Genomic DNA, 88,334 nt, shown 5'->3' with positions numbered 1-88,334 from the left:
GTTGCGGGTGTTGACGGCGGCGCGTGAGGCGGGGTTGGTGACGAAGTCGAACCTGATCCTGGGGATGGGTGAGACGCCCGACGAGGTCGGGGACGCGATGCGGGATCTGTTCGACGCGGGGTGTGAGGTTTTGACGATCACCCAGTATTTGCGGCCGTCGCCGCGGCATCATCCGGTGGATCGGTGGGTGAAGCCGGAGGAGTTCGTGGAGCATTCCCAGCATGCCGAGCGGATCGGGTTCGCCGGTGTCATGGCCGGGCCGCTGGTCCGGTCCTCCTACCGCGCCGGACGGTTGTACGCCCAGACCAAACACCACCGCGGTGAGACACTGCCCGACAACCTCACCCACCTCCTCAACCACACCACCCCCGCAAGCCAAGAAGCGGCAACGCTACTCAGTAGACAGTAATTTTCGCCAATAATCGGGTGATGCACAGTTGTACGTTCGGCCGCCGTCGGCTGCACTGTGTAACCCTCAAGTGACGAGGTCGGATCAATGGCGATCAGCATCTTCGATCTGTTCTCGGTCGGCATCGGTCCCTCCAGTTCGCACACGGTGGGGCCGATGCGGGCCGCGAGATCCTTTGTGGACGGACTGGCCGACAGCGGTGAGATCAAGCGCACTCACCGGGTGAAGGCCGAACTCTTCGGCTCCCTTGGCGCCACCGGGCACGGGCACGGCAGTGCGCAGGCGGTCGTTCTCGGACTGGCGGGCGAGCGACCGGAGTCCGTGGACACCGATTTGGTGCCCATCCGGATGGCCGAGATCCGTGCGGCGCGCAAACTGCCGTTGCTGGGCAGTCATGAGATCGGCTTCCGCGAGGACGGCGATCTGGTCATGCACCGTCGCCGGTCCCTGCCCGCACACCCGAACGGGATGGTGTTCCGGGCGTTCGACGCGGATGGCGAAATCCTGCGGGAGCGCACCTTCTACTCGGTGGGCGGCGGATTCGTCCTGGACGAGACCGCGTTCCCTGGAGACGGCGCCGACCCGGTCATCGTCGAGGACAGCACCGCGCTGCCCCATCCCTTCCGTACCGGAGGAGACCTGCTCGCGCACTGTGCGGAAACCGGCCTGCCGATCAGCGAGATCATGCTGCGCAACGAACTCTGCTGGCGTAGCGAGGAGGAGGTCCGATCGGGCCTGCTGCGGATCTGGGACGTGATGGTCGAGTGCGTGCGTAACGGCTGTGAACACGGCGGTGTGCTGCCCGGTGGTCTGAAGGTGCCGCGCAGAGCCAAGGCACTGCACGACAAGCTGCGCGATGAGGACGGCGTCGGCGACGCGCTGTACGCGATGGACTGGGTGAGCCTGTACGCACTGGCGGTGAACGAGGAGAACGCCTCCGGTGGAAGGGTGGTCACCGCACCGACCAACGGCGCTGCGGGGATCATCCCCGCGGTGCTGCACTACTACCGCCGGTTCATCGCGGACGCCGATGACGACGGCGTGGTGACCTTCCTGCTGACCGCGGGCGCGATCGGTTCGGTGCTCAAGCAGACCGGCTCGATCTCCGGTGCCGAGGTCGGCTGTCAGGGCGAGGTCGGTTCCGCGTGTGCGATGGCCGCGGCCGGACTGACCGAGGTGCTCGGAGGATCACCCAGACAGGTGGAGAACGCGGCTGAGATCGGGGTCGAGCACCATCTCGGTCTGACCTGCGATCCGGTCGGCGGACTGGTCCAGATTCCGTGTATCGAGCGCAATGCCGTGGGCGCCTCGAAAGCGATCCATGCCGCGAGGATGGCGATGCGTGGCGACGGCAGTCACATCGTCACTCTCGACAAGGCCATCAAGACGATGCGCGAGACCGGTGCGGATATGAAGGTCAAGTACAAGGAGACGTCTCGCGGTGGACTCGCGGTGAACGTCATCGAGTGCTGAGCCGACGGGCCGATCGAGCGGTACGGCATACACTCGGTGTCTCATGCATGACCGGGAGGGAGTACGCCGTGACCGCCGAGCCCAGCAGGGACGCGGACCCCGTGCGGAGCCTGGTCCACGGGGTCAGCGCGGGGGAGGCGCTGTTCCGGCCGGTGCGGACGGGTAACGCGTTCGAGGAGACGGTCGAGCGGTTGCTGCAGGCTGTTCGGCTCGGCGTCGTCGGCGCGGGGGAGCGGCTACCCGCCGAGCGGGAGCTCGCCGAGCGCCTCGGGGTCAGCCGGGTCACCCTTCGGGAAGCCATCCGCGCACTGGCCGACGCCGGGTATGTCGTGTCCCGCAGGGGCCGCTACGGCGGTACGTTCGTCACCGAGAGCCTGCCGGCACCGAGGGTCGCGCACCGGTCGGCCGATCCCGGTGTTCTGGAGGACGCGCTCAGCCTGCGACACGTGCTGGAGACCGGTGTGGCCGAACTGGCGGCGGCCCGCTCGCTGACGCCGGCCGATCGCAGGCACCTGACCACCACCCTCGCCGAGAGCAGTGCGGCGGGAATCGACGACTACCGACGCCGGGATTCGCGGCTGCACCTGGCCATAGCCGAGGTGACAGCGTCGGGCTCGCTCACCACCGCGGTGGCGGACGTGCGGATGCGGATCAACCAGTTGCTCGACGAGATCCCGCTGCTGGAACCGAACCTCGAGCACTCGAACGTTCAGCACGAGGCGATCGTGGACGCGATCCTGGCCGGCGATTCCGCAGCGGCCCGGCACGCGATGGCCGAGCACATCGAGGGCACCGCGTCCCTCCTCCGCGGCTTCCTGAACTAAAGCTGGAGCGTCTGCAAGTACCACCAAGCAAGATCGACACGACCGCCAACTACCACCAACCCGGTCGCCTCGCCCCCGGCAAGGCGCGGAGTTGGTGGCGGTTAGCGGCACAGATCTTGCTTGGTGGTACTTGCAGGCGTACCTATCGGTGGACGGTTACGAGAGCATCCAGACTGCCAGTGCGGCGATGAGGGCGCCGGAGCTCAGGCCCGTCAGCAGCCGCCCGCGTGGACCGGTCAGTAGCCTGCCCAGCAGGGCACCGCCACCGGCCAGTGTCAGTTGCCAGCTTGCCGACGCGGCGAACGCGGCGACCACGAACACCGTCCGCGCGGGCACGGAATCGGCGATCGCCTGGCTGTTGCCGACCACGAGTGCGGTGAAGTACACGACAGTGGCCGGATTCAGCAGCGTGATGCCGAGCAGGCCGCAGTAGGCACGCCATGGTCCGGGTGCCGCGGCTTCGTCGACCGTTTTCCGTACCCGGTACGACCGGATCGCGGTGGCCACCGTCCAGGAAGCCAGGCACAACAACACCAGCACCGATGCGATCCGGAACTGCGTGGCGACCGGTGTGAGCAATCCTGCGACGGCGCTGCCGCCCACGACCGCCGCCAGTGCGTACAGGCCGTCCGCGCTGGCCACTCCCAGTGCCGCAGCGCAGCCGATCCGCAGCGAGGTTCTCGCGGTCAACGACACGAGGTACGACCCGATCGCGCCGACCGGCAGCGCGATCCCGTACCCCGCGACCAGACCGGCGACCAGCGCGCCGGTCACGATGGCAGGAGCGTGGACCTCCACAGTGGACGGATCTGCTGTCGCAGCGCCGGCCGGGTCACGGCGGACGGCTTCAGCGGACGTACTCGCTCGGTGGTCATATGCGACATGGTTACCGGAGAATGCCCGGCAGGCAACCGAATTACCGTGTCAGGACAAGACAAGCGCGATGGTCAGGCCGTCGTAACCCTTGCCGCCCACCGTCTGCAGTGCCGTCGCGTCGACCCGTGGTTCGGCGGAGATGAGGTCGAGCAGCCTACGGACACCCTGAACCGCCGAATCGTCCGAATCGTCCTGTGCGACCCGTCCCGCTCGTACGACATTGTCCACGATGATCACGCTGCCCGGCCGGGACAATCGCAGTGCCCAGCTGAAGTACTCCGCGTTGTTCTCCTTGTCCGCGTCGATGAACGCGAGGTCGAACGGCCCGCTCAGTTGCGGCAACGTGTCCAGTGCCCGGCCCACCACTACCTCGGCCCGGTCACCGAGCCCCGCAGCGGCCAGGTTGGCCTCGGCCACCTCGGCGTGCTTGGGGTCGGCCTCCAGCGTCACCAGCCTGCCGTCCTCCGGAAGGGCCCTGGCCAGCCAGATGGCGCTGTAGCCACCGAGGGTGCCGACCTCCAGGATGTCGCGCGCCCCCATCATCCTCGCCAGCAGGTGCAGAAGCTTGCCCTGATTGGCTGCCACCGCGATCGGCGGAAGACCCGCATCCTCGCTGGCCCGAGCCGCGGCGTCGAGCGCCGGATCGGCCGGAATGAGTAAGCCGTCGAAGTACTGCTCGACCGAGTTCCACGTGTCCTGAGTCATGGATCGCCTCCCCGGATCACCATACCTCTAGTCAACATACAATCCTGTTGGTATGTTTGTGACGCAAGGAGAACCGATCGTGAACAAGGGAGGCCTCGCGGTGGGTAACAGGACCTACGTCGTCGGCGTCGGGATGACGAAGTTCGAGAAGCCGGGACGTCGTGAGGGTTGGGATTACCCCGCGATGGCCAAGGAGTCGGGCACCAACGCCCTTGCCGATGCGGGCATCGGCTACGAACAGGTGCAGCAGGCCTACGTCGGCTACGTCTACGGGGAATCCACCTCCGGACAGCGCGCCGTCTACGAACTCGGCCTCACCGGTATCCCCGTGATCAATGTGAACAACAACTGTTCCACTGGCTCGACCGCGCTTTTCCTGGCCGCTCAGGCGGTGCGCAGCGGGACCGTGGACTGCGCGCTGGCGCTGGGCTTCGAGAAGATGCAGCCCGGATCGCTCGGCAGTACCTACGATGATCGCGAGCAGCCGATGCTCAAACACATCCTTGCGCTGGCCGAACTGCGCGAGGTGGCGATGCCGCCCGCGCCCTGGATGTTCGGTGCGGCAGGCCGGGAGCATATGGAGAGGTACGGCACGACCGCCGAACAGTTCGCCAGGATCGGCGAGAAGAACCACCGCCACTCCGTGAACAACCCCTACGCCCAGTTCCAGGAGGAGTACTCCCTCGCGGAGATCCTGGACGCGAAGACCATCTACGAACCGCTGACGAAGCTGCAGTGCTCGCCCACATCAGATGGCTCCGGCGCCGCCATCATCGCCAGTGAAGCCTTTGTGGACAAACATGGTCTCGCGGCGCAGGCGGTGGAGATCGTGGGCCAGTCCATGGTGACCGACATGTCTAGCACTTTCGAGGACAACTCGGCGATCAGCCTGGTGGGTGCTCAGATGTCCAGGGCGGCAGCGACAAAGGTATACGAGCAGGCGGAGATCGCACCGGCTGATGTGGACGTCATCGAACTGCACGACTGCTTCTCCACCAACGAGCTGATCACCTACGAGGCACTGGGACTGTGCCCGGAGGGCGAGGGCGGCAAGCTCGTCGACGCGGGCGACACGACCTACGGCGGCCGCTGGGTGGTCAACCCCTCCGGCGGGCTCATCTCCAAAGGGCACCCACTGGGCGCGACCGGCCTCGCGCAGTGTGCCGAACTCACCTGGCAGTTGCGCGGCACCGCGCAGCGCCGTCAGGTGCAGGGTGCCAGCGTCGCCCTGCAACACAACATCGGCCTCGGTGGCGCCGTCGTGGTGACCGCCTATCGGCCCGCCGACCGCTGAAGCAGCCACAAGGAAAAGCAAATCAGGAGGAAAGAACATGGGTCAGATCAACGCATCGGTCGACCTCCCCGCGCCGCCGGAAAAAGTATGGGAGGTCTTCTCCAACCCGAACAACTTCGAGAAGTGGCTCACCATCCACACCAAGTGGAAGGGCGAGGTCCCCGCGGAGTTCAGTCAGGGCACCAAGATCACCGAGGTCGTGACGATGATGGGCATGCCGAACACCATCGAGTGGACTGTCGACTCCTATCAGCCGCCGAACACGCTGTCCATCTCCGGCACCGGGATGGCCGGGGTCAAAGTGCGATTCGATCTCTCCGTCAGGCAGGCCCCCGAAGGCTCTACCGCCGTCATCGACGCGGAGTTCAGCGGGTCGATGATCGTCGGCGCGTTGGGCAAGGCCGTCGAGAAGGACGGCAAGAAGAACCTGGACAAGTCCATGGAGAACCTGCGGGAACTGCTGGCCTGAGGCGAGAAGTACGGGAGCGGACATGGCGAATAGCGGAATCGACAATGTGGACCTGGCGTTCGACGCGTCCGGACTGGACACCTGGGCCGAGGAGCACCGGTTCGAGGTGACCCGTGAGCGGATCATCGAGTACGCGGAGGCGACCAACGACCCCATCGAGGCACACCGCTCGGGCGAGCTGGCCCCTCCGGTGTTCGCGATCGTGCCGGCCTTCCACGCGCTGATGGAGCCGGCGTTGGAGGTCGTCCCGGTCGAGCTGATTCCGAGGCTGGTCCACGGAGAGCAGGACTTCCGGTTCCACCGGCCCATCGTTGCCGGCGACAGGCTGGTCTCGCGCGGCAAGATGATCGGCTACGAGGGATTGCCCAACGGCACGCGCTCGGCGATCTATCTCGAATGCCGCACAGAGGACGGCGAGCTGGTCAACGAGCAGTACGTCACCGCGTTCTTCCGCGGCTTCGACGCCGGGGAGAACGTCGGTGCGCAGGCTCCGGGGCACAAGTTCGACGAGCGGCTGCGCGCGACCCCGCCAGCGGCGAAGCTGACGCAGCACGTCGACGAGGACCAGACATTTCGCTACGGACCAGCCGCGGGTGACCCGATGCCGATCCACCTGGACGACGAGATCGCCAGGTCCGCGGGGTTGCCGGGGATCATCGCGCACGGGCTCTGCACGCTGGCGTTCACCTCATGGGCGGTGCTCACCGAGGTCACGGACGGGCGCAGCGAGCGCCTGCGCAGGCTCGCGGTGCGGTTCTCCAAACCGGTGCTTCCAGGTCAGGACATCACCACACACATCTGGAACGCGGGTTCGGCCGAGGGCGGTACCGCCTACGCGTACGAGACCACCGTTGGCGACGACCTCGTGATCAAAGACGGTTACGCGGTCGTCGACGGAAACTGACAGGGCTACAGGGCAGGGAGCGGTACTGATGGGAAGTCTGGACGGGCGCGTCGCCTTGATCACCGGCGCCGGGCGGGGAATCGGGCGTGAGCACGCGCTGCTCTTCGCCCGCGAGGGTGCCAGCGTGGTGGTCAACGACCTGGGCGGCGCCAACGACGGCAGTGGATCCGACAGCGGTCCCGCACAGGAGGTCGTGGACGAGATCGTCGCGGCAGGCGGCTCGGCCGTCGCGAACACCGACAATGTCGCCGACTGGAAGGGTGCCGCCGCACTCGTGGACCAGGCGGTCTCGGAGTTCGGCAGGCTCGACGTGGTGGTGAACAACGCGGGCATCCTGCGTGACGGGTTCCTCGCGGGGCTGGAGGAGTCGCAATGGGACTCCGTGATCTCCGTGCACCTGAAGGGACACTTCGCGGTGCTGCGGCACGCGGCGGCCTACTGGAAATCGCGGTCGAAGGCGGGGGAGGCGGTGGCCGCTTCGGTGATCAACACTGCCTCGGCGTCGGGCACGACGATGCCGAACGCAGGGCAGGCCAACTACGGTGCGGCCAAGGCGGGCATCGCCGCACTGACCCTCGTGGCAGCCGGTGAACTGGACCGCTACGGCGTGCGGGTCAACGCGATCGCCCCGATCGCCCGTACCCGGCTCACCCTCGCCACCCCGGGTATGGGGGCGATCTTCGCGCAGGAGGTCGAGGAAGGTGAGTTCGACGCGTTCTCCCCGGCCAACATCTCCCCGGTCGTGGCCTACCTGGCCACGGAGAAGTGCCCGATCACCGGCAAGGTGTTCGCCGTGCAGGGCGGCGCGATCTCCGAACTCGCCGGGTGGCACGACGTGCGGACCATCGAAACCGAAGGCCCGTGGCTGATCGACGACATCGCGAACCGCCTGCCTGTGGAGGGTTGATCCGTGCTCGACTGGTCCGAGACCGACCTGCTGATCCGCGACGCCGTCCGGGAGTTCATCGAAAAGGAGATCCGCCCGCACGTCGACGAACTGGAGAGCGGGCAGCTTCCGCCGTACGACCTCATTCGCAAACTCTTCGCCTCCTTCGGTGTCGATGCCATGGCAGGCGAGGCAGTGAAGTCCTTACTGGACAAGCAGAAGGCGCGCGCCGAGACCGCTACGCCGGAAACCGCGAAGCCACGGGAGAAGAAGTCCGACGGCCTCGGCTTCGAGCTCGGCGGGCAGGAAAGCCTTGCGCTCGTCGCGATCAGCGAGCTCGCCGGGGTGAGCCTCGGCATCGTCGCGTCGATGGGAGTGAGCCTCGGGCTCACGGCGTCGACCATCCTGAGCAGGGGCACGCTGGCGCAGAAGGAACGCTGGCTGCCCGGACTCGCGACCTTCGAGAAGGTCGGCGCGTGGGCGATCACCGAACCCGACTCGGGATCGGATGCGTTCGGCGGCATGAAGACCACGGTTCGCCGCGACGGCGACGATTATGTCCTTAATGGACAAAAGACGTTCATCACCAACGGTCCCTACGCCGACACCATCGTCGTCTACGCGAAGCTGGACGAGGGGGACGGCACACCGGTGCGGGACCGGAAGGTGCTCACCTTCGTGCTCGACTCGGGTATGCCCGGCCTGATCCAGGGCAAACCGTTCGCGAAGATGGGGATGAAGTCCTCGCCCACCGGGGAGCTCTTCTTCGACAACGTGGCCCTCGGCAGGGACAGATTGCTCGGTGAGTCCGAGCGGCACACCGGCGGCGACGGCAAGGACAGCGCGCGGGAGAGCTTCTCCTTCGAACGGATGGGTGTCGCGGCGCTGTCGCTGGGCATCATCGAGGAATGCCACCGTCTGTGCGTGGACTACGCGAAGTGCCGCACGTTGTGGGGGCAGGAGATCGGCCGGTTCCAGCTGGTCCAGCTCAAACTGGCGGAGATGGAGATCGCCAGGATCAACGTACGGAACATGGTGTTCCGCACGATCGAGACACTGCGGGCGGGCAGGCTGCCGAGCCTCGCGGAGGCCTCTGCGATGAAGCTCTACTCCTCGCGAGCAGCGACCGAGGTGGCCATGGAGGCCGTTCAGCTGTTCGGTGGCAACGGCTATATGGCGGAGTACCGGGTGGAACAACTGGCCCGCGACGCGAAGTCGCTGATGATCTATGCGGGCAGCAACGAGATCCAGGTGACCCACATCGCCAAGGGCCTGCTCGGAAACGACCGATGACCCTCGGCTCGTCCCCCGCCCCGGTGGTCCTGGCGTCCCAGGTCATGGGCTTTTCCATCCGCGCTTTCCCGGGAAAGTGCGACTTTGCGGGAGTGGGTCGTGGCGATGCCTGTTCACCGCAGGTAACTGATACGTTGCGCTGGTGGTCGACGTCAGTGATCTCACCCTCGTTTCCCCCGTCCGCGAGTCCCGGTCCGTCAGTTTCGAGAACCCGACCGGGCAGCGAGGCGCGGGTGGTATCGCCGCGGGCGGCCGCAAGGGCGCGCCCAGCCGGGATGTACAGCCGGGGGAGCGGGTTGTGCTGGCGGACCTGCGGGGGCCTGGCACGGTCCGGCACCTGTGGCTGACGTTCCCGCCGGGGCCGCCCACCCGCACGCGGGCGCTCTACCTCGAGGTCTACTACGACGATCTGACGGAACCGAGTATCTCGGTGCCCTGCGCGGACTTCTTCGGCGCGCCGCACGGCAGGCCCGTCTCGTTCGCCACCGCGCTGACGAGTATTCAGGAAGCCCGCGGTTTCAACAGCTACATCCCGATGGCATTCGGCGATCGGATCCGGGTCGAACTCGTCAACGGTTCGCTCAAACCCTCCACCGTGTACTTCCAGCTGGACTACACGCTGGACGACGAGGCTGCTTCCGGCAGGTTGCACGCCTCGTTCCGCAGGCAGAATCCGACCACTCCGCGCGAGGACTTCGTCATCACCGAAGGACTGCGCGGGCCCGGCCGGTTCCTCGGATGTGTGGTCGGCGTCCGGCCGCTTGATCCGGGGACCTGGTACGGCGAGGGCGAGGTGAAGATGTACCTCGACGACGACGGGGAGTCGCCCTCGATCTGCGGTACCGGACTCGAGGACTACGTCGGCACCGCGTGGGGGATGGGACCGCATTCGGCCCCGTACGGTGGGGCGCCACTGGAGGTCCGGCAGCCGGGTACCGGGCTCGGGACGTTGCCGGACTTCGTCGGGTTCTACCGCTGGCACGTGCTCGATCCGATCGTGTTCGCCGAGCGTCTGCGGGTGACGATTCAGCAGATCGGCGCCGATCACTTCTTCGAGGGTGAGGAGGAGCGCCTCGACCTCGCCGTACGGGAGGGCAGGGTCGCTGGCAACGGCATCCAGCGCAGGCAGGGGTCGCCGGTGATCGCCAGCGGCCTGTTCGAGCGCGTGGACGACTACTGCGCGACCGCGTTCACCGTCTGCTCCTCACCGCAGCCGGTTCCCAGGGTGGACGTCGAGATGGCCATCGCCGATCTCGGACGCAGGCCCTACGAGGAGGCCGACGAGCTGGAGTTCCTCTTCGCCTGATCTACCCCTTGGATCAGGGGCGCCTGCGCCACCGTTTGGGTGGTGGGGGAGACGGGTGGGCGGTCAGGGGCGCCTGCGCCAGAGCAGCCTGGTGACGGTACCCGCGACCGCGGCCAGCGGAGGAGTGCGCGGCTGGTGCCGTGCTTCCGGTGCGGACTCGGGTACGGCCTGATAGACCAGGTTCGCCGCGAGCCTGGTCAGCCGCGGGGCGAAGCGGCCCGCAAGTTCCGCCGCCGTTCCCTCTGGCAGGTTGCGGACCTCGGGGCGCTGCTCCAGCGCCTCGACGACCAGCGCCGCAGCCCGGCGGGGGCTGCTCGCGGGAAACGCCCGGTACACCCCGGTCGGGGCGATCATCTCGGTACGCACCAACGGCATGCGCACCGAGGTGAAGGTGATGCCGTCCGCCAGCGTTTCCCGGCCGGCCGCGAGGCCGAACTCCTCCAGCGCGGCCTTGGACGCGAGGTACGCGGCGAAGCGCGGAGTGTCGGTCTGCAGGCCCTGTGTGGTGACGTTGACGATGTGACCGAAGCGGCGCCTGGACATCGAGGGAAGTAGTCCCAGGATCAGCCGCACCGGGCCGAAGTAGTTGATCGCCATCGTGCGCTCGAAGTCGTGGACGCGCTCGGTGGACAGCAGAACCGACCGCCGGATGGAGCGTCCGGCGTTGTTCACCAGCATGTCCACCGCCGCGTGTTCGGCGAGGACCGTTTTGACGAGCGACTCCACCGCGTCCGGGTCGGTCAGGTCGCAGGGGTAGGCGTGCGCCCGCCCTCCGGAACCGGCGATCTCGGTGCGCACCTGGTCGAGTTCGGCGGCCCTGCGGGCCACGAGCAATACGGTGGCACCACGCTCGGCGACCTGCAGGGCAGTAGCCCTGCCGATCCCCGAGGACGCACCGGTGATCAGGACTGTCCTGCCGTGCAGAGGACCGCCGGAACGCCTGCGGCGCGCGCGGTCGGGGTCGAGGTGGCGAAGCCAATAGTCGTAGACCGGGCCCGCGTAGGCCGAGAGCTCGGGCAGGGTGATGCCGCTGCCCGCCAGCGCGGCCTCGGTGGCGCGGGTGTCGAACCGCACGGCCATGCTCAGGTGGGGCAGCACTTCCAGCGGAATCCCGAGCTCTGCGAGCACCTGGGCTCGTGCGGCGCGTCCGCCCGGCAGCCGATCGACGCCGGCGGCCGCGGCGCGAGCGGCGCGAGAGCCCACTGTCCGCACCAGGGCAGAAGCAGGCTCAGGCAGGGTCGCGCCGATGCGTGGGGCGCCCGCGGCGGCGGCGAAGGCGTTGTAGACCTCGTTCAAGGGTTGCGGCCGTGCGGATCCGAGGTGGTAGGTGGCTCCACTCGGGGCGGCGGAATGCATCAGGTGGTCCATCGCGGCGATCACGTAGTCCACTGGGACCAGGTTGGTGGCGCCGAGGTGGGGCCCGGCCAGCGGCAGCGCGGAAGGTAGTGCGGCGAGCCGTGAGATGGCCGGCAGGAAGTAGTAAGGACCGTCGATCTTGTCCATTTCGCCCGTGCGTGAGTCACCGACGACCGCGGAGGGGCGGTAGACGGAGTACGGCACGTCCTGCTGCTCACGTACGAGCTTCTCCGCGGCGAACTTCGTGGCGTGGTAGGGGGAGTCGAATCCCTGTCCGAGGTCGAAGTCGGCCTCGGTGAAGCGGCCGTCGTGATCTCCGGCGACCGCGATGGAGGAGACGTGGTGCAGGCGGCCCGCGCCCGCATCACGGGCGAACTCGAGGACGTGGCGAGTGCCCTCGACGTTGGCCGCGGTGTTGGCGGCCTCGCTCGCGGTGAAGTCGTAGACGGCGGCCAGATGGACGACGTGATCGATCGGGGACAGGGCCGAGGTGTCGACGCCGAGGCCCTCGTCGGTCAGGTCGCCGGTGACGGGAACCAGGCGTCGCGCGCCCGGCCAGGCGGCGGCGAGTTCGGTCAGCCGCTGCGCGGAGGTCTTGCGTACCAGGGCGTACACGGTGGTGGTCTCATCGCGTTCCAGCAGCCGTGCCACCAGCCGCCTGCCGAGAAACCCGGTCGCACCCGTCACGAAATAGGTCGTCATCGCACACCCTCTGCTGGGAGGTATCGCCGTCCGCTCCCACCTTACCTACTCGCGAGTAGGAACGGGGTCCGGGTCGAGGTGCCTCCGGTCAGGTCCCGTTGGACGTCTCGGCCACCCGGACCACCGCATCGCGCAGTGCGGCGCGCAGCCTGCCCACATCGAGCGGGGCCAGTACCGCTGCCTCGCCTGGCGGCGCGACGAGCACCACGTGGTCATCACTGGCGAACACCGTCACCTGGCGTCGCCTGCCCGCCAGGTCCCGGCAGCTGATCTCCCATTCGTCTCGAACCGCCACGGTCATCGCCCCTCCGTCGCTGCAGTTGTGTCGGTCGTGCCTGCGCTGGTGAAACGCGCGTGGTGTCGTGGCATGACGCGGCTCCAGCGGGTAATTCGTTCACCGGCCCTTCGTGGGGTGCCTTCGTCGCGGCCCGGCGGTACGGTCGACGCATCCGCGACCGGTGAGGAGTGCTGATGCCCGGGCCAGAACGAATTGTGATCATCGGTGGGGGACTGGCGGGAGCGTCCGCGGCGGGAGCGCTGCGTGAACAGGGATATGCCGGTGGCTTGGAGATACTCGCCGAGGGATCCCGGCGCCCCTACGAGCTGCCGCCACTGTCCAAAGGGGTTCTTCTGGGTGATACCGATGAACCCGACTGGGTGCACAGTGAGGACTTCTACGCCGAACACGACATCGACCTGCGGCTTGGCGTCGCCGCCAGCAGAGTCGAACTCGGCGCCCGCCTGGTCCTGGATGCCGGCGGAGACGAGCACCCCTACGAGCGGTTGCTGCTCGCGACCGGATCGCGGCCGAGGGTGCTTCCCGTACCTGGTGGTGACCTCCCGGGTGTGCGAACACTGCGCGGGCTGGATGACTCACTTGCGCTCCGGGAGGAATTCAAGTCGGCCGAACGGGTGGTCATTGTCGGCGGTGGGTGGATCGGCACGGAGGCCGCTGCCGCCGCGCGTCGCCATGGTGCGAACGTCACCGTGGTGGAGCAGTCGTCCGCACCACTGTCCGACGTGCTGGGTGACGAGGTCGCTCGGGTGTTCCGGGATCTGCACACCGAGAACGGCGTCGAGTGGCGCTTCGGGTCGAAGGTCACCGAGGTGCTCGGAAACGACAGCGGTGTGCGTGGCGTTCGCCTCGCCGAGGGCGAGGAGGTGGCCGGCGACGTCGTGCTGGTCGCGGTCGGCGCGAGTCCGCGGGTGGAACTCGCGCACGCCGCGGGGTTAGAAATCGCCGACGACGGCGGTGTCAGTGTTGACGCGGCCCTGCGCAGCGCGGCTCCTGACGTGTACGCGGTCGGTGACATCGCCGCCCAGTTCCATCCCCGCTACGGCCGGCGCGTGCGGGTCGAACACTGGGCCAACGCCAAGAACCAGGGCGCGCACGTCGCTGCCAACCTGCTCGGCGCGCACGATCCATACCTCGCCGTCCCGTACTTCTTCTCCGATCAGTACGACCTCGGTTGCGAGTATCGCGGACTGGCCGATGTGGACACCGACGAACTCGTCGTGCGCGGCGATCTGTCCGCACGGGAGTTCATCGCGTTCTGGCTGCGCCGGGGCGTCGTCACAGCCGCGATGAACGTGAACTCCTGGGACTACGGCGACGCCCTGAAAGCGCTCGTCGCCGCCGAAACCCAGGTGACCCCGGAAGCCCTGCGCTCCGCGGACCTGAACAACCTCGCGCCCTAACCGAGTTGGCAGTTCCAGGGCCCGAGTTCGCAGATTCGGCGGGGGCGGCTACCGGCTCGCCGGCCTCGCCAATGTCGCGAAGGAGAGCAGCGCCAGACCGGCGAACGACGCCATGAGAATGCCCATCGGCAGGGCGGTTTCCTTGCCACCCAGTCCGACCAGAGGTGCTGTCAGTCCGCCGATCAGGAACTGCAGCACACCCAGCAGCGCCGAGGCCGATCCCGCACTACGCGGATGATTCGCCAGCGCCAGCGAGGTCGAGTTGGGCATCACCAGGCCGATACTCGACACCATCAGGAACAGCGGGGGCAGTAGCGCGGCGAGCCCGAGGTCGAACGCGGCCGCCGCGGTGATGCCCAACGCGCTCGTCGTCGCCATCAGCAGGCCGGTCGCGAGCAGTTGCCGTTCGGAGAACCGGCCCACGATGCGGCCGTTGATCTGCCCGACCACGACGATGCCGACGCCACCGAGACCGAACACGAGACTGTACTGCTGCGGACTGAGGTCGTAGACGTTCTGCAGGACGAACGAGCTGCCGGAGATGTAGGCGAACATCGCGGCGAACAGAAAGCCCGAAGACAGCGCGTAACCGAGGAACGCCCGCTCCCGCAACAGGGCGAGGTAGGCGCGCAGGACCGAACCGATCCGCACCGCGCTGCGCCGGTGCGCGGGCAGCGGCTCGGGCAGGAACCGCAACGCCACGAGCAGCAGCAGCGCGCCGAACCCGGTCAGCACCAGGAAGATCCCGCGCCACGAGGTCACCGTGAGGACCTGCCCGCCGATGAGCGGAGCCAGGATCGGCGCCAGCCCGGTGACCAGCATGAGCATGGAGAAGAACCGGGTCATCTCGACGCCGGAGAACAGATCACGCACCGTCGCCCGCGCGACCACCAACCCGGCCGCCGCGCCCACGGCCTGGAGTGCTCTCGCCGCGATCAGCAGTTCGGCCGACGGGCTGATCGCACACAACACGGACGCGATGACGTAGATGCTGACGCCGACCATCAGCGGTCTGCGTCTGCCGAGTGAGTCCGACAGTGGTCCAGCCACCAGCTGGCCGAGTGCCAGCCCGATCACGAACGCGGTCAGCGTCAGTTGCAGTGTCGAGTCGACCGTGCCCAGGTCCGTCGCCATCATGGGCAGGGCGGGCAGATACATGTCCACCGAAAGTGGACCGAATGCGGTGAGCCCGCCGAGGATCAGTGCGTACCGGGCCTTGCTCGGACGTGGAGAGTCCGGCACCTCCTGTATTCGGGTGCCGGGCCTCTCCTCGGTACGCGTACTCATCAATCTCCCACCAGTCGACTCCGATGGAAGAACTTGTGTAGCGGTACTAAATATTCCGACTGTGAGCCAATTCACTTGTTTCGAGCACGCAACGAGTACCGCTGTAGATCGTGGGCATGCACTTGTTGCAGTGGATGCACAGTGACCGGGTATCCGGGTCGGCGCGCAGGCGAAGCGGTAGATCCGGTTCCCGGAGCAGGGCTCTGGCCATGGCCACGAACTCGAAGCCCTCGGCCATGGCGAGCTCCATCGCCGGCCTGCCGGAGATGCCGCCCAGCAGGATCAGCGGCATTCGCAGCGCCGCCCGGAACTGGCGCGCCGAACTCAACAGGTACGCGTCGCGGTACGGGTAGGACTTCAGGAACGCGCGTCCCCCGAGCCGGATGGCCGTCCGCTGGGGCCGGGGGAAGGTCGCCGCGAACTCCCGCAGCGGTACATCCCCGGTGAACAGGTACATCGGGTTGAGCAGCGAACTGCCCGCGGTGAGTTCGAGCGCGTCGACGGAACCGTCCGCCTCCAGCATCCTGGCGACCTCGACGCTCTCGTCGAGCCAGAACCCACCCGGGACACCGTCGTCCATGTTCAGCTTCGCGACGATCGCGATCCGATCGCCGACGGCGTCCCGCACCGCCCGCAGCACCTCCCTGGCCAGCCTCGCGCGCCCTTCGAGATTTCCGCCGTAGCCATCGGTACGCCGGTTGAGCCGGGGACTGAGAAACGCGCTCACCAGATAGTTGTGGCCGAGGTGTACCTCGACGGCGTCGAACCCGGCCTCGATCGCCAGCCGCGCGGCCTGGCCGTGCGCCTCCACGATGCGGGACAGATCGTCTCCTGTCGCAGCCCTGGTCAGGCGCAGACTCAGTGGGTTGGGCCTGCGACCGGGGCCGAGTGAGGGCAGACCGGTGGACATCGAGTTGGCGACCGGGCCCGCGTGCCCGAGTTGCGCGGACACCGCGGCGCCCTCGGCGTGTACCGCCTCGGTCAGGGCGCGCAGTCCGGCCAGCGCCTCGGGTCGCATCCAGATCTGGTGCCGGTCGGTCCTGCCCTCCGGTGCGACAGCGCAGTACGCCACCGTGCTCATCCCGACGCCGCCCGCCGCCTGCCTGCGGTGGAACTCGATCAGTTCGTCGGTGACGAGAGCGTGCGGGGTGCGTCCTTCGAAGGTGGCGGCCTTGATGATCCGGTTGCGCAGTCGCACCGGCCCGAGTCGTGCGGGAGCGAAGATCTCGGGCGCCGTGCTCACCGGTGCCCCTCTTCCTGGGGCCGTGCGCCCGGCGGGGCGCTCAGCCCTGCGGTGACGAACGCGGCGAGCGTGGGCAACGGTACCGATGGAACGGGCCGCGAGCCTGCCCGCTCGCCGAGCGGATCACCGAACTCGCGCAGAACGAGCTCGAACGCGAGACGCCAGCGGTGCGCGGCCTCCTCCCCGGTCAGGTCAGGGCGGCTCGCGCGCAACCGATCCACCCACGGCGCGAGCTTGAACCAGGGTGAGTTCCAATGCATCGGCTTACCGGCCAGCACGGTTCTGGCCAGCAGGTGCAGCCGCAGCCTGCCGACCGGATCAGCCGCCAGTTCGGCGAGCGGGATCAGGATCGCGTCCACCAGCTCGGCCACGGGCGGCTGCCCGTTCCCGGCGATGTCCTCGAGTCGTTCCCGCCACAGCGGCGCGAGCCGGTCCTCCAGCAGACGGGCGACAAGCCCCTCCTTGGAGCCGAAGTGGTAGTGCACAGCGGCGGGACTCATCCCCGCGGCGGTGTTGATGGCGCGCACCGACACCGCGTCGTATCCGTCCTGCAGGAACAGGGACTCGGCGACGGTGAGCAGGCGTTCCGCGGTGGGCGTGGTGGGTGAGGTCGCGGTCGTACGCATCGGCATCGCACCAGCACAACACAGCCGGGCGCATTGTTCAATCACTGATTCAATCTCCTCTTCAATCACCGATCGGAAAACTGCCTCGCGTACCCTCTGCCCATGTCTGCGCAGCACGTGATCGTCGCCACGACGATCGACAGCGAACAGGCCGCACGCGAGCTCGCGGCGAAGGCGATCGAGGCGAGACTCGGCGCGTGTGCTCAGGTGGTTGGGCCGATGACCAGCGTGTATCGCTGGGAAGGGGCCGTACAGAACGACACGGAGTGGCGTGTGGAGATCAAGACCGCGGCCGACCGTGTCGCCGCACTGACCGAACAGCTCACGCGATGGCACAGCTACGACGTTCCAGAGGTAATCGCCACATCCATCGAGGGGGGCAGCGCCGAATACCTGGCATGGCTGGTCGAGGAGACACGGAACTGACCCCGCAGGCAGAATCCGGTTCGACTACTGCGGCGGCGGCGATAAACGGCCGCGAATCCGCCGAACACGGAGGTTGGCCGATGGAACTTTCCCGTCGAATGGCCCGGCAGCTCAGTACCAGGCTGGATGCGCTGACCGACACGCTCGTCGCCGACATCCTTGCGGAGAACCCCGGGTACCACGACGCCGAGCTGGTCTCGCTGGAGGACCTGCGGCACTCCTGCGAGCACAATCTCGATCGCGTGCTGCAGCTGCTCGGCGAGACCGTTCCGGAGGGGGCGAACCCGTTCGACGAGGCTGTCGCCACCGGTGCCCGCAGGGCACAACAGCGGGTGCCCCTCGACTCCGTCCTGCGCTCGTACCGCCTCGGCGGCAGGGTGATCTGGCGGGCTCTCGTGGAGATGGCCAAGGAGGACGACGAGGTCGATCGCGAGCAACTGCTCGACGTCGCGACCTCGGTGTGGACCGTGGTCGACGAGACTTCCTCCGAACTCGCCAGGGCCTACCGGCACACCGAGCTGCAGTTGCGCAAACTGGACGTGCACCGCAGGCACGCGCTGGTTGAGGACCTGCTGCGTGGACGGGGCCGCGAAAGCGGGTTCGCCGAGCAGGCGGCCGTCGAACTCGGCCTGCCCGCGGGCGGTGGTTACCTCGTACTGGCGGCGGACCTGGCCGAGGACGGCACACCCGGGCTGGCGATGCCGCAGGACGCGCTGGCCGTGTACGGAGTGCGCTCGGTGTGGGAGCCACGTGCGGGAACGCTGGTCGGCATCGTCGCGCTCGAACGACGCGGCGCGGCCTCGGTGCTCGGTCTGTTGCGCGGCGGGGTTCGGGCGCGGGTCGGGGTGAGTCCGCCCGTGCACGGGCTCGCGGAGGTCGGAGCCGGTCACGAGCTGGCCCTGCTCGCGTTGCGCACGATGCCCGCCGGCGACACCGGTCTCGCCCGGCTCGACGAACGACTGCCCGAGGCGCTGGTCGCCCGCTCACCAGAACTGGCCGACCGGCTCGTGTCCGGCGTGCTCGGACCGTTGTTGCGACTGCCATCCGCCGAGCGGGAGATCCTGCTGGAGACCCTGACCGCCTGGTTGGAGACCAACCGGTCCGCCGCGGCCACCGCCGCTCGGCTCTACTGCCATCGCAATACCGTGCTGAACCGCCTGCGCAGGCTCGAGACACTGCTGGGCCGCTCGTTGCAGGACTATCAGAGTGGCCTCTCGCTCTCGTTGGCCCTGATCGCCTGTCATCTGCGTGCCGATGGCGATTCTGCACAACCACAGGGCGGACATTCTGGGCATTCGGCCTAGTGCGGTACCTCCAGTTGGCCGATAGACACACTGTGTCGACTGTCACACCACCACAACTGGAGACCGACAATGAGCCAATCCCCGTTGGCCCGGCGCGCGTTTCTCGCGCGTATCGGGCTGCTGGGCGCCGCCGTCGGCGCGGGCGGGCTGCTCCCACGTAGTGCGCTCGCGACCCCTGCTGCCGCCGCCCAGAACGATCTGCTGCCCGATCTGGTCGGCCTGCTCCGACCAGTGCTCGCCGAACTCGCCAGGGACACCCTCAACGGCCTGACGGTCTTCGTCTATCCCGGTCCGGACGCGTACTCGGCAGCGCAGGGCACCCCGAGTGCCGAGCCGGGCGCGCTCGAGGCGAGGGGTACCGACTTCATGATCGCCTCGCTGGACAATTTCGTGCCCTTTCCCGACGAGCTGGCCAGGCCGGTCGCCGCCGCGCTCGCGACCGGCCTGGCCGACAGCGGTGTCGACCTGCCTGGGCTCGACCTGCTCCCGGCCGAGGTCGCCACGCTGGATCGCGCATTGCGCGCGTTGCTGGAGAACGACGCGACCATGCCGCTGTCGTTGCCGATCGCCGGCCTGCTCAACCTGCTGGCGACCCAGGTCAACCCGCTCGCGGTCAACGGGCCGTTCCTGTCCCCGTTCGCGCGTCTGACCTGGGCCGAGAAGGCCGAGGCCTTCCGCGTGCTGGAAGGCCCCGACTCCGACCTGGTGGCCCTGCTCGACGCGGAGTTCCCGCAGCCGTTGCGCAGTTCGGTGTCCGGACTGCTGAAGTTCGTCGGGGGAGCGCTGCTGGAGTTCGCCACGTTCGGCTCGTTCTCGGAGTACGGCGTGTTCGACGCGGAGAGCAAGCAGCTCGCCGGCCGCCCGGTCAGCTGGGAGCTGACGGGGTACCAGCCGGACGGTCCCGTCGAGGGCTGGGCCGACTTCATCGGGTACTACCAGGACCGCACGGAGGTCAGCGATGCGTGACGTCATCATCATCGGCGCGGGCGGCGGTGGTCCTGTCGTCGCGAAGGAACTCGCGGCCCGCGGACTCGACGTGCTGCTGCTGGAGGCCGGGCCCCGGCACGCGAATCCCCGTGAGGAGTGGACGCATTTCGAGAACGACGCGAACAATCCGCTCACCGGGTTCTTCCGGCTGGGACCGACCGACAGGTCGAAACCAGCCTGGTTCCGCGAGTGGCCGCAGAACTCCTTCGTGTGGCAGGTCGCCGGCGTGGGTGGCACCACGCAGCACTATTACGGCAACTCTCCCCGCGCATACCCTGGTGTCTTCGACGACTACACCGGAGCCGACCGGGAGCAGTACGACATCGCGCACCGCTTTCCCTTCGGTTACGCGGAACTGGTGCCCTACTTCGAGTGGGTGGAAACCACTCTGCCCGTGCAGACGGCGGCGATGGGCACCAAAGAGCAGACCTGGTTCCGCGGCTGTGAGACGCTCGGAATCCCGGTGCAGACCACGAAGACCACCACGGGACCGTCCTACCGTCCACAAGAGAACGCGATCCTCCAGCCGGGCGGCAACGCCGGGCGAACGTCCGACCGTGACCTCCTGCAGTACCCAAGGGCCACCGGCTGCACCTTCTGCGGTTACTGCTTCCAGGGCTGCATGCAGCCGATCGCGGCGCCACGTAACCAGTTCGCCAAGCGCTCCACCGACAACAGCTACGTCCCGATGGCACTGACCGCGGACGTCTGGTCGGCCGGTGGAAGGCCGGTCGAACTGATCACCGATGCCTACGTCACCCGGGTGCACACCGAGCAGCGCCAGGGCGGGCTCGCGGCCACCGGCGTGACGTGGCGGGACAACGCCTCCGGGGACGAGCACCGGGAGGACGCGCGCGTCGTGGTCATGTCCGGCGGCTGTACCGAGAATCCGCGACTGTGGTTCAACAGTGGACTGCCGAACCCGAACGACTGGGTCGGCCGTGGCTACACCGACCACCACTTCGACTGGCTCATCGGCTCGTTCGACGGCGACACCGGGAACTCGAAGGGGCCAGGGTCCTCCGCGAGGCTGGAGTGGCCCGGATTCGGCGGACTGGAGAACGTCGGTCTCCCGCCCGCGCTCGAGGCGTTCGCGATGACGCTGTCCGACAGCGGCATCAGGGGGCAGTACGACAACGACAACGGCAGCACAGGACCGTGGGACGGACCAGCGGGCCGCGTCATCGGGCCGGAGTTGAAGGAACTTCTCGCGGGAGGCATCGACACCCTGCTCAACGCGTTGGTGATCACCGACGACGATGTGGAGCCGGACAACAGGGTCACCCTTTCGGCATTTCCTGCCGACGAACACGGGCCGGTGCCGAAGGTGTCGTTCCGCCAGCGTCAACGCAGCGCCCGGACCCGGCGCAACCGTGAGTTCATGGCGCGGAAGGCGGCGGAGGTGCTGCGTGGTGCGGGAGCCAAGAAGGTGTACCGCATCAACTGGGCGCCGCTGATCCTGCACGTGCAGTCCTCGATGCGAATGGGAGAGTCGGAGGCCGATTCGGTACTCGACGCGAACGCGGAGTCCAGGGCCGTGCGGCGCCTGTTCATCGCGGACAACTCGGCGCTGGCCAACTCCCTCGGCGGCCCGAATCCGACGCTGACCACGCAGGCGGTCGCTACCCGGACCGCCGAGAAGATATTCCAGCGCTACTTCGACGGGGATCCGTGGGTGCTGGCCGAATCGCCAGTGGTCTCCACCGATCCCAGGATCAGTGTCCGGCTCGGTGAACTCGGGTTGTAGTGTGGCAACGTTCGCTTGTTCGTCTACTGTGGACTGATTGGTCCTGGTGCACTCCCTGCGGGAGTGTCGAGACGGAAGCGAAGGCCGCATGGGATGGACCGGTGCGTGGGTAACACGGCACCGGTCCATCCTCGTGGCGCTGGTACTCGTTCGATCTGGCTGATCCCTCGCCGCCTGTTGCCCGGCCGGCAACGGCAGCAAATTACCCCCGGGTCCGTAGGATACCGGCGGGTAGGCGAGGGGCCGGCGACGAGGAGGCGTGCATGACCGAGCGGTTCGGCAGCTACCAGAGCGAGATCTACCTGCAGGGATACGGCGGCACGAAGCCGGAGTTCTCCACCGACGGCACCCGGCTCGAGGGTTCGGCGGAGGCGCTGATGGAGCCGGAACCGTTCGCCTACGTCGCGGGCGGCGCGGGATCGGGGTCGACCGTACGGGCGAACCGCGCGGCCTTCGAACGGTGGAAGCTCGTGCCGAGGATGCTCACCGACTCCACCGAGCGCGACCTCTCCACCAGCGTTCTAGGCACCGCGATGCCCGCACCGATCCTGCTCGCGCCGGTCGGCGTGCAGTCGATCGTGCACCCGGACGCGGAGCTCGCTACCGCTCGCGCGGCCGCCGACCTCGGCGTGCCGATGGTGCTGTCCACCGCCTCCTCCACGACGATCGAGGAGGTGGCGGCGGCGAACGGAGCCGGGCCCAGGTGGTTCCAGCTGTACTGGCCGAACGAGCCGGACGTCACGGCCAGCATCCTCGACCGGGCCAAGAAGGCCGGTTACACCACCCTGGTGGTCACCCTCGACACTTGGACGCTGGGCTGGCGTCCCTGCGACCTCGACCAGGCCTACCTGCCGTTCCTTCGGGGCGAGGGGGTGGCGATTCCGTTCTCCGACCCCGCCTTCAGGGCGCTGCTGGACAAGACGCCGGAGGAGGACAAAGCGGCGGCCATCCTGCGCTGGATCTTCATGGTGACCGGTACCGACCACAACTGGCGGCAACTGCCGTTCCTGCGTGAGCACTGGGACGGACCGATCGTGCTCAAGGGCATCCAGCACGTCGACGACGCCCGCAGGGCCGCGGACGCGGGGATGGACGGCGTGATCGTGTCCAACCACGGCGGCAGGCAGATCGACGGCGCCATCGCCGCGCTGGACGTGCTGCCCGAGATCGCCACGGCGGTCGGGGACCGCATGGAGGTCCTGTTCGACTCCGGCGTGCGGACCGGCTCCGACGTGCTCAAGGCACTCGCCCTCGGGGCGAGCGCGGTGCTGCTGGGCAGGCCGTATGTGTACGGGCTCGCCCACGGGGGTGAAGCAGGAGTGCGGCACGTGCTGCGCTGTCTGCTCGCCGACTTCGACATCAGTATGGGTCTGTCGGGCAACCGGGACGTGGGCCAGCTCTCGCCGAGCGTGCTGCGGCGGTAATCGGCTGGCGCGCGGCGCTATTGTGGAAGCCGTATGTCTACTCCCTCCCCGCTCGAGGCGCTGCGCTCCCGGCTGCCCGAGCTGATGCCGCGCGACGCGCACCGGCTGCGCAGGCGCATCGATGGTGCTCGCCGCCGCTCGCGTGAGCCGAGGTCGATGACCGATCTGGTGGAGCAGATCTCCGCCGACATCGATGCGGCCGAGCTGCGGGTGCGCACCAGGAGGGAGTCCGTACCGCGCATCGAGTACCCGGCGGAGCTACCGGTCAGTGCGCGGCGCGAGGATCTCGCCGCGGCCATCCGGGACAACCAGGTGGTGATCGTCGCCGGGGAGACCGGATCGGGCAAGACCACCCAGCTGCCCAAGATCTGTCTCGAACTCGGTCTCGGGGTCCGGGGGCAGATCGGGCACACCCAGCCGCGCAGGCTGGCCGCGCGTACGGTGGCCGATCGCATCGCGAGCGAACTCGGCACCGAGCCGGGGTCCACCGTCGGCTACAAGATCCGCTTTACCGACCACTCCGGCGACGACACGCTGGTCAAGGTGATGACCGACGGCATCCTCCTGGCGGAAATCCAGCAGGACCGGATGCTGCGGCAGTACGACACGATCATCATCGACGAGGCACACGAGCGCAGCCTGAACATCGACTTTCTGCTTGGTTACCTCAAGCAGCTCCTGCCGCGCAGGCCGGACCTGAAGCTGATCATCACCTCGGCCACCATCGACCCCGAGCGGTTCTCCCGGCACTTCGGCAACGCACCGGTAGTCGAGGTCTCCGGCAGAACCTACCCCGTCGAGGTGCGTTACCGGCCGATCCTCGACCCGGACGATCCCGAGGGCGATCCCGACCGGGACCAGGTGCAGGCGATCTGCGACGCCGTGGACGAGCTGGCCGCGGAGGGCCCCGGTGACGTGCTGGTCTTCCTGTCCGGTGAACGGGAGATCCGGGATGCGGCCGATGCTTTGTCCAAACAGGACTTACGTGACACCGAGATCCTGCCGCTGTACGCCCGGCTGTCCTCGGCCGACCAGCACCGGGTGTTCCAGAGCCACCGCTCGCGTCGCCGGATCGTGCTCGCCACCAACGTGGCCGAAACCTCGCTGACGGTGCCCGGAATCAAGTATGTGATCGATCCCGGCACCGCGCGTATCTCGCGTTACAGCCATCGAACGAAGGTTCAGCGGCTGCCGATCGAGCCGGTGTCGCAGGCTTCGGCGAACCAGCGCAAGGGCCGGTGCGGCCGTACCTCGGACGGCATCTGCGTCCGGCTCTACTCCGAGGCCGACTTCGAGTCCCGCCCGGAGTTCACCGACCCGGAGATCCTGCGCACGAACCTTGCCTCGGTCATCCTGCAGATGACCTCGCTGGGGCTGGGCGATCTCGCCGAGTTTCCGTTCGTCGAACCACCGGATCGCAGACAGATCACCGACGGTGTGAACCTGTTGCGGGAACTGCACGCGCTCGAACCGGACGAGGCCGGAGCCGGGCGGCGACTGACACCCATCGGGCGGAAACTGGCCCAGTTGCCGGTCGATCCTCGGCTGGGGCGCATGGTGCTGGAGGCGGACGGTAACGGGTGCGTGCGCGAGGTCATGATCATCACGGCCGCGCTGTCCATTCAGGATCCACGAGAGCGGCCCGCCGAGAAGCAGCAGGCCGCCGACCAGTTGCACGCCCGCTTCGCCGACAAGAACTCCGACTTCCAGGCGTACCTGAATCTGTGGGAGTACCTGAGCGAGCGGCAGCGCGAGTTGTCCGGGAACCAGTTCCGCAAGCTCTGCAAGGCGGAGTACCTGAACTACCTGCGGGTGCGGGAGTGGCAGGACATCTTCAGCCAGTTGCGCAGGCTGTCCAAGCAGCTCGGCGTGACGCTGAACGCCGAGCCTGCGGACTTCCAGCGCGTGCACACCGCCCTGATCGCGGGGATGCTCTCGCATATCGGGCTCAAGGATCCGGCCAAGGGCGACTACCTGGGTGCGCGGGGCACCAGGTTCGCCGTGTTCCCCGGCTCCGCTCTGTTCAAGAAACAGCCCCGGTGGGTGATGGCGGCCGAACTGGTGGAGACCTCCCGGCTGTGGGCGCGAGTCGCCGCCCGAATCGAGCCGGAGTGGGTGGAGCCGCTGGCGCAGCACGTACTCAAGCGCAGCTACTCCGAACCGCACTGGGAACGCAAGCAGGGCGCGGTCATGGCCATGGAGAAGGTGACGCTCTACGGCGTCCCGCTCGTGGCCGGGCGCAAGGTCAACTACGGCCGGATCGACCCGGAGGTCTCCAGGGAGCTGTTCATCCGGCACGCGCTGGTGGAGGGCGACTGGCACACCCGGCACCGGTTCTTCGACGAGAACCGGGCACTGCTCGACGAGGTGGAGAGCCTGGAGCACCGGGCCCGCCGCCGCGACATCCTGGTCGACGACGAGACGCTGTTCGACTTCTACGATCAGCGCGTCGGTGCCGAGGTGGTGTCCGCGCGGCATTTCGACTCGTGGTGGAAGAAGACCCGGCGCGAGCAGCCGGACCTGCTCAGCTTCGAGAAGTCGATGCTGATCAACGAGGCCGCGGGTACGGTGACCGAGTCCGACTATCCGGACGAGTGGACACAGGGCAGTCTCCGATTCCCGCTCACGTACCAGTTCGAACCCGGCAGTGACGCCGACGGCGTCACCGTGCACATCCCCGTGCAGGTGCTGAACCAGGTGAGTCCCGGTGGGTTCGACTGGCAGGTGCCAGGCCTGCGCGAGGAACTGGCCACGGCGCTGATCAGATCGCTGCCCAAGCAGATCCGGCGCACGGTCGTGCCCGCGCCAGACCACGCACGTCTCGCCCTCGACGGCGCGGGCCCCGAGGACGGGCCACTGCCCGATGTTCTCGGCGAACGGCTCCGGCAGTTGCGCGGCGTGGTGATCCCGGCGGATGCCTGGCGGCCGGACGAGGTGCCAGAGCACCTGCGGATCACCTTTCGCGTGGTGGATGCGAAGAACCGGAAGCTGGCCGAGGGCAAGGATCTCGAGGCGCTCAAGCGCGAGCTCAGCGGCGAGGTGCGGGCGACCATTTCCGCGGCCGCCGACAGCATCGAGCGCGGTGGGCTCCGTGGGCCCGGTTTCGGCGAACTGCCGAAGGTTTTCGAGACCTCGCAGCGCGGGCATGCGGTCAAGGCGTATCCGGCGCTGGTCGACGAGGGCGAGAGCGTCGCGGTGCGGATGCTGGACAACCCGTCCCGGCAGCGGGCGCAGATGTGGGCGGGCACGCGCAGGCTGCTGCGGCTGAGCCTGCCTTCGCCGATGAAGTTCATCAACCGCAATCTCGGTAATCAGAGCAAGCTCGTGCTCGGCCGGAACCCGCACGGCGGGGTCGCGGCCCTGCTGGAGGACTGCGTCGACGCCGCGGTGGACAAGTTGATGGCCGACAACGGCGGCCCGGCTTGGGACGACGCGGGTTTCGCGGTGCTGCTGGAGAAGGTCCGGGGCGAACTGAGCGGAACGGTGCTCGACGTGCTCGGCGAGGTGGAGCGGGTGCTGCTGGCGGCCCACGACGTCGAGGCCCGGCTGGAGGACTTCCCCGGTGGCCCCTACGCCGAGTCGCTCGCGGACATCCGGACGCAGTTCGCCGCTCTGGTGCGCCCCGGTTTCGTCACCGAGGCCGGTGCCACCAGGCTGCCGGACCTGGTCCGCTACCTGCGCGGGATCGAACGGCGGCTGGACAAGCTGCCCGGCGACCTGCCACGGGACCTCGAACGACTCCGCGAGGTCGACTGGCTGCGGCAGGAGTACCGAGCCGTGCTCGACGCGCTGCCGCCCGGCACGCCGCCGAGTCCCGCGCTCGCCGAGATCCGCTGGATGATCGAGGAACTGCGAGTCAGCTTCTTCGCGCAGACCCTGCGCACCGCCTACCCCGTCTCGGTCAAGCGCATCCTCCGCGCGATGGACGACGCGGCCGCCGCGGGGTAGCAGGTGAGAGTTCCCCAATGCCACATTGGGGTACTTCAACGTCCCCAATGTGGCATTGGGGAACTCCGCAAACCCTCACTTCGCGTCGGCGTAGGTTTCGACGGCGGCGATGTGCAGCGGGAAGCGCACGGGGCAGGAGGCGCCGAAGACCAGCTCCGCGGTCTCGCGCACCGAGTCCTCGATGCAGGCACTCACGTCGTCCGATAACTCCGCTGGGGTGTGCACCAGCACCTCGTCGTGCTGGAAGAACACCAGGTGCGCGGGCTGCGGGAGCCGCCGGCGCAGGGTGGCCAGCAGCACCGCGGTCCAGTCGGCCGCACTCGCCTGTACGACGAAGTTGCGGGTGAAGCGGCCCCATTCCCGGGCCGCCCTGCGCGCCTTGTCCGCGCCCGCGAGATCGTCGACGGTGCCTCCGGTGAGCGCTCGCCATGCGGCCGAAGGGTCGGGGGAGGTGCGGCCGAGCCGTGACCGGACCCGCTCGCCGCGTTCGCCGGCGAGCGCCGCGCGCTCCACGAACGACACGGCGTCCGGGAACCGCTGGCGGAGCAGGGCGAGCAGGGAGGCGGCCTCGCCCGCGGTACCGCCGTACATCGCCGAGAGCATGGCGATCTTCGCCCTGGACCGGTCATCTCGGCCGTCGCCGTCCTTCGGGAGGTCAGCCTGCCTCGTGCCGCCGGAGAACATCGCCTCCGCGAGGCTGTCGTAGAGGTCGGTGGATGCGGACACCTCAGCCAGTCTGCGGTCACCCGACAGCGCGGCCAGTACGCGCGGCTCCAGTTGCGCCGCGTCGGCGACAACCAGCCGCCACCCCGGATCCGCCCGGACACACACCCGCAGGGTCCGGGGGATCTGCAGCGCCGCCCCGCCCCGGCTGGCCCAGCGCCCCGACACCACGCCGCCCACCACGTACACCGGCCGGAACCGGTTGCCCCGGACCCAGCCGTCGAGCCAGGTCCAGCCGTGCGCCGAGTGCAGCCGTGCCAGCTCCTTGTACTCCAGCAACGGTGCGACGGCCGGGTGGTCCACATGGCGGAGCACATGGGCGCGGGCCGAGGGCACCTCTATGCCCGCGCGGCCGAACGCCCGCACCACGCTCGCGGGCGCGTCCGGGTTCACCTGGCGGCCGCCGAACGCCTCCTGGACGCGCTCCGCGAGGCGGGCCAGCTTGCGCGGGCGCTGACCGGGCGGTACGCGTGGACCGAGCAGTTCGGTGAGCAGTTCGTCATGCAGGTCTGCCCGCCATGGCAGACCGTCGGCCGACATCTCGGCCGCCGCCAGCGCACTGGCGGACTCCGCGGCGACCAGCAGTCTCATCCGGTCGGGATGGCCGGTCTCCCCGATCCGCCGCCGCTGCTCGGCGAACACGGTCTCGGCCGCGTCGAGTACCGCGATGTCCCTGGGCAGGCCCGCACCGCGCGGGTCGAACAGGGCCGGCTGGTCGTCGAGGTGCGCCTCGCTGTCCGGCGGAGGTGGCAGGCCGACGGCCCTCGCGTAGCCGCCCGCCAGCCCCCGCGGTTCGCCGTGCCTGCCCTCGTGGGCCAAAAGCAGCCCCTCGGTGAGCGCGAGATCGTGACAGCGGCGCACCCGGATCCCCGCCGCCAGCAGCACCGGATAGTCCTGCTCGACCGAGCTGAAAACCCACCGGGGAGCGTGATCTCGCTCCCACTCCTTTGCGCGATCGCGAAGTTCGGCGATCCCGATCTTCCGGAGATCCGCCAGCTCAGCGGGCCCGCGCAGGGAGTAGACGCCGTCCGATTCACGGGCCACGATGATGTGCACAGATGTGATTCTGCGCGGTGGGACCGACAGTCGTGAGCGGAGGCTGGCTGGCCGGTCCCCGATTCGGATACTGTCTACCAGCGTTCATACCAGCAGTACGGTATGGATCTTGCGATGACGCATTCTCGGCCCGCAGCAGCAACGGAGGTGCCCGGATGAGAAACCCGACCAGCGTGGCCGCGGTGACCGCGAAGGCGGCAGAGACCGCCCGCAGTGTCCGTGTCATGTGGGAAGCGGGGCTGGTGCCCTTCCCCCGGCTCGACGAGGGTGTGCGGTCGCTGGTGGCCGTGCGCAAGTTCGGTCCGTTCGCCGGCTCCACACAGATCGCCGCCCGGCGCGATTCCACGGCCGTCGGACTGGTGGACGAACTCGGCCCGCTCACCTTCAAGCAGCTCGACCTGCGGTCCAACGCGCTGGCCAGGGCATGGTCCGAGCGCGGACTCGCACCCGGCTCGGTCATCGCAGCGCTGTGTCGTGATCACCGGGGGCTCGTTCTCGCGATGCTGGCCGCCGGAAAACTGGGCGCCCGGCTGTTGCTGATGAACACCGGGTTCGCCAAGCCGCAGCTGGCCGACGTCGCGGCACGGGAGAAGGTCGGCGCGCTCGTCTACGACGAGGAGTTCACCGAGCTGCTCGACGCGGTCGAGGGTGAGGTCGATCGCTACCTGGCCTGGGTCGAGCCGGGCCAGCGCCGGGATCCGGCCATTCCGATACTGGATGAACTCATCGCCAGCAACGACGACCGGCCGATCGCCGCACCCCGTAAGCCCGGTGGTTTCGTTCTGCTCACCAGTGGCACCACCGGCACCCCGAAGGGCGCGCCGCGCCCGCAGACCTCACCGCTGCACTCCGCGCAGTTCCTCGACCGGGTCCCGCTGCGGGCGGGGGAGAGCACCTACATGGGCGCTCCGCTGTTCCACGGCACCGGCCTGTCGCAGTTCATCCTCTCCTTCGCGCTCGGCTCCAAGGTCGTGATGCGCAGGCGCTTCGACCCCGAGGAGACGTTGCGCGGGGTCGAGGAACACAAGTGCACCGCGCTGGTGCTGGTGCCAACCATGTTGCAGCGAATCGTCGACCTCGATCCGGCGATACTCGCCAAGTACGACACGTCGTCCCTGCGGATCGTCTTCGTGGCCGGTTCGGCACTCTCGCCGGATCTCGGCAACCGCACGACCGACCTGTTCGGCGATGTCGTCCACAATCTCTACGGCTCGACCGAGGTCGCCGTCGCCACTGTGGCCACGCCGGAGGACTGGCGCAAGGCCCCCGGCACGGTCGGCAGGCCGCCGGTGGGTTGCCACGTCGCGCTCTACGACGAAAAGGGCACGCGGATCACCGAACCGAACGTCACCGGACGAGTTTTCGTCGGCAGTGGCCTGAGCTTCGGTGGATACACCGATGGCCGGAACAAGGAGATGATCGACGGCCTGCTCTCCAGTGGTGACGTCGGACATTTCGACGAGGACGGCCTGCTGTTCATCGACGGCCGTGACGACGAGATGATCGTCTCCGGCGGGGAGAACGTCTTCCCGATCGAGGTCGAGAACCTCCTGGTCGAGCGTCCGGACGTGCTCGAGGCAGCGGTGATCGGTGTGCCCGACAAGGAGTTCGGCCAACGGCTCAAGGCCTTCGTGGTCGCCGCGGACGGCGCCGAACTCGACGCCGAGACACTCAGGGACTTCGTCAGATCCAACCTCGCCAGGTACAAGGTGCCGCGCGAGGTGGCATTCCTCGATGAACTGCCGAGAAACGCCACGGGAAAGCTGTTGCGGAACAAGCTCGACTAGCAGCACGCCCGGACGCCGCCTCCGCCTCAGCTCCAGTCGATCCCGAATACGCCGGGGCCGAAGTCGAGGGCGACCGCGTGGACGGCGTTTGTGCCGTCCACCCGGATGTCCCGGCGTACGGGTTCGCTCACCGTGGCCGTTCTGGAGTACTGGGTGCAGTGGGCGGGCATGATCCCGCTGTCGAACCGGACCTCGAGCAGGTACTCGCGGATCGGCCTGCGGAACTCGCGGTAGTGGGTGTTGCGGCACTCCGGGAACGGCGGGCCGTTGTTGCTGACCGAGTACTCGATCAGGCAGGTCTCGTCCTTGTCGACAGCCCTGTCGAAGAGCAGTTCGGCCACGGTGACCCCGTGCTCCGCGTCGACCTCGACACGGCCGACCGTGCAGTTGCGCTGGGCGTGTAGCCGCGGATGACCCGCTGCCGGGTCGTCCTGGCTGTAGACGAGCAGCCAGCGGTCCTGGCCGTTGGTGCTCGCCCGGAACACCGCGCGAGTCGTGACGGCACGCTGCCCGCCGTCGGCGGCGATGTCGCAACGGTCGTGCAGGCCGATCAGGCTCAGCTGGTGATGCTGTTCGAGGGCGTGCGGGGCGCCGATTCTGGCGAGCAGCGGGCGCAGGACGTCGTGCGCGAAGGCCAGCCCGTCCTCCGGCGGGCCACCGCGTCTGCGCGAGGTGCTCCCGCGCGGGCGCGGCGGGGGGAGCAGACCGATCAACGACCCGGTCGGGACCTCGAGGATCTCCTCGAGCGCGCGCACGGCCGCGATCGAACTCTGCCGCTCCGGCTGCCGTTTGCCCGACTGCCAGTAACTCAGCGCGGTCACACTCACCGAGACACTCCTGCGGTGTAACCGGGCCTGTATCCGGTCGAGGCTGAGCCCGCTGCCGGCTATCGCGTTCCGCAACGCTTCGGGAAACGAATCTCCGAACGGGGTGCCCCCGGTTTCCCGTTCAGCACCGGCCCCCGACGTCATCTGTGTGCTAACCGCCCCGACTGTTGATTCTCGCCCGAGATCACGTTGGTAACTAACAAGACAACGTTATCAGTGGCCCGGTGCCGGGGGTTCGCGTTCACTCGCTCGACGCTGGTTCACTCTGTCGATTCTTTCTACACCGAATGGCCTAGTACTGGTAACTGTGAATCATTGCTTCGTTGTGGTCGGCGGGATTGCATAACAACAGGGCAACAGTGGCCACTCCGAACGGTCGAGGGGTCGGGGCCGCACCGGATGGTGTCGGGCCCGGCATGGATCGGCTCCCGTTGCCTGCCGGTTGATCAGCAGAAAGGGAACCAATGGGCAACTCGCGACAACTACGACGAGGGCTCGGGGCGGGTGTCTCGCTCGCCGGGGTGACCGCGGCGGCCGCCGTTCTCGGCGCCGGGGCAGTCCATGCCTTGCCGGCTACGGAAGGCGTGGAGGGGCAAATTCGGGCGACAGACACTGCCAATGCAGTGACGGACAGTTACATCGTGGTGCTCAAGGACAGTCCCGCGACGATGGCGGCCGCCGAGGTGAGAAAGGTCGTGAGCACCAAGGCGCAGAGCCTCGCGGGCCGGTACGGCGCCGAGGTGTCGCACACCTACGGCAGCGCGCTGGAAGGCTTCTCCGTCACCGCGACCGAGACGGAGGCCAAGAGGCTCGCCGCGGACGCAGGCGTCGACTACGTGGTGCAGAACCAGCGGGTGCACACCACCGAGACCCAGCAATCGCCACCTTCGTGGGGGTTGGACCGGCTCGACCAGCGGGACCTGCCATTGGACGACGCTTACACCTATTCCACGGACGCGGCGAACGTAACGGCCTACATCGTTGACACAGGAGTTCTCACCGAGCACGAGACCTTCGGCGGCAGGGCTTCCGGCGGCAAGGACTTCATCGACAACGATGACGACGCCACCGATGAGAACGGTCATGGCACACATGTCGCGGGCACCGTCGGCGGCAAGGAGTACGGCGTGGCGAAGGGGGTGAAGATCGTTCCGGTTCGCGTGCTCGACGCCAACGGCAGCGGCACCACGGCCCAGGTCGTCGCCGGGATCGACTGGGTCGCGGAGACCGCGAGCGGGCCGTCGGTGGCGAATATGAGCCTGGGTGGCACCGCCGATGACGCGCTCGACGAGGCGGTTCGCGGGGCGGTCGAGAAGGGAGTCACCTTCGGCGTCGCCGCAGGCAACAGTTCGGCGAACGCCTCCGGCTACTCCCCGGCGCGGGTGACCGAGGCGATCACCGTGGCCGCGAGCGACAAGCAGGACGCGCAGGCCAGCTTCTCGAACTACGGCAGTGTCGTCGACCTCTACGCACCCGGTGTGGACATCACCTCCGCATGGAGCGACGGCGCCGAGAACACGATCAGCGGAACCTCGATGGCCACTCCCCATGTGGTCGGTGCGGCCGCGCTCTATCTGGCCGACAACCCGGAAGCCACTCCCGCACAGGTGGCCGAGGCCCTGACCGGTGCCGCGACGCCGGACAAGATCACCAACCCCACCGGCGAGACTCCCAACAAGCTGCTCTACACCGGGACCGAGTAGGCGATCCCAAGCACACAGACCCGCGCCCTCCCTGGAGACGGTGGCCCGGTGTCCCGCGTTCCGTTCGCGGCGGCAGCGGGCCACCGTGCTTGTTACCAACGAGTAGGTAATGCGATCATGGGCTATGACCTACCGGAAGAACATCGTGATCACCGGCGCCAGCTCCGGCCTCGGCGAGGGCATGGCCAGGAGGTTCGCGGCCAAGGGGCGCAACCTCGCGTTGTGCGCCCGCCGGACCGACCGGCTCGACGATCTCGCCGCCGAGCTGCGATCCAGGCACGACGGCATCAAGGTCGTCACCAGGGCTCTCGACGTCAATGATCATGACCGGGTGTTCAGCGTCGTCAAGGAGTTCCGCGCCGAACTCGGCACGATCGACCGGTTCGTGGTGAACGCGGGGCTCGGCAAGGGACAGCCGGTCGGCACCGGACGGTTCGACGCGAACCGCGAGACGGTCGAGACGAACCTGGTCGCCGGCCTGGCCCAATGCGAGGCCGCCATGGAGGTCTTCCGTGAACAGAACGCCGGGCACCTCGTGGTCGTCTCCTCCTTCAGTGCCATCCGTGGCCTGCCGGGCAACGTCACCGCCTATGCGGCGTCCAAGGCGGGGATCGCCGCGTTGGCCGACGGGATCAGGGCCGACACCGCGGGCACCCCAATCGCCGTCACCACACTGCTGCCCGGCTACATCGAGTCCGAGATGACCGGTCGCGCGGGCCGGACTCCGTTGCTGGCGAGCGCGGACAAGGGAGCGCGGGCACTGGTCGACGCGATCGAACGCGAACGGGCGAAGGCCTACATCCCGACCCTGCCGTGGGCTCCGCTGAGTGTGGTCATGCGGTTCGCCCCCGTGGGACTGCTACGGAAGTTCACGTGACCGGCGGCGAGGCGGGCGAGGTCCGGGCCGAGGACCGATTCGACGTCGCTGCCGTGCACGCCTGGCTTGCTGCCAGGGTGGACGGCCTGGCGGACTCGGGACCTCCCGAGGTGCGTCAGTTCCCCGGTGGCGCGTCCAATCTGACCTACCTGCTCGCGTATCCGGACCGGGACCTGATCCTGCGCAGGCCGCCTGTCGGGGAGAAGGCGGCCTCGGCACACGACATGCGCCGGGAGTACCGCGTACAGGCGGGGCTGAAGCCGGTGTTTCCGTACGTGCCAGGGATGGTCGCGTTCTGCGAGGACCACACGGTTCTCGGCGACGACTTCTACGTGATGGAGCGGATCGACGGCCTCATCCTGCGCGGCGACCTGCCCGAGGAAACGGCGCTGGACCCGGCGCGGGCGCGGGCGTTGTCCACCGGGCTCATCGATCGGCTGGTCGAGTTGCACCAGGTGGATGTCGAAACCGCGGGCCTGGCCGACCTCGGCAAGGGAGGCGGGTACATCCGGCGGCAGGTCGAGGGCTGGAGCAGGCGGCTGGACCGGGCGCATACACCCAACGTCCCCGCCTTCACCGAAGTACGTGCCTGGCTGGGGGCGAATCAGCCGGACGAGGTGCGGATCTGCCTCATCCACAACGACTTCCGGTTCGACAACGTCCTGCTCGACCCCGAGGACGACCTCGCAGTCGTGGGCATCCTGGACTGGGAGATGGCGACGCTCGGCGATCCGCTGATGGAGCTGGGCACCACATTGTCCTACTGGGTACAGGCCGACGACGACGAGGTGTTCCAGGCCAGTCGTCGTCAGCCGACCCATTTGCCCGGTATGCTGACGCGCGCCGAGGTCGTCGACCACTACGCCGAGCGTACGGGGACGGCGATCCCAAACTGGACCTTCTACGAGGTGTACGGGCTGTTCCGGCTGGCCGTCGTGCTTCAGCAGATCTACTACCGTTACCACCACGGCCAGACACACAACCCGGCGTTCAAGGACTTCTGGATGTTCGTGGGATATCTCGAATCGCGCTGCCGCCGCGTCATCGACGAGGGCAGCGCCTGATGGGCGCCGTTTTCCTGGTCCGCCACGGCCAGGCCTCCTTCGGTGCGGCCGACTACGACGTGCTGTCCGAGCACGGCACCGCACAGTCGACGGCAGTCGGTGCGGAGTTGCGCAGGCGTGGAATCACCAGCGGTGACATGTGGTGCGGTTCCATGCGCAGGCAGCGGGCGACGGCCGACGCGGCGCTCGCGGAACTGGGCCAGGGCCTCGTCGCGAAAGAGGACCCCAGATGGAACGAGTACGACCACCTCGACGTGCTGGCGCAGCACGGTAACGCCACGGCGCAGGGTGGTGACCCGCGCGCCTTCCAGTCGGTGCTCGACGCGGCGCTGGCTGACTGGGCGCGTTCGGGCGGTACGAGCCTGTGCGCCGAGAGCTGGCCGGCGTTCAGCGCCAGGGTGCGTGGCGCGCTGGACGAGCTGGTGGCCGGGCTGGGTAAGGGGGAGCAGACGGTGGTGTTCACCTCTGGCGGGGTGATCGCCGCGTTGTGCGCGCAGCTGCTCTGTCCGCAGCCGCAGACAGGAGCGGCGATGGAGCACACGTTCCTCGCGATGAACCGCGTGACCACCAACGGCGGAATCACCAAGATCGTCTCGGGGCGGGGTGGGCTGACCCTGCTCTCGTTCAACGAACACGGGCACTTCGACGGCGACGAAGCGGCAATGCTCAGTTATCGCTAGTACGCCGGGCTTGAGGCGAGGCAACCAGTGAGGGAGTTCTATGCGCTTCGGTGAGGTCCGGGTGATTCCGGTCAACGGCAACGGCCCCGAGGACGTGGTGGTGGACGCGCGGGGAGGCGTGCTCACCGGCCTCGACGACGGGCGGATCATCCGGGTGACCCAGGACGGCGGCCGGATCGACACGGTCGCCGACACCGGCGGGCGCCCACTGGGCCTGGAACTGTACGGCGAGGACGAGTTGCTCGTCTGCGATGCCGATCGCGGCCTGCTCATGGTGCACCTCGGCGAAGGCACCGTGCGTGTACTGGCGGCGTCCGCCTGCGGTAGCCCGCTGCTGGTCTGCAACAACGCCGCGGTCGCGGCCGACGGCACGATCTACTTCAGCGATTCGTCGTCCCGGTTCCCGGTACAGCGGTGGCGCGAGGACCTGATCGAGCAGACCGGGACGGGACGGCTGCTGCGGCGAACGCCGGACGGGGCGATCGACCAGCTCGCGTCCGGGCTGCAGTTCGCCAACGGCGTCGCGCTGGCACCCGACGAATCGTTCGTGACCGTCGCGGAAAGCGGAGCGTTGCAGGTCCGGCGGATCTGGCTGACCGGTGAACGGGCCGGAACCTCCGACCTGTTCCTGCACGGGCTGAGCGGCTTCCCGGACAACACCTCGACGGGTAGCGACGGGCTGATCTGGGTCACCCAGGCGAGTCCGAAGGTGGCGGCGCTCGACGCGGTGCGAAAGTTGCCGGCGCCAGCGCGGGCGCTCGTGCGGCGGGCTCCACTGTGGATGCAGCCGTCGCCCGCGCGCACGGTCGGCGTCCTCGGGGTGGACATGGAAGGGCGCATCGTGCACGAACGCGAAGGTGAGATCGACGGGTTCCACATGCTCACCGGGGTCCGTGAACACGAGGGCAAGTTGTACTTCGGCAGTCTGCTGGAACGGGCGATCGCGGTGACCGATCGCTGAGCGTGCTGGACTAGGCTCACCGCGTGACCACGGGGGCGCGCGGAACTCGGACCGCGCTGGATGAACCGACCACACCGGTGCCGCTGGGGTGGACGTTGCGGCTGTCGGCGGCGGTGCTCGGTTTCTCGATGGCGGTCGTCGCGCCGATCCAGATCCTGCTGCCGTTGCAGATCGAGGAGATCGACGCCGCGGACAAGGAGACCAGTCTCGCGCTGGTGACGGGCTGCGCGGCGATCGTGTCCATTCTCGCCGCGCCGATCGCGGGTGCGCTGTCGGACCGGACGACCTCCCGCAGAGGCAGACGGCACCCGTGGATCCTCGGCGGGGCGTTGCTGTGCGCGATCGCGCTGGTGACCCTCTCCGTGCAGGCCACCGTGCTGGGGGTCGCGTTGTGCTGGATGGTTGCGCAGGGGGCGCAGAACTCCATGTTCGCCGGGCTGACCGCGACAGTGCCGGACCAGGTTCCGGTGCGCCAGCGAGGTTTCGTCTCGGCGTTCGCTGGGCTGCCACTGCCGCTCGGGCTGGTGCTCGGCGTGCTGGTGGTGACCGTCATCGTCCCGTCCCGCACCGGCGGTTACCTGGCACTCGCGGTACTGGTGGTACTGCTGGCATTGCCGTTCGTTCTCGGTACGCCCGATCTTCGCCTGCTGCCGCAGCAGCGACCGGCCTTCGAGCTGCGCCGGTTCGTCAAGGGGTTCTGGATCAGCCCCCGCCGCCATCCCGACTTCGCGTGGGCGGCCGTGGCGCGCCTCGCGATCCAGCTGGCGAACTCGATCGCGACGCTGTACCTGCTGTACTTCCTGCGCGACGAACTGGACTTCGCCGATCCCGCGGGCGGTGTCTTCGTGCTGACCCTGGTCTACACGGCGGGAATCCTCGCCACCAGTGTGCTAGCCGGGCGGCTGTCCGACCGCAGTGGCAGGCGCAAGGTCTTTGTCGTGGTGTCCTCCGTGGTGATCGCGGTGGCGATGCTGCTGCTCTCGGTCTGGCACGAGTGGATCGCGGTGGTGATCGCCGCCGGGATCCTTGGGCTCGGGTACGGCGTGTACGTGGCGGTCGACAACGCACTGATCACCCAGGTCCTGCCCACTGCCCGCGACCGGGCCAAGGACCTCGGGATCGTCAACCTCGCCAACACCGCACCACAGGCACTGGCACCGATGATCGCCGGCGCGATCATCGCCCTGCTCGACAGTTACACCGTGCTCTACCTCAGCGCCGGCCTGATTGCACTGGCCGGAGCCGTGCTGATCCTCCCCATTCGCTCCGTGCGCTGAACCGCCGGAACTGCCAACTCGGCCGCCGGAACTGCCAACTCGGCCGCCGGAACTGCCAACTCGGCCGCCGGAACTGCCAACTCGGGCACGGGATCTGCAAAGTCGGGCACGGGAACTGCCAAGTCGGGCACGGGAACTGCGAAGTCAGGGGGTGAGCAGGGATTGGGCCTGGGGCCAGTAGCGGGTGAGCATGCCACGCCAGGTGGTCCAGAAATGCGTGCCCGCGGTGAAGTCCGTGGTCACGGGGATGTCCTGGGTGTGGAGGCGGGTGGCCAGGTCCTCCGACATGGCGCGGGAGTAGCGCTCGACCAGGCCCATGCCCGCGACGAACTCCTCACCGGGGGTGCGGCGGCCGTCTCCGGCCGCGAGGTACACCTCGGTGCCGCGCAGGGCCTCGACGTGCAGACAGGGGTCGTTGGCCGCCCAGTTCTCCCGACAATGCCTCCGGGGGCCCCAGACCCGCCCCGGACGCATGCCCTCCCGAATCGAGAGCGTGGCGAGCAACGCGGCCATACCCGGCCGGGTGAGCTGCATCAGCCCGCTCAAGGAGGCGACGCCACGGAACATGCCGGGCCTGCGCACGGCGTAACGCAGCGCTCCGTACCCGCCCATCGAGATACCGGCGGCCACCCGAACGTCCGACGCGCCGTATCCGGTTTCCAGCAGGCTGCGCAGTTCGTCCAGGTGGAAACTCTCCCAGCGCGGGACGGTCCCGGCCCGGTCTCGCACCCGCCAGTCCGTGTAGAAGCCCAGCCTGCCGGCCTCCGGCATGACCACCAGTGCACCGGTGTCCTCCGCGAGCCGGACGACGTCGGTGTGCCGCATCCAGGACGTGTGGTCGTCGGAGGAACCGTGCAGCAGGTACAGCACCGGATAGCGCTGGTCCGCACCGGGATGCCAGCCCGGCGGGGTGAGCAACGTCGTCCCGACCTCCCTGCCGATGGCGGGGGAGTACAGCCGCAGCTCGCGCACGCCGGCCGCGACCTCCTCACCGAGCACCGTCAACTCGGTGTCCGGCACCGTCACGAGCTGCCGGTCCCCACCGTGTCGAGGACGCCGGACAGCAGGTGCTGCAGGTGCCGGCCGATGATGTCCACATTGGGCGGATCCAACAGCGAGAGATGATGTCCTGGCACGGTGATCACTTCCAGATCTGTGCACACCGCGTCCCAGCCGCGCGCCGGGTCGGTTCGATCGAATCGCTGGTCCCGCAATCCGCCGGGGACCTGATCCGCCGCACTGAAGAAGACCGCCCTGCCGTCGTACGGATCCGGCCGGTAGCGCTCCAGTGAGCGCGCGTCGAGGAAGGACGTGCGCTGGTGGTGCAGGATCGCCTCGCTCACCGCGCTGTTCACCAGGCCCTCCGCGAGCATCGTGTCGATCAGCAGTTGCACCTGTGCCTCGTCGTCGAGTCGGGCCAGCCGTTCGTAGGGCAGCGAGATCCGCCTGCCGTAACTGCTCTCCAGGAACTCCTCGAACCGCTCGAACCGCTTTTCCAGCAACGCCACGTCACTCAGGCCGGTTTCGTTCGGCAGCGGCAGGATCGGGTCCATCATCGCGAGGACCTCCACCTGCTCGCCCGCCCTGCGCAGCTGCTGTGCCATCTCGTAGGCGAGGAAACCGCCGAACGACCAGCCCGCGATCCGGTAGGGACCGCTTGGCTGCACGGCCCGCAGCTCCGGAAGGTAGTGCCGGACGCGGTCCTCGACATCGGCGACGCCGTCGATCCGGTCGAACCCGTACACCGGAACGTCGGAATCCAGCAGCTGGACGAGTTGGCGGTACACCGCTGTGTCGCCGCCGCCGGGGTGGAAGAAGAACAACGGGGCCTGTGTTCCCTGTTCGCGCAACACCCGCAGCGGAGAGCCGGTGTGTTCCTCCTCGCGCAGATGCTCGGCCATCCGCTCGATCGTCGGCCGCTCGAAGAGTTCGGAGATGGTCAGTTCCCGCCCGCTGCGCTCGACCAGCAGGGCAGTCACCGCCTCCGCCTTCGTCCGCGTACCACCGATGCCGTAGAAGTCCTGGGTCACGCCGACCTCGGTGCCGAGCACGTCGCGCCAGGCGCTGGCCACCAGCCGCTCGGCCGCATCGCGCGGCGGAATCAGCACGGGGGCCGCTGACGCGGCTGGTCCGCAGTCGAGGCCGAGTTCACCGAGCAGCCACTGCTCGACGTCGGTGGTGCTGGCGCCGCGCAGCAGCAATGACACCGGCAACGCGAGCTCGAAGTCGTGCTGTACCGCGTTGCGGATCCGGACCGCGAGCAGGGAATCCACCCCCAGCGCCGGAAGTGCCGCCGTCGTGTCCAGCCGCTCGGGAGCGAAGCCGAGCACCGAGGCGATCCTGGTCCGGATCTGCTCACCGGCCGCGGCCGCGGCGGCCTCAGGCGGAAGCGACCGCAGAGCCGCGAGACCGGCCCAGTCGGCCGACTCGGATTCGGCGCCGGAGCCGCCAAACAGCCCGGCCAGGAACGGCACGCGGGCCAGGCTCGGGAAAGCGTCGAGCAGCCGAGGCGCGTTCAGCCTTACGGCACCGAGGACGGCCTCGTCGTGGCCCAACGCCGCTTCCAGTGCGGCGAGACCGTCCTTCGGGGCGAGCGGGTGCAGCCACGGGATCTCCAGCCCGGCGGCAGCCCCGACCTCGGCCCAGGTACCCCAGCAGATCGACACCGCGGGCAGGCCCTCGGCCCTGCGCAGCGCGGCCAGTTCGTCGAGGTAGGCGTTCGCCGTCGCATACGCGGGTTGCCCCGGCAGGCCGTGCAGCGCGGCCGCGGAGGAGAACCCGACCCACCAGTCCAGCGAGCAGTTCAGGGTCGCCTCGTGCAGCCGCCACGCGCCGTAGGCCTTCGGCAGCCACGTCCTGTGCAGCGTGTCCGCGTCGAGCCGAGTGGTGGTGCGATCGTCGAACACCGCGGCGGCGTGGACGACTCCACGCAGCGCGGACGCACCCCCGGCCGCTTCGACCAGCCTGTCGGCCACTCCCGCTTCGGCGAGATCGCCGAGCACGACCTCGACCTCGGTTCCGCCCGAGGTGATCGTCTCGATCTCGGCCAAGGCCGTGGAACCGGGCGCGGAACGTCCATTGAGGACGATCTTGCCCGCACCGCGGCCTGCCAACCAGCCTGCCAGCAGGAGGCCGAGACCACCGAGACCGCCGGTGATGACATAGCCTTGGTCAGGGCGTGCGATCGGACCGGACGTACCGGAGGGGGCGGGCGCCCTGCCGAGCCGCGCGACGAGCCGCGAGCCGCCACGCCACGCCACCTCGTCCTCGGCTCCGCCCCCGCCCAACTCGGCCAGCAGGTGTCGCGCGCTGTCCTGGACGGACTCCAGCGGGTCGAGATCCACGAGGCTCGCGGCGAGTTCGGGATGTTCGTAGGCGAGTACCCGCACCAGGCCGCGCAGGGCGCCGAGCGCAGGTTCGCCGCCACCGCCCCCGATCGCCCTTGCGCCGGTCGTCACCAGGTAAAGGCGCGCCCGTGCGGAGGAACCTTCGACCAAGTCCCGGACGACGGAACTGATCGCCAGCACCGCCTGTTCGGCGACCGCCAACGCCTCGGCGCCCGCGGCGGCTTCGACAGGCAGCAGGAACACCACCGCTGCCGGATCGGTCTCGGACAGGGCCATGCGGACCTGTCCGGGTTCGCGGTAATCCGCCCAGTGCACCACGGTGTTCGGTGCGGACCGTTCGGTGAGCGGGGCCGCCAGTGGGTGCGTACCCGCGCTCAGTGCCAGCACCGGCCCCGCCGGACGTGCCGGGCCGTCGGACATCTGGGCCGGTTCCCAGGCCGTGGTCAGGAGCGTGTCCTCGAGCGGGGCGGCGAGTGCCGTCCTCGGCACCCTGCGGATGAAGACGTCGTCGATCTCCAGCAGCACCCGCCCCGCGTCGTCGACCAGATGCAACTCACCGAGCAGTCCGGAGGAATCCTCGTCCGGTGCGGTCACCGAGACGTGCACAAGGCTGCCCAAGCCGACCTCGCCGTAGGTGCGGACACTGCCGAACTCCATCGGCACGAAGGCGGCCTCGCTCGTACCTTGCCCGTTCAGCGCACCCGCGAACGTCTGCAGACAGGAGTCCACCAACGCGGGATGCAGCCGCATCAGCGGATGCCGCAGGGCGGCTTCCGGCAGCGCGATCTCGGCGACAGCGCGGGTTCCGCTCGCCCGTACCCGGTTCATTCCGCTGAAAGCGGGGCCGTAGTCCACGCCCAGTTCGTTCAGCTCCCGGTGCAGCTGCGCCATGGAGACGTCAGCGAACTCGGAATCATCCACTTCGGACAGGTACTCGTCCGCTGTGGATCCTGCGACAACGGCGACGGTGGCACTGGCGTGCAACACCCAGCCCGCGCCCGTGCGGCGGGTATGCACGGTGACCGAGGCACTGTCGCCGGACTCCGGCGTCAGCGTTGTCGTCACCGCGGTGTGCTCACCGAGAGGTAGCGGTTCGTGCATCACCAGTGCGGTGATCGCGACCTGTTCCGCTGCCACTTCGAATGCCGTCCTGGCCGCGGCGTTCGCCATCTCGACGAATGCGGCACCGGGCAGTACCGCACGGCCGTCGATCCGGTGGTCGCAAAGCCATGGCTGCACGGCCGAGCCGAGGTCGGCGCGCCAGAGGTGCCGGGAATCGGCAGGGGACTCCACGTGCGCGCCGAGCAGGGGGTGCTCGGTCCGCGCCACCGGTACCGCCGCCGCCCGGGGCAGCCAGTGCGGGAGGTGCCGCCACGGCGTGGTCGGCAGGTCCAGCACCCGCCCGGTGCGACCGTGCAGCCGGGCCGCCCGATCCCGCAGTTCCAGTCGCGCCAGTTGCTGGTGGAAGTGTGTCGTCTCGTCGTCGCGCTGGCGCAAGGTGGACAGCACGAGTGGCGCACCGTTGCCGGTCAGCGCGTGGCGCAACACCGGGTGGGGGGAGACCTCGACGAAGGTCGAGTGCCCGTCGGCGACGGCGGCTGCCACCGCACCCGAGAACCGCACCGGCCTGCGTAGGTTCTCCGCCCAGTAGCCAGGGTCGAACGTGGGTTTCGCACGGGGATCGGTCAGCGAGGTGCTGTAGAAGGTGAGCCCTGGATCGCCTGGCCGTAACCCTGCCAGCCCCTCGACGAGAAACCCGGTCACCCGGTCCACGATCGGCGAGTGGGCGGCGACATCGAGCTTGACCAGCTTCGCCAGCAGCCCTCGAGAGTCTACATCGGACACTATACCGGCCACCGTGCTCGCGGCCCCCGCGATGACGGTCTGGTCCGGAGCGGAAAGTACGGCGATGTCCACGTCCGGAAACCCGCGAACCAGTTCGGCCGCTTCCTCGGCGCCGACCTCGAGCAGCGCCATCGCACCGTTGCCGGCGAGGGAGGCCAGCAGCCGCGAGCGCAACGCCACGATCCGCGCGCCGTCGGCCTCCGATAGCGCGCCCGCGACGACCGCCGCGGTGACCTCGCCGAACGAATGTCCGATCACGGCCGCGGGCAGAACACCCTTGTCCCGCCACAGTTCCGCGAGTGCGAGCTGGATGCCGAAGACCAGCGGCTGGACGTGGTCCATCGTCCGCGCCTCGACCCCCGCCAGCAGGTCCGCGCTGAGGGAGAAGCCGGACTCGGCACGAACCAGCGGATCGAGTCGCTCGATCGCCGCCGCGAAGGCCGGCTCCTCGGCGAACAGCCTGCGCCCCATCCCGGCCCACTGTGAACCATGCCCGGAGAACACGAAGACGGGTCCACGGGCCTTCGAGTCGTCGACCAACTCGGCCTGCTGCTCGCCCCTGGCCAGGGCGCGCAGCCCTTCGGCCAGTTCGCCGATGTCCGAGCCGGACACGGCGGCGCGCGCCCTGCCGTCCAGTCGCCTGGCGAGTGTGTACTCCACATCGGACAGACGTGCGTCCGCCCCTTCAGTCTCGAGCCACCGCGCCAGTTCCCCCGCGCTGTCCTTCAGTCTCGCGGGATCGGGTGCACCGAGCAGAAACCTGGTGCGGGCCCGTGGGGCGGGCGCCGGCGCCCGGTCTTCGGCGGTTTCCTGCTGTTGTACCACCACGTGCGCGTTCGAACCGCCGAAACCGAAGCCGGAGACACCGGCCACGGCGGTGCCGTCGGCTCGTGGCCAGGCCTGTCCGGCTTCGGCGACGCCAAGGCCCAGTTCGTCGAAGGCGATATGCGGATTGGGCGCGGTGTAGTTCAGGCTCGCCGGAATATGCCGGTTGTGCAGGGCGAGGACAACCTTGATCAGGCCGACGACCCCGGCGGCCGCCTCCAGGTGCCCCACGTTGCTCTTGACCGAACCGAGCAGTAGTGGCCGGCTCCCGGGCCGGCCAGCTCCCAGCACGGTGCCAAGGGCACGTGCCTCGATGGGATCCCCGAGCAGGGTGCCGGTTCCGTGCGCCTCCACGTAATCCACAGCGGACGGATCGATCCCGGCCTGGCGGTAGGCGGTCCGCAGCAGTGCCTGTTGCGCTTCGGAGTTCGGCGCGGTCAGGCCGTTGGAGCGTCCATCGGAGTTGCTCGCGCTACCCCTGATGACCGCGAGTACACGGTCGCCGTCGGCCCGCGCGTCGCGCAGCCGCTTGAGCACGAGCATCCCGGCGCCCTCCGCGCGGGAGATGCCGTCGGCGTCGGCCGAGAACGGCTTGCACCTTCCGTCGGCCGAGCTGATCCCCATCTGGTCGAAGTTGGCGGTCACTCCGGGGCCGAGCAGCAGGTTGGCCCCGCCGACGACGGCCACGCCGCTCTCCCCGGAGAGCAGGCTGCGGACGGCGAGGTGCACAGAGGTCAGCGAGGAGGAACAGGCGGTATCCACCGCCATGCTCGGACCACGCAGGTCCAGTGCGTAGGAGAGCCGGTTGGCCGCGATGCTCAACGCCGCGCCGGTGCCCGTCCACGCGTCGATGCCGGAGACGTCGGCGAGCGACTGTGCGCCGTATTCGGTTCCGCTGATCCCGACGAAGACACCGGTGTCGCTGCCGCGCAGAGTGCTCGGCGCGATTCCGGCGTGCTCCAGTGCTTCCCAGGCGACCTCGAGCACCATGCGCTGCTGCGGGTCCATCCTCGCCGCCTCACGCGGCGCGATGCCGAAGAACTCGGCGTCGAACCCGGCGATGTCCGCCAGGAAACCGCCCCGCCTGCTGATCTCCTCGGGGATTCCGGGGATGTCGGCCCAGCGTTGCGGTGGCACCTCGCCGATCGCGTCGCGCCCCTCGGTGAGCAGCCGCCAGAAGGCGGCGGGACCGTTGACTCCGCCGGGCAGCCTGCAGCCGAGGCCGATCACCGCGACCGACGTATCGGGATCCGGCTGCCCGACCGCCACCTGCTCGTGCGGTACGTCCTGCGGTACCGGCAGGCTCGGCCGCCCCGTACCGGTGAGGGCGACGGCGAGCCGGTCGATCGTGGGGTGGTCCCACAGCAGCGTCGTCGGCAGCGTGCGGTCGAGTAGGTCTTCCAGCGCGCCGGACAGTTCCACGGCGTCACGGGAGGACAGCCCGTACTCGTCGAGCGGGCGCTGGACGTCGACCTCGGTGGGCTCCAGATCGCAGGCCTCGGCGACCTGTTCGACGAGCCAGTGCCGCAGCTGTTCGGTCGTGCGAGCAGGCTGGGTCACCGCTGCTCCTCCCAGAATCGCCGCTTGGTCGCGGCTCTGGCGATCTTGCCGCTGGACGTGCGTTGGACACTGCCAGGAGAAAGCAGCCGGAAACCGCGGAGCTTGACGTCGTGCTGGGCGGAGACGGCGCGGCGTACCGCTCTCGCGACCTCCTGCTCGTCCGGAGCGGCTGATCCGGCTGTTCTGCTGAACTCCGCCACGATGGCCGCGCCCTCGCCGGCTTCGGCCGAGGTCACGGCGAACGCAGCCACGTGATCCCGGCGAATCGCGGGATGCGCGTTCGCCGCGGTGGCCTCGAGATCCTGCGGATAGTGGTTCTTGCCGTCGATGATGATCAGGTCCTTGATTCGGCCGGTGATGTAGAGCAGGCCGTCGTGCAGCAAACCGAGATCGCCGGTGCGCAACCATCCGGCGGCCGGGGTGTCCGCATCCGCGTCCGTGATGGTCGCGTCGAAGGTCTCCGCGCTGCGCTCGGGCTGCTGCCAGTACCCACGCGCGACGTTCGGCCCGTGCACCCAGATCTCGCCGACCTCGCCGTCGGGGCGCAGGGTCTGTTCCGCGGGGTGCACGATGCGGACGAGTTGGGCGTGCGGCCTGCCCGCGGACACCAGATCCAGTGCGCCATCGCTGCCACGGGGGCGCATGACCGCCCGATCCTCGGCGAGGGCCGACCGGTCGAATGCCGTGACCGTCGGTCCCTCCTCCCTGGAGTTCGTGACGAACACCGTCGCCTCGGCCAGGCCGTACGAGGGCCGGTGCGCCGCTTCCTGGAACCCGTGGGGTCCGAAGGCCGCGGCGAAGGCGTCGATCGTTTCCGAGCGGACCGGTTCACTCCCGTTGATCAATGCGCGGACCCCGGACAGATCCAGCTCGGCCCGATCGGCCTCCTTGACCTTGCGCACGGCGTATTCGAAGGCGAAGTTGGGTGCCGCGGCGAACACGTTCGGATGGGCCGACATCTGCCGCAGCCACCTGACGGGGCGCATGATGAAGTTGAACGGGGTCATGAACACCGAGTGCGCTCCGGTCAGCACCGGGATGCAGAGCAGTTGGATCAGGCCCATGTCGTGGAAGAACGGGATCCACCCCGCACAGGTCCAGTCAGCCTGCACGCCGAACGCGGAACTGCCCTGCCACGTGTTGCTGACCACCGCACGGTGGGTGATGACCGCGCCCGCGGGAGCCCTGGTGGAACCAGAGGTGTACTGCAGGTACGCGGGCTCGTCCAGATCCAGGCCGGGAGCGGTGAATCCTTCGCCACCTTCGACCTCGGGGGCGTCGACGGCGAGGATCTGCTTCGGCATCGGTATCGGATTCGCCTCGGCGAGCGAGTGCACCGCCTCCAGGCAGGACTCGGAGGTCAGCCAGACCTCCGGCGCGCAGTCGGCGAGCGCGTTGACGAGCCGGCCGCCGTGCTGGCTCACCTCGGGTGCGAACAACGGAACCGCGACTGTGCCGGCGTGCAGGGCCCCGAGGAAGCCGACCACGTAGTTGAGGTCCTGTGGGGCGAGGATCGCTACTCGCTGACCAGGAGCGGTGACGCGGGAGATCGCCGCGGCCGTGGCCCGAACCCGAGTGGCCAGTTCGGCCCAGGAGATGGTGTGTTCGACGCCTGCGCGGTCTCCGGAGTAATCGACGAAGGTGAACGCGGGCCGCGTGGAATCAGCGCGGTCGAACAGATACGAGGTCAGCGGTCGTAGCTCCGGGACCTGGCTGCCCGTCTCGGCGGAGTACCGGCGCTGCGCCAGCGACATAGTGTTCACCTAACAGGAATTGTGGGGATCGGCGGGGATTCTGGGAGTCTTATTCGACAGTCGGGTGCCGCACGGTCGGTGGTTCGGTCGACCACATCGTGCATAACCCTCTCAGTGGCGTATCAAGTCAGCACAACGCGGGCGACGTCGCCCGTGCCGTCTGGAGAATGTGTTCTTCCTCGGTCAACCTGTTGTGGACGTTGTCGTTCCGGGGGACAACTACAACTTTGTGAACTCGTGGGCGTCGAAATCACGCTATCGGCTGATAATCGGACCCAACCGTAGCCACGGTATGAACCGTCCGCAAGGCAGGAGGGGTGTTTGTCCCCGATCGGGTAACGCCACTGGCGGGTATATCACTAACTCTACGGAGTTAACTATCACCATCGTGAGCGATTTTGCGTAGGGGTGGGGGTGTTGTCGGGTGCGTGGAGTGACGAGTCATGCTAGGCGGCGATCCGTCGAGGATGCTCCCGACCGGAAGGCGGAGATGTGGCACACGGTGACATCGGGCAACCCCCCGCTGTTTCGACGGCAACGACCCAGGTGACAGGGCCGGGATCGACCCGGACCGCGCGCAGGGGACGGCCGTGGCTGACCCTTGTCGCGACGGTGCTCGGCGGGGCGATGGTCGGCCTCGACGGCACCGCGGTCACCATAGCGGCGCCCTATATCTCCGCGTCGGTGGGTGCGACCCTCGGTGAACTGGAGCTGATCGCCAATGCGTATCTGATCGCGCTCGCGATCGGTTTGCTGCCAGCGGGACGATTGGCCGATCGTTTCGGCAGGCGAAAGGTATTCGTCGCCGGCGTTCTCGGTTTCGCTGTCGCATCCGTCGGAATTGCCCTCTCCGGCACTGTTCTGGCGCTTGTTTTGTGTCGTGTTCTTCAAGGATTTGCCGGCGCGTTGTTGCAACCCGCAGCCCTCGCATTGCTGCGCAATGCATTTCCTGTCGAAAAAATCGGACTTCCACTGGGAATCTGGGGCGGGGCCAATGCGCTGGCGATCGGCCTCGGCCCGGTGATCGCAGGGGTGATCGTCCAGGGTTTCGACTGGCCCGCCGTCTTCCTGCTCAACGTTCCGGTTGCCGCGATCGTGCTCGGCATCACCGCTTACGCCGTCGCCGAGTCGGCAGGCGGGAAGAAGGAGCGCAAGGGGGTGTTGCGGTCGCTGCTGCGGCTGCGTGCCGTGCACGTGGGATCGGTTCTCGTCGGATTCACCTCGTTTGCGGTGTTCGCGCTGCTTTTCCTGCTCACGCTGTTCCTGCAGAACGTCAAGGGCCTGCCCCCGATCCAGGCGGGTGCGTGGATGCTCCCGCCGACCTGTGTCGTGGTGCTGTCGGCGCCACTCGGTGGGCTGCTGGCCCAGCGGTTCGGTCCGCGTATCCCGGTCGCCACCGGGTTCGTGCTCATCGCCGTCGGGCTGGCCGGAATCGCGTCACTGCAGGCCGGAGCCGAGTTCACCGACCTGCTCTATCCCGGTGCGCTTGTCGGTTTCGGCGTGGGGATGAGTGTGATCGCGGCGACGGAGGCCATGCTCGCGGCCACACCGGAGGAGGAGACGGGCACCGTTTCGGCGGTGCAGCAGGTCGCCAGCCAGGCCGGCGGTGTGCTCGGCATCGTGACCGTCGGCGCCGTGATGTCCTGGCAGGTGCTGCGGTCGCTGCCGAACCGGATCGCCGAGGCGGGGCTGCCCGCACCGATCGGTGACGCGGTCCTGAGCGGAGCCGACTCTGTCACTCAGGGAAATGTGCCCGCCGGCTTCGAGGGCGGGCAGACCGCGCTGTCGAGCGCGGTGCGGACGATCAGCGCGCTGGGTTTCACCGACGGGATGGGGGCAGCCCTGCTGGTGGTCGCGGGCGTCGCTCTCCTCGGTGCGCTGCTCGCGCTGGTGCTGCCGCGGCAGCACCCTGCTGAACTCGCCGCGGCGGGCCAGGACGCCGCCGAGTCTTCGGCTTCGCCGCAAGACGACTCGGCCACCAGATGACTCTCCCGAGATCCACGGCGAGTGCGGGCACCAGCAGGGAACGCACCACGAATGTGTCCAGCAGGACACCGAAGGCGACCAGGAACGCGATCTGCGCCAGGAACAGCACCGGGATCACCGCCAGGGCGGCGAACGTCGCGGCCAGCACGACACCGGCAGAGGTGATCACCCCACCCGTGACGCGCAATGCGCTCAGCGTGCCCTCCGCGGTGCCCAGTAGCACGGCTTCCTCACGCGCCCTGGTCATCAGGAAGATGTTGTAGTCGATCCCGAGCGCCACGAGGAACACGAAGGCGTACAGCGGGATCGCCGGATCCGCTCCGGGAAAGCCGAACACGTCGTTGAACACCAACGCTCCGACACCGAGGGTGGCCGCGAACGACAGGACCACGGTGGCGATCAGCAGCAACGGGGCCAGCAGTGAACGCAGCAGCAGCGCCAGCACCGCGAAGATCACCACCAGCACGATCGGGATGATCGCGTTGCGGTCGTGTGTGGCCGCGGCCAGCATGTCGGTCTGCTGTGCGGTCTGTCCGCCGACCTTGGCTTCGGCTCCTGGGATGTCGTGCAGGGTGTCGCGCAGCGAGTCGACCACCGCGACCGCCTCGTCGGAGTCGGCCGCGGCCAGCAGGGTCGCGTTGATCTCGACGAACCCGCCCGCCACCCGAGGTCCTGCCGCGGGGTTCGCCGGGTCGAAGGGCGTCGCCATCGCGTCGACGACGCCATCGGTCGCGCGGGTGGTGGCGAGTACCTCGTCGGCGGCGCCCGCATCGGCGATGATCACGACGGGACTGCCGGTTCCGCCGGGGAAGTGCGCGGAGAGCACGTCCTGCCCGCGCACCGCGTCGACCTCCTCCAGGAAGAGCGCCTGCTGGGAGGTTCCCTCCGCCTGCAGGGACGGTACGAACGCGACACCGGCGAGCAACACCAGTGCGGTCACCACCCACGTCCACCTCGGCCGCCTGCGGACCAGGACGGCCAGCGCGTCGAACACGCCGTGGGTGGTCCTGCGGTGCTTGCGGGGAACCGGATCCTGGGGCCAGAATCCGGCCCTGCCGAACAGCAGCAGCGCGGCGGGCAGGAAGGTCAGCGAGGCCAGCAGCGCACCGGCGATACCGATGGAGACCACGGGCCCGAGACTGCGATTGCTGGTCAGTTCGCTGACCAGCATGCAAAGCATCCCCAGGATCACGGTGCCGCCGGAGGCGAGAATCGGCTCGAGCGAGGACCGCCACGCGGTGCGCATCGCGTCGGCGGCGAGCGCCTGCCGCGTCAGTTCCTCCCGGTAACGCGCCACCAGCAGCAGTGCGTAGTCGGTGGCGGCGCCGAACACCAGGATCAACAGGATGCCCTGTGTCTGGCCGTTCAGAACCAGCGGACCGTCTTCGGCGAGCCAGTAGATCACCGCGGAGGAGGTGCACAGGGCCAGCCCAGCGGAGAGCAGCACGATCACCGGCAACAGGGGACTGCGGTAGACCAGGATCAGGATCAGTGCCACCGCGCATGCCGTGACCAGCAGCAGCATCCCGTCGATGTGCCCGAACACCTCGGCGAAGTCCGCGTTGTACCCACCGGGACCGGTGACCAGGGTCGTCAGCCCGCCCGGCAGGCCCTGCTCCAGGTCCTGGCGGATGTCCCTGACGGTCTCGCTCGCGGTGAACGGGTCCGCTCCGGACAACGGCAGGATCAGCTGCGCCGCCTGTCCGTCGTCGCTGGGCAACGGTGGTGAGGGCGGTGCCTGCAGGCCAGGGGTGTTCGCGAGTTCGGCGGCTTTCGCCCGGATCGCGGCGGTGTCCGCCGGGGTGAGCCCGCTCGTGCGCTCGAAGACGACGACGGTGGGCAGGATCCGGCTGTCGGCGAAGTTCTCCTGCAGCTCTGTCACTTCGGTGGATTCGGCGGTGGCAGGCAGGAACGAGCCGGGATCGTTGCTCTGGATCTCGCTCAGCTTGCCGAGGAACGGGCTGCCCGCCGCACCGACGGCGAGCCAGAGCAGGACGAGGAGCGCGGGCACCACCCAGCGCACGACACGCATGTCACCCCTCGGTTCCTAGACGACTTGCAGGGCACCTTACTGAGCGGTTCGCGGATCAGGCGATTCGCGGCTGGTGATTCGTCGAGTTCGGCGCGGGAGTCAGCCGGGGACGCGGAACTCCGGCGACGCTGGCGGCCCCAGTTCGACCTTCGTGCCGAGCGGGTCGCCGTCCAGCAACGCGGCGATGGTCTCGGATGACTCACTGGCCGCGACCGCTCTGCTGCCGTCGGGCAGGCCGCAGACCACGATCGCGCGTTCTGGCTCTCCCGACCTGCCGTAGACCACGGTGTAGGTCTCGATCGTCGCGGCACCGGTGGCCTCTGTCGTGATCTCGCGCCGGGGCAACCGGGAGACCTCGGTGGTCCGGTCGTGGTGGGCGTAGGGCGTGGCGGGCGGTCGCCCGGAGAGCAACACGGCCGCGTGCTTGGTCAGGTACCAGCCGACAGCGGTGGCGAGCCCGTACTGGTCCGGTTCCGCTCTGAGCCGATCGGCCAGGGTGGCCACCGAGTGGGTCACGTAGTTGCTGCCAGGGCCACCCGCGAAGGTGAGACCACCGGTCGTCGTCGGTGGCCTGCTCCTGTCGGTGAGATCCGCGCGGTGCAGGCCCAGTTCCGTCGCGGCGACCTGTACGGCGGAGGGGAAGCACGAGTAGATGTCGAGGTGGGCGATGTCGCCGATACCGACGCCGGTGTGTGTGAACACGGCCTCACCGACGGCGGCGATGGCTGGGGAGCGGTGCAGTTGCGGGCGCTGCGAGGGGAACCAGTGGTCGTTGGCGGCGGCGGTCGTGTGCACGAAGACCCAGTTCGATGGTGCGATGCCCGCCGCGCGGGCGGTCTCCACCGAGCAGACCACCAGCGCGGCGGCCTGGTCGACGAAGATGTTCGCGGTCATGAGCTTGCGGTATGGCGCCGCGGCCATCCGGTTGCGCGGTCCCGCCTTCGCGATCTCGTCCGCGCTCGGTGCCTCGCGCATCGCCGCATGCGGATTGCCGGCCGCCACGTCGGCGAAGCCCGCCCACAGCTCGGCGAGCCAGTTCACGTGCTCGTCGGTGTCGCTACCGGCTTCCGCGCGGATGGCGTTCTCGAACAGTGGGTAGAACGCGACCGGGATGAGCAACTTCGCGGCAGCCTCCGCCGCGTGCTGCGGTTCGCGGTCGATGCCCAGCATCCGGGTCGGCGCCGTACCGTCCGGCTGTTTCGGCCCACCGCCGTACCTGCCGCCGAACAGGGCCTTGACCGCCTCGCCCCCGGTGATCAGCGCGGCGTCCAGCTGTCCCGCGCCGATTCGGCCCGCCGCATCGGAGAGCAGGTCCAGTGGGCTCGTGCCGCTGGTGTGGGTGTAGAGGGTTTCGGCGGGGGAGATGCCGAGGTCCTCGGCGAGCAGTGCGCCCGGGTCGGCCGTTCCCCAGGAGAAGCTGTCCACCACGCCAAGCGACTGGATGCGGCCCAGCACGCCGGGAGCGCCCGTGTCGGTGACGGCGGCCTCGACCGCCAGTCGCATCAGTTCCCGTGGCGAGGTGGGAGAACTGTCCCGCCAGGTGTGCTGGCCGACGCCGACGATGACCGGGGTTCTCGGATCCACGAGGTCACGCTAACAGCTACTGACCTTGCGCTTATCAAATGATCGTTCGGCATGCGGGTGCGGCTACCGTGCGCGTGTCGCTTGCACTCGCGATGCCAACAGGGTCGCCGCTGGTTACCGTTGCGCGCGCTGTACTGCCGGAAACACGTCGCCGATCAGCGTGAGAAGTGACCTGCTGAGCAACAGGTGCACCTCATCGCGGTTGAGCGCTCCGCGTACCAGCCACTCCCTGCCCGCGGCCTTGACCATCCCGCCATAGGCTCGGACCAGGGCATTCAGTTCGTCCCGGCGATCGTCGTCCGGGTCGACGCCGACCGCCTCGAGCACGCGGTCGGCCGATTCCCGGTCGGCGTCGGAGAGGATGCGTTCGACCTCGGTGTCTCGCCCGATGCCCTCCGGTGCGGTGGCGGCGAGCCACATCTTCTCCTGTTTGGTGATCATGTCCAGGAACCACTCGACCGCGGCGTCCACCCTGCGGTCGAGCGAACCTTCCGGCAGCAACTCGACCGCGAAGTGCGGCACGGTCATGGCGCGGCGGACCACCGCGAGGTACAACTCACGCTTCGTGCCGAAGTAGTGGTTGATCAGGCCGCGGGCCACTCCGGCGCGGGATGCGATGTCCGATGTGGACACATCGGCGTACGGGCGCTCGCCGAAGAGATCGGCCGCGCAGGTGAAGATCTGCTCCCGGCGCTCGTCGGGCTCCAGTCTTCGCCACTTGGGCGCCGATTCGGTACTCATGGTGAGCATCTTGTCACGTTCGTCACACCCGCACGACGTGACGGCTCTGACCGTCCGGGCGGCCAGCGTTCCCGCTCGACGGCGTTCTCAGCACGCCTGTCGCGTCAGCACGTCGGTCGCCAGTTCGCGGACCACCTGCTCATCCACTTCGACACCGAGGCCGGGCCCCGTCGGCACATTCGCGAAGCCGGCACTGATCAGCACGGTCTCGCCGGTGGCGTAGACCGAATCGACGAACTGGCGGCCGTTGAGGTCCACCGGGGTCTCGATGCCAAAGGCCGCGAACAGGTGCAGCGACGCCGCGAGGCCCAGATCGGAGTCGGTCAGCCCGGACCCCATCAGGGAGACGCCGCTGTCCTGCGCGAGCGCGCACAGCCTGCGCGACAGGGTGAGGCCGCCACTGCGCTGGACCTTCGCGATCGCGATGTCGACGGCGTCCAGCCGGACAAACGTGGCCAGGTCGCTGGGGTGCCGCAGACTCTCGTCGAGAGCGACGGGAACCACGCAGTCCCTTCGCAGCCTGCGCAGTCCGGCCACGTCGTTCGCGGGCAGTGGTTGTTCGAAGGCGTGCACGTCGAGTTCGGCGAGTTCACGCGCCACACGCAGCGCGGCACTCGCCGAGTACGCCTGGTTCGCGTCCACCCACAACGGCGCGTCCGGTGCCGCTTCCCGCACCGAGCGGACCACATCGAGGTCCGTCCGTTCGTCGTGCAGGCCGATCTTCACCTTGACCGCCCGATACCCGAGTTCCCTGCCCTCCGCGACCCGGTCGGCGACCTCGCCCGCCGACTGGCCGGACACCATCCAGCCCAGCTCGACCGTCTCCTGCCTGCGCTGACCCCAGAGCACGCCGACCGGAACGCCGAGTGCCCGCCCGAGCAGGTCGTGCAACGCGATGTCGACGGCGGCCTTGGCCAGCGGCGCGCCGATGGAGAATCCCCGGTTGATCGCCCGGTCGAAGGCCCTGGTCACGCCGTCTAGATCCCAGCAGGGGATGCCGAGCACCGCGGGTGCCAGGTAGCGGTCGATGGTGGTGACGATCGACTCGGTGGTCTCGTAGGTCCAGGCCGGAATCGGCGTCGCCTCGCCCCAGCCCGTGACGCCGTCCGCGCTGATCTTCACCAGTACCCGCACACTCGGCGTGCCCTGGGTCGCGACCGCGCCACCGGCTACCCCGAACGAGCGGATGGTCGGCAGCTCGACCGCGAAGGTCTCGATCCTGTCGATGGTCAGTCCGGTGAGGCCCGCGCCGTCAGGTCGAGTCATCGCGTCGCACCGTTCTCCGCATCGCGGGTGCCGCTGCCGTCGCGAGCCGGCGAAGGCGGTGGGGCGGTGCTGCCGCGCAGGACGACCTCGCCCGCCATCCGCAGGATCCGGCTCCGGGAGCTCGTGGTGTCCCGTACCGCGAGCTCCATCGCCCGCTCGCCGAGTTTCTCCAGTGGCAGCGCGACCGTGGTCAGTGGTGGCAGAAGATCGCGGACGACCGGGATGTCGTCGAATCCCGCGAGGGAGAGATCGTCCGGAACGGACAGTCCCGCTTCGCGTGCAGCGGTCAACGCGCCGATGGCCATGACGTCGGTGACGGCGAAGACGCAGGTCGGCTCCAGCCCCCTGGAAATCAGCTCACTCATCGCGGCGTGTCCGCCGTCCCTGGTGAACGGTGCCTCGACGATGGCCCGTTCGTCGAGTTCCACCCCGGCTTCCGCGAGCGCCTCCCGGAATCCGCCGAGCCGGTCCACGACCGTGGTCAGCGCACGCGGGCCGGTGAGCACGGCGAACCGGCGGTGCCCGAGTGCGAGCAGGGCGCGGGCCAGCGCGGCCGCACCCTCCCGGTTCTCCGGCTGCACGGTGTCCACGCGCAGGCTCCGGTGCCTGCTGACGACCGCGACCTGCCCGCCGCCCCGCCGGTAGGGATCGATCTCCGCCGCCAGCGCCCGTTCCCAGGCGCGGTCCTCGAACCCGGAACCGATCAGCAGGATCGCCGACGCCCGCTGGGCCCGCAGGGTCGAGACGTAGGCGATCTCCTTCTGCGGATCCCGGAACGTGCTGGCGAGCATCACCAGCAGGCCGTTCTCGCCTGCCACTCGCATGATTCCACGGGCCACCCCGGCGAAGTAGGGGTCGCTGACGTCGTGGCAGATGACGCCTACGGTGCGGTGTGTCGCGCCGGCCAGTGCCTGTGCGTGCGCGTTCGGCGTGTACGCGAGTTCGGCCGCCGCCGCCAACACCCGGTCGCGCAGGTCGGACTTGACCTTGGTGGTCCCGTTGAGCGCGCGGGATGCCGTCGCGAGGGAGACCTCGGCGGCACGGGCTACGTCCTCGAGTGTCACGTGTGGCCGGTCGTTCATCCGCCCTGTCCTCTGTTCGCGTAGTGAGGTGCCGTCCCCGGGGCCGGGGACGAAGTCCTTGACCGGTTCACCGGGTATGCCTACTCTACCTGAAAGCGCATTCAGAAAGCGCATTCATCCGACACCGAACGAGCGAAGTCTCCCGATGTTCCGGCGAGCCGGACATCAGGTTAACGTGCCAGGCCAGTGTGGGCCTGCGGAGGCGAGGGTCATGGTCACGCACACCCCTGCGGACGGTCTCGACCGGACGGCGAACAGCGCACCCGGCGGGGTGGCCGAACGACAACGGCCCGGCCTGCCCCAGCGCGCGGCCGGCCTCGCCGAGCGTGTCTGGCGGCCGTTCGCGCTCCTGCTCGGAATCTTCGCCCTCTGGTGGCTGGTGACCGCGGCGGAGTGGATCGAGCCCTACCTGGTGCCCTCGCCCGCGGACACCATCGGAGCGATCACCGCCAACCCGGACTACTTCTGGGAGCACACCTGGACGACCGGATACGAGACGCTGCTCGGTTTCGTGATCGCGGCGGCGATCGGCGTGTTCGCCGCCGTGGTGATGGTGTACTCCTCGACGATCGAGAAGACGCTGTACCCGCTGTTGTTGTTCGCACAGGTGATTCCGAAGATCGCGATCGCGCCGCTGTTCGTGGTCTGGCTCGGGTTCGGGCTGGGCCCGAAGATCGTCGTCGCGGTACTGATGGCGTTCTTCCCCGTGGTGATCTCGATGGTCACCGGCCTGAAGTCGATCGATCCGGAGATGCTGCAACTGTCGGCCACGATGGGGGCCAAACCCGCGCAGACGTTCTGGAAGATCCGTTTTCCCGCATCACTACCGCATCTTTTCTCCGGTCTGAAGGTCGCGGCCACGATGGCCGTCACCGGAGCGGTGGTCGGTGAGTTCGTCGGAGCGGATGCCGGGCTCGGGTTCGTGATCCTGCAGGCCAACGGAAACCTCGACACCCCGGTGCTCTTCGCCGGTTTGCTGGTCATGTCGCTGCTGGGGGTGCTGCTGTTCGTGGTGGTGGAGTGGGCCGAGCACCTCCTGCTCCCGTGGCAGGCGAGTCGCCGCACGGACACCGTCACGACAACGATGTAGACAGGGAGAACGTTGATGAAGGTTCGTGCAGTCACCGCCTGCGCCGCCGCTGTGCTGCTGCTGGCCGCCGGATGTGGTGGGTCGGAACCCGCCACCACGACAAACTCGGAGGGAAAGCAACTGGATCGCGTCACCCTGACGCTGAACTGGTACCCCTACGGCGAACACGCGCCGTTCTACTACGGCAAGTCCGAGGGCATCTTCGAGGAGCACGGCATCGACCTGGAGATCAGGGCAGGCCAGGGCTCACAGAAGACCGTTCAGGCAACCGCGGCGGGGCAGACGGACTTCGGCTGGGCGGACACTCCTGCGCTGCTCGCCGGGGTCAGTCAGGGACTTGACGTGAAAAGCGTCGGTGTCTTCCTGCAGACGACGCCCTCCTCGGTGCAGTTCTTCAGCGAGCAGGGCATCGAATCGCCGGCCGACCTGAAGGGTAAGACCATCGCGAGCACCGCGGGCGACGCGCTGAGCCGGACCTTCCCCGCGTTCCTCAAGGCCAACGGTCTCGCCGAGGGTGATGTGTCGCTGCAGAACACCGACGCCGCGGGAAAGATGGCCGCGGTCATGTCGGGACAAACCGACGCGTTGCTCGGCTACGCCACCGACCAGGGGCCGACTATGCAGGAGAAGGCCGGAAAGCCGGTGTCCTACCTGCGGTTCGCCGACCATGGCCTGAGTTTCTACAGCAACGGGCTGCTCACCTCCCTGGAGACGCTGGAGAACCAGGAGGACCTCGTGCGGCGGATGGTGGCCGCGTCCAGTGAGGCGTGGACGGCGGCCGCGGCCGACCAGGACGCCGCGGTTTCGGCCATGGAGGGCGCCTCCGAGCAACTGCCGTCCACCCGGGTGCTCTCCGAGCAGTTCGCCAGCACGCTGGAGCTGTTGCACACCGAGGCCACGCAAGGTTTGGCGCCGGGTGTCAACGACGAGGCCGACTGGCAGCAGACGATCGACATCTTCGCCGAGGCAGGCGTGATCGAGAACGCGGAGGCGCCCAGCGCGTACTGGGACGCCGGTCTGGCACCGAAGGGATAACGGATGAGGCCAGGAAACAGCACCGCCGAGCGGGCCGAGTTCTCGGGCGAAGCACACGTGGGAACGACGGCCGCGGTGGAACTGGACGACGTCGCGGTGCGGTTCCGCACGAAGCGGAAGGACGTGACCGCGCTCAGCGACGTGACGCTCCGGGTAGAGCAGGGCGAGTTCGTCGCGATCGTCGGCCCTTCCGGCTGCGGTAAGTCCACATTGCTCAAACTGGCCTCCGGGCTGCTGCGGCCGTCGAGCGGTCAGGTACGGCTGCTCGGTGATTCCGTGGCCGGTCCGCGGCGCGATATCGGTTATGTGTTCCAACGGGCCGCCTTGCTCGACTGGCGTTCGGCGCGGCGAAACATCCTGCTACAGGCCGAAATGCGCCGGATGCCGAGAGAGGAGGCAGCTCGCCGCACCGATGAGCTGATCGAGATGACCGGGCTCACCGGCTTCGGGGACGCCTACCCGCACGAGCTCTCCGGCGGTATGCAGCAGCGGGTGGCGCTGTGCCGCGCGCTGCTGCACCGGCCCCCGGTCCTGCTCATGGACGAGCCGTTCGGCGCCCTGGACGCACTGACCAGAGAGCAGATGAACGTCGAGCTGCGGCGCATCTGGCAGGAGACCGGCACGACCGTCCTGTTGGTGACGCACTCGATCGCGGAGGCGGTTTATCTCGCCGACCGCGTGGTCATGATGACCGCGCGGCCCGGCACGGTGGCCGGGGTGATCGACGTCGATCTCCCGGCGAACCGGGACTACGGCGCGACCATGGCCGAGCCCGAGTTCGCCAGGGCCACCAAGCAGATCAGGGCCCACCTGGGGGCCGCCTCCGCTGCCGACTGAGGTCGGCAGGTAGCACCGAACAATCAGTACAGCTGCGCCCACAACTGAATACCCGGCGATCAGGCACGTCCGAGTAAGCGCTTTCAACGACTACTCAACGGAGAGAATCGCATGACCGGCCGGCGAAGCCGCTGGTCAGCGCGAGCCGTAGCTACGAGTATCTGCGCAACATGCGGTTCTGAGCTGGTCCGAGAACCATCCGAGACAGCGGCGCGGGCACGTCTGCCGGGACGTGTCCGCGCCGCTCCTTACGGCGTCATCCGGCTGCCGTTTCCGGCACACTGGTGGCGTGCAACTGGTGAACATCGAGGACATCCGGGACGCAGCCGAGCGCATTCGCCACGCTGTCGTCCACACTCCACTCCTACCGTGTCCCTGGGCCGATCCGGACCGGCCGCTCTGGTTGAAACCGGAGAGCCTCCAGCCGATCGGTGCTTTCAAACTGCGCGGCGCCACGAACGCGATCGCCCGGCTTGACGAGAACGCCCGTGCTCGCGGCGTCGTGGCCTACTCCAGCGGCAATCACGCGCAGGCCGTCGCATACGCGGCGCGAGCCGTCGGCGTCAAGGCTCACATCGTGATGCCGGACGTGACTCCGCAGGTCAAGATCGACCGGACGCGCGACTACGGTGCCGAGGTCGTGCTCGTACCCATCGCCGAGCGGGAGTCGGCCGCCGCGGAGATCGTCGAGCGGATCGGTTGTGTGCTGGTCCCGCCGTTCGACCATCCCGACGTCATCGCCGGGCAGGGGACGGCCGGGCTGGAGATCGGTACCGACCTGCCTGACGTGGAACTCGTGCTCATTCCGGTCAGCGGTGGCGGTCTCGCGTCCGGAGTGGGCACCGCGATCAGGGCGTTGTGCCCGAATGCGGCCGTTTTCGGTGTGGAGCCCGAGCTGGCGGGTGACGCCAGGGAGAGCCTGCTGGCCGGCTCGCTGGTGGACTGGCCGATCGAGGACAGGGCGCGGACCGTGGCCGACGGCCTGCGTTCGCAGCCGTCTGAACTGACCTTCGCGCACCTGCGCACAGTGCTCGACGGGATCGTGACTGTCGGCGAGGACCAGATCCGCTCGGCGATGTCGGTGCTCGCCCGCAAGGGCAGGCTGGTGGCCGAGCCCAGCGGCGCCGTCGGACTTGCCGCGTACCTCGATCACGCCGCCGAACTTCCGGTTGGCCGCACGGTCGTGGTGGTTTCCGGCGGCAACGTGGAACCGACGCTGCTGGCCGACGTGCTCGGGCAGCGGGCAGCGGGTTCGTCGCAGTAGCGTGGCTGGGTAGTTGAGTTCTCACGAGTTGGCTGAAAGGAAGGTCCATGCTGTTCGGTGACGAGCACGTTCGGCGCTACGAGGAGACCGACGGCGAGGTCGGGCACATCTGGGAGAAGGGTGCCCCTGTCCTGATCCTGACCACGAAGGGGCGCAAAACCGGTGAGGACCGCAAGTTCGCCCTGATCTACCAGGAACACGAGGGCAATCACGTCGTGGTCGCATCGAAGGGCGGCGCAGACACCCACCCTGGCTGGTACCTGAACCTGCAGGCGAACCCCGAGGTCGGCGTGCAGGTCGGTGCGGACAAGTTCACCGCGAGGGCACGTACGGCCGACAGCGAGGAGAAGGCCTCGGTGTGGCCGAGGCTGGTGTCGGTCTGGCCGGACTACGACGAGTACCAGAAGAAGACCGATCGGGAGATTCCCGTGGTCATCCTGGAACGCGCTTCCTGAGCCGGACGACGAACGCACCCTCCCGCGGCCGATGCCCCGGGAGGGTGTTCGGTTGCCAGGGCCGCTAACGTGGAACACGCTTGTCGGTTCTCAGGCCACCGCTTCTTCTGCAACCGCTTCGTCACACACCGTCGCCCAGCTGTCCGAGGGGATGAGGAAGATGTCGCAGCAGTCGTCCGTCGATGTCGCCGGTCTGTTGGCGAAACTCGCCGAGGCGCAACACGGCGCCGAGCGCGGCGAGCTGGACCCGGCCGAACTCCCGGGACTGGTCCGCGCGCAACGTGTTGTGCGTGAGCTGGCCGGCTGGCCCGTCGAGGCCGATTCCGACCGATAGCGTCCCATCCACCCACCACCAACGGACGAATTCCGCACATGCTGTTGCTGCGCAGACCCCGGTTCCGCTGGGTCAAGCTGAATGTTGACGCCGCCAACCCCGAGAAATCACCCCTGACCAGGACACAGGCGATGCGGCTCGGACTGCGCTTCCCGCGCAGGGAGCGCGGCCGGTGGTTCGGCTTCGCCATCGACCTCATCTGGCCGTTGCTGGTGCTGGGGGCGCGCTTGCGCTTCCGTGGGACCGAACACCTGCCGAAGGACGGCGGAGTGCTGGTGGCGTCGAACCACCTGTCCTTCGCCGACCCGGTCACGATGACCGCCTTCTGTCTCGCGGGTGGCCGGGTGCCTCGTTATCTCGCGAAGTCGGAGTTGTGGTCGGGCCGGGTCGTGGGTTCGGTGATGAGTTCGGGCAAGCACATCCCCGTGCAACGCGATGCCGGGGCCAGGGCCGCCTACCTCGCCTACAAGGCGGCGGTGGACGCCGTGCGGGACGGCGAGTGCGTGGTCGTGTTCCCGGAGGCAGGGTTCTCCACTCGCGACGACGGCTGGCCGAGCGAGGGCAAGGCGGGGCTGGCGAAAGTGGCGCTCACCACAGGCGTTCCGGTCGTTCCGGTGGCCAACTGGGGCACGCACCACCTGCTGCCGCCGGACGCGAAACTGCCCAAGGTCTTCCCGAGGCGTTCGGTGACCCTGGTGGCGGGACCGCCGGTGGACCTGTCCGATCTGGCCGGCCCGCGCCCGACCAGCAGCGCGGTCGCAGAGGCGAACGCGCGGGTCATGGCCGCGGTCACCGAGCTGCTCGCAGAGGTGCGCGGAGAGTCCCCGCCTGCTGCGTAACCGGGCGCCGAGGCGGCATAATCGGCGGACATGAGCGAACATTTCGGCGTGGTGGTGCTGGGTTCCGGTCCGGGTGGTTACACGGCCGCCGTACGAGCCGCGCAACTGGGTTTCGACACCGCGATCATCGAAGGCCGGTTCTGGGGCGGGGTCTGCCTGAACGTCGGGTGTATCCCGTCCAAGGCACTGCTGCGCAACGCAGAGCTGGCCCACCTGTTCCACAACGAGGCACGCACCTACGGAATCCAGGTCGACGGACAGGTGACCTTCGACTACGGCGCGGCGTACCAGCGCAGCCGCAAGGTGGCCGACGGTCGCGTCAAGGGCGTCAACTTCCTGATGAAGAAGAACGCGATCACGCAGTTCAACGGCTGGGGCAGTTTCACCGACGCGAACACGATCACAGTGCGGAACGCGGACGGTGAGACCGAGACGGTGACCTTCGACCACTGCATCATCGCCTCCGGCGCCACCACGAAGCTGCTGCCGGGCACGTCGCTGTCCGAGCGCGTGGTGACCTACGAGGAGCAGATCCTCGACGCCGAGCTGCCGGAGAGCATCGTCATCGCCGGGGCGGGTGCCATCGGTGTCGAGTTCGCCTACGTGCTGCACAACTACGGCGTGCAGGTGACCATCGTCGAGTTCCTGGACCGGATGGTGCCGTTGGAGGACGAGGAGGTCTCCGCCGAGCTCGCACGGCGTTACCGGAGGCTGGGCATCGAGGTGCTCACGTCCACGCGGGTGGAGTCGATCGACGACACCGGCGACAGGGTGGTCGTCACCGTGTCCAAGGACGGCGAACAGCGGAAGATCGAGACGGACAAGGTGCTGCAGGCCATCGGTTTCCAGCCGCGGGTCGAGGGATTCGGGCTCGAAGCGGCCGGTGTCCGGCTGACCGAGCGGGGTGCCATCGATGTGGACGCGCGGTGCCGGACGAACGTGCCGCACATCTTCGCGATCGGTGACGTGACCGCGAAACTGATGCTGGCGCATGCCGCGGAGTCCATGGGGATCGTTGCAGCGGAGACGATCGCCGACGCGGAGACCATGGAACTGGACTACCAGATGATCCCGAGGGCGACCTACTGCCAGCCGCAGATCGCCAGCTTCGGCTGGACCGAGTCCGAGGCCAGGGACCAGGGATTCGATGTGCAGGTGGCGAAGTTCCCGTTCTCCGCCAACGGAAAGGCGCACGGCCTCGGCGACACCGTCGGATTCGTCAAGGTCATCAGCGATGCCAAGTACGGCGAGCTCCTCGGCGCACATCTGATCGGACCCGAGGTGACCGAGCTGCTGCCCGAGCTGACCCTGGCCCAGCAGTGGGACCTCACGGTGCACGAGGTCGGCCGCAACGTCCATGCCCACCCGACCCTTGGCGAGGCGGTGAAGGAAGCCGTACACGGGCTGGCCGGACACATGATCAACATGTGAGCGCAGATCCTCCACCATCGAGCGATTGCCTCTCGAACGTTTGTTCGAGATATTGGTCGGGTGACGGAATTCGTGCAGGTCGGCAGCGAGGCGGGGATCATGTTCCTGCCCGCTGGTGTGGTGGACCCGCCGCCGTTCACCGCTGAGGAGTGGGCGGATCACCGTTTCACCGCGCGCTCCGGTGTGGATTTCTCCGGGTTGGGCGATGACGAGTTGGTGGACGCGTTGGCGGTCTCGCGCCGGATGCGGGCGCGGGCCGACGCGTTGGAGGCTCGCGCCCTGGCTCGGTTGGATCGCCTCCGGGGTGGGGACAAGTCGGTGGCGGTGGAGGCGTCGCTGGAACTGCGTATCTCCCGTAACCAGGCCGCGAACCGAGTTGCACGTGGTATGGGTCTGGTGGCCCGGATGCCGAGATTGCTGGCGGCGATGGAGGCCGGCGACATCGAGGGTTACCCGGCAGGGCAGGTCGTGGAGGCCAGCGCGGCGTTGACCGATGAGCAGGCGCGGGAGGTCGACGAGCGGCTGGCTGGGAAGCTCGCGGCGGGGCGGTTGGGGTTCACCGATCCATCGTCGCTGGTGCGGGCCGCGCGTCGGCTGGTGCGGACGATCGACCCGGATGGGCAGACCGCCCGGGCCCGCAAGGCGCGCACGGGTCGGAAGGTGGAGCTGACGCCCCGCGAGGACACGATGGCGACCCTGTCCGCGGACCTGCCGGCGGAGGTCGCGGCGTCGGCCTACGCCCGCGTCGACCGGATGGCCCGTACGTTGCGTAACGCCGGTGATGAGCGGACGCTGGAGCAGTTGCGGGCGGACGTCCTGGCCGATCTGCTGCACGGCCGCGACCCGGGTGTCGATGCTCCGGTGCGTGGGGCACTGGTGTTTCTGCACATGCCGATCGACACCGTCCTGATGATGTCCGACGACGGGTGTGAGCTGTCCGGTTATGGCCCGATTCCGGGACCGATCGCGCGGGAGATCATGACTCGCCCCGACAGCGCCTGGCGGAAGGTCCTTACCGATCCGGCCACCGGTGCGGTCAAGGATCTGGGCCGGACGCGGCGTCGGCCGAGTGCGTTTCTGCGCGAGCTCGTTCAGGTTCGCGACCGGGAGTGCACGACGCCGGGGTGTCACCGTCCGGCGCATCGCTGCGACTACGACCATCTGCGGGAGTGGCACCACCACGGCCGCACCGCGGACCGTAACGGTGGCGCGAAGTGCGAGCGCGACCATTACCTGAAAGACCAACCCGGCTGGACACTGACCCACGACCCCGACACCGGGATCTCGACCATCACCACCCCCACCGGACGCACCTACACCAAAACCATCCAGCCCATCAACGAACCACCGGAGCCATCATCGCGAAGGTCCACAACGGACAGGCGTCGGAGGCCGCGCGGCTGCACCCGGTCCGTTGACCCTCCAGACGAGACACCGACGCCGTTCTGAACTCAAAGGTCCACCCCCGGACGGGAACTTGCCCGGCCGGGGGTAGGCCCGCGCGATCCGCGCTTACCTCAAGTGCACGCCGGCGCCACCGGATCATTCGAGCCAGTGTCGACAAAGCCATCGCTGATCCAGCCGCCAGTGTCCAGTTTGTTCCACAGATCGGTGTTGCCCCAGACTCCGTTGACGACACCGCCTCTGGCCGTGCAGGAAATCCGGACCACCTCGCCGTTGGCCACCGTGCCGACAATGTTGTGATCGAGGCTGGGGCCGGAGCGCAGGTTCACACTGCTGTACCGGCCGCCGTTCACCGTTCCCGTAGGCAGGCTCGGAGTGTCGTTCCCGCCGCCGTAGTTCGTGAGCCTGCCGCCGCGGTTGACCCGGTCACCGCCGCGCAGCGCGTATCCGCCGTAGGCGGCCGAACCCTCGTAGAACGTCCAGCCGCCGATGGTCATCCTGTTCACGCTGACATGGGTGTCGCCGCGTAGTAGCGAGAAATGCACATGCGCACCCGAACTCGAACCGCCGCACGGTAGTTCGTTGCCGATGTGCCCGAGGTAGGTTCCGGTTCGCACGGCGCTACCGTCGGGCAGGTTCGTCAGGTCGTACATGTGGTAGTACGTTGTGCTGTATCCGTTGGGGTGTAACACTTTCACCAGTGCGCTGCGCCCTCGGACGCAGCTCTTGTACACCCGTCCCTCCCCGGCCGCGAGCACGCGTCCGTCGCCGCCGTTGAAGTCGATCGAACTGAACGGCCTGCTGTTACCGCTGTTGCCATGCGGACCACCACCCATCCACCAGGCCACCCCGGTGGCCCAGGGCAGCCCCAGCCCGGTGTCGGCAACAGCGGTGTTGTTCCTGGCCGCGAAATTCTGGGCGAACAGTGTCTTCTCGCCCTCGCTGACGATTTCGGTGGGAGCACGCTTTGCCAGGGAAACGAAATCGGCTGTCCCGTCGAGCGCTACCTCCCATCCCCGGCCACCCCGTCTGGCCACGAACAGCGCCGACTCCGGTGCGGCGTGTTCGACAGCTGGAAGGGGAATGGTGGTCGAGCCGAACGCCCAGCCGGTCTCGCTGATCCGCGTCGGTTCCACCAGCGGCTCGTCCAAGGATGTGACCTCGTACTGTTCTCGCGCGGTCGCACCACGCTCCGCGAGCATCGTCGAGCGCACCGACTCGGCGAGGTCTCGCTGTCTCTCGGTCTCGGCCGTGGCCGTCGGCAGGGCGAGTAGTCCGGTCGCGGTGACGAACGTGGCCGCCGCGGCGAGAATCCGTCTTCTGGTCGCGGTCTTTGCCGTCTGTGCCGTCAGTGCCGTGAACATCTTTGTCCTCCGGAAAATGGGAGCACGAGCAGGGATTGCCGACGCAGGCAATCCGCTGGCTTCCGGTGCGTCAATACCCGCTACTAACGGCGCTTGTGCCTGCTGAACACCGCGCCGAATACTGTTGACGGCGCTTCGGTGGACGGGCACAGGTGACCTGCTCGAATCGGCAGGCGATCGTGCCCGCAACCGTGAACGTCGAAACCAAAACTGTGTTGTTCCACAGAGTTCGGCATTTTGCCCGGGAGGTGTCGTGTCGCATCCACCGTCACAGGCGCATGCCCGGGGCGGCGTGGGAGCACGTTCTCCGGATCTGGGCCTGTTGCGCGCGGGTCCGTTTCACACGGCGCTGCGGACCGCGATCGAGCAGAGCGGACTCACTCTCGAGGCGCTGCAGCACCGGCTGGCCCAGCGCGGAATCCGGGTGAGCCGAGCCAGTCTGAGCTACTGGCAGCAGGGCCGCAGCCGGCCCGAACGCTCCGACTCCCTGCGTGCCGTGCGGGCCATAGAGCACATTCTCGGCCTTCCCGCGCACACGCTGGCCATGCTGCTCGGTCCGCCCCGCCCGCGCGGCAGGTGGACCCGCGGCACCAGTGTGGCCCGCCACTACGACGGTCTGCTCGAACCCGCTTCGGCGCTGGCCCAGACCATCGAGCCCGTTCTCGGTCCGTCCGACCGGAAGATGCGGGTGTTCTGCCAGGAGGACCGGGTCCGAGTGGGCCCCGACCGGGCCATCTATTCGGTGCGGACCAGGGTCGTCGTGCGCGCCGTCGACGACGACCCGGACCGATTTCTGGCGGTCTACTGCGCTGAGCCGGGCAGTCAGGCACGCGACATCGTGCCGACCGCCAAGGAGAACTGCAGGCTGGGCCGGGTACGAAGGCATCCGCAGGCAGCCGTCATCGCCATGGAACTGCTTTTCGACCGCAGGCTGCGAGCGGGGGAGACACACCTGTTCGACTACGAGTTCGCCATCAGTTCGCCGATTCCCAGCGCCGACTACCGCCGCGGATTCCGCTATCCCGGCGACACCTATGTCCTCGGTGTCCGGTTCGCCGAGGAAGCGGTCCCCGTGCGGTGTTTCGCGCTCACCCAGGACGGGGAGTACGGCGACACGGCGGCCGAAGGGGAACTGACTCTCACACCTGGCCGGTGGGTGCACCGGGTGGCCCGCGACATCGCCCCAGGTGTGCTCGGGGTGCGCTGGGAATGGGAGTAGCCGCACCCAAGCCCGGTCGGCCGGCCATAACCCGCGGGCAGCTACGGTGGTCTGCGGGAACGGGTGCCGGTCATCCGCTCCCGGAGCTTCAGCCGAGCAGCGGAGGACAGGCCGACATCGTGACCGATGCCACGGAAGCCGCTGCTGCCGGTCGGTTGGCGGACCAGCGGCTCAGCACCTCGTTCAGTGGGCAGGTCGTGCCCACGTTCGCACGCGCTCCGGTGCTGATCGTCGCCGGTCTCGCCATGGCCGTGTTGCTGGCTTTCGCCGGGCGGTACGGCTATCACGGCGACGAGCTCTACTTCATCGCGGCGGGCAGGCACCTCGAGTGGGGCTACGCCGACCAGCCGCCGATGCTGCCCCTGCTCGCACTGTTGATGGACACGATCTCGCCGGATTCGGTTCTCGGCTTCCGTCTGTTACCGGTCCTGCTCACCGGGGCGGGCGTCGTGGTCGCGGCGCTTACCGCGAGGGAATTCGGCGGCGGTCGTCTGCCGCAACTGATGACCGCTGGTGCTTTCGCCTGCTCGCCGTTCCTGCTGGCCGGTGCGGGCCATATCGTCGCCACCCACACCGTGGACGCCTTCCTCTGGACCGTGATCGTGTGGTTGCTGGTGCGATGGGTCCGGCTGCGCGAGCAGGGCAACCCGGACGACCGGCTGTTGCTGATGACCGGCCTGGTCACCGCGCTGGCGCTGCAGACCAAGTTCCTGATCCCGGTGTTCTGGGTGGCCGTGGCGATCACCTCGCTCGTGTTCGGCCCGCGTGACCTGTTGCGCAAACCGCTGCTGTGGGCAGGCGCCGCCGTCGCCGTGGCTGCGACCGTGCCGACGCTGCTCTGGCAGGCGGCGAACGGCTGGCCGCAACTGGAGATGAACCGGGCCGTTGCCGACGAGGTCGCCTTCGCCGGGGGGCGGTTCACCTTCCTGCCGATGGCGCTGCACCAGGCCGGTGTCGTGGTCGGAGCGGTCCTGTTCGTGCTCGGTACCTGGTGGCTACTGCGCGCCGCGCGCCTGCGCCCCTACCGCTTCCTCGGCTGGACCGTGCTCGCGGTGACGGCGCTCTTCTGGCTCAACTCCGGCCGCCCCTACTACGTCGGCGGCCTGTTCGCGCTGTGCTTCGCCGCCGGCTCGGTGGAACTGGCCCGCCATCTGAACGCCCGCTGGATGCGCTGGACACTCGTCCCGGCCTACGCGGTCTCCGCCGCGGTCGCGATCAGCGGGCTTCCGGTGACCCCGGTGGAGGAATACGCCGGCGAGCCCTACAGCCCGATGAACATGGCGCTGGAGGAGTTCGGCTGGCCGGAGGTCGCAGGGGACGTGGCCGACGCATACCTGGCGCTGCCCGCCGAGCAGCGCGCCCGTACGGCGATCGTCACCGACACCTACTGGCAGGCCTCGGCCATCAGCAAGTTCGCCAGGGACCGTGGGCTGCCGGAGGTACACAGTGGCAGTCGTGGCTACTGGTATTTCGGGAGGCCGCCGGAGACCGCGACCGACACCCTGTTCGTCGGGTCCGGCCCGCAGCGCCTCGAGCAGTACTTCGCCGATGCACGCCAAGTCGGTGCCATCGACAACGGTCGCGGCGTCAACAACGGCAGCCAGGGTGTGGCGCTCTGGCTCTGCACCGGCAGGCTCGCCCCGTGGAGTGAACTCTGGCCGCAGTTCCGGCACATGACGTTCCACTGGTGACTGTCTGGTGACCCAGATCACCGGACACTTTTGCTTTTCTCGGACTTAAGTTTTCTGGCCTGAACCAGGCAAAACACGGCCCGTAGTGGTCAAGCTCAGCAAAGTTCACCTTGACGGGTGTTCGGCGTCACTCTACTTTTGCATGGCACAAGACGAAGTGAGGCCGAAGTGGATTTAAGTCTGCACGCTCCGAACGGTGGTGAGGGTGTGAACGACACCGGACGACCGTTGCTGGAGATGCGGGGAATCGTCAAGCTCTTCCCCGGAGTACGTGCGCTGGACGGCGTTGACCTGGAAGTACGGGCCGGCGAGGTGCATTGCCTGCTGGGTCAGAACGGGGCAGGCAAGTCGACCCTGATCAAGACCCTCGCGGGTGCGCACCAGCCGGATGCGGGCGAGATCGTCTGGCGGGGGGAGGCGGTGTCCCTCGGTTCGCCGGTCGCCGCGCTCAAGCGGGGGATCGCCACCATGTACCAGGAGCTGGACCTCATTCCCACGCTGTCGGTGACGGAAAACGTGTTCCTCGGGCACGAGCGCGCCCGGTTCGGATTCGTTCGCCCGGCCGCCGCGGCCGCGGAGACCTCGCGGTTGCTGGCCAGGCTGGGTCACGCCGAGATCCCGCCAGGAGCCGAGGTGGGCAAGCTGCCCGCCGCCGCGCAACAGCTCGTCTCCATGGCCAGGGCGCTTGCCCACGACACCCGCCTGATGGTGATGGACGAACCGACCGCGGCGCTGGCGGGCGACGAGGTCGACAACCTGTTCCGCATTGTGGGGGAGCTGACCGAGAGTGGAGTGGCGGTCGTCTACATCTCCCACCGAATGGACGAGATCCGCCGAATCGGGCACAGGGTGACCGTGATCAAGGACGGCCGTACGGTCGCCGCCAATCTGGACGCGCGCGCGACCCCGAGTTCCGAACTGGTCGACCGGATGGCCGGACGCAAGGTGGAGACCGCCTTCCGGGCCGCCGCCTCCGCGGAAACCGAGTTCGGTGCCGAGATCCTGCACGTGTCCGGACTCGGGCGCGCTGGCGAATTCTCCGACATCACCTTCTCCGCGAGGGCGGGCGAGATCATCGGGTTCGCGGGCCTGGTCGGCGCTGGCCGCAGTGAGATACTGGAAACGATCTTCGGTGCTCGCAAGGCTGACGCGGGGACGGTGTCCGTCGAGGGGAAGCAGCTTCGTTCCGGCAGCGTCGCCGCCGCGGTGGACGCCGGAGTGGGACTGGCCCCTGAGGAGCGCAAGGCGCAGGCGCTGCTTCTGGACATGTCGGTCACCCACAACGTCACGCTGGCGAGCCTCGGCGAGTACAGCACCATGGGATTCAGCCAGAGCGGCAGGGAGAAGCAGGACGCGAAGTCCACACTGGAGCGTCTGGACCTCCGGCCCGCCGACCCGGCCCGGCTCATTCGCACGCTCTCCGGCGGCAACCAGCAGAAGGCCGTCGTGGCCAGGTGGCTCGTGCACGGCTGCAAGGTGCTGCTGCTCGACGAGCCCACCAGGGGAGTCGACGTCGGTGCCCGCGCCGAGCTGTACCGGCTCATTCACGAGCTCGCCGCGAGCGGAGTGGCCATCGTGCTCGTCTCGAGTGAGATTCCCGAGGTGCTCGGCCTCGCCGACCGCGTGCTGGTGCTGCGGGAGGGACAAGTCGTCGCCGATCGATCTTCGGACGACATCACGGAAGCAGGAGTTCTCGACTTGGTCATGGAAGGAAGTGCGGCGTGACCGAAACACTCGACCGGCCGCCGGTTCGTCCCAAACAGGACAGTGCGCTGCGCAGTTCCCTGCGCCTCGACGTCCGGCTGCTCGGACTGGCCGGTGTGCTCGTCCTGCTCTGCGTGGTCGGCTACATCACCCAGCCCGAGACATTCGCGACGCAGCAGAATCTCTCCTTGATGCTGCGGCTGGCCGCGGCCATCGGCGTGGTCAGCGTCGGGATGACCTTCGTGATCATCGCGGGCGGGATCGACCTCTCGGTCGGTTCGCTCGTGGCGCTGTCCAGTGTGTGGATGACGACCGTCGCTACGCAGGCGTACGGGCCGTTCGTGATGGTGCTCTGCGCTGTGCTGGTCGGGCTCGGGGCGGGACTCGTCAACGGGATGCTGGTCTCCTACGGCAAGGTGGTCCCGTTCATCACCACCCTGGCGATGATGGCCTCGGCGCGCGGTCTGGCCGAACGTCTCAGCGACCGGCAGACCCAGGTCGTCACCGAAACCGGCTTCACCGAGTTCTTCAACGGTGACTTCCTCGGCATTCCGGCACTGGTGTGGACGCTCGCGCTGGTATTCCTGGTGGGCTGGATTGTGCTGAACCGGACGACGTTCGGCAGGCGTACCTACGCCATCGGCGGCAACTCCGAGGCGGCCAGGCTCTCCGGCATCAACGTCAAGCGGCACACCGCGCTCGTCTACGGCATCAGCGGTCTCTGCTGCGGGATCGCCGCGATGTTGGTGGTCGCGCAGACCACCTCCGGTGCGTCCACCAACGGCATGTTCTACGAACTCGACGCCATCGCGGCGGTGGTCATCGGCGGCACGCTGCTCTCGGGCGGCCGTGGCAGCCTGATCGGCACGCTGATTGGTGTCCTGATCTTCACCGTCGTCAGCAGCATCTTCACCCAGAACAACCTGGATACCGACATCCAGAGCATCGCCAAGGGCGCGATCATCGTCGCCGCCGTGCTGCTGCAGCACACCACGTCGGCGAAGCGCAAGGGTAAATCGCCGGGCCCGCCACAGTCCTCCCCCCTGTCCGAACCCCAACCCACCGTGCCAACCGGGAGCAAGTCATGACAGAAAATGGATCGATTCTCGCCCGTCGCGGATTCCTGCTCGGCGCGGCCGGGCTCGGCGCCGGCGCGGTGCTTGCCGGATGCACCTCGAACGAGGCGCCACAGGACGAGGGTTCGCCGCAGGCCGCAGGGAACCAGGGCAGCAACACCGAGCCGGGGCCGCCGGTGACCATCGGCTTCTCCGCGCCCGCGGCCGACCACGGCTGGATGGCCGCGGTCACGATCAATGCCAGGGCACAGGCGGAGAACTACCCCGATGTCACGCTGAACGCGACCGAGGGCACCAACGATGTTGTCCAGCAGATCGCGCAGGTCGAGTCCCTGATCAACGCGAAGGTCGGCGTGCTGGTGATCCTTCCGTTCGACGGCAAGGCACTGACCTCGGTCGCACAGAAGGCGATGGACGCCGGAATCCCGGTGATCAACGTGGACCGCGTCTTCGACACTCCGCTCGCCTACCGCGCCTGGATCGGCGGCGACAACTACCGCATGGGCGTCAACGCGGGCAATTACATCGCCGAGGAGCTCAAGCGCAAGGGCGTGGCCAACCCGATCATCGGCGAGGTCGCGGGGATAGACGCACTGCCGCTGACCCAGGAACGCAGCAAGGGCTTCAAGGACGCGCTGCAGAAGCACGGCTTCTCGGTCGGCCCACGGGTCGCTGCGGAGTTCACGCCGGAGTCGGGGCAGCAGAAGACGGCCAACCTCCTGCAGGGTGCGCCGAAGCTCGACGCGCTGTGGAACCACGACGACGACCAGGGCATCGGCGTGGTGGCCGCCATCGAGAACGCCGGCCGAAGCGACTTCTTCATGGTCGGCGGCGCGGGTTCCCGCAACATGATGGAGCGGATCAAGGCCGACAACTCCGTCATCAAGGCGACCGTGCTCTACAGCCCGTCGATGGCGTCCTCCGCGGTGGCGATGGCCAGGCTGCTCGGACAGAGCAAGGGCATCGGCGACCTCGCCGAGCACGAGATCCCTTCGGAACTCACCACTTACTCGGCCGTGGTGACCAAGGAGAACGTCGACTCCTACATGGACGTCAGTTTCGACTCGTAATCCGGCGGCCTAAGGGCCGCCACCGGTTCCGCATGACCTTCACTACAAGGGGATTCTCGATGAGTCAGATGTCGGGGGACGCTGTCGGCGTCGCCATGGTCGGCCACTCGTTCATGGGAGCGGTGCATTCGCACGCGTGGCGAAACGTGCACCGGTTCTTCGATGTTCCGAGACCGCCGCGGCTGACCGTGCTCGGTGGCCGGGACGAGCGGCGGACGAAGGAGGCGGCGGAGCGGTACGGCTGGGAGTCGGTGGAGACCGACTGGCGGGCGATCATTTCCAGGGACGATGTCGACGTCGTCGACATCTGTACGCCCGGCCACACCCACTGCGAGATCGCCGTCGCCGCGCTGGCCGCGGGCAAGCACGTGCTGTGCGAGAAGCCCCTGGCCAACTCCGTCGCCGAAGCGGAGGTGATGGCCGAGGCGGCCGCGAAGGCGGCGCGCGAGGGCGTGCACTCGATGGTGGCGTTCAACTACCGCAGGGTGCCCGCCCTCGCACTGGCCCGGCGGCTGATCGCCGAGGGCAGGCTCGGCACGTTGCGCCACGTACGCGCGGTCTACCTGCAGGACTGGCTCTCCGACGCCGAGTCGCCGATGACCTGGCGACTGCGCAAGGAACAGGCCGGGTCCGGTGCACTTGGCGACATCGGCGCGCATATCGTCGATGCCACCCAGTTCGTCACCGGTGACGTGCTGACCGGGGTGACCGGGCTGACCGAGACCTTCGTCGGTGAGCGTCCCGCGGACGGGGGAACCGAGAAGGTCACCGTCGACGACTGCGCGTTGTTCGTCGGCCGCTTCTCCTCAGGCGCAGTCGCGAGCTTCGAGGCCACCCGCTACGCCCTCGGCCGGAAGAACGCGATGCGCCTGGAGATCAACGGTTCCAGGGGGAGCCTGAGCTTCGACTTCGAGTCGATGAACGAGCTGTGGTTCTGCGACGGAGATGACCCGTCCGACACCCAGGGCTTCCGGCGCATCGTCGTGACCGAGCAGGACCACCCATATGTGGGCGCCTGGTGGCCACCAGGCCACCTGCTCGGGTACGAGCACACGTTCACCCACGAGGTCGCCGACTTCCTCACCGCGATCGGGACTGGCGAGCCGGCCAGCCCGAGCTTCGCCGACGGCCTGCGGGTGCAGCAGGTGCTCGGCGCGGTGGAACAGAGTGCCGCCGCTGGCTCGCAGTGGTCGGAGGTACTGCCCGGCGCCTGAGCCACCTGTCACTGGAGGGAGGAGTCAGCGAAACACAAGCTCAACCGTCCCCACCGGTTTGCGAGCAAGGAGCGCAGGTACAAGTGCAAAGAAGCAGCGGTACCAGACAAAGATCATCAGGCAGATTTCCCAGGCTGGGCAAGCAAGGCGGGCATGCACGGCGGGTCGGCGCGGCCGTACTCGCGCTGTGTACCGGTTTCGGCGCGGGCCTGCCTTCGGCCGCCGCGCAGGCCGGGGACCCAGGGACCGAGGCCGCCGAGTCGGCGAGTGTCCTGGTCTTCTCCAAGACCGCGGGCTACCGCCATGGGTCGATCCCTACCGGCATCGCCACGATCGAGGAACTGGGCGAGCAGAACGGCTTCGCCGTCGACGCGACCGAGGACGCGGCGGCGTTCACCGACGAGAACCTGGCGGGTTACGATGCCGTGGTGTGGTTGTCCACCACCGGTGACGTGCTGAACGAGCAGCAGCAGGGCGCATTCGAGCGCTACGTCGCAGCGGGCGGCGGATACGCCGGAGTGCATGCCGCTTCGGACACCGAGTACGACTGGCCCTGGTATGGCGACCTGGTGGGCGCCTACTTCCAGTCACACCCCCAAATCCAGGAGGCGACGGTCAACGTAGAGGACCGCCAGCATCCCTCCACAGCGGACCTGCCTTATCAGTGGACCCGTACCGACGAGTGGTACAACTTCAGGGCGAACCCACGGCAGGACGTACACGTACTCGCCGCGCTCGACGAGTCCAGCTACGACGCGGGCAGTGGCGCGATGGGCGACCATCCCATCGCCTGGTGCCACGAGAACAGCGGCGGCCGCGCCTGGTACACCGGCGGCGGGCACACCGAGGGGTCCTACGCCGAGACCGAGTTCCGCGGTCACCTGGTGGGCGGGATCCTTTATGCCGCAGGCGAGCGCGACGCCGACTGCTCGGCGCCGGACCCGGGTACGGGCGATCCGGCCGACGAGGACTTCGACCAGGTCACGCTGGCGAAGGGTGAGGAGCGCACGGGCGAGCCCATCGCGCTGGCCGTGCTGCCCGACCGCCGAGTCCTGCACACCTCCCGCGACGGTGAGGTCTGGCTGACCACACCGCAGGCCACCACCTCGCTCGCCGCGAAGCTCGACGTGTACAACCACGACGAGGATGGGCTGCAGGGTATCGCCGTCGACCCGGACTTCGCGGAGAACAACTGGGTTTACCTCTACTACGCCCCGCCGCTGGACACCCCACCTGGCGATGCGCCGGAGAACGGGACCGAGGCGGACTTCGCGCCGTTCAAGGGACACAACCAGCTTTCCAGGTACAAGCTCACCGCGGAGGGCACCCTCGATCTCGCGAGCGAGCAGCAGATCCTTCGTGTTCCAGCGGATCGAGGCATCTGCTGCCACGCGGGGGGTGAGATCGACTTCGACGCGCAGGGAAACCTGTTGCTGTCCACAGGGGACGACACCAACCCGTTCGCCTCCGACGGCTACAGCCCGATCGACGAACGCGCCGACCGCAATCCGGTGTTCGATGCCCGCCGCACCTCGGCGAACACGAATGACCTGCGGGGCAAGCTGCTGCGAATCTCGGTACAGGAGGACGGTAGCTACACCATCCCCGAGGGCAACCTGTTCGCGCCGGGTACGGAGAAGACCCGGCCGGAGGTCTACGCCATGGGCTTCCGTAACCCGTTCCGTTTCGCGGTCGACAAGGAGACCGGCTGGATCTACCTCGGCGACTACGGACCCGACGCGGGTTCCGCCAATCCCGAACGTGGTCCTGGTGGCACGGTGGAGTTCAATCTGATCAAGGAGGCGGGCAACTTCGGCTGGCCGCTGTGCGTCGGAGACAACCTGTCGTACCGCGACTACGACTTCGCCACCGGCGAGTCCGGTCCAGCCTTCGACTGTGCGGCCCCGAAGAACGAGAGCAGGCACAACACCGGGCTGGTCGACCTGCCGCCCGCTCAGCCCGCGTGGATCCCGTACGACGGTGGGTCCGTGCCGGAGTTCGGCACCGGAAGCGAATCGCCCATGGGCGGGCCGGTGTACAACTACGATCCCGGCCTCGACTCGCCGACGAAGTTCCCGGAGTACTACGACGGCAAGACCTTCGCCTACGAGTGGGAGCGCAGCTGGATCAAGCCCATCGAGGTCGGCCCGAACGGTGAACGAGGGGCCATCGAGACGTTCTTCGAGTCGATGGACCTGACCCGGCCGATGAACATCGAGTTCGGGCCGGAGGGGTCGCTCTACGTCCTGGACTACGGCAGTGGCTATTTCGGTGGCTCGGCGGACTCGGCCGTTTACCGAATCGACTACACCAAGGGCAACCGGACTCCTTCCGTGCAACTGGCCACGGACAGGACTTCCGGCCCCGCTCCGCTCGAGGTCAACTTCGATCCGGCTGGCACAGTGGACGAAGACGGTGGCGCGTTGGCCTACGCGTGGGACTTCGACGGTGATGGCAACACCGACTCCACCGAGGCGGGGCCGGTGTCCCACACCTATGACGAGCCAGGGCAGTACAACGCCCAGCTGTCGGTCACCGACGAGACCGGGCTGACCGGTTCCGTCAGCGCGGTGATCACCGCGGGCAACACCGCGCCGACCGTGCGACTCGAGACGCCGGTGGACGGTGGATTCTTCGGTTTCGGTGACGACGTGCCGTTCAAGGTCACGGTGACCGATCCGGAGGACGGCCAGATCGACTGCTCGAAGGTGACCGTCGAGTACATCCTTGGTCACAACGACCACGGGCACCCGTTGAGCAGGGCCACCGGTTGCGAGGGAGTGATCGAGACGCCTGCCGACGAGGGGCATGGGCTGGACGCCGACGTCTTCGGCGTGATCAATGCCTACTACACCGACGCCGGCGCGGGTGACGTTCCCGCACTGGAAGGCTCGGACGAGAGCATCCTGCAGCCCAAGACCAAGCAGGCCGAGTTCTACACCGAGCACAACGGGGTCCAGATCGTCGACGCCGCCGGAGCCAGTGGCGGCAAGCGGGTCGGCTACATCGACGACGGCGACTGGATCAAGTTCGACCCGGTCAACCTGACCGGCGTCGAGGCCATCGGTTACCGGGTGTCCTCCGGTGGCGCGGGCGGCACCATCGAGGTCCGTTCCGGATCCCTGGACGGCCCACTCGTGCAGACCGTGCAGGTGGGCAGCACCGGCGGCTGGGACAACTACACCGATATCGCACCCGCACCTGTCGCGGACCCGGGCGGCACCAAGCCGCTGTACCTGGTGTTCAAGGGAACCGGAACTGGTGGACTGTTCGATGTGGACGTCCTCAACGTGCAGGGGCCCGGCGTGGCACAGCCGGAACCGCGGACATGCGAGCCCTCGGCACCGGAGGAGGGCTACACCATGCTCTTCGACGGCACCGAGGCGAGCATGGACGGCTGGCGGCAGGCCGGTCCTGGTTCCTTCGACCACCAGAGCGACTGCTCGATCCGCTCGGTCGGTGGCATGGGGCTGTACCTGTACGAGCAGGAGTTCGGCGCGTACAGCCTGAAGCTGGACTGGAAGATGGCCGGGGACGACAACTCCGGGATCTTCGTCGGATTCCCGGACCCCGGAAACGATCCGTGGGTCGCGGTCAACCAGGGATACGAGATCCAGATCGACGCCACCGATGCGCCGGACCGGACCACGGGATCGGTCTACAGCTTCCAGTCGGCCGACATCGAAGCGCGCGACGCCGCGCTGAAGCCGCCGGGTGAGTGGAACTCGTACGAGATCGTGGTCAAGGGCCAGACGATCAAGGTGCTGCTCAACGGCTCCCTGATCAACGAGTTCGTCAGTACGGACCCGAACCGGGACCTGACCCAGGGCTTCATCGGGATCCAGAACCACGGAGGCTCCGACGACGTCTCGTTCCGCGACATCCAGATCGCCGAACTCGACGGTGTCGCACCGGTCACCGAGGCGAGCTTCCCGGAACCGGGACAGGGTGACTGGCACGCGGGCGAGGTGCCGGTGGTGCTGGAGGCGACCGACGAGGGCGGTGTGGCACCGGCCTCCGGTGTCGACCGGATCGAGTGGAGCCTCGACGGCGGTGATTGGACGGCCTACACCGAGCCAGTGGTGATCTCCGGTGACGGCGAGCATTCGCTGCTCTACCGGGCCGTGGACAAGGCGGGCAACGTCGAGTCGGACAAGGCGGCAACGGTGAAGATCGACGCCACCAATCCGACGGTGATGGTGGCCGGCGTGGCGCAGGGCCGGGTGTACGGCGATGCCACCGACCTGGTGATCTCGTGGAGCGCATCGGACGCGACGTCCGGGATCGCGGAGCAGTCGGCGACGCTGGACGGGGAGGCGGTCACCTCCGGTGCCGTTCTGCCACTGCACCAGTTGCCGCTGGGCGCGCACACGCTGTCGGTGACCGCGGAGGACGAGGCGGGTAACCGTGCCGAGCAGTCGGTGTCCTTCGCCTCGACCACGTCACTGCGTGACATCGGCCAACTGGTCGACCGCTTCAGGGCCACCGACCGGCTGTCGCTCGCGGCGTACAAGAAGCTGTCGGCCCAGTTGAACAACGCCCGCAAGGCGGAGGTCAGGGGGCAGGACAGCAAGTCGATCCGGCACCTGACAAAGTTCGCCAGGTTCGCCGACGACGAGTCCCTCATCGGTGACGACATCGTCCGCGTCACGCTGGTGCGTGACGCCGAAGCGGTGGCTGGCGATATCGAGGGGGGTGCACCGCTGGCCGAGGCCAGCACCTCGGACTAGCCATCCGGCTGGTCCAGCTGAACGAACACAGTGAGTCGGACCAGGATGGGCGCTCGCACCGTCGCGGGCGCCCATCCGCCCACTCGCCACCGTCGGCGAGTGAGTCACGGCCCGCCGAACACGGGAAGGCAAGGTAGTTCATGGCAGAGATCGGACCCACCGGACTGTGGCTGGTCGGTGCCAGAGGTTCGGTGGCCACTACGGCGATCACGGGACTGCTCGCGCTGCGCGCGGGCATTGTCGAGCCCACCGGATGCGTCAGCGCCACCGCCGCGTTCGACGGACTGGACCTTCCCGGCTGGGACGAGTTGCACATCGGCGGGCACGACATCGTGCAGACTCCGCTGGAGAAGCGTGCCGAGCTGCTCACCGAGTCCGGAGTCATCCCGCATCGCGTCTTCCACGCCGTGCGCGACGGACTCTCCGAAGTGGACGCCGAGCTGCGCCCCGGCTATCACCCCGCGACGCATCCTGGCTCCCAGGCGGATGCGGCTCGATCCCTGTCAGCCGATATCACCGCGTTCGCTCGGCGCCGAGGCCTGCGCCGGGTGATCGTGCTCAACGTGTCCTCCACCGAACCGGTGTTTCCCGAACTGCCGGAACATCGGACGCTGGAAGCCCTCGAGGCGGCGATGTCGGTGCCAGGAAGAACGGTGCTGCCACCGAGTTCGATCGCGGCTTACGCGGCACTGCGTGCCGGATGTCCCTATGTCGACTTCACGCCGTCCACCGGCGTCCGGCTGCCCGCGCTGGAGCAGCTGGCCATCGAACTCGAGCTGCCCTACGCGGGCTCGGACGGCAAGACCGGTGAAACCCTCGTCCGCAGCGCGATCGCTCCGATGTTCACCACCCGCGCCCTCGCCGTCCGATCCTGGGCGGGCACTAACCTGCTCGGCGGCGGTGACGGTCTCACTCTCGCCGACGCCGAGCACGCGAGCAGCAAACTTGTCTCCAAGGGACGTGGACTGGAGACACTGCTCGGTGCGGCGGTGACCGCGCCGTTGCACATCGACAACGTGCCGGACCTCGGTGAGCAGAAGATCGCCTGGGACAACGTGTCCTTCGAAGGTTTCCTCGGTACCAGGATGAGCTTGCAGTTCACCTGGACCGGATACGACTCCTCACTGGCCGCTCCGCTGGTACTGGACCTGGCGCGGTTCACCGCGGCCGCACACGCCGCTGGGCAGAGCGGCCCGCTCGGTGCGCTGGCGTTCTTCTTCAAGGACCCGGTGGGCAGTGACGAGCATCGGCTGGCCGAACAGGCGGCCGCGCTGCGGAAGTGGGCGGGCGAGCTGTGAGCACGAAAGCCGTGATCTCGAAGACCCCGTCCCAGGCCGGCGCCTACGCCCAACTGGTCCGGGCACCCGCCGCCCTGACGGTGCTCGGCGACACCGTGGCCGGCGCCGCCGCTGGGCGCAACCCGTTGCGCGGCAGGCGGCTGCTGCTGCCGTTGGCTTCCGCCTCCTTCTACTGGGCAGGTATGGCGCTCAACGACTGGGCCGACCGGGACCTCGACGCGATCGAGCGCCCGGAACGACCGATCCCTTCAGGCCGGGTGAGTGCGTCCGCGGCGCTCACCACTGGGGGTGTGCTGACCGCCGCCGGGCTCGGGCTGTCCCGTCTCGGCGGCGGCCAGCGCGGATTCCGGATAGCGCTTCCGCTGGCCGCGGCGGTGCTGGCATACGACACCAGGTTGAAGGGCACCAGCGCAGGACCACTGGGAATGGCCACCTGCCGGATGCTCGACGTCCTGCTCGGCGCCTCCGGTGGATCCCTTCGTTCGGCGCTGCCCGCGGCCGCTGCGTTCGGCGTGCACACGATGGGTGTGACCGCGCTTTCGGCGGGTGAGGTGCGCGGCGGCTCCTCCGACACGGCGAGCGCCGCGGTCGCGGGCACCGCCGTCTCTACCGCGCTGGCGGTCACCGGCCGCAGCCGATCGTGGCGTGACCGGCTCGCCGGTGCCGCCTTCGGCGGCGGTTTCGCGGCGACTGTGGGCCGTGCCCAGTTCGCGGCCGCGCAGCGGCCCACGGCGGACCGGATCCGTACGGCCACAATGGCCGGAATCCACGGCATGGTCCCGTTGCAAGCGAGCCTCGCCGCGCGGCACGGCTCGGTGCGCTCGGCCGTGCTGTTGGCCGGAGCGCTTCCGGTGGCCCGGAAGCTGGCCAAGCGTGTGAGCCCCACATGATCGACGACCCAGTGACGTGAGTGAACGACGTGAGTGGACGTGCACATTCCGGAGGTGGCAGTGAACAGTCTCCCGCTCGACCTTGGCTACGGCACCAACGGTTTCGCGAACCACAGACTTGACGACGCGCTCGAGGTGCTCGCCGACCTCGGTTACACCAGTGTCGCATTGACGCTGGATCACTGCCACCTCGATCCGTTCGCCGATGACCTTTCCGCACAGTTGCGCCGGGTCGGCGATCAGCTCGGCAGGCTGGGGTTGCGGGTGGTGGTGGAAACCGGTGCACGCTACCTGCTTGACCCGTACCGCAAGCACCACCCGACGCTGCTCTCCGACGAGCCGGGGCCACGACTGGACTTCCTGCGCAGGGCCGTGCTGATCGGGGGCGAACTGGGCGCGGAATGCGTGTCGTTCTGGTCGGGTGCGCTGCCCGCAGACCTCGACACCAGGATCGCCTGGGAGCGGATGCTGTCCGGTGTGGACACAGTGGTGGCCGAGGCCACCGCGCGGGGTGTGCGACTCGGACTCGAGCCGGAGCCGGGGCACTTCGTCGCCCACCTGGCGGATGCGCTGCGTCTGCGTGCGGAGTTGGGCGACCCCGAGCAACTCGGCATCACCCTCGATGTCGGGCACTGTGTGGCGATCGAACCCTCCAGCGCCGCGGACTGCATCCGGCAGGCGGCGCCGTTGCTGGTCAACGTGCAGCTGGACGACATGATGCCCGGCGTACACGAGCATCTCGAGTTCGGCACGGGACAGCTGGACCTGGCGGCGACGCTGGCCGCGCTGGTAGAGGTCGGCTATACCGGTGTGGCCGCGGTGGAGCTCCCCCGGCACAGTCACGCCGCACCGGATGTGGCTCGGCGCAGTCTGGCGGCACTGCGCGCCGCGCTACCCGCTGCCACGCCGCCGGTGGCCTCCGCTTCCGCCACCCCGGTGGCAGAGGCGTCCGGAGTGGACCATCCCTGGCTGGTCGAGGCGGAGCAGGCGATCCGGTCGGACCCGGCGGCGGTGGGCCGATTGTTCCCCGCCGTCGGCCGTAAGGTCGGCAGGGCAGCGCTACGGCCCGAACTGGATCCGGAGGGCCTCGTACACGGGACGGTCGACGACCTGGCAAGGGCACGCCTGCTGGGGGTGCTCGGCGAGTCCTTTTCGCCGGACCGGTTGCCCGGCGAGATCACCGCGCTGTATCGCTACGGCGACGCCGCCGAACGCAGAGGCGTCTTGCGTGCGCTGCACCTGCTGCCGGACACGGTGGCCGACGCCGGGCGCGAGCTGGTCGAGGACGCGTTGCGTACCAACGATCTCCGGTTGGTGGCAGCCGCCCTCGGCCCGTTCGCCGCCCGCTGCCTCGACGCACACGCCTGGCGTCATGGGGTGCTGAAATGCCTGTTCGTCGGTGTGCCGCTGGCCGCCGTCACGGGGCTGGCCGAACGGACCGACGGTGAGCTCGTGCGAATGGTGGCGGACTACGCCGCGGAGCGCGAAGCGGCGGGGCGGGAAGTGCCGGTTGATGCCACGCAGATTCTTCAGGAGGCAGGACGATGACTGAACGCCGCATCTTCGACCCGCATATCCACATGACTTCGCGGACCACCACCGACTACGAGCAGATGTACGCGGCAGGCGTGCGGGCGCTGGTGGAACCCGCCTTCTGGCTCGGTCAGCCGCGCACCAACGTCGGTTCGTTCACCGACTACTTCGACGGCCTGATCGGCTGGGAGCGTTTCCGTGCCGCGCAGTTCGGTATCCGGCACCACTGCACGATGGCGCTGAACCCGAAGGAGGCCAATGATCCTCGGTGCACGGAGGTACTCGACGTGCTGCCGAGGTACCTGGCCAAGGACGGGGTGGTGGCGGTCGGCGAGGTCGGCTACGACTCGATGACCCCAGCGGAGGAGGACGCGTTCACTCGCCAGCTCGCGATGGCCGTCGAGCACGAACTCCCGGTAATGGTGCACACCCCGCACCGGGACAAGCTCGCCGGTACGCGCCGCACACTCGATGTGGTTCGCGAGTCCGGCATCGCCGCGGAGATGGTGGTGGTGGACCACCTGAACGAGGTGACCGTCGGACCGGTCGCGGATTCGGGCTGCTGGATGGGTTTCTCGATCTATCCGGACACCAAGATGGACGAGCAACGGATGGTCGCGATCCTGCGCGAGTACGGCACTTCGCGGGTGCTGGTGAACTCGGCGGCGGACTGGGGCCGGTCGGACCCGCTGAAGACCGCGAAGACCGGCGACGCGATGCTTGCGGGCGGCTTCACGGTCGCCGATGTGGACAAGGTGCTGTGGCAGAACCCGGTGGAGTTCTACGGCCAGAGCGGAAAGCTGATGCTGGAGGACGTCGGTCAGGCGGAACCGACGGCGGAGACGTTCGCGGGCAACTCCGTCCTGCGTGGGGCCCGGCCGGACGCCGCCGGCTCGGCGGGCTCGGCGGCATCATGACGCTGTTGTCCTACTGCACGAACGTGCATCCCGCCGAGGACCTGGCGGGGATTCTGGAACAGCTCGACACCTATGCCGTTCCGGTGCGCGAGGAACTGGGCGTCGACCGGCTCGGGGTGGGACTGTGGCTGGCCGCCGAGGTCGCTTCTGGGCTCGCCGAGGACAGGTCCGCGCGTCTGCGGCTCGCGGAGGAACTCCGGACCCGCGGACTGGCCGTGCAGACAATGAACGCCTTCCCGTATCAGGGATTCCATGACGACGTGGTCAAGCACAAGGTCTACGTTCCACAGTGGACCGATGTTCGCCGTCTGCGCTACACGCTGGACTGCATCACCGTGCTCGCCGATCTGTTGCCGGAGGATGCCGCGTACGGGAGCATCTCCACGTTGCCGCTGGCTTGGCGGGAGCCGTGGAACGCTTCACACGATATCCGTGCCGGCATCGCCTTGGACGAGGTGACCAGGGTGCTGCGGACCGCGCTCGCGCGGCACGAGCAACCCATCCGCCTGGCGGTGGAACCGGAGCCGGGCTGTGTCCTCGACACGGTCGCCGACGCCGTGGGCTGGCTCGCCGATCGTGTCGAGCCGGAGCATGTCGGTCTGTGCCTGGACACCTGCCACCTCGCGGTGTCGTTCGCCGATCCGGTCGAGGCGGTGGACCAGATCTATCGCAGTGGCCTGCGGGTGGTGAAGGTACAGGCGTCCGCCGCCCTGCATGTGGCGGAACCGGGCACCGAGGAGGCACGGGCGGCCCTCGCCCGTTTCGCCGAACCCCGCTATCTGCACCAGGTGCGCGAGCTGACGCCGTCGGGTGCGGTGCTCGCGGCGGACGACCTGCCGGAGGCGCTGGACACGCTGCCCGCACAGGGGCCTTGGCGGGTGCACTTCCACGTGCCGCTGCACGCCGATCCGCAGTCGCCGCTCACCTCGACTACCGACGTTCTCACCTCGGCCGTCGGCGCGCTGCGGGCACACGAGCCGGAACAGCTGCCACACATCGAGGTCGAGACGTACACGTGGAGCGTGCTACCGCGCGGCGGCAGGCGGTGGCAGCCGCAGGACCTCGTCACCGGGATCGCGGACGAGCTGCGCTGGGCGCGGTCGTCGTTCGCAGACCAGGAGGTATACCAGTGAGCAAGCTGTTGGTGATCGACGTTGTCGGGCTCACCCCGAAACTTTTGCGCTATATGCCCAACCTCGCGAAGCTGGCCGGCCGAGGCTGGCAGGCCGAGCTGGGCACGGTGCTGCCCGCGGTCACGTGCAGCGCCCAGTCGACGTTCCTCACCGGACTGATGCCTGCCGAGCACGGCATCGTCGGCAACGGCTGGTACTTCCGCGACCTCGGTGAGGTGTACCTCTGGCGCCAGCACAACCGTCTGGTCGGCGGGGAGAAGGTGTGGGAGACCGCGCGGGCGGCCCGCCCCGACTACACCGCGGCCAACATCTGCTGGTGGTATGCCATGGGAGCGACCACCGATTTCACCATCACTCCTCGGCCGATCTACCACGCGGACGGCCGCAAGTCGCCTGACTGCTATGCCCGCCCGCCACAACTGCACGACCAGCTGACGGCCGAGCTCGGGCCGTTCCCGCTCTTCAACTACTGGGGGCCGACGGCCTCCATCGAGTCCAGCAGGTGGATCGTCGCGGCGGCCCGGCGGATCTTCTGGGACGAGCGACCCGACCTGCAGCTGGTCTACCTGCCGCACCTGGACTACGACCTGCAGCGTTTCGGACCGGACTCGCCGCAGGCGATCGCCGCCGCGCGGGCGGTGGATGCCGAGGTGGCTCCGCTGCTGAAGGACGCCGAGCGGGCGGGGGCGACGGTGGTGGCGCTTTCGGAGTACGGGATCACTCCCGCCAGCACCCCGGTCGACGTCAACAGGGCATTGCGTACGGAGGGTCTGCTCGAGGTCTACACCCAGGCGGGGATGGAGTACCTGGATCCATGGACCTCTCGCGCCTTCGCCGTGGCGGACCATCAGATCGCGCATATCTACGTGGCGGACGAGTCGGATATCGATCGGGTGCGGGACCTGGTGGCGGCGCTGCCCGGCGTCGACGAGGTCCTCGATCGTGACGGCCAGAAGCGATACGGTCTCGATCACGAACGCGCCGGTGAACTGGTGGCTGTCGCGGAACCCGATGCCTGGTTCACCTACTACTACTGGCTCGACGACGAGCGTGCGCCGGACTTCGCCAGGGGAGTGGAGATCCACCGCAAGCCCGGTTTCGATCCGGCCGAGTTGTTCTTCGACCCGGCGGACCCACTCGCCAAGGCGAAAGCCGGATTGAACCTGGTGCGCAAGAAGGCCGGGTTGCGCTATTCGATGAAGGTCGTGCCCACCGATGCGCGATACGTACGTGGCTCACACGGACGGTTGCCGGACACCGCCGAGGACGGGCCGGTGCTGCTCTGTTCCGACTCCACCATTCCGTCCACAGTGGAGAAGGCGGGCCGGATCGACGCTACCGAGGTGCGCGACCTGCTGTTGCAGCTGCAAGGAATCACGACGCAGGCGAAGGGAAAGTCACGATGAGCCGACCGATCACACTGTTCACCGGGCAGTGGGCCGACCTCCCGTTCGAGGAGGTGTGCAGGCTGGCCGCGGAGTGGGGATACGACGGCCTGGAGATCGCCTGTTCCGGCGACCACTTCGAGGTGGACAGGGCGCTGGCCGAGGACGACTACGTGCGCGACCGCCGGAAGCTGCTGGAGTCCTACGGGCTCAACGCCTGGACCATCTCCAACCACTTGGTGGGACAGGCCGTCTGCGACGACCCGATCGACGACCGGCACCGCAACATCCTGCCCGGGCGGATCTGGGGTGACGGCGAGCCGGAGGGGGTGCGTCAGCGAGCCGCTGCCGAACTCGCGGACACCGCCCGCGCCGCGGCGAAGTTCGGCGTGGACACCGTGGTCGGCTTCACCGGCTCGAAGATCTGGAAGTACGTCGCGATGTTCCCGCCCGTATCGCAGGAAGTCATCGACGACGGTTACGCGGACTTCGCCCGCAGGTGGAATCCGATCCTTGACGTGTTCGACAAGGAGGGGGTGCGGTTCGCCCACGAGGTGCACCCATCGGAGATCGCGTACGACTACTGGACGACGCAACGCACGCTGGAGGCGGTCGAGCACCGGCCGGCCTTCGGGCTCAACTGGGACCCGTCGCATTTCGTCTGGCAGGACCTCGACCCGGTCGGTTTCATCCTGGACTTCGCCGATCGGATCTACCACGTCGACTGCAAGGACACGAAGAAGCGGTTCGACGGCCGCAACGGCCGGCTGGGATCGCACCTCGCCTGGGCCGATGCGCGCAGGGGCTGGGATTTCGTCTCCACAGGGCACGGCGACGTGGACTGGGAGAGCGCGTTCCGTGCGCTCAACTCCATCGGGTACACGGGACCGATTTCCGTGGAGTGGGAGGACGCGGGGATGGACCGGCTGCGCGGCGCGGCCGAGGCGGTGGGGTACATCCGCAACCTCAACTTCGACAAGCCGGCAGCGGCGTTCGACGCCGCGTTCAGCAACCAATCCAAGGAAGGAACTCGATGATGAGCGACGAGAGAGGCCTGTCCCGTAGGTCGATGCTGCGTGGAGCCGTCGGAGCCGCGGCCGCGATCGGTGCGGCCGGTGCGCTGGCGGGTACCGCGAACGCGGGAACAGTCGCGGCGAGCGGCTGGTCGACCGGCAGGCGAGTGCCGAAGGAGCGGATCGGCATCCAGCTCTACACCCTGCGCAACGACCTGCGGGCGGACCTCGAGGGCACACTCGAGGCGCTCGCCGACATCGGCTACCGCAACGTGGAACTGGCCGGCACCTATGGTCGTTCCGTACAGGAGTTCCGCGGCCTGCTGGACCGTTACGGCCTTCGTGCGGTATCCGCGCACGTCGGTTTCGACGGCGCGGACCTGGACGCGCTGATCGCCGACGCGAAGGTACTCGGGTACCACTACGCCGACTGTGCCTACGCGAACTACGGCAGCATCGCGGAGTGGAGGGACTTCGCCACCCGGCTGGACAAGGCAGGGGAGGCGTTCCGCAAGGCCGGGATCAAGTACGGGTACCACAACCACGCCCACGAGTTCCAGAAGATCGACGGCGTCCGGCCGTTCGACGTGATCGCCGAAGTGACCAGCAGGCACAATGTTCACTTCGAGTACGACCTGTACTGGCTGGTCGAAGGTGGCATCGATCCGGTCGAGCAGTACTACCGCGAGTTCGGCAGGGTGCGGCAGTTCCACGTCAAGGACCGTAAACCCGGCGGCGGCTTCGCCGATCTCGGTACGGGGACCATCGACTTCGGCGAGATCTTCCGGGACACCCGCAGGGGCCACGTGAGTCACTTCATCGTCGAGCACGACCAGCCGACGGATGCGCTGAACACTGCCGAGGTGGGCTACAAGTACCTGGCCGATCTCCGGTTCTGAGCAGGAAACCGAGTCGGAGACAGATCTTCACTGGCGGCGCGGCGGGATTTCCCGCCGCGCCGCTTTTGGCGAGCGACGCGGGAAGCGAACTCAGGTGCTGGGAACGGGATCTCGTGTGTGGGGATGTCGGTGGCGTGTCCAGGGGTTGAAGCTGGGGTGGGTGCGGTCGCCCCTTGGTCGTCGGGGTGGGTCGTGGGCGGTGTTTCGTTGGGGTGTTCGGGTGGGGTCGAGCCATCCGGGTGCGATGTATCGGGGGGTGCCGGTGGTCATGGTGATGGTCCAGCCGGCGTGGTGGACGAGTCGGTGGTGGGATTCGCAGAGCAGGGCGAGGTTGTCGAGGTCGGT

General features: G+C 68.2%; 65 protein-coding genes and 2 pseudogenes. 48 read left to right on the top strand and 19 right to left on the bottom strand.

The annotated features are described in order from the left end of the window. The 3 genes from D0C15_RS19590 to D0C15_RS19580 form a co-directional block, all read left to right on the top strand. Nucleotides 1–409, top strand: a 409-nt coding sequence (locus D0C15_RS19590) for a lipoyl synthase (RefSeq protein WP_483964187.1), incomplete at its 5' end; no start/stop codon positions are given. An 87-nt stretch (nt 410–496) separates the two neighbouring features. Next, nucleotides 497–1,882, top strand: a complete 1,386-nt coding sequence (locus D0C15_RS19585) for an L-serine ammonia-lyase (RefSeq protein ID WP_116047527.1) — start codon at nt 497–499, stop codon at nt 1,880–1,882. 68 nt (nt 1,883–1,950) lie between these two features. Next, entirely contained in the window at nt 1,951–2,706 is a 756-nt protein-coding gene (locus D0C15_RS19580; protein WP_245976019.1) for a FadR/GntR family transcriptional regulator, read from the top strand. Nucleotides 2,707–2,862: 156 nt separating this feature from the next. On the opposite strand, the gene D0C15_RS19575 is transcribed toward D0C15_RS19580, so the two are convergent. Both D0C15_RS19575 and D0C15_RS19570 read right to left on the bottom strand, forming a co-directional pair. Then, complete coding sequence (locus tag D0C15_RS19575; protein ID WP_116047522.1) at nt 2,863–3,480, bottom strand: LysE family transporter; 618 nt, start codon at nt 3,478–3,480, stop codon at nt 2,863–2,865. A 150-nt stretch (nt 3,481–3,630) separates the two neighbouring features. Next, nucleotides 3,631–4,287 (bottom strand): O-methyltransferase, encoded by a 657-nt coding sequence (locus D0C15_RS19570; RefSeq protein ID WP_116047520.1) that lies wholly within the window; start codon nt 4,285–4,287, stop codon nt 3,631–3,633. Nucleotides 4,288–4,366: 79 nt separating this feature from the next. Between D0C15_RS19570 and D0C15_RS19565 the strand changes: the two genes are divergently transcribed. The 6 genes from D0C15_RS19565 (at nt 4,367) to D0C15_RS19540 (ending at nt 10,439) form a co-directional block, all read left to right on the top strand. Continuing rightward, nucleotides 4,367–5,581: a lipid-transfer protein gene (locus D0C15_RS19565; RefSeq protein WP_245976015.1), complete on the top strand. Its 1,215-nt coding sequence runs from the start codon at nt 4,367–4,369 to the stop codon at nt 5,579–5,581. 37 nt (nt 5,582–5,618) lie between these two features. Next, complete coding sequence (locus tag D0C15_RS19560; protein ID WP_116047518.1) at nt 5,619–6,050, top strand: type II toxin-antitoxin system Rv0910 family toxin; 432 nt, start codon at nt 5,619–5,621, stop codon at nt 6,048–6,050. A gap of 22 nt (nt 6,051–6,072) precedes the next feature. Beyond that, the gene (locus D0C15_RS19555) at nt 6,073–6,954 is read left to right on the top strand and encodes a MaoC/PaaZ C-terminal domain-containing protein (protein ID WP_116047515.1); all 882 of its coding nucleotides are present in this window, start codon (nt 6,073–6,075) and stop codon (nt 6,952–6,954) included. Nucleotides 6,955–6,982: 28 nt separating this feature from the next. Next, on the top strand, nt 6,983–7,861 hold the full coding sequence (locus D0C15_RS19550) for an SDR family oxidoreductase (RefSeq protein WP_116047513.1): 879 nt from the start codon (nt 6,983–6,985) through the stop codon (nt 7,859–7,861). A 3-nt stretch (nt 7,862–7,864) separates the two neighbouring features. Next, nucleotides 7,865–9,133: an acyl-CoA dehydrogenase family protein gene (locus D0C15_RS19545; protein WP_116047510.1), complete on the top strand. Its 1,269-nt coding sequence runs from the start codon at nt 7,865–7,867 to the stop codon at nt 9,131–9,133. A 142-nt stretch (nt 9,134–9,275) separates the two neighbouring features. Beyond that, nucleotides 9,276–10,439 carry a glycoside hydrolase family 172 protein gene (locus D0C15_RS19540; RefSeq protein WP_116047507.1) on the top strand — a complete coding sequence of 388 codons (1,164 nt, stop codon included), beginning with the start codon at nt 9,276–9,278 and terminating at the stop codon, nt 10,437–10,439. A 63-nt stretch (nt 10,440–10,502) separates the two neighbouring features. On the opposite strand, the gene D0C15_RS19535 is transcribed toward D0C15_RS19540, so the two are convergent. Together D0C15_RS19535 and D0C15_RS19530 are read right to left on the bottom strand one after the other, a co-directional pair. Further along, complete coding sequence (locus D0C15_RS19535; RefSeq protein ID WP_116047504.1) at nt 10,503–12,497, bottom strand: SDR family oxidoreductase; 1,995 nt, start codon at nt 12,495–12,497, stop codon at nt 10,503–10,505. Between the two features lie 88 nt (nt 12,498–12,585). Further along, the gene (locus tag D0C15_RS19530) at nt 12,586–12,792 is read right to left on the bottom strand and encodes a hypothetical protein (RefSeq protein WP_162830154.1); all 207 of its coding nucleotides are present in this window, start codon (nt 12,790–12,792) and stop codon (nt 12,586–12,588) included. 176 nt (nt 12,793–12,968) lie between these two features. On the opposite strand from D0C15_RS19530, the gene D0C15_RS19525 reads away from it, so the two are divergent. Further along, complete coding sequence (locus D0C15_RS19525) at nt 12,969–14,195, top strand: NAD(P)/FAD-dependent oxidoreductase (RefSeq protein ID WP_116047498.1); 1,227 nt, start codon at nt 12,969–12,971, stop codon at nt 14,193–14,195. A gap of 48 nt (nt 14,196–14,243) precedes the next feature. Here the strand turns inward: D0C15_RS19525 and D0C15_RS19520 are convergent, their stop codons facing one another. From D0C15_RS19520 to D0C15_RS19510, 3 genes are read right to left on the bottom strand one after another with little or no spacing between them, the layout of a single operon-like run. Continuing rightward, on the bottom strand, nt 14,244–15,482 hold the full coding sequence (locus D0C15_RS19520) for a Bcr/CflA family multidrug efflux MFS transporter (RefSeq protein ID WP_116047496.1): 1,239 nt from the start codon (nt 15,480–15,482) through the stop codon (nt 14,244–14,246). 46 nt (nt 15,483–15,528) lie between these two features. Further along, complete coding sequence (locus tag D0C15_RS19515) at nt 15,529–16,725, bottom strand: NADH:flavin oxidoreductase (RefSeq protein WP_116047493.1); 1,197 nt, start codon at nt 16,723–16,725, stop codon at nt 15,529–15,531. Further along, nucleotides 16,722–17,351 (bottom strand): TetR/AcrR family transcriptional regulator, encoded by a 630-nt coding sequence (locus D0C15_RS19510; protein WP_116047564.1) that lies wholly within the window; start codon nt 17,349–17,351, stop codon nt 16,722–16,724. The genes D0C15_RS19515 and D0C15_RS19510 overlap by 4 nt, the downstream gene beginning before the upstream one ends. A gap of 102 nt (nt 17,352–17,453) precedes the next feature. Here D0C15_RS19510 and cutA point away from each other — a divergent pair, with 102 nt between their 5' ends. From cutA to hrpA, 6 genes are all read left to right on the top strand, one after another. Continuing rightward, nucleotides 17,454–17,777, top strand: a complete 324-nt coding sequence (gene cutA, locus D0C15_RS19505) for a divalent-cation tolerance protein CutA (RefSeq protein WP_116047491.1) — start codon at nt 17,454–17,456, stop codon at nt 17,775–17,777. Between the two features lie 80 nt (nt 17,778–17,857). Next, nucleotides 17,858–19,081: a PucR family transcriptional regulator gene (locus D0C15_RS19500; RefSeq protein WP_116047488.1), complete on the top strand. Its 1,224-nt coding sequence runs from the start codon at nt 17,858–17,860 to the stop codon at nt 19,079–19,081. Nucleotides 19,082–19,150: 69 nt separating this feature from the next. After that, nucleotides 19,151–20,047: a hypothetical protein gene (locus D0C15_RS19495; protein WP_116047486.1), complete on the top strand. Its 897-nt coding sequence runs from the start codon at nt 19,151–19,153 to the stop codon at nt 20,045–20,047. Next, nucleotides 20,040–21,815, top strand: coding sequence for a GMC family oxidoreductase N-terminal domain-containing protein (locus tag D0C15_RS19490; protein ID WP_116047483.1), 1,776 nt, complete (start codon nt 20,040–20,042; stop codon nt 21,813–21,815). Before D0C15_RS19495 ends, D0C15_RS19490 begins: the two co-directional genes overlap by 8 nt. Before the next feature lie 263 nt (nt 21,816–22,078). Beyond that, on the top strand, nt 22,079–23,239 hold the full coding sequence (locus tag D0C15_RS19485) for a lactate 2-monooxygenase (protein WP_116047481.1): 1,161 nt from the start codon (nt 22,079–22,081) through the stop codon (nt 23,237–23,239). Between the two features lie 33 nt (nt 23,240–23,272). Then, complete coding sequence (gene hrpA / locus D0C15_RS19480) at nt 23,273–27,187, top strand: ATP-dependent RNA helicase HrpA (RefSeq protein WP_116047478.1); 3,915 nt, start codon at nt 23,273–23,275, stop codon at nt 27,185–27,187. Between the two features lie 75 nt (nt 27,188–27,262). On the opposite strand, the gene D0C15_RS19475 is transcribed toward hrpA, so the two are convergent. Further along, nucleotides 27,263–28,966: a bifunctional 3'-5' exonuclease/DNA polymerase gene (locus D0C15_RS19475; protein ID WP_116047476.1), complete on the bottom strand. Its 1,704-nt coding sequence runs from the start codon at nt 28,964–28,966 to the stop codon at nt 27,263–27,265. A gap of 155 nt (nt 28,967–29,121) precedes the next feature. Here D0C15_RS19475 and D0C15_RS19470 point away from each other — a divergent pair, with 155 nt between their 5' ends. After that, nucleotides 29,122–30,753 (top strand): acyl-CoA synthetase, encoded by a 1,632-nt coding sequence (locus tag D0C15_RS19470; RefSeq protein ID WP_116047473.1) that lies wholly within the window; start codon nt 29,122–29,124, stop codon nt 30,751–30,753. A gap of 26 nt (nt 30,754–30,779) precedes the next feature. On the opposite strand, the gene D0C15_RS19465 is transcribed toward D0C15_RS19470, so the two are convergent. Beyond that, a complete protein-coding gene (locus D0C15_RS19465) occupies nt 30,780–31,724 on the bottom strand; it encodes a hypothetical protein (protein WP_116047470.1) in 945 nt (314 codons plus the stop codon). A 320-nt stretch (nt 31,725–32,044) separates the two neighbouring features. Between D0C15_RS19465 and D0C15_RS19460 the strand changes: the two genes are divergently transcribed. The 6 genes from D0C15_RS19460 to D0C15_RS19435 all read left to right on the top strand — a co-directional run bounded on the left by D0C15_RS19460 (nt 32,045) and on the right by D0C15_RS19435 (nt 38,142). Further along, nucleotides 32,045–33,283, top strand: a complete 1,239-nt coding sequence (locus D0C15_RS19460) for a S8 family peptidase (protein WP_116047468.1) — start codon at nt 32,045–32,047, stop codon at nt 33,281–33,283. A gap of 124 nt (nt 33,284–33,407) precedes the next feature. Then, on the top strand, nt 33,408–34,160 hold the full coding sequence (locus D0C15_RS19455) for an SDR family oxidoreductase (protein ID WP_116047465.1): 753 nt from the start codon (nt 33,408–33,410) through the stop codon (nt 34,158–34,160). Further along, nucleotides 34,157–35,224, top strand: a complete 1,068-nt coding sequence (locus tag D0C15_RS19450) for a phosphotransferase family protein (protein ID WP_116047462.1) — start codon at nt 34,157–34,159, stop codon at nt 35,222–35,224. Before D0C15_RS19455 ends, D0C15_RS19450 begins: the two co-directional genes overlap by 4 nt. Next, nucleotides 35,224–35,904, top strand: a complete 681-nt coding sequence (locus D0C15_RS19445; protein ID WP_116047459.1) for a histidine phosphatase family protein — start codon at nt 35,224–35,226, stop codon at nt 35,902–35,904. Before D0C15_RS19450 ends, D0C15_RS19445 begins: the two co-directional genes overlap by 1 nt. Before the next feature lie 40 nt (nt 35,905–35,944). Next, nucleotides 35,945–36,865 carry an SMP-30/gluconolactonase/LRE family protein gene (locus tag D0C15_RS19440; RefSeq protein ID WP_116047456.1) on the top strand — a complete coding sequence of 307 codons (921 nt, stop codon included), beginning with the start codon at nt 35,945–35,947 and terminating at the stop codon, nt 36,863–36,865. Nucleotides 36,866–36,888: 23 nt separating this feature from the next. After that, complete coding sequence (locus tag D0C15_RS19435; RefSeq protein WP_245976013.1) at nt 36,889–38,142, top strand: MFS transporter; 1,254 nt, start codon at nt 36,889–36,891, stop codon at nt 38,140–38,142. Between the two features lie 144 nt (nt 38,143–38,286). Here D0C15_RS19435 and D0C15_RS19425 read toward each other — a convergent pair whose 3' ends face one another. Genes D0C15_RS19425 through D0C15_RS19415 form a run of 3 tightly spaced genes read right to left on the bottom strand, consistent with a single transcriptional unit; the run spans nt 38,287 to nt 47,473 of the window. Then, nucleotides 38,287–39,168, bottom strand: coding sequence for an alpha/beta hydrolase (locus tag D0C15_RS19425; protein WP_162830152.1), 882 nt, complete (start codon nt 39,166–39,168; stop codon nt 38,287–38,289). Next, on the bottom strand, nt 39,165–45,719 hold the full coding sequence (locus D0C15_RS19420) for a type I polyketide synthase (RefSeq protein WP_116047453.1): 6,555 nt from the start codon (nt 45,717–45,719) through the stop codon (nt 39,165–39,167). Before D0C15_RS19420 ends, D0C15_RS19425 begins: the two co-directional genes overlap by 4 nt. Continuing rightward, the gene (locus D0C15_RS19415) at nt 45,716–47,473 is read right to left on the bottom strand and encodes a fatty acyl-AMP ligase (RefSeq protein WP_116047451.1); all 1,758 of its coding nucleotides are present in this window, start codon (nt 47,471–47,473) and stop codon (nt 45,716–45,718) included. The genes D0C15_RS19420 and D0C15_RS19415 overlap by 4 nt, the downstream gene beginning before the upstream one ends. A 492-nt stretch (nt 47,474–47,965) precedes the next feature. Here D0C15_RS19415 and D0C15_RS35090 point away from each other — a divergent pair. Then, nucleotides 47,966–49,078 (top strand): annotated as a pseudogene (locus D0C15_RS35090) (MFS transporter); the annotation flags it as partial. Nucleotides 49,079–49,292: 214 nt separating this feature from the next. On the opposite strand, the gene D0C15_RS19405 reads toward D0C15_RS35090, so the two are convergent. The 5 genes from D0C15_RS19405 to D0C15_RS19385 all read right to left on the bottom strand — a co-directional run bounded on the left by D0C15_RS19405 (nt 49,293) and on the right by D0C15_RS19385 (nt 56,164). After that, the gene (locus D0C15_RS19405; RefSeq protein ID WP_116047448.1) at nt 49,293–51,491 is read right to left on the bottom strand and encodes an MMPL family transporter; all 2,199 of its coding nucleotides are present in this window, start codon (nt 51,489–51,491) and stop codon (nt 49,293–49,295) included. 99 nt (nt 51,492–51,590) lie between these two features. Next, complete coding sequence (locus D0C15_RS19400; RefSeq protein ID WP_116047445.1) at nt 51,591–53,075, bottom strand: acetyl-CoA acetyltransferase; 1,485 nt, start codon at nt 53,073–53,075, stop codon at nt 51,591–51,593. A 114-nt stretch (nt 53,076–53,189) separates the two neighbouring features. After that, a complete protein-coding gene (locus tag D0C15_RS19395) occupies nt 53,190–53,816 on the bottom strand; it encodes a TetR/AcrR family transcriptional regulator (protein WP_116047552.1) in 627 nt (208 codons plus the stop codon). 87 nt (nt 53,817–53,903) lie between these two features. After that, nucleotides 53,904–55,082, bottom strand: a complete 1,179-nt coding sequence (locus D0C15_RS19390; RefSeq protein WP_116047443.1) for a mandelate racemase/muconate lactonizing enzyme family protein — start codon at nt 55,080–55,082, stop codon at nt 53,904–53,906. Then, nucleotides 55,079–56,164 (bottom strand): LacI family DNA-binding transcriptional regulator, encoded by a 1,086-nt coding sequence (locus D0C15_RS19385; RefSeq protein ID WP_116047440.1) that lies wholly within the window; start codon nt 56,162–56,164, stop codon nt 55,079–55,081. The genes D0C15_RS19390 and D0C15_RS19385 overlap by 4 nt, the downstream gene beginning before the upstream one ends. Nucleotides 56,165–56,375: 211 nt before the next feature. Between D0C15_RS19385 and D0C15_RS19380 the strand changes: the two genes are divergently transcribed. The 9 genes from D0C15_RS19380 (at nt 56,376) to D0C15_RS19345 (ending at nt 64,898) form a co-directional block, all read left to right on the top strand. Next, nucleotides 56,376–57,254, top strand: a complete 879-nt coding sequence (locus D0C15_RS19380; RefSeq protein WP_116047437.1) for an ABC transporter permease — start codon at nt 56,376–56,378, stop codon at nt 57,252–57,254. A 15-nt stretch (nt 57,255–57,269) separates the two neighbouring features. Next, the gene (locus D0C15_RS19375) at nt 57,270–58,289 is read left to right on the top strand and encodes an ABC transporter substrate-binding protein (protein ID WP_116047434.1); all 1,020 of its coding nucleotides are present in this window, start codon (nt 57,270–57,272) and stop codon (nt 58,287–58,289) included. A gap of 3 nt (nt 58,290–58,292) precedes the next feature. Then, complete coding sequence (locus tag D0C15_RS19370; RefSeq protein ID WP_116047431.1) at nt 58,293–59,126, top strand: ABC transporter ATP-binding protein; 834 nt, start codon at nt 58,293–58,295, stop codon at nt 59,124–59,126. 289 nt (nt 59,127–59,415) lie between these two features. Continuing rightward, entirely contained in the window at nt 59,416–60,390 is a 975-nt protein-coding gene (locus tag D0C15_RS19365; RefSeq protein WP_116047429.1) for a threonine ammonia-lyase, read from the top strand. A gap of 47 nt (nt 60,391–60,437) precedes the next feature. After that, nucleotides 60,438–60,845 (top strand): nitroreductase family deazaflavin-dependent oxidoreductase, encoded by a 408-nt coding sequence (locus D0C15_RS19360; RefSeq protein WP_116047426.1) that lies wholly within the window; start codon nt 60,438–60,440, stop codon nt 60,843–60,845. Nucleotides 60,846–61,005: 160 nt separating this feature from the next. Further along, nucleotides 61,006–61,179 carry a hypothetical protein gene (locus D0C15_RS34190; RefSeq protein WP_162830151.1) on the top strand — a complete coding sequence of 58 codons (174 nt, stop codon included), beginning with the start codon at nt 61,006–61,008 and terminating at the stop codon, nt 61,177–61,179. Between the two features lie 38 nt (nt 61,180–61,217). After that, entirely contained in the window at nt 61,218–62,018 is an 801-nt protein-coding gene (locus tag D0C15_RS19355) for a lysophospholipid acyltransferase family protein (RefSeq protein WP_116047423.1), read from the top strand. Nucleotides 62,019–62,048: 30 nt separating this feature from the next. Further along, the gene (lpdA, locus tag D0C15_RS19350) at nt 62,049–63,449 is read left to right on the top strand and encodes a dihydrolipoyl dehydrogenase (RefSeq protein ID WP_116047421.1); all 1,401 of its coding nucleotides are present in this window, start codon (nt 62,049–62,051) and stop codon (nt 63,447–63,449) included. A gap of 60 nt (nt 63,450–63,509) precedes the next feature. Continuing rightward, entirely contained in the window at nt 63,510–64,898 is a 1,389-nt protein-coding gene (locus D0C15_RS19345) for an HNH endonuclease signature motif containing protein (protein WP_245976011.1), read from the top strand. Between the two features lie 68 nt (nt 64,899–64,966). Here the strand turns inward: D0C15_RS19345 and D0C15_RS19340 are convergent, their stop codons facing one another. After that, a complete protein-coding gene (locus tag D0C15_RS19340; RefSeq protein WP_116047418.1) occupies nt 64,967–66,217 on the bottom strand; it encodes a M23 family metallopeptidase in 1,251 nt (416 codons plus the stop codon). A 253-nt stretch (nt 66,218–66,470) separates the two neighbouring features. On the opposite strand from D0C15_RS19340, the gene D0C15_RS19335 reads away from it, so the two are divergent. From D0C15_RS19335 to D0C15_RS19265, 15 genes are all read left to right on the top strand, one after another. Continuing rightward, nucleotides 66,471–67,436 carry a helix-turn-helix domain-containing protein gene (locus D0C15_RS19335; RefSeq protein ID WP_116047416.1) on the top strand — a complete coding sequence of 322 codons (966 nt, stop codon included), beginning with the start codon at nt 66,471–66,473 and terminating at the stop codon, nt 67,434–67,436. A gap of 245 nt (nt 67,437–67,681) precedes the next feature. After that, the gene (locus tag D0C15_RS19330; RefSeq protein WP_116047547.1) at nt 67,682–69,127 is read left to right on the top strand and encodes a glycosyltransferase family 39 protein; all 1,446 of its coding nucleotides are present in this window, start codon (nt 67,682–67,684) and stop codon (nt 69,125–69,127) included. Nucleotides 69,128–69,364: 237 nt separating this feature from the next. Beyond that, complete coding sequence (locus D0C15_RS19325; protein ID WP_116047544.1) at nt 69,365–70,852, top strand: sugar ABC transporter ATP-binding protein; 1,488 nt, start codon at nt 69,365–69,367, stop codon at nt 70,850–70,852. Continuing rightward, on the top strand, nt 70,849–71,919 hold the full coding sequence (locus D0C15_RS19320; protein ID WP_116047414.1) for an ABC transporter permease: 1,071 nt from the start codon (nt 70,849–70,851) through the stop codon (nt 71,917–71,919). The genes D0C15_RS19325 and D0C15_RS19320 overlap by 4 nt, the downstream gene beginning before the upstream one ends. Continuing rightward, nucleotides 71,916–72,977, top strand: coding sequence for a substrate-binding domain-containing protein (locus tag D0C15_RS19315; protein WP_116047411.1), 1,062 nt, complete (start codon nt 71,916–71,918; stop codon nt 72,975–72,977). The genes D0C15_RS19320 and D0C15_RS19315 overlap by 4 nt, the downstream gene beginning before the upstream one ends. A gap of 59 nt (nt 72,978–73,036) precedes the next feature. Further along, nucleotides 73,037–74,191 carry a Gfo/Idh/MocA family protein gene (locus D0C15_RS19310; RefSeq protein WP_245976009.1) on the top strand — a complete coding sequence of 385 codons (1,155 nt, stop codon included), beginning with the start codon at nt 73,037–73,039 and terminating at the stop codon, nt 74,189–74,191. Between the two features lie 83 nt (nt 74,192–74,274). Next, the gene (locus D0C15_RS19305) at nt 74,275–78,921 is read left to right on the top strand and encodes a ThuA domain-containing protein (protein ID WP_116047409.1); all 4,647 of its coding nucleotides are present in this window, start codon (nt 74,275–74,277) and stop codon (nt 78,919–78,921) included. A 149-nt stretch (nt 78,922–79,070) separates the two neighbouring features. Continuing rightward, nucleotides 79,071–80,219 (top strand): inositol-3-phosphate synthase, encoded by a 1,149-nt coding sequence (locus D0C15_RS19300; RefSeq protein WP_116047538.1) that lies wholly within the window; start codon nt 79,071–79,073, stop codon nt 80,217–80,219. Then, complete coding sequence (locus D0C15_RS19295; RefSeq protein ID WP_245976008.1) at nt 80,216–81,109, top strand: SCO3242 family prenyltransferase; 894 nt, start codon at nt 80,216–80,218, stop codon at nt 81,107–81,109. Before D0C15_RS19300 ends, D0C15_RS19295 begins: the two co-directional genes overlap by 4 nt. A gap of 54 nt (nt 81,110–81,163) precedes the next feature. Continuing rightward, nucleotides 81,164–82,657, top strand: a complete 1,494-nt coding sequence (locus D0C15_RS19290) for an EboA domain-containing protein (protein ID WP_425455408.1) — start codon at nt 81,164–81,166, stop codon at nt 82,655–82,657. Next, nucleotides 82,654–83,559 (top strand): TatD family hydrolase, encoded by a 906-nt coding sequence (locus D0C15_RS19285; RefSeq protein ID WP_116047406.1) that lies wholly within the window; start codon nt 82,654–82,656, stop codon nt 83,557–83,559. The genes D0C15_RS19290 and D0C15_RS19285 overlap by 4 nt, the downstream gene beginning before the upstream one ends. 2 nt (nt 83,560–83,561) lie before the next feature. Then, nucleotides 83,562–84,692 carry a metabolite traffic protein EboE gene (eboE, locus tag D0C15_RS19280; RefSeq protein ID WP_116047530.1) on the top strand — a complete coding sequence of 377 codons (1,131 nt, stop codon included), beginning with the start codon at nt 83,562–83,564 and terminating at the stop codon, nt 84,690–84,692. Beyond that, nucleotides 84,689–86,098, top strand: a complete 1,410-nt coding sequence (locus tag D0C15_RS19275) for an alkaline phosphatase family protein (RefSeq protein WP_116047404.1) — start codon at nt 84,689–84,691, stop codon at nt 86,096–86,098. The genes eboE and D0C15_RS19275 overlap by 4 nt, the downstream gene beginning before the upstream one ends. After that, nucleotides 86,095–87,114 (top strand): sugar phosphate isomerase/epimerase family protein, encoded by a 1,020-nt coding sequence (locus D0C15_RS19270; protein ID WP_116047401.1) that lies wholly within the window; start codon nt 86,095–86,097, stop codon nt 87,112–87,114. The genes D0C15_RS19275 and D0C15_RS19270 overlap by 4 nt, the downstream gene beginning before the upstream one ends. Then, nucleotides 87,114–87,989 carry a sugar phosphate isomerase/epimerase family protein gene (locus D0C15_RS19265; RefSeq protein WP_116047399.1) on the top strand — a complete coding sequence of 292 codons (876 nt, stop codon included), beginning with the start codon at nt 87,114–87,116 and terminating at the stop codon, nt 87,987–87,989. The genes D0C15_RS19270 and D0C15_RS19265 overlap by 1 nt, the downstream gene beginning before the upstream one ends. Before the next feature lie 90 nt (nt 87,990–88,079). Here the strand turns inward: D0C15_RS19265 and D0C15_RS34765 are convergent. Next, a pseudogene (locus D0C15_RS34765) lies at nt 88,080–88,334 on the bottom strand (hypothetical protein); the annotation flags it as partial.

This window comes from Amycolatopsis palatopharyngis (genome assembly GCF_003385185.1).
In the GTDB taxonomy this organism is placed as follows: Bacteria; Actinomycetota; Actinomycetes; order Mycobacteriales; family Pseudonocardiaceae; genus Amycolatopsis; species Amycolatopsis palatopharyngis.
Note: the sequence above shows the minus strand (reverse complement) of the source record. Positions and strands in the feature narration are given on the sequence as shown.

What these genes read in the sequence shown, in the direction of transcription:
- D0C15_RS19265 (WP_116047399.1), top strand. Translation starts at nt 87,114, where the DNA reads ATGAGCGACGAGAGAGGCCTGTCCCGTAGGTCGATGCTGCGTGGAGCC.
- D0C15_RS19535 (WP_116047504.1), bottom strand. Translation starts at nt 12,497, where the DNA reads ATGACGACCTATTTCGTGACGGGTGCGACCGGGTTTCTCGGCAGGCGG.
- D0C15_RS19465 (WP_116047470.1), bottom strand. Translation starts at nt 31,724, where the DNA reads ATGACGTCGGGGGCCGGTGCTGAACGGGAAACCGGGGGCACCCCGTTC.
- D0C15_RS19405 (WP_116047448.1), bottom strand. Translation starts at nt 51,491, where the DNA reads ATGCGTGTCGTGCGCTGGGTGGTGCCCGCGCTCCTCGTCCTGCTCTGG.
- D0C15_RS19440 (WP_116047456.1), top strand. Translation starts at nt 35,945, where the DNA reads ATGCGCTTCGGTGAGGTCCGGGTGATTCCGGTCAACGGCAACGGCCCC.
- D0C15_RS19560 (WP_116047518.1), top strand. Translation starts at nt 5,619, where the DNA reads ATGGGTCAGATCAACGCATCGGTCGACCTCCCCGCGCCGCCGGAAAAA.
- D0C15_RS19355 (WP_116047423.1), top strand. Translation starts at nt 61,218, where the DNA reads ATGCTGTTGCTGCGCAGACCCCGGTTCCGCTGGGTCAAGCTGAATGTT.
- D0C15_RS19395 (WP_116047552.1), bottom strand. Translation starts at nt 53,816, where the DNA reads ATGAGTACCGAATCGGCGCCCAAGTGGCGAAGACTGGAGCCCGACGAG.
- D0C15_RS19390 (WP_116047443.1), bottom strand. Translation starts at nt 55,082, where the DNA reads ATGACTCGACCTGACGGCGCGGGCCTCACCGGACTGACCATCGACAGG.
- D0C15_RS19460 (WP_116047468.1), top strand. Translation starts at nt 32,045, where the DNA reads ATGGGCAACTCGCGACAACTACGACGAGGGCTCGGGGCGGGTGTCTCG.
- D0C15_RS19340 (WP_116047418.1), bottom strand. Translation starts at nt 66,217, where the DNA reads ATGTTCACGGCACTGACGGCACAGACGGCAAAGACCGCGACCAGAAGA.
- D0C15_RS34190 (WP_162830151.1), top strand. Translation starts at nt 61,006, where the DNA reads ATGTCGCAGCAGTCGTCCGTCGATGTCGCCGGTCTGTTGGCGAAACTC.
- D0C15_RS19270 (WP_116047401.1), top strand. Translation starts at nt 86,095, where the DNA reads ATGAGCCGACCGATCACACTGTTCACCGGGCAGTGGGCCGACCTCCCG.
- lpdA (WP_116047421.1), top strand. Translation starts at nt 62,049, where the DNA reads ATGAGCGAACATTTCGGCGTGGTGGTGCTGGGTTCCGGTCCGGGTGGT.
- D0C15_RS19310 (WP_245976009.1), top strand. Translation starts at nt 73,037, where the DNA reads ATGAGTCAGATGTCGGGGGACGCTGTCGGCGTCGCCATGGTCGGCCAC.
- D0C15_RS19315 (WP_116047411.1), top strand. Translation starts at nt 71,916, where the DNA reads ATGACAGAAAATGGATCGATTCTCGCCCGTCGCGGATTCCTGCTCGGC.
- D0C15_RS19555 (WP_116047515.1), top strand. Translation starts at nt 6,073, where the DNA reads ATGGCGAATAGCGGAATCGACAATGTGGACCTGGCGTTCGACGCGTCC.
- D0C15_RS19485 (WP_116047481.1), top strand. Translation starts at nt 22,079, where the DNA reads ATGACCGAGCGGTTCGGCAGCTACCAGAGCGAGATCTACCTGCAGGGA.
- D0C15_RS19585 (WP_116047527.1), top strand. Translation starts at nt 497, where the DNA reads ATGGCGATCAGCATCTTCGATCTGTTCTCGGTCGGCATCGGTCCCTCC.
- D0C15_RS19375 (WP_116047434.1), top strand. Translation starts at nt 57,270, where the DNA reads ATGAAGGTTCGTGCAGTCACCGCCTGCGCCGCCGCTGTGCTGCTGCTG.
- D0C15_RS19455 (WP_116047465.1), top strand. Translation starts at nt 33,408, where the DNA reads ATGACCTACCGGAAGAACATCGTGATCACCGGCGCCAGCTCCGGCCTC.
- cutA (WP_116047491.1), top strand. Translation starts at nt 17,454, where the DNA reads ATGTCTGCGCAGCACGTGATCGTCGCCACGACGATCGACAGCGAACAG.
- hrpA (WP_116047478.1), top strand. Translation starts at nt 23,273, where the DNA reads ATGTCTACTCCCTCCCCGCTCGAGGCGCTGCGCTCCCGGCTGCCCGAG.
- D0C15_RS19415 (WP_116047451.1), bottom strand. Translation starts at nt 47,473, where the DNA reads ATGTCGCTGGCGCAGCGCCGGTACTCCGCCGAGACGGGCAGCCAGGTC.
- D0C15_RS19385 (WP_116047440.1), bottom strand. Translation starts at nt 56,164, where the DNA reads ATGAACGACCGGCCACACGTGACACTCGAGGACGTAGCCCGTGCCGCC.
- D0C15_RS19550 (WP_116047513.1), top strand. Translation starts at nt 6,983, where the DNA reads ATGGGAAGTCTGGACGGGCGCGTCGCCTTGATCACCGGCGCCGGGCGG.
- D0C15_RS19330 (WP_116047547.1), top strand. Translation starts at nt 67,682, where the DNA reads ATGGCCGTGTTGCTGGCTTTCGCCGGGCGGTACGGCTATCACGGCGAC.
- D0C15_RS19445 (WP_116047459.1), top strand. Translation starts at nt 35,224, where the DNA reads ATGGGCGCCGTTTTCCTGGTCCGCCACGGCCAGGCCTCCTTCGGTGCG.
- D0C15_RS19570 (WP_116047520.1), bottom strand. Translation starts at nt 4,287, where the DNA reads ATGACTCAGGACACGTGGAACTCGGTCGAGCAGTACTTCGACGGCTTA.
- D0C15_RS19490 (WP_116047483.1), top strand. Translation starts at nt 20,040, where the DNA reads ATGCGTGACGTCATCATCATCGGCGCGGGCGGCGGTGGTCCTGTCGTC.
- D0C15_RS19470 (WP_116047473.1), top strand. Translation starts at nt 29,122, where the DNA reads ATGAGAAACCCGACCAGCGTGGCCGCGGTGACCGCGAAGGCGGCAGAG.
- D0C15_RS19520 (WP_116047496.1), bottom strand. Translation starts at nt 15,482, where the DNA reads ATGAGTACGCGTACCGAGGAGAGGCCCGGCACCCGAATACAGGAGGTG.
- D0C15_RS19360 (WP_116047426.1), top strand. Translation starts at nt 60,438, where the DNA reads ATGCTGTTCGGTGACGAGCACGTTCGGCGCTACGAGGAGACCGACGGC.
- D0C15_RS19525 (WP_116047498.1), top strand. Translation starts at nt 12,969, where the DNA reads ATGCCCGGGCCAGAACGAATTGTGATCATCGGTGGGGGACTGGCGGGA.
- D0C15_RS19380 (WP_116047437.1), top strand. Translation starts at nt 56,376, where the DNA reads ATGGTCACGCACACCCCTGCGGACGGTCTCGACCGGACGGCGAACAGC.
- D0C15_RS19285 (WP_116047406.1), top strand. Translation starts at nt 82,654, where the DNA reads ATGACTGAACGCCGCATCTTCGACCCGCATATCCACATGACTTCGCGG.
- D0C15_RS19510 (WP_116047564.1), bottom strand. Translation starts at nt 17,351, where the DNA reads ATGCGTACGACCGCGACCTCACCCACCACGCCCACCGCGGAACGCCTG.
- D0C15_RS19495 (WP_116047486.1), top strand. Translation starts at nt 19,151, where the DNA reads ATGAGCCAATCCCCGTTGGCCCGGCGCGCGTTTCTCGCGCGTATCGGG.
- D0C15_RS19370 (WP_116047431.1), top strand. Translation starts at nt 58,293, where the DNA reads ATGAGGCCAGGAAACAGCACCGCCGAGCGGGCCGAGTTCTCGGGCGAA.
- D0C15_RS19500 (WP_116047488.1), top strand. Translation starts at nt 17,858, where the DNA reads ATGGAACTTTCCCGTCGAATGGCCCGGCAGCTCAGTACCAGGCTGGAT.
- D0C15_RS19325 (WP_116047544.1), top strand. Translation starts at nt 69,365, where the DNA reads ATGCGGGGAATCGTCAAGCTCTTCCCCGGAGTACGTGCGCTGGACGGC.